Raw genomic sequence first — 115,343 nt, forward strand, 5'->3', positions numbered from 1 at the left:
CGTCAGGTGAATCTCGAAAAGCCGCGAAACACCCTCGTCAACCGCAAGTCGTTCCGGCAGAAGCTGGTCTTCCCCTAGCGGAGACTTGACCTTGAGCACACGGCTCGCCTGGAGAAAGTCCGAAGATGCAGGCTGGTCGGTCATGGCGAACCTCGATGGAAGATCGGAAAATTATCAATCAACTGCCAAAATCTCGACAGAATGCAATCAAACATTGTGGCGAAACCATGGACTCACCATGAATTATGCAACCTGCAAATGCCAAAATTCCATCGATGAAATCTGATAGATGGAAGATGGGGTAACAGTGAGAATGACGCCGGGACAGATGAAGCACGATGCCGACCACTATGGCCTGCGACGGGAAGAGGCCTCCGGGGCTCACCACGGCGCCGGCTGGTGGGTGAGCCTCAGGCGGCGCGGCCACAGGATCGTCAGGCTGTTCAAGGACAGTGTCTACGGCTCGGGCGATGCCGCCTATCGGCAGGCGCGTGCCTATCGCGACGCCATCCTGCTTGCCATTGCGCCCGCCACCAACCACGAGCAGGCCGTGCTTCTGCGCAAAAACAACCGAAGCGGTATTTCCGGTGTGAGGCGCGTCGAGACGGCGGATGGCGATGTCTGGCAAGCAACTTTGATGACCAATGAGGGGCAAAAAAGAGAAAATTTCTCCGTCGCCAAGCTAGGCGAGGAGGCGGCAAAATCGATGGCGATCACACAGCGTCGCCGGTGGCTGAAGGCGCTGCCCGTCACCCATCTCGCCTATGCCCATCACGCTGCCGAGGTTGCGCGCGCGCAATTTGGCGACGAGCTTGCGCCGGCGGACGATGTTCTGCCCAAGGCGCGCCTCGGCGATGCCGACATCAAGGCGCGCATCAAAGCCATTAACGACCAATTTGATGCGTCTCGCCCGAAGCGACTGCGGGTCCGGGTCAAAAGCTAACCGCAGCATTGGTCGCGCCCCTAAACACTCCAAGGTTTTCGGGTGTCGTGTCTAATGCTTTTGCCCTGACCGAGAAAATCCTCTCGATACCGTCCACTGTAGGCTTCAGTTTTGCAGTCGTGTCATAGTGGGAGGACGACACGAGTGAAAGTTGGATATAGCCACCTGGTGCGATGGTGAAGCTCGCCGTCCCTGCATTTCGCACCGAAGCGTAGTTCCGGTCGATGCAGCGCTTGCGGTGCAGATGTAGACGGTGCCCTAGTTGTCGGCCGGTACGCCTTCGAGCCTCTAGAGGGTTGCGGTCGTTGCGTCCGTGATCCAGGTGACCTGGGCTATGTCGGACCGGACGCGAACACTGCATTCGCGTTCTATTGCCGTAGCGAATGCGACAAGGTTAACCGGAACAGTGTTGGTTGGACGTGTCCGTACCGTCCAGAGCAAGTCTTGGTCGTTGATGGTGAGGCGAAGGGTTGCGAGATATCGAACGAGGATGCCGACGTTGCTACCAGCTCGACATAGTCGCCGTTTGAGATGCTCCGCGGCGTAGTCGTTGTGACCGCTACCTTGTAGTTGGAGTGGCAATTGGCCGATGCCCCGGGCAGGCACACATAGGCGTATCGCAAAGAAATCCCAATAGCAGACATTGCGAGAGACGTGCATTATCAGAGAAGACAATCGTCGTAGCGACAAGCCTACGGAGCGCATCACCTGCTCGGAACAGCCAAAACCTTCCGGACCGACATGGCCTGTCCGAAAGGTCGATTTCCAGCGCAGCCCGCTACGCGTCTACACCGCCACCGGCGTGATCCAGCGCGGATCGGTGCTTTCGGCGCTGTCCACCACCGCTTCCACAAAGGCCACGCCTTTCAGCCCGTCATAGGCAAGCGGGATGTTGCGGCCGATGGCATCAGACTCTCGGCCCGCCTTGCGCGCACGGATGGCTTCCGCGAAACCGGCATAGAGGTTGGCGAAGGCCTCCAGATATCCCTCCGGGTGGCCGGGCGGAGTGCGGGTTCGAACCTTCGCATCTTCGGAAAGGTCATCTGCGCCCCGCTTGATGGTCTGCACACGCCCGTTAAGCGGCGTATAGACGAGTTCGTTCGGCTGTTCCTGAAACCATTGCAGCGAACCGGTCGCGCCGAAAACCCGCAGACGCACGCCGTTGGAATTACCGAGCGCCACCTGCGACGACCACAGGAGCCCCCGCGCGCCGCCCTCATAACGCATCATCACATGGGCATTGTCATCCAGCGCCCGCCCCGCCACGAAAGTGGCAAGATCGGCGGTGAGGGATTGCAACTTCAGCCCGGTCACGAAACCGGCCAGATGATAGGCATGGGTGCCGATATCGCCGATGGAGCCGCCGCGACCGTTCTTCTTCGGGTCGGTCCGCCATGCCGCCTGGGCATTGCCCTGCTGTTCGATGGCGGTCGCCATCCATTCCAGCGGATATTCCACCTGCACGGTGCGAACCTCGCCGATCTCACCGGCCGCGACGCGTGCACGCGCTTCATGCACCATCGGATAGCCGGAATAGGTGTAGGTCACCCCAACGAAGCGGCCGCTTTCCCGCGACAGTTTTTCCAGCGCGATGGCATCTTCCAGCGTCGCGGTCAGCGGTTTTTCGCAGATCACGTCGAAACCTGCCTCGATCAGCGCCTTCGCGATCGGATAGTGGGTGAAATTCGGTGTGCAGATCGCAACCGCATCAACACGATCCTCGCGGGCAGCCTCGCCGGTAATCAGCTCCTGATAGCTGCCATAACTGCGGGCCGGGTCAAGCCCTTCATTGATCGCAAAGGCGCGGCCCCTTTCGGGATCGACATCAAAGGCCCCGGCCACAAGCACCCATTTGCCGTCAAGGCGTGCGGCAAGACGGTGGATATTGCCGATATAGGCTCCCTGACCGCCACCGATCATGCCCAGACGAAGTGGTCTTTCGATAGTCATTGTTCCTCCAGCCCCAGCATGGTGCGGTTGGCATTGCGGTTCGCGCCGGATTTGACGAAATCGTCAAAGGCGCGGTCCGAAACACGGATGATGTGATCGGCGATGAAACGTGCGCCTTCAGACGCCCCGTCCTCGGGGTTCTTGACGAAACATTCCCACTCCAGCACCGCCCAGCCATCAAAGCCGTAGGTCGTCAGCTTGGTGAAGATCGCCCCGAAATCAACCTGCCCGTCGCCGGGGCTGCGGAAGCGGCCGGCCCTTTTGGACCATGGCTGATAACCGCCATAGGCGCCCGATTTTCCGTCTGGACGAAACTCGGCATCCTTGACGTGGAAGGTTTTTATCCGCTCGTGGTAATGGTCGATGAAGGCGAGATAATCCATTCCCTGCAGAACGAGATGCGAGGGATCATACATCAGGTTCGCCCGGGGATGCTCCTTGACCTTGTCGAGAAACATCTCCCAGCTGTGGCCGTCATGCAGGTCTTCGCTGGGATGGATTTCATAACACACATCCACGCCATGGGTGTCGAAGTCGTCGAGGATCGGCGTCCAGCGGCGCGCAAGCTCGTCAAAGCCCTCCTCCACCAGCCCTTCCGGCCATTGCGGATAGGGATAAAGATACGGCCATAAAAGCGCCCCGGGAAAGGTCACATGGCGGTCGATGCCGAGGCGCTTTGAGGCGCGGGCGGCAAAGCGCAGCTGTTCCTCGGCCCATGCCCGACGCTTTGCGGGATTGCCGCGCACATGTTCCGGCGCAAAACTGTCCATGATCGCGTCATGGGCAGGGTGCACCGCCACAAGCTGCCCGGTGATGTGAGAGGCGAGTTCGGTGATCTCCAGCCCGTGCTCGCCGAGCATGCCCTTCAGATCATCACAATAGGCATCGCTTTCCGCCGCCTGTTTCATGTCGATCAGGCGCGTATCCCAGGTGGGAATCTGCACGCCCTTGAAGCCTTTGGCCGAGGCCCACGCCGCCAGCGAGGCAAGCGAATTATAGGGCGCCTCATCGGCCGCGAACTGCGCCAGGAAGACGCCCGGCCCCTTGATGGTCCGCATCATCTTATTCCTCCAGCTTTTTCGCCGGCACCGGCGCGTCGTCGTAACCGCCATAGACCGACTGATCGAAGGGGATCACAGCGCCCGTCATCATGCCGCTGTCGTCGGAGGACATCCACAGGATGGCGCGGGCCACTTCGAGCGGATCGAGGATGCGCCCGAACGGCTTGGCCGCCGCCGCGCGGTCGATGAAATCGGGATCGCCAGTCTCGGAAAGGACAAGCTTGCGCTCGTGATCGGAATTCATCCAGCCGATATCGAGCTGGTTCACATGGATACGGTGGCGCATCAGCGAAAAGCCGGCATGGCGGGTGACGGTGGCAAGCGCGCCCTTGGACGCCGCATAGGGCGCAAGGAAAGGCTGGCCTGTCAGACCCGACATTGATCCGACATTAACGACACGACCCTCGATCCCCTCGCGGATCATCACCTTTGCCGCATCCTGAATGAGAAAGAATGGCGCACGCGTATTGACCGCAAACATCCGGTCGAAAAGCTCGGGCGTCGTGTTGAGTATATTGCCACGATCCGTCAGGCCCGCCGCGTTAACGAGGATATCGACCCGACCGAAGCGTCTGTCCGTCGCCGGAATGATGCTGCGGACATCATCGATATCGCCGAGATCGGCCGCCACCATCTCAACCGGCACGCCTGATTTCTGCGTGATGGCATCCGCGACAGCCTGTCCCTTTTCGATGCCGCGTCCGACAATGACGATTCCCGCCGCGCCCGCCTGCGCAAACACCTGCGCAACCGCTGCACCCAGACCCTGGGTTCCGCCGGTAATAACGGCGATCTTTCCTTCAATACGGTTCATTTCACGACCTCATATCCAGCGGCGTCCATCACGCGCAGCAATTCCCTGTGCCCCTTGCGGGCCATGTCCAGCGGCGGGTTCCTGACCGGGTCCTGCTCAGCCTCGACCACGAACCAGCCCTCGTAACCTTTCGATGCCAGCGCCTTGACGATCGCCTCGAAATCCAGGCTGCCATCGCCCGGCACGGTAAAGGCGCCCTTGATGACGGCATCGAGGAAACTCTCCCGGCTCCTGTCCAGCCCATCGACAACTTCACGCCGGATATCCTTGGTGTGGACATGGGTAATGCGCGCATGGTGGCTTTCGATGACACGCATGACATCGCCGCCCGCAAAGGCCATGTGCCCGGCATCAAACAGCAGGGGCACGGAGGAGTGCTTCATGAAGAGATCGAGTTCCGGCTCGGTCTCCACCACGGCCGCCATATGGTGATGGTAAGAAATCGGCATGCCCTTCGCCGCGCACCAGTCGGCAAAGTCGGACATCTTGCGGCCATAAGCCACCATGCCGGCCTCGTCGAGCCTTGGCTTCGTGGCAAGTGGTGCGGAGCGCACGCCCTGAATGGAGCGTGCCGTTTCACCATAAACGATGCAGGGCGCGCCGGCGGCGATGAAGAATTCCATCTGCTGCGCGATGCGGTCTTTCTCCACCTCGATGTCACCATCCAGCAGCAGGCCGGAAAACCAGCCGCCGCATACCGATATGCCGTAACGGTCGAGGATCGGCCCAAGCTCCGCCATATCCATCGGAAACCGGCGCCCGGTCTCCATTCCGGTAAAGCCGGCTTCGCTTGCCTGCCGCAGGCATTCCTGAAGGCTCACATCATCGGAAAGCTCGGCAAGATCGTCGTTCCACCAGGCAATCGGCGCGATACCAAGTCTTGCTTTCATCTCAGACCCCCACTCGCTGCGCCTTGCGGATGTTTTCCTGCGCGGCGCGGGCGGCACGCACGGTCTCGAAACTGGAGACGGAGGGAACACCGACATCCCAGTCGGCGTCGCCCGGCACCCATTTCCAGGCATCGGAAACGATGGAGATGACGGTCACGCCGTCATTGCCCTGCGCCCAGATCATCGCGTCTTCAAGATCGGCAAGGCTTTCGGCCCTGCGCGCATGGGCGCCCATGGCTTCCGCATGTTTGACGAAATCGACATGCAGCGGATTTTCCCTGTCCCTGACGCGGCAATCTGCCAGCAGATTGTTGAAACCCGGAACGCCCTTGGCCTGCTGCAAACGGTTGATGACGGCATAGCCGCCATTATCGCAGACCACCACGATCATCCGGTGCCCGGTGAGCGCGGCCGAATAGATATCGGAATTCATCATCATATAGGTGCCGTCCCCCAGCATGACGATTGGAACGCCGCCGGCACCGCCCGGTCCTTCCTGCGCCATGGAGCAGCCCCAGCCGGCAGCGATTTCATAACCCATGCAGGAAAAGCCGAATTCGCAATCGAATGTATTCGGGTTCTTGACCCGCCAGCCCTTGGTCACCTCACCCGGCGTTCCGCCCGCCGCCGCAATCAGCGTATCTTCGGGCCGCGCAACCCGGTTCAGCACGCCAACCACCTGCGCATAGGAAGGAACCGGCGCATTGGTGATGCGCTGGTGTTCGTCGAGCAGATTGTCCCATTCGGCAAACAGCGTTTTGGCCCGCTGCATATGGGCGGCATCGGCCTTATAGGCGCCGAGCGCGTGGTCCAGATCGTCGATTGTCTCAAGCGCATCGCCGACCACGGAAAACGCCCGGTGTTTCACCGCATCGAAGCGGGCGGCGTTGACGGAAATGAACTGCGCATCACGGGAGAAAGCCGTCCAGGAACCCGTGGTGAAATCCTGAAGCCGGGTACCGATCGCCAGCACGACATCCGCCTCTTTCGCCAGCGCATTCGCCGAGGTCGATCCGACGATGCCGATAGGCCCGGCATGGACCGGATGGTGATGGGTAAGCGCGCCCTTGCCGGCGATGGTTTCGACCACGGGAATGCCGCGCTTTGCAGCGAAATCGGCAAGGCGCTCTTCCGCCAGCGAATAACGCACGCCGCCGCCGGAAATGATGAGCGGACGTTTCGCCTGCGCCAGCAGCCGGGCGGCAGTCGCCACGGCGTCACGGTCAGGACGCGGCCGAGGAATTTTCCAGACCTTCGGTTCAAAAAAGACTGCCGGATAATCGAAAGCGATTTCCTGCGTATCCTGCGCAAGACCGATGAAGGCCGGGCCGCAATCGGCCGGATCGAGCATGGTGGCGACCGCCTGCGGCAGCGATTGCAGCAATTGTTCCGGCAGCACGATCCTGTCCCAGTAACGCACCACGGATTTGAACGCGTCATTAACGGTCAGTGTCGGATCGCCGAAATGCTCGACCTGCTGCAGAACCGGGTCCGGCAGGCGGCTTGCGAAGGTATCGCCCGCAAGGAGGAGAACGGGCAGCCGGTTGGCCATGGCGACGCCGGCAGCCGTCACCATGTTCAGCGCCCCCGGCCCGATCGAAGTCGCAGCGACCATGATCTGCCTGCGCCGCTTTGCCTTGGCAAAGCCGATTGCGGCAAGCGCCATGGATTGTTCGTTCTGCCCGCGCCAGGTCGGCAACTGGTCCTGCACCGTCTCCAGAGCTTCGGAAAGGCATGTGACATTGCCGTGCCCGAAAATTGCGAACACGCCCGCGAACAGGGGAACGCGCTCTCCGTCGATCTCGGTAAACTGGTTGCACAGGTAACGTACTAGCGCCTGGGCCATGGTCAGGCGTAAGGTCTTCGCGGTCATCTCGCCTCCTCCTGCGGATGGTTGTTGATATGTTTTTGGAATACATATTGACAAATTCGGCACTTTGCAATGATTATTGCCAAATACCTCGGGAGGAAAATTTCAATGCTGAGAATTGCAGTGCTTGGCGTGGGCCGTATCGGCCGCATGCATGCGGAAAACATCGTCGCTCATCCACGCGCGACATTGGCTGGCGTCTTTGATGTATACGAGCCCTCGGCGAAAGAAATTGCCGAAAAGCTTGATGTAACACGATTTGAATCGGCCGAGGCGGTTTTTGCCTCGCCTGAGGTCGATGCCGTGTTGATCGCCACCTCAACGCCCACCCATGCGGATCTGCTGGAAAAGGCGGTTGCCGCCGGAAAACCGGTGCTCTGCGAAAAGCCCATCGATCTCTCCCTCGACCGCGTCAACGCCTGTGCAACAAAAATTGCCGGCAGCGGCGTACCGATCATGCTCGGCTTCGTCCGGCGTTTTGACAGCGGACACCGCGCCGTGCGTGAAGCCGTCGAAAACGGAACGATAGGCGATCTGCATCAGGTCGTCATCACCTCGCGCGACCCCGGCATGGCGCCCGCCGCCTATATCGAAATGTCGGGCGGCATTTTCCGCGACATGACGATCCATGATTTCGACATGGCCCGCTTCATTCTGGGTGAAGAGATCAGCCAAGTCTCGGCCACCGGTTCGCGGCTGGTCGACCCGGCGCTGATGGAAAAATGCGACGACTACGACACCGTGACCGTGGTGCTGAAAACCGCTTCGGGCAAACAATGCACGATCAGCAATTCGCGGCGCGCGGTTTATGGCTACGATCAGCGGGTGGAAGCCTTCGGAAGTGCCGGCATGGCGATTTCCGAAAACCGGACGCTCAATCACCTGCGCCTCCACACCGAAACCGGCACCGACCGGGCAGCACCGCTGATGAACTTCTTCATCGACCGTTATGCCGATGCCTTCGCAGCGGAAATCAGCGCCTTCGTCGATGCGGTGGAACAGGGCAAGGCACCGGAGGTCGGCTTCGAAGACGGCCGGCTGGCATTGCTTCTCGCCGAAGCGGCGATCCGCTCTATCGCCGAGGGGCGCACCGTCAACACAAGCGAGATCGGGTAAGACATGTACGCGAATTTTGGACTTTTCATCAATGGCCGCTGGCTTGCCGGTGCCGTGAAGGGCGAGGTCATCTCTCCGGTCACCGGCACAGCGCTCGGCGAGGTGATGCTTGCCAGCGCCGATCAAACCCGCGATGCGATCGACGCGGCCGCTGCGGCCCTTCCGAAACTGCGCGCCATGGGCGGCTTCGCACGTGCCGAGGCGCTGCACCGGGCAGCCGACGAAATGTTGCGCCGTGCCGATGAGAGCGCGAAGATGATCTCGCTGGAGACCGGCAAACCGATTGCCCAGGCTGGCCGCGAATGGACGCTTTCCTGCGACCAGTTCCGCTGGTTCGCCGAAGAAGCGCGCCGCATCTATGGCCGCATCATCGACAGCCGGGTGCCCGGCGGACGGTTTGAGGTGACCCGCGAAGCCGTCGGCATCGTCGGCGCTTTCACCGCCTGGAATTTCCCAGCCGCCCTTCCGGCCCGCAAGCTCGCCCCGGCGCTCGCCGCCGGATGCCCCGTCGTGCTGCGCCCCTCATCCCAGACGCCGGGTGTCGCCATGGTGATGGTCGACTGCCTGAGGGCCGCCGGCTTTCCCGATGGCGCCGTCAATCTGGTTGTCGGCTCGACCGCCGATACCTATGGCCCGATCATGGCGGACAAGCGCGTGCGCAAGGTGTCGCTGACCGGCTCCACCCGGGTCGGCCAGCAAATGATCCGTGACGCCGCTGAGACCGTGAAGAAGGTCTCTATGGAACTGGGCGGCAATGCGCCCCTCATCATTTATGACGATGCGGATCTCGACAACGCGCTCGACCTTGCCGTGCCCACCAAATTCGCCAATTGCGGCCAGGTCTGCGTCACGCCGGATCGAATCTTCGTCCACGAGAGCCTGCACGACGCCTTTGTCGACGGTTTCGTGGCCCGCGCGGCGAAGATCAGGCTTGGTGACGGGCTTGATGCCGATACCGGAATGGGTCCGCTCATCAATGCCGGTCGCCTTGAGGACATCGAGGCGGTAGTCGCCGACGCCGTGCGCGCCGGTGCAAAAATCGCCCATGGCGGCAAACGCCCCTCACACCTGAACCACGGTTTCTTTTTCGAACCCACCGTGCTGACCGGCGTGACGGACACGATGAAGGTTTTTGCCGAAGAAAATTTCGGTCCGATTGCGGCAATCACCCGCTTCAGCACCGAGGACGAGGTTCTGGAGCGGGCCAACGCCTCCGACATGGGCCTCTCCGCCTATGCATTCACCCGCTCTCCGGACAGGGCGCGGCGCACGGTAGCGACACTGAAATCCGGCATGGTCGGCATCAACAGCTTCGCGCTCGCCGCATCCGAAGCGCCTTTCGGTGGCACCAACCATTCCGGCATGGGGCGTGAGGGTGGTATCGAGGGGATAAGCGATTATCTCGAAACCAAACTCGCCCAGATCGTCTTTTGAAGACGAATATTCTTGCAGGAGAAAATCATGCGGAAAAACAAATTGAAGGAAATCTGGGCCGAGGGGCGTCCGGTGCTGCATGGCTGGCTGTCCATTGCCAGCCCGTTCAGCGCCGAAATCATGGCGGCGCAGGATTACGACGCCATCTCCATCGACATCCAGCACGGCGCGGTCGACTACAAGGACGTGCTCGGCATGTTCCAGGCCATGCGCGCTTCCGACAAGGTGCTGATGGCGCGGGTGCCCTGGCTCGATCCAGCGTGGATATCCAAGGTTCTGGATGCCGGTGCCTATGGCATCATCTGCCCGATGATCAACAACCGGGCGCAGGCCGAGCAATTCGTTCGTTACATGCGCTACCCGCCGCTCGGGGAGCGCAGTTTCGGCCCCACCCGCGCCGTTTACGCCGCCGGCGGCAATTATGCCGCAGAAGCCAATGACGAAATCCTCGCCTTTGCGATGATCGAAACGGCAGAGGCGATGGACAATCTCGAAGAAATCGCCTCCACCCCCGGCCTCGACGGGATTTATGTCGGTCCCGCCGATCTCAGTTTCTCGCTTTCTAAAGGGCAACTGGCACCTGCCTTTGACCGCGAGGAGCCCGAGGTCATCGACGCCATCAAGCGCATCCTCGATGCCTGCCACCGCAACGGCATCAAGGCGGCCCTCCATTGCGGCACGGCGGATTACGCGGCACGCGCGGTGGAATGGGGTTTCGACATGACCACCGTATCAGGCGATTCCCGCCTGCTGGCCGCTGCAGCGACGGAATCGACCGCGACCTGGCGCAGGCTGGTGGAAAAGACCGCCAAAAAAACCGATGGCAAAGGGGGGTATTGAATGCCGAACCTTCTCGTGGCCGGAAAACTTCATCCTTCCGGCGAGGCGATGCTGCGTGACCTGCCGGCCCTCGGCTTCTCCGTCCGCTATATCGAAGACGTTTCCGAAGCCTCCTACGCTCCCTTTATCGAGGAAGCGGATGCCATTGTCATTCGCACACAGCCGCTTTCGGCAGCCACCATTGCCAGGGCCGGACGGCTGAAAGTGGTGTCCCGCCATGGGGTGGGTTACGATAGCGTCGATCTTGCCGAACTCAACCGTCGCAACATCGCACTCACCATCGTCGGTGATGTCAATTCCGTCTCCGTCGCCGAACATGCGATGATGCTGCTGCTGGCGGCGGCAAAGCGGGCCATACTCGCCGACCGCGCTGTCCGGGAGACCGGACAGTGGAGTTGGCGCAACAGGCTGGAGCAGCAGGAAATATCCGGCAAGAACCTGCTCATCCTCGGTTATGGCCGGATCGGGCGGCATCTTGCCAGAATGGCTTCGGGTTTCGGCATGCATATCCGCGCCTACGACCCCTACCTGCTGCAATCGGGATGGCCCGAGGGGGCGACAAGACCCGTATCGCTGGAAGAGGGCCTGCCCTGGGCCGACTATATTTCCGTGCATATTCCCAAGGGAGCAAGCCCGGCAATCGGGGCCGCCGAAATCGCGCTGATGAAACCCGGCGTCGTCCTGTCAAACACGGCCCGTGGCGGTGTCGTTTGTGAAAAGGCGCTCAGCAAAGCGCTTGCCTCAGGTCATGTCGGCGCGGCCGGGCTGGATGTCTTCGACGACGAGCCGCCGGAAAGCTCCTCCCCGCTGCTGTCGCAGTTCAATACCGTCCTGTCGCCGCATATTGCCGGGCTTACGAAGGAATGCGGGGAGAGGATGGCCATCGCCTCCATCCAGAACGCCGTCAATTATCTGAAAGGGACGATCGATCCCGGCCTCATCGTCAATCCGGAATTTGCCCATGTCTGAAAAACCCGTTCTACGCGTCGGCCTCATCGGCACCGGCTTCATGGGCAAAGCCCATGTCTTCGGTTTCGCCTCTGCCCAGAAGGTCTTCGACCTGCCCTACCGGATCGAACTGCACACCGTTGCCGACATCACCGAAGATGCGGCTGCACGGGCAGCTGCGGATTTCGGCTTTGCCCATTCCACGGCGGACTGGCGCAGCATCATCGCCGATCCGGATATCGACCTCGTCGACATCACCGCGCCGAACGCCCTGCACAAGGAAATGGCGCTTGCCGCCATTGCCGCCGGCAAACATGTCTATTGCGAAAAGCCGCTGGCACCGCTTGCCGCGGATGCCGGCGAGATGGCCGCAGCCGCGGCGGCCCGTGGCGTCAAAACGCAGGTGGGCTTCAACTATCTCTGCAATCCCATGCTGCGGCTGGCGCGGGAAATGGTGGCGGCGGGCGAACTCGGCAAGATACGCGGCTATCGCGGTCTGCATGCCGAAGATTATATGGCCGACGCCGCAGGCGCCTTCACCTTCCGCCACGATCCGGCCGGCGGCGGTGCGCTTGCCGATATCGGCTCGCACGCACTTGCCACAGCCGAATTCCTGCTTGGTCCGATAACCGAAGTGATGGGGGATTGCGTGACGCTGATTGCCGAGCGGCCGGATGGCAAGGGCGGCACACGCAAGGTGGAGGTGGACGATGTGGGGCGCGCCTTCCTGCGTTTCGCCAATGGCGCGCAGGGTTCGGTCGAAGGCAACTGGATCGCCACCGGCCGCAAGATGCAGCATGATTTCGAGATCTACGGCGACAAGGGTGCGCTTTATTTCACACAGGAGCGGTTCAACGAGCTGCATTTCTATTCCGCCGCCGATCCGGCCGGCCGCCGTGGCTTCCGCAAAATAGAGGCCTCTCCTGACCACGCACCCTATGGCCGCTTCTGCGTCGCGCCCGGCCACCAGCTCGGCTTCAACGACCTGAAAGCCATCGAAATCGAGGGTTATCTCCGGGCGATCGCGGGACAGGCACCAGAGCCTTTCGGCTTCGCTGCCGGCCTGCGCATCCAGCGGCTGGTCGAGACGATCCAGCGCTCGTCATCCACACGGCAATGGCTGGATGTCGATGCCTGAAATCCCGGATTAAGCGGCGGGCTGCGGACCTTCGTGCCTCTTGGAAAACCGCAATAAATATTGCAAGATCATGCCATGAAGCAACAACCGCAGCCCGTCGATCCTCCGAAAGATTACGAAGAACTGATCCGCCTCATCCATGATCGTCATGATCAGATGAGCAAGACCTATCAGCGGATTTCCGTCTATCTGACGCAGAACCCCAATGAAGTCGCCGTGCATTCGGTCAATACCATTGCAGAGCGGCACAACATCCACGCCTCCAGCTTCGTGCGGTTTGCGCAGTCGCTCGGCTACAAGGGTTTCAAGGAACTCCAGGCGCTGTTCCAGAAACGGCTGGCGACGGCGGCTCCAGGTTTCGAGGCACGCGTGCGCGCGCTCGACGATGAATTGCAAAGCCGCGAGGACCGTTCGGAATATGGTTTCCTTCACGATCTTGTCGTCAGGGATATCGCCTCGCTACAGGATCTGCTCGAACGCATCAGCGCCGAGCAGCTCGGCACCGCCGCCGATCTGATCGAGGCCGCCGGTACAGTCTATCTCGTCGGCCAGCTGCGCTCCGCACCGGTGGCGGAACTGCTGCGTTACATCCTCACCATGCTCGGCAAGCAATGTATCCTTCTCGATCCCGGCGGCGGCCTCGCCACCCATATGGCGCGGACGATGAAGACCGGTGACGTGCTGATCGCGGTGTCGTTCCGATTTTACGCGACGGAAGTGGTGAATATCGTCGAGGAGGCGGAAAAGATCGGTGTGCCGACCGTAGCGATTTCCGACAGCACCCTGTCGCCGCTGGCAAAATCGGCAAAGGTCCTGTTTTCGGTCCCCGAGCATGATTACAGCTTTTCCCGGTCTCTGGCAGCGCCGATGTGTCTTGCGCAGGCTCTGGCCGTCGCCGTTGCCGCGCGGGTTCAGAAGAACGAGACCGCGCCGCGCATTCCGACGGTGACCGGCCTCTAGGCACCCACACTCAAAGCCCTGTCACGCCGTCCCAGATAAGCTTCACCGCCACCAGCGCCACGGACACATAGGTCAGCGGATAAAAGATCGAGGCGCGCATGTGGCGCACCGTCCAGGCCCCAAGCCATGTGGAGACGATAGCCAGCGGCACCATCAGGGCGGCGCGGCCGAGATTTTGCGCGCCGAAACCACCGAGAGCCGCATAGGGCACGAGTTTCAGCACATTGGTGATGGCGAAGAACATAACATTGGTGCCGGTGAAAACCTTGGGGTCCATGCGAAGCGGCAGCAGATAGACCTGCAGCGGCGGCGAACCCGCATGGGCGACGAAACTGGTGTAACCCGCAAGCAGGCTCCAGAACCGCCCCGCCATCGGCCGCTCCTTCGCAACCGTCACCAGAACGCCCCTTGAAAGCACGACGCGCAGCACGAACACGGCCGAGACAAGGCCGACAATCAGGCGCACCACGGCATCCGAGGTGATCTCGGCGGTCATCCATCCAAGCCCGATGCCGAGAACGGCTGCCGGCAGAAGCTGGCGCATGATCCGCCAGTCAACCCATTTGCGCCAGGCCGCCACGCCGACCATGTCCATGACCACCAGAATGGGCAGCAGGATGGCGGCGGCCGTGACCGGCGACATCACCAGCGCCATCAGTGGCACGCCAAGCAGGCTCATGCCGCCGAGCCCGCCCTTGGAAAGCCCGACCAGCACGACGGCGAGCACGGTGACGCCCAGTTCCAGAGGAGAGTTGAAAAGGTTCAAGTGCATCTCCTCGGCATTGCCGCCGGCACCCCTGCCGGGGCACCGCGCGCATGAATATCAGCCCTTCCTGAGCCGGGCTTTTTGACGGTAGACATCAGCAACGACCGCGCTGACGATGATCAGTCCCTTGACGATCTCCTGATAGTAAGCATCCACACGCAGGAATGTGAAGCCCGACATCATCAACCCCAGAATCACCGTGCCGATAACGGTGCCGAAAATGCGCCCCCGCCCACCAGAGAGGGATGTGCCGCCGATGACCGCCGCGGCGATGGCGTCGAGTTCATACATCATGCCCATGCCGGCCTGCGCCGTTTCCGCACGGGCGGCGGTGACGATGCCGGCGAGGCCCGCGAGCAGGCCGGCAATGGCATAGACCTTGACCAGATGCATCTGGACATTGATGCCGGACACCCGGGCCGCCTGCATGTTCGCGCCGATCGCATAGGTGAACTTGCCATAACGCGTATAACGCAGGGCAATGTGGAAGGTGACGGCGACGAGCAGGAAGATGACGACAGGCCATGCGCCCGAGCCGATCGATGCGAAGCTCTCCGTCGGGAAGGAGATCGGCTGCCCCTTCGTATACCACTTGGCGATGCCGCGTGCGGTCACCATCATGCCGAGTGTGGCGATGAAGGGCGGTATTCCCGTCACCGCGATGAGCATGCCGTTAACGATGCCGGCAATCAGGCCGAGACCGAGGCCGACGGCCAGCGGCACCACCACGGGCATATCGGTGAGCGCCGGATAGATCGCCCGGGCGAAATCGCTGCTTTGCGCAAAACTCATGGCGATCATGGCCGTCATCGCCACTACCGAGCCCGAACTGAGGTCAATGCCGCCGGTGATGATGACCTGGGTGACCCCGACGGCGATGATGCCGACGACGGAGACCTGCAGGATCATGATCGTCAGGCGCTGCGGACTGCCGAGAAAGCTCTGCCCCTGCACGAACCAGCCGAGCAACTCAAATACAAGTGCGACGCCGATCAGCACGGTCAGAATATTCAGTTCCTGCGGCAGCTTGCGCCTTTTCCGTTCGACCGGTTCGGTCTGTACGCTATCCATGATTTTTCCTCCCCGGCATTGCCGCCGTCGCAGCCTCAGCGGGCCGCCAGTTCCATGATTTTGACTTGGTCCGCTTCGGCGCGATCGAGAATCCCGGTCATATGCCCCTCATGCATCACGACAATCCGGTCGGACATGCCGAGAACCTCCGGCAGTTCCGACGAGATCATGATGACGGCGACACCTTCCTTCGCCAGACTGGAAATCAGGCGATGGATTTCCGCCTTGGCGCCGACATCGATGCCGCGCGTCGGCTCGTCGAGAATGAGGATTGCCGGTTTCGTCAGAAGCCAGCGGGCGATCAGCACCTTCTGCTGGTTGCCGCCGGACAGGTTTTCGATCCGCTCGTCGAGATCGGGCGTCTTGATGCGCAGCGCCTTCTTCATGTCGTTGCACAGCACCGTCAAACCGCGCTCATCGACATAACCCATCGCCGCATGACCATTCTGGAGGGCCGCGATCTGCATGTTTTCGAGGATCGAAAGCGGCAGAAAACAGCCGGTTGCCTTGCGGTCTTCCGTCAGCAGCGCCATGCCCCTGCGCATCGCATCCGCCGGCGAGTGGATCGTGACCGGGGCGCCGTTGATGCGGATGGTCCCTTCGCTCGCCGGCACCACTCCGAAAATCGCTTCGGCGACGTTGGAACGGCCGGATCCCACCAGCCCCGCCACGCCGAGGATTTCACCACGATGCAGATCGAAGGAAATACCGCGGAAAACGCCGGACAAGCCGAGATCGCGGACCTCGAGAACCACGTCGCCGATCGATGCCTCCTGCTTGGGAAACATGTTGGTGATCTCGCGTCCGACCATCATTTTTATGATGTCGTCGCGCGTGACATCGGTGCTCGCATGGGTTCCGACATATCGCCCGTCGCGGAACACCGAAAACTCGTCGGCGATCTCGAACAGCTCGTTCATCTTGTGGGTGATGTAGACGATGCCGATATTACGTGACCGCAGATCGCGGATGATATCGAAAAGATGCGCGACCTCGGACTCCGTGAGCGCCGATGTCGGCTCATCCATGATGAGCACGCTGGACTGGTAACTGACGGCCTTGGCGATTTCGACCATCTGCCGCTGCGCCACCGTCAGCGTGCTGACCTCCGCCCCCGGATCGATATTGATCTTCAGCTGGTTAAACAGCGCCTGCGTCTCCGCCAGCATTTTCGCATGGTCTATGAGGCCGAGACGGTTTTTCGGCTCGCGGCGGATCCAGATGTTCTCCGCCACGCTCATCCAGTCCATCAGCGCCAGCTCCTGATGGATCATGGCGATGCCGCGCTCCAGCGCATCCCGCGGACTTTTGAGGCGGACATCCTCTCCCCGCAGCCTGACGGTGCCGGCATCCGGGCTGTAAATACCGGCGATGATCTTCATGAGCGTCGACTTGCCAGCGCCATTTTCGCCCATCAGCGCGTGCACGGAACCGGGGCGCAGCCGAAACTGCACATCATCCAGCGCAACGACACCCGGAAATTCCTTGCGCACCCCCTCGATTTCGAGAAGGTAGGGGCCGGCGGCCTGCTTGAAGCGTTCGATCGCCTCTAAGGTGGTTGTGGAAATCATATCTCACCCGTCCTTTATCCGGCCAGTGGCCGGGCCGTGATTTGCTATGCCGGCGACCAAGGCAATGCCCGGTCGCCGGCCACAAATCAGTTGTTGGACTTGTATTGAGCGACATTGGCGGGGGTGACGAGTTCAAAGGGCACATCGACCTTGTGCTCGAATTTTTCGCCACGCGCGATTTTAAGGACGGTGTCGAGCGATCCTTCGCCCTGACCCTTGGCGGACTGGTAGACGGTGACGTCAAGGTCGCCCGCTTCCATCGCCGCCAGCGCATCCTGCGTTGCGTCAACACCGGCGACGATGACATCTTTCATGCCGACGCCGGAGGATTTCAGCGCCTGGATCGCGCCGAGCGCCATCTCGTCATTGTTTCCAAGCACGATGGTCGGCTTCATGCCGGATGTGATCCAGTTCGTCATCAGGTCCATGGCTGGGGTGCGCATCCAGTTCGCGGTCTGCGCGTCCAGTAACTTGATGTCCTTGCAGGCATCGCTTTTGAGGACACGTTCGGCCGCCGCGGTGCGGCCGCGCTGGCCGGTGGTGCCGAGTTGCCCCATAAGAATGACCGCATCGCCCTTGCCGCTGGCAAGCTTGCAAACCTCGGTCGCCTGCAATTCGCCGGCCTGCTCCTCATTGGAACCGACCCATGCCTGCTTTTCCGGGAATTTTTCCATATTGGCCGGCAGCATGTTCACGAAGACCAGTGGAATACCCGCCTGATCGGCGATCTTCGACATCGCCCTGCCGGAATCCGCATCCACCAGCATGGTGATGATGCCATCAACGCCAGCCGCCACGAAGTTTTCGATCTGCGACTGCTGGCGGGCGATATCGCCCTGCGCATCTTCCATCTGGACTTCGACGCCGAGGTCCTTGGCATGGCGCTGAATGTTGTGACGCAATACGGTGAGATAATTGTCGTCGAAAAGCGACATTGCCACGCCGATCTTCTCGGCATGGGCAGCGCTGGCCATCAGGGCGCAGAATGCGGTTGTGATTACGATTTTTTTGATCACGAGATTTTCTCCTCCTCTTTTTCCCGCACGTGACGAATGTGTGCGATCACCCAAACCGACGCCTCCCGGCCGTCTCCAGGCATGGCTTCGCCGGTGACGGATGCAGCAGCAAAATCCGCCTCAAGCGAAGTCATATCCTGTCGATCAGTCGAAACGGCAGCACTGTTTGCGCGCAGCTTTAGTGCTGCGCCCGTCTCTCCCATGCGACCGGGTATTTTCCGGGCGCAGTTTCAACATAGCGGGATGGAACAGGATTCGCAACAAAAATTGCAGAATTTCTATACGGCAATAAAATTTCCAAAATCTCACTCGTGGGCCACGGGGGCATCATCCACCGGAAGATGATTGGGGAGAGCGCCTGGCCCGGATGCCGCGGCTTCGCCGACCGCACCGCGTGACTGGAGCGTTGTCGCATTTCCGGAGGGAAACCCGGGAGCCACTTTTCCTGGATATGCTCAATATCGTTTTTGGGGAACGGCAGTTGAAAGCGGCACCGTCGGGCCGCGAAATCTCACTCGATGAAAATCCGCACGCTCGAGGCGCGGCCGTCGGCATCGATCACCGTGAGGGTGGAAAACCCTTGCCCCTCGGGTCGCCACTCGCTGTTGCGGCGATGGGAAGCGTCGGGCAGAGGCATGCCATTCGCGAGCCAGCGGAAGGGAGCACGCCCGCCTTGCAGCTTCAGCACCAGCGGTGAAATGCCCGACTGGCCGGAAAGCTCAACCCTTGCTCCTTCCGGCGGATAAACGATACGCGGGGCGCTTTCGCGTCTCGAGGCCGAAAGCAGGCCGCTTGCGGTCATGGTGAAACGCCGCTGGTTGGCGGGAAGGTCGGTGACGGCAACGCGCGCCACACCGGAGGGTGCGCCGGGCATCGGCGTGATTGCCACACCGGATTTTGCGAAGGCCTCGAACAGGATCGGGGCCGCTGTCGCGTAACCGGCAATGCCCGGCACCGCGCCATTATCAGCCCGGCCGACCCAGACGCCGATCACGTGCCGCCCGTCATAACCCACCGACCAGGCATCGCGGTAGCCGTAACTCGTGCCTGTCTTGTAGGCGATGCCACGCTGTTTCATACCGAGCGGCGGCAGCACGCCGGAGAGTATGTCGGAGACATTCCAGATCGCGGCATCGGAAAACAGCCGGTCACCGGCAAGGCGCTCAGGGACTGAGCGGACGCCGTCGCCCAACCGCACGGGATCACCGCTGCCGGTTAGCCCGGCATAAAGCTGCACCAGATCAACAAGCGAAATACCCGCGCCGCCAAGCGCAATGGCAAGTCCGGGCGCCTCGCTTGACGGCAGCACCAGCCGGACGCCCGCCCGCCGGAACCGCACCATCAGCGCCGATGGGCTGACGGCATCCAGCAGCTTGACGGCGGGTACGTTGAGCGACAGTTGCAGGGCCTGCCGGATGCTCACATCGCCCTGATAATGCATATCGAAATTGCGCGGCCGATAACCGGAAAAATCCGCCGGGCGATCCTCGATGATGGTTTCCTGCCCGACAAGACCGTCTTCAAAGGCAAGGCCATAGATGAACGGCTTCAGGGTGGAGCCCGGCGAGCGCACCGCCCGGCTCATCTCGACGAAACCACGCCTTGCCGTGTCGAGATAATCCGCCGAGCCGACCTCCGCCAGAATATCACCGGTCTGCGCGTCGGCCATGAGGATCGCGACGGAAACCTTGTCGCCTAGCTTTTCCGCCGCATGGCGGGCAACCCCCTCGAGCTCCCGCTGGATCGGCAGTTTCAGCGTCGAGCGCGCCTCTGTGGTATTCGGAAATTTCGCCCGCGCGGCGACGGCCATATGCGGCGCATAGGCCGGCAGGTCGCGCCGGCTGGCGGGCACGGCGGAAAGAGACGCCCGCTCCGCTTCCCCTTCCCCCACCACGCGTTCGACGGCAAGCCGTTGCAGCACCCGCTCGCGCGCCTGCCTTGCCGCTTCCGGAAAACGGTCCGGACGACGTTTCTCCGGCAGCTGCGGCAGCGCCACCATCAGGGCCGCCTCCGCCGTATCGAGCCGGCCCGGTTCCTTGCCGAACCAGGCGAGGCTTGCGGCCCTGACGCCTTCGAGATTGCCGCCATAGGGCGCGATATTCAGATAGAGATCGAGGATATCAGCTTTGTCGAGCCGTCTTTCGATCTGGAGCGCCCGCATGGCCTGCAGCAATTTTGCCGAGAATGAGCGGTCGGCACGCGGCTCGATCAACCGCGCCACCTGCATGGAAAGAGTCGAAGCGCCGGAGACGATCCGGCCGTTGCTGGCCAGTTGCCAGGCGGAGCGCATAAGCGCCCATGGGTCGACCCCGTGATGATCGTAGAACCGCTGGTCCTCATAAGCGACCAGCATGCGCAGGAACTGCGGATCGACCTCGGCTGCAGTCGTTTTCAGCCGCCAGCGGCCATCCGCTGTCGCAAAGGCGCGCAACAGCTTGCCGTCGCGATCCAGCACCTCGAAGGATCGTTGCTGCGCAGCCTCCAGCGGCGGCGGATAGGCCTTGTCCAGTGCATCAAGACCGAAGGCCGCGCCGCCGAGAAGCAGCGCGGCTGACACGATGCCGACGATGATCGCCTTGCGTCGCCTCATGGGGTTGCCGAGCGCACCTCCATGCGGCCGGTTGCCGTGCGGGCGGCAAATTGCGGCCGGTACATATCTTCAACCGAGGCTGCCGGATGGTCATAGGTGCCCGGAGTAACGGCGCGGACGACATAGGCAAGCGTGATCTCCGAACTGTCGCCGGCCGAGCGGTCGAAGGCCGCCACGAAGCGGTCGTAGCGGAATTCGGTATGGGCCGCTTCCGTTTCCGGCAACCAGTCGAAATTCGAAAGCGCTGCCGAATTGACGAGGCTCGGATTGTCGATTTCGAAACCGGAGGGCAAGAGATCCGTCACGAGAATGCGCGACTGCCAGTTATTTTGCGGCACCACGTTCAGCACCGCGACATAACGCTCGTTTTGCGTGACCTCGCTCGGGTTCACCTCCTCGCCATCCATGGAGTAATAGGTGCGAGTGATGGTGAAGCCTTCGCCGCCCGCCGCAAGCGGTTGCGCCGGCGGCGCGACCGTGGTGACAACAGCCGTGACCGGATCGGCCGAGGCATTGGCGATCTTCAAGGGAGCTGCCAGCAATTCATCGCCGCTCATCCGCTTGCCGAAACCGCCGGTCTGCAGGTCGCCGTTCACGTCGAGGCGAATATCCTTGTCCTCGCCTTTGACGGCACGGGCGGCCAGCAGCATCCAGGCCTGTTCCTGCGTGCTGGTGTATGGCTTCTTTTCCCATTCCTTGGCCACCGCACCGGCAAGCTGCGGCACGACGGCCGGAACCGGGCGGCTTTCGGCCGCAAGCGCCAGCGTCGCCGCGCCATCGCGCAGCGCAGAGCCGTAGTCCGCGCGCGAGAAGCTGACATTGGTGGCACGGCTTGCCATATCGAGCGAAGCGCCGAACACGGCCTTCGAACGGGCCTGATCGCCATAAAGCGAAAGGGCGGCGGCAACCTGCGCCTTGGCGAGCGGCGTCGGGAAATCGGCAAGCGCCGTATCGGCGTAATAACGCAGATCGTTGATCGCCGCCTTGCGGTTGCGCGCCAGCACATAAAGCGAATAGGCGATCTCGTTGCCACGATCCTTGACGTTGCTGTCATAGGAAAGACCGTTCTGCAGGTTGTTCAGCGCCTGCACCATGGCCGCTTCGGGAACATCGTAATTCTGCTCGCGTGCCCGTGTCAGGAAGTCGCTGATATAGGCATCGAGCCACAGATCGCCGTAACCCGGCGACCAGAGGCCGAAACTGCCGGAACTGGACTGGAAGGACAGCACCCGGTAAATCGCCTCCTGCACCCGCTTGCGGGTATCGGGGTCTTCGGCCATGCCACTATCCTTCGTCAGCTCCGAAAGGTAGAGCAACGGCAAAGCGCGGCTCGTCGTCTGCTCGGCGCAGCCGTAAGGATATTTGTCCAGCATCATCACCAACGCCGGAATATCAAAGGCGGGCGAGCGCGTGACATTAACCGCGACGGAGGAGCCGAGCAGCATGCTGTCGGCCAGAAGATCGCCATTGATCGTCAGGCTGCTATTGGGCGCAATCTTGATTTCGCGCCGCGTTGTGACGGGCAGAACGGCCGGGCGCACCGGAACATTCAGAACCTGCTCCAGCGAGACACCGGCAGTATTGGAAACCTTGATGGTGATTGCGCCATTGCCGGGCTGTTCGCCCGTCAGCGGAACGGTCAGCGACGACTTTCCGCCCTTTTGCAGCGCCAATGTCTGCGACATCTCGCCCTGATCGACCGTCAGGGCCGTGTTGCTTGTCACGTCCAGCCGGTAATCGCCGGCCTCGCCATCGGTATTGGCGATATCGAGCCGCAATTGCGAGACATCGCCGGGCGCGAGGAATTTCGGCGCGCTGGCCGTGACCACGACGGGATCGCGGATGACGGCATCGGAAACCGCGTGGCCAACACCCGTTTTCGTCCAGGCCACCGCCATGATGCGGGCAGTACCGTTGAACTGCGGAATATCGAAGCTCACCGTCGCCTTGCCGTTAGCGTCGAGTTCGACCGGACCGGCAAAGAAGGCCACCAGCTTTTCGGTGGGCGGGCTGCCCTGAAGGGCCGCCCCGCCGCCGTCACCGCCCGTGCGCAGGCGGCCGGTGGCGCCAAGCGAACCGTCAATCAGGCGGCCATAGAGATCGCGGATTTCCAGCCCCAGCCGGCGCTGGCCGAAATACCATTCATCCGGCTTCGGCGGCTCATAGCGGGTGAGGTTCAGGATGCCGACATCCACGGCCGCAACGATGGCATAGGCCTTTTCGCCGACACCAGCGCCCGCAACCGTGATCGGAATTTCAAGCGGCTGCCGCGGCAGCGTCTTCTGCGGCGCGCCGAGGGTGACGGCAAGCTTGCGCTCGGCCGGATCGACGGCAAGCCATTTGATGCCGATGGCGCGCATCGGCATGCGGCTTTCCTGCGCATCGCCGGGCCGGAACAGCGTGGCCGTGACGTAAGCGCCCGCACCCCATTCTTCGGTGACCGGAATGTCGATCTCGCCGCCATCCGCGCCGATCTCGACATTCTGAACGGAAATCAGCTTCTCGGAACCGGACGTGATCATCAGCTCGCCGGCAAAACGGGAGGAAACCTTGAGTTTTGCCGTATCACCGATCTTGTAGCTCTGTTTGTCCAGCGCGATTTCCAGCGCATCCGGCGTTTCGGTCGAGCTTGCCTCGACATAAAAACCGGCATCGAATTCAACGCTGGAAACCGGTGCGCCATTGCCGGCACCCTCCACTTCCAGCCGGTAGCGGCCCCAGGTGACGGGCACGGAAATCTCGCCGCCATTGGCATCGACGGACAAGCTGCCGGCTTCCTGCTGCTTGGTATATTCCACCGGCTCATAACGCCAGGAATTGCCCTGACGATACCATTGATAGTTGCGCTCGACCTTGATGAGCTTCCAGTTGAGGCCGCTCATCGCCTGTTTCACGCCATCGGCATCAACGCCGATGATGTGGAAACGGCCGACGGAATTCTGGGCGAGGTCGCCCGAAAATTGCGGCTTGATGCCGATGACAGAGGCTTCCGCCTTGATAGGCAGCGTCAGCGAGCGCTCCACGGCACGCCCACCCGCCTCCTGCATGCGCACGGTGATGTTGGCGGAAAGAAGCTGCGTGGTGGAGGGCAGGTCGGTCAGATCGACATTGAAGCTCGCCTTGCCCTCTTCGTCCAGAACCGGCAGATCGGCAAGCGTGGTGCGGTTTTCCTCTTCGCTTTCCTCATCGGCCAGACCAAAGAAATAACCTTCGAAATTGGCGCTGGTGCGCGTCGGCTTGATGGCGACCTCGCCTTCCAGCGTCAGGCCGGCAGCGGGCGCGCCATAGAGATAACGGCCATCGACGTCGATTGCCGTTTCCGCAGCCGGGTCGATCTGTTTTGCCTTGCTGGAAAGATCGAACTCGGTGCGATCAGGCACGAAATCATCGACGAGGAAGCTCTTTTCGCTGATGGCAGCCGTCTTCGGGTCGGTATGGATGCGCAGCGTCCAGGTGCCGCGCATGGCATTTGCCTGCAACGGCAGATCAACCGCATGGCCGCCCAGCGCCTTGCCGTCGCTGACGAAACGCCGGTCCTCGACACCGTCAGGGCGCGAGAAGATGAAGGTGAGCGGCAGATCCTCAATTGCCTTGCCATCGACATCGCGGGCAAGCGCTGCGGCATGCACGGTCTCGCCGGCGCGGTAGATACCGCGCTCGGTCCAGCTGAACACATCGATCGCACCGGGTGCTGCACGTCCCGTCACGCCACGATCCGAGAGGTCGAAGCCGGCGCGGGTCATGTCGAGGAACACATAGTCCTTGTCGCCGTTGCGCGCCGTCAGGATTGCCGGTGCCTGCGCGGCGGTGCCGCGCATCAGGCCGGCGGAAAATACCGCGCGGCCGTCCACATCGGTCTTTGCGGTGCCAAGCACCTCGTTATTCTTGGCGAGCAGTTGCAAATCCACGTCCGCGAGCGGCTTCGCGCTGCCGAGTGCACGGACAAAGACGTTGAGCCCGTCGGTTCCGGCATAGGTGGTGATGCCGGTATCGGAGACCAGGAACCATTGCGTGGCGCGCGAGTCCCAGGTTTCCGGCGCGGTGCCGGGCGGCACGGCGGTCAGCACATAGATGCCGGGCTTGCGCTCCGGCAAGGCCTCATCCACCGGGAAGCTCGTCACCACATCCTTGTTGAGGTCGGGCTGGATATCGATCGAGCCTTGCCAGACGAGTTCGCCGATCTCGTTTTCGATGCGGTCGGCATTGTAGCCGTCCATCTGCGTCAGAAACTGCGAATTCGCGAGCAGCGAGGTGATGTTGCGGTCACCGACGCGATAGAGCTTCAGATCGGCCTTGTCGGCATTAACAGAGACAATGGGGATGCCGCGGCGCGCCGTGCCCGGCAGGACGAAATTCTCACCCGTGAAGCGCACGGTGGCGGCACGGTCGCGCACGTAAATGTCGAGGTCGACCTGCTTTTCCAGCGGCTCGTCCACCGAAGACGGCAGGCCGGCGCGAAACGCGATCTTGTAACGCTGGCCATGAGTCAGGCCTTCCACACAAATTTCGCTGCCCTTCGCCTCGATGGCCTTTGGCGCTGCCCCATCCAGCGTGATGAAGGAGGAATAATCGACGCCGTTCTTCACCAGCGGTTCGGAAAACTGCACGCAGGCGCGCGGGCTGACGCTATCCGTATCCACCGTATTGTTGATGATGCGGAACCCCTGACGCGCGCGCAGGTCGACATAAGCCGCCCTGGTCTGCGCATTGTCGGTGAGCGCAAGGCTCTCCTTATAGGCACTGAGCGCTGCGCGATAATTCTGGGTTCTTTCGAAAGCCTTCGCCAGCCGGTTCAGGGCCTCGGTACGGGCGCTGACCGTGCGGCTCAGCTGATAGGCGTTGATGGCGGCGGACGCCGCCTGCCCGGCAATCGAATAATTATCAGTGACCTGCGCCGCCTTTTCCGACAGTTCGGCCCAGAGAGCGCCGTCATCAGGTGTGATCGCAAGGGCCTGCTTGTAGGTCGAGACCGCATTGGGAACATTGCCCGCGGCTGCCTGCTGCCGCGCCGTCTGCACGAGGGCTTCCACGCCCTGTCCGCCCTCACCGTCATTTGCCGCGAGGCCGGATTTCAGCCGGCGGGCTTCCTGCTGCAGGCTGTCCGTGACGAAGGACAGGCGCTGCGGTGCGCCGATATCGGCTTCCGTGGCCACCTCGACGATCTTGCCGGCAACTGCGCCGGGGAAGGCATTCAGCTGATTGAAATCCGATTTGAGGAAGCACCATTTCACCTTGGGATTGTAGGTGAAGGCCTTGCAGGCGGTATCGCCCACGCAAATCTCGCCGCATTGTTCCAGCGAGACATTCTGCTCCGTTCGAAGATCGAAGCCGAAATAATCGCCGTTTTGGGTGGTAACGACCTTGCGGGATGGCTCCGCCGCCATGGCCGGCGGAAAAATGAGGGCGGTTGTGACCGCAACCAGCGAAATCCGGACGAGCGCGCGCAACGACATCAGTATTCTCCCCGCAACAGACATGTCGGGCGGGACTCTGGTCAAATCCACGCATGGTTGTCAACGCATCTTCGTCAATTCACAACATGACAATCGATACGGGCGGGCGGACGGGAAGATTAGTCTTCTATTTTGCGCGCTTCGGAAATCAGCATGATCGGCACGCCGTCACGGATCGGATAGGCAAGCCTTGCGCTCTCGGAGACGAGTTCATTGCGGGCGCGGTCATAGGAAAGGCGCCCCTTCGTCAGGGGACAGACCAGCAGCTCCAGCAGCTTCGGATCGACATTGCTCATCCTGTCGTCCATGGCGGCGATCCTATTGCAGCACGTTGCCGCCCTCACCCGATCCTTGGGCAAGGACGATCTCGGTGATGGCGATCAATGTTTCGGCCCGCGTCTTCAGATCAGGCGCTTCCAGGAGCGCCTGTTTTTCCGCCGGCCCGAAGGGAGACATCATGGAAAGCGAATTGACGAGAACACGGTTGCCCGCCCTTTCCACACTTTCCCAATCGGCCTCCAGCTGGTTGGCATCCAGAAACGCCCGGAAAACCCGCAGCAGGTTTTCCCGGTCCACCGCTTCTTCATCATATTCACCGGAGAGATCGGCGATGAAAGGCGCATGACGGAAGTTGCGATAGGGCTTGCCGGCCTCCACCTCTTCCAGCAGGCGGAAACGACATACCCCGGTGAGCGAGATGATGTAGCGGCCATCGCCGGTTTCGGAAAAGGAGGTAATGCGGCCGAGACATCCGACCGCGCTCAGAGGTCCGCCCTCAAGCCCTGCCTCTATGACGTGAAGGGCCGGCTGCACCATGCCGATGAGCCGGTGGCCCGCCAGCGCCGTGTCGATCATGGCAAGATATCGCGGCTCGAAAATATTGAGCGGAAGATGGCCCTCCGGCAGGAGCAGCGCGCCCGGCAGGGGAAAGACCGGCACGGTTTCCGGCAGGTCGTCGTTCTTCATATATCTCGCATTTCCGACGTGCATGGGATCAAGCCCCCTGTTCACTGCTGCCCGGCCGGCGGATCGACCGCCATGGCCGGGATATGCCCGCATTACGAAAACAGTATCGCCGAAAGCTTCCGGCGGCCAGCGACGGTTGCCGGATCCTTGAAGCCCCAGGCCTCGAAAAATTCCAGAAGCTGGCGGCGCGCGCCGTCATCGTCGAAGGTCCGGTCCTTGCGCATGACGTAGAGCAGATGGTCCGCCGCCTCATCACGCCGCCCCTGTGCATTCAGCACCTTGGCAAGCTTCACCCGCGCCTCGTGATGATCGGGATTGAGCGCCAGATCGCTTTCCAGCGCCACCGGGTCGCCGATCTTCCGGGCTTCCTCATATTGAGCGATCTTTTTCGAAACGAGCTGAATACCCGCATCTTCACCCAGTTCCGCAGGCAGGGAAGAGAGCAGTTCGCTGGCCCGCTCATATTGACCGGCAGCGATCATGCATTCGGCAATACCGGCAATTGCCCCCGGATTTTCCGGATCGGTCTGCATGACGGCGCCGAACAGCTGTGCTGCGCCGTTAAAATCGCCATCCGCCAGAAGCTGCTTCGCCTCGGTCAGAATGGCCTCGATCTCGGCTTTCGGATCGCCCGCGTCAGGCCCGGCAATCTTGTCGATGAACTGCTTGATCTGGCTTTCCGGCACAGCGCCCATGAAACCGTCCACCGGCCGGCCATCGGCAAAGGCGACGATGGCGGGAATGGACTGGATGCCGAGCTGGCCCGGAATGGACGGGTGATCGTCGATGTTCAGCTTCACGAGCTTCACACGGCCATTCGCCTCATTGACAACCTTTTCCAGCACCGGCGTCAGCTGCTTGCACGGACCGCACCAGGGCGCCCAGAAATCCACCAGAACCGGCTGGCGGCGCGATTCCTCGAGAACATCCCTGGAGAAGGCAGCCGTCGTGGTGTCCTTGATGTGACCGGAGGCCGCACCGTTCAGATCCCCGCTATATTGCGCGCTCGCAGACATCTGTCCGCCATAGGAACTGCCGTAAGGATTGTTCGTGCCGCTCATGCCGGTCTCCCGTAATCTCTGTCGTATTGTCTTGGTTGAAGCAAAGATCGTATCTCACTCGCTGACTTTCAAGACAAGCGGCGCATGTCCGGTCGCCTCGAGAAAGCGAATAAGATCCTTCGACGCGATCGTCGTGGTCTGGTCGTTGGAAAGCGGATGGCCATTGACCAGTTCGTTTTCCAGAAGGCCACTATCAAGCACGAAGGTGACCTGCCGGCCGGTGTCGTTGATAGCACCGAATACCGTCACCGATCCCGGCACCACGCCCAGATATTCGAGCATTTTTTCCGGCCTGCCGAAAGAAACGCGGCTTGCGGCACCTATCGTCTTGTGAACGCTCTTGAGATCAACGACCGCGTTTTCCTCGACAGTCAGAACGAAATATTGATCCTTTTTGTCCTTCACGAAAAGATTCTTCGTGTGACCTCCGGGAATGAGATCGCGCAGCGACTGGGATTCAGCGACGGTAAATACCGGCTCATGCTGTTTGGTGGTGTGGGAAATGCCGAGCCCGTCCAGAAACCCGAACAGATCCGTTGCCGTCTTGGGAGAATTCTCCGCCATATTCTGCCGCCCGCCTTTGCCGATTTCGATATCACTACATTCCTGATTAAGGGCGCAACCGGCGCTTGGCAACGCACGAAAAAACAGGAGGATGAAAAACTCTCAATCATTTCCGCCGCTTGTCGCATTTTTCAAAGAAATTTTCGCGTTTTTGTCATTTCCCTGTTGCATTCCAAAATCGATTGAGCGATATAGCGCCCGTCGCCGCAACACGGCGGACCACGGTTCAGCGAACTACCCCGGACCGGTGGATTTGAGCGGGTGTAGCTCAGGGGTAGAGCACAACCTTGCCAAGGTTGGGGTCGAGGGTTCAAATCCCTTCGCCCGCTCCAAATTTTCCAGAAACAGATTTCCAGTAAGACACGCGCCTTTTATGGCGGATCGTGTCGCGTTTGCAAACTTCATCGCTCACTACCGCTCCTGCAGCAGAGCAGACGTGAAATTATCGCGCGTGCGGAACTTATATCATGAATGGCCGTTTCAGACGCGAGGCTCCCAACCTCGGTTCCCTCTGAATTGCCCGCCCTGAGCGGGCATTTTTTTGCAACGAACGCCGTGTAGAATAACACAGTCTCCTGTACATCATCCCACGACCAAAACCGACGTCTCAATCGAATGCGGCTGAAAACACCTGTTCGAATCAGCCCGAAATGCGCTGTTCTGGGAACATCGCCTCCTGCCAGCGCGGCATCCGAAACGCAGGAAAGCCCGTCAGGCCCGGCTATTCGCCGTTAAATTGGCGAAGGCAGCCGTCCACGGCAACAATATGCTCGCCATGATCTTGCCATAATTCAATCAATGTGCTTTTGTTCACCCGCCCTTGTGGGAGGGGGTAGAGGTTGAGACCCGCTGGCTGCATTTTGGCAGTAAGCGGGTTTCCCTTTTTTTGGCGACCGCCAATCGCAGGGATGCCACGAGAGGCTTTTGCGTACCTTCGCAGACACACAAAGACACGGGCAGGCACTCGCCGTTTTTCTCGATATGTTGGATGAAAATGGTAGCGGGAGAGGGACTTGAACCCCCGACACGCGGATTATGATTCCGCTGCTCTAACCACCTGAGCTACCCCGCCACAGGGGAAACGTGACAGTCATGTGACTGGCCGCTCCATCAGGATGTGCGGCTTATAAGGTGCCGCTCCCCAAAGTGTCAAGCGCAAGATGCGCAAAAAATTCGCTTTCCACGAGAGCGGGGATAACAAGGCGTGCGAGCGGTTTTCGTGTGAAATCCCGCCCGCATTCTTTCATTGAGATCGCATTTGAGATTTCAGGCCGAACGGACCTGAAATCTCCATGATCCGGCGGCGAAACCTGCGTGGTTCAGGCCGCGACCGGCTTTTCCAGAAGCGCCTTGAGAGAAGCTTCCGCTTCCGCCGAACGTTCCGAACGTTCAATGAAGCCACCGCCCCAGACGCGGGCGTCAGCACCAGGTGCGGAATAGAGCACGCAGGCCTGGCCGGGGGCAACACCGGCCTCGCCGGTCATCAGATCGACATAGATGCCGTTTTCGTCGGCATGCAGCATCGCTTCCGTCGGTGGGCGTGTGGAGCGCACCTTGGCAAAGCAGGCAAAGCCCTTGCCGGCGTCAGTCGCCAGTTCGGCATCGCCCAGCCAGTTCATGTCACGAAGATAGACCCGGCGGGTTTCCAGCGCCTCGCGCGGGCCGACAATGACCCGGCGCCCCCGTGCATCGAGGTGCACCACGTAAAGCGGCTCGCCCGTCGCAACGCCAATACCGCGGCGCTGGCCGATTGTATAATGCACGATGCCATCGTGGCGGCCGAGCACGCGCCCGTCGAGATGCACGATATCGCCCGCCAGAGCCGCATTCGGCTTCAGCTTGTTGATGATATCGGTATATTTGCCCTGCGGCACGAAACAGATGTCCTGACTGTCGGCCTTTTTGGCCACGACAAGCCCCATATCTTCCGCCAGCGCCCGCGTTTCGGCCTTGGAGAGGCCGCCAAGCGGAAAGCGCAGATAGTCGATCTGCTCCTGCGTGGTTGCAAACAGGAACCAGCTCTGGTCACGGTCGCTGTCAATCGGCCGATAAAGCGCACGCCGCCCCGGCTGGCCGGAAACGGGATTGGGGCGCGAGCGGATGTAATGGCCGGTCGCCAGCGCATCGGCGCCCAGTTCCTGCGCGGTGGCAAGCAGATCGGCGAATTTTACCGTCTGGTTGCAGGCCACGCAGGGGATCGGCGTTTCGCCCATCGCATAGGCTTCGGCAAAGGGATTGATGACGGTTTCACGAAACCGCGCTTCATAATCCAGCACGTAGTGGGGAATACCGAGCGTTTCGCAGACCCTGCGCGCATCGTCGATATCCTGCCCCGCGCAACAGGAGCCGGCGCGGTGCACGGCAGCGCCGTGGTCATAAAGCTGGAGCGTAATGCCGAGGACATCATAGCCCTCGCGCTTGAGGATACCGGCCACCACGGAAGAATCGACGCCACCGGACATGGCGACAACGATCCGGGTATCTTCCGGCCTCTTGTCAAAATCGAGCGTATTCACGTTTTTTCCCATCGTCAGTCATAACGGGGGTAAAGGCCCCGCCGCCTGTCGGTCATCCGCAACGCGGGCATCAGCCGAAAATCGGACTGTTCTGGCTCACTATCCTGCGGATTTAAGGGCTGCATATAGAAAGGAATGGCCGCGCACGCAAGTACGGGGCGGAAAACCGCCCCGCAAAGCCACCAGATTCGGGCTGGGACCGGCCGTCAGGCGCCGGCCGTCTTCTGGCCGCTGCTGCCGAACCACCTGTCGCGCTCCCGCCACAGGGCTGGCAGGGCCAGCAATCCGATAGCGGTGAAGGCAATCAGCGTCTTATTGAGCTGCGACAGCTCCGCCGTGCGGCCATCCAGATAATAGACGCCATAAACGATCGCCACGTGCCAGACATAGACCTGCAGCGAATGGCGGCCGAGCAATTGCAGGAACTTCAGCGACAGCACCCAGATGACGCCTTCGGCAATGGAGCGCACGAGCGGGCGGTGGTGCTTCGGCCCTGCTATCACCAGCCATGTCAGGCCAACGCCGACGGCGAGGAAGTTGATGAGATAGACCGGGCCGAAATCGGCGCGGATTTCCATGGTGGAAAATTTGCCCATCATGAATTCCGGCATCAGGCCCCAGGCGGTGGCGATGCGCAGCGGCATGAAGAACAGGCAGATGACGAGCGCCGCCTTCGGCAGCCAGGTATGCTCAGGCGAGAAGATCGCCTTCCACGGAATGCGGTTCTGCGCCGTCATCGCGCCCATCACCAGCGCGGAATAGAACACCAGCTGCCAGCCGAGCAGGTTGAAGCTGACGCGGATACCCTGCTCGTCCGCACCCTTGACGAGTTCGTTGAGCGGGACCGTCACGATCTGCTGCAGGCCAAGCTGGCCCGCCATCCAGACCAGCAGGGAGCCGGCCATGACATAGGCCCACTTGCCATCCAGGCAGAGCTTCACCAGCACCGGCGCAAAGATCATGTAGACGATATATTGCGGCAGAATATCCATGAAAGTCGGCTGGAACAGGAAGGCCGCAATGGCGGCAAGACGCAGGGGATCGTCAAACGAGGTCATGCCCAGCCAGTTGTACCAGATATAGGGTGCATGCGGGATGACCATGCGGAAGAACAGCACGGCGATGACAAGACCCATCGCATAGCGATAAAGCTCCATTGCCCGGTTCCAGATCATCTGCTTGCCGGCATCATAGCCGTATTTCATCATCTTGCGCGCATAGACCATGCCGATCAGCAGGCCGGACAGGAACACGAAGCCCTGCGCGTCCTCGACAAAGGCAAACTGCCGGTGATTGATCTCCACCAGCCAGAAGCCGCCGGCAAACACCAGATGGTTGATCAGCATGAAAACGAGGAAGTAACCACGCATCCCGTCGATCAGGTCAAAGCGTTTCATCTCGATAGCTCTCCGTTCTCGCAGGGCCTGCATTGCCCGGCCACCCAGCCCGGCTTGGGAGGGGCCGGGGATTGGATTGTCAACGCTGTTTTGCGCCTGAGGTTCCCTTTCCAAAGCGGTTTAGAACCGGCGCGAAAAGTCACATTGACGTGTATACCCCGTGGTTAGGACGTCGGGACTGAATGTCGGATGAATGAAAAAAGGCAATTCGGTGGAGTATCCGAGCCATGCGCCGACGGGATACCTCCCGCAAAAGAGCGCAAACCCCTGCATGGCAGGGCAAAGCACGGATCATCATCTTTCGAGGCGAGAGATATCACCCGTTAGATTTATCAGTCGTTTTTTTCACCGCTGATCCGCTTTCATTTACCCATGACCGAACCGCGCTGACAAACGAAAGCCCGGAGGTCATCAAACCTCCGGGCTATTTCGTCAATAAAGGTCAGTCCGGTTGTCTCAGGCCGCGGCCTGAATGGCGGCCACCTGCCAGTTGTCATTGCCGGGGCGGCGCACGAAGGTCCACATTTCCACCGCTTCGGACGGATGCTGTTCGTCACCCTCGATCACCTTGCCGGAGGTACGGTCACGCATCACGTCGATGGCGGAGTAGCGCATTGCCACCGTTGCGTAATCCTGCCCCTCTTCGTGCCAGGCTTCCGCGACATCGCCCTGCAGCAGCGTCACGTCGCGCACGTCGTTCTTCACACCGCTCGTGGCGTTGTCGCTCAGTTCCTCGGCCAGATAGGACATGGCTTCCGGCGTCGTCAGCTTGCGCAACGTGCCATAATCCTCGGCGGCATAAGCAGCCTGCACGTCCTCCAGCATTTTCTGGAAGATTTCGAGGTCACCCTGGGTGATACCGATTTCATCACCTTCCGACATGGCATTGGCATGAGGAGCCGGCTTCGCCGCAGCGGCTGTGGCCGCCGCCGCACCACCGGCAGCACCCGCCAGTGCGCCGATCTTCGGAATCTTGAACGAAGACGCGGAAGCGCCTGCCTGCGAGCCGCCATTAAAGGACGAACCGGAGTGATCCGTGCGCTGCGATCCGCCAGCCGCACCATAAGCGGGCTGGCCCTGACGGCGCGATGCGAAGAAACGCATGGCGAGCATGACCAGAAGGCCGATCAGCGCCACCTGCAGCAGCATGCCGAAGAAACCGGCCATACCACCAAAACCGCCACCCATGAGCATGCCGAACAGACCGCCCATCAACAGGCCGCCCATCAAGCCACCCATCATACCGCCGAACAGGCCGCGGTTCTGCTGCGGCGCCTGTGCGCCCGGACGGGCCGGCTGGGCTGCGCCAGGCGCGGCCTGATTGGTGTTCGGCGTCATGCTGCGGTTGATCGGCGCGGTCTGGCCGGGTGCGGTGCTGGTCGAAGGCGGAGCGGAATAGGTCCGCGTGCCGCGGCTGCCGAAGCCACCGCTCGCACGGCGTGCCTCTGCCATATCAACCGCCACGAAAGACACCGCGATACCAAGTGCGGCGACTGCGAACAAACCCTTGAAGCGCCGAAAGGCAGCAAACATCGTTATCTCCTGTTGGCCGCCCTCCCATGAGCGGCATGTCAGCAGGCGATATAGCAACTCATGATCATCATTTTTAGAGCACCTGCCTTAAATTTTTTGTGATATGCAACCAAAACGCGAGACTGGCGGGCATTGCGGTAAAACCGGTGGCTGGAAAAACCAAAAAACCCGGCGCAGGGTCTCCCCTGCACCGGGCCTTATTGTCCCCTTGGGAGGAACGATAAGATCAGTCGACGTTGAAGGTCAGCGGCTTGACCTGGCGGATTGCCGGGTTGGCGCGCAGCTTGTCCAGCACGTTTTCGGAAACCGGACCATCCACATAAAGAAGCGCGATGGCGTCGCCGCCTTCCTTTTCACGGCCAAGCTGGAAGTTGGCGATGTTGACGCCCGCTTCCCCGAGCGTGGTGCCCATGAAGCCGATCATGCCGGGAACGTCGGTATTGGTGATGTAGATCATGTGCGATCCGACATCGGCATCCATGTTGATATTCTTGATCTGGATAAAGCGCGGCTTGCCATCCGAGAACACCGTGCCGGCGACCGAGCGGATCTGGTTTTCCGTCTTGACCGTCAGCTTGATGTAGCCGTCGTAAACGCCGGTCTTGTCGCGCTTGACCTCGGAGAGGATGATGCCCTTTTCCTTGATCATGACCGGGGCGGAAACCATGTTCACATCCGCAACCTGGCTGCGGATAAGGCCGGCCAGCAGGGCGCTGGTCAACGCCTTCGTGTTCATGCTGGCGGTTGCGCCATCATAAAGGATTTCGATTTCCTTGGTGGCGCTTTCCTGCACCTGACCGACGAAGGAGCCGAGAACATCCGCCAGACGGATGAACGGCTTCAGGCGCGGTGCTTCCTCAGCCGTGATCGACGGCATGTTGATGGCGTTGGAAACCGCACCCTTGACGAGGTAGTCCGACATCTGCTCGGCAACCTGAAGGGCGACGTTTTCCTGTGCTTCCGTGGTCGAAGCACCGAGATGCGGTGTGCAGACGACGTTCGGCAGGCCGAAAAGCGGGCTTTCGGTGGCAGGCTCGACCTCGAACACGTCAAAACCGGCACCGGCGACATGGCCGGACTTGATGGCTTCGGCAAGAGCCGCTTCATCCACCAGACCGCCGCGGGCGCAGTTGACGATACGCACGCCCTTCTTGGTCTTGGCCAGGTTTTCGGCATTGAGGATGCCGCGCGTCTTGTCAGTCATCGGCACGTGCAGGGTGATGAAATCCGCCTGCGCCAGCAACTCGTCCAGTTCAACCTTGGTCACGCCCATTTCCTGCGCACGCTCGGGCGACAGGAAGGGATCATAGGCCAGAACATGCATCTTGAGGCCGAGTGCACGCGAGCAGACGATGGAGCCGATATTGCCGGCGCCGATAACGCCAAGCGTCTTGCCGGTGATCTCGACACCCATGAATTTCGACTTTTCCCACTTGCCGGCCTGCGTGGAGCTGTCGGCGGCCGGAAGCTGGCGCGCAACGGCGAACATCAGCGCAATCGCATGTTCGGCTGTCGTGATGGAGTTGCCGAAGGGCGTGTTCATGACGATGATACCGCGGCGCGAGGCGGCCGGAATATCGACATTGTCGACGCCGATGCCAGCGCGGCCGATGACCTTGAGGTTGGTCGCAGCCTCGATCAGCTTTTCGGTCGCCTTGGTGGCGGAACGGATGGCAAGACCATCGTAATTGCCGATGATTTCGGCAAGCTTGTCCTTGTCCTTGCCGAGCTTCGGCTGGAAATCGACTTCGACGCCACGATCGCGGAAGATCTGGACGGCGGTTTCCGACAGTTCGTCGGATACGAGTACGCGAGGTGCCATGGTTCACGGGCTCCTTGAAAGCGGTGCAGTTTTGAAAGCGGGGAATATACGGCCCTGCATCAGCGCAGGGCCGGTATCAAAATCAGGCGGCAGCCTTGGAAAGTGCTGCCTTCTGCGTCTGGTAGGCCCAGGCAAGCCAGGGCATGACGGCTTCCATGTCCGCCGTCTCGATGGTGGCGCCGGCCCAGATACGCAGACCGGACGGTGCGTCACGGTAAGCGCCGATATCGAGGGCGACATTTTCCTTTTCGAGCAGGGCGACGACGCCCTTGGCGAAATCGGCCTGTGCGGCGGCATCCAGCGCCTGCACTTCGGGATCGACGATCTTCAGGCAGACGGAGGTGTTGGAGCGGGTTTCCGGCTTGACGGCTAGGTTGGCGATCCAGTCGTTCTTCTCGATGAAGTCGTAGATAACCTTGGCATTGGCATCGGCACGGCCGATCAGCGCCTTAAGGCCACCGAGGTTCTTCGCCCACAGCAGCGCGTCGATATAATCTTCAACGCAGAGCATGGACGGCGTGTTGATGGTTTCGCCGGTGAAAATGCCTTCGATCAGCTTGCCGCCGGAGACCATGCGGAAGATTTTCGGCAGCGGCCATGCCGGCGCGTAGCTCAAGAGACGCTCGACAGCGCGCGGCGACAGAATGATGACGCCATGGCCGCCCTCGCCGCCCAGAACCTTCTGCCAGGAGAAGGTGACGACGTCGAGTTTCGTAAAGTCCATATCCTGTGCGAAGGCCGACGAGGTGGCGTCGCAGATGGTCAGGCCCTTGCGGTCGGCAGGGATGAAATCGGCATTGGGAACGCGAACGCCAGAGGTCGTACCGTTCCAGGTGAAGACCACGTCACGGTCGAAATCGACTTCGGCAAGGTTCGGCAGCAGGCCGTAATCAGCCTCGAACTTGCGGACGTCCTTCAGCTTCAACTGCTTGACGACGTCGGTGACCCAGCCAGCGCCGAAGCTTTCCCAGGCGAGCATGTCGACGCCGCGTTCACCGAGCAGCGACCAGAGCGCCATTTCAACGGCGCCGGTGTCGGATGCGGGAACGATGCCGATACGATAATCAGCAGGAACAGCAAGAATTTCACGGGTGAGATCGATGGCCTGCTTCAGCTTGGCTTTGCCAACCTTGGCGCGATGCGAGCGACCGAGCGGCGCATCGGAGAGAGCTTCCAGCGACCAACCGGGACGCTTCGAGCAGGGACCAGAGGAAAAATGCGTATTGCCCGGACGGACGTCCGGCTTCACGATATCTGTCATTTGACTACCCTTCCAGATAGGCGCTCCACGTTAGGGTGGAGTGTCCTGACGCCGTTGCTATTCCTGTCGCCGATCCCAGTCAAGCGGAATATGTCGCTACGCAGAAGAATCTTGGTCCATATGCGTCATGCCCCGTGTCCGATACCGGCAAAACAAAACCGCCCGCACCCAAAGGATGCGGACGGCCTGAAGCTAACAGCGGGGCGTGACGTTTATTTATAAACGGCAGGCTGCAGCGGAATATCGGCAGGCGGCATGTATTGTGCCGTATCGCAGCCGTTGAAGACATAACGGCCGCCGACACGCACTTCATGCGAATAAAGGCCCTTGTCGCGACCCGGACCGCCGCCGTTCTCATAGGCGAACATGTCGCCCTTGTTGATGTGGCGGAAACGATAGCCGATATCGGCCTTCAGGTTACAGGTAACGTCGATCGACGCACCGGCCATCAGGGCGTAAGCGAAGCGCCATTTGCCCTTGCCGCCATGCTCCGTGGTCGGGTCGCAGCCGAGACCGTTGGTGCTGCACGAGGTATTGCGCAGCTTGTCCCACTTGACGTAGGAACCGCCGATACCGCCACCGACATAAGGCGTAACGCGGCCATAGGTGCCGAGATCGACATAGGCGTTCGCCATCAGCGTATAAGCTTGCAGCGAGCTAAGGTCCGTCGAGACACAGGGACCGGTGACCGAGCCGCAGCCGCCCACCGTGGAGCCGCGGAAATCCGACTTGCCCATGTAGTCGAAGGTCACGTCACTGCGGAAATAGTTGTTGAACTGATAACCGACACCGGCGCCGATGATGTAGCTGTCCTTGATCTTTGCAGTTTCGAAATCCTGCAGATATCCACCCGGCCCACCCTGATAATAATGGGCGCCGCGCAGCTTGTTGAAGGAATAACCGACGTCGCCGCGAAGATACCAGCCGCTTGCCTGGGTGATCTGCACTTCAGGTGCCTCAACATAGGCAGGCGCCGGTTCGGCCTGATAAAGATCGGCGCCGACGGCGCTTGTGCCGGTCAGCAGAACGGCCAGAAATCCGGCCAGGGCGTTTTTCATGACTTCCACTCCAGAAGAGGCACATGCGTTGCAGCAGCTGCCAGTGAACTGTTCAGTCACGGAGAGTGGCGTAAAATGGTTAAGTCCCGATTAACCACGATCATTCACTATATTTATTAGGAAATACTCAAAGAAAAAGCCGGCTGGGAAGCCGGCTTTTGACCATTCTATTTGGCGCTGCTCACGCGGCCGAGCGGGCATTGGAGATAACGCCGACGAGATCGTTGACGATCTTCTCCACCTTGGCGCTGTCGTCCCCCTCCGCCATGACGCGGATCAGCGGCTCCGTGCCGGAAGGACGGATGACGAGGCGGCCATTATTGGCCAATGCGCTTTCCGCATCCGCGATCGCCTGCTGCACGACCGGATTTTCCAGCGGCTTGCCGCCGGAGATGCGGACGTTCTTCAAAAGCTGCGGCACCGGCTCGAACTTGCGGCACACTTCGCTGACCGTGAGGCCGGAGCGCTTGACCTTGGCGAGAACCTGCAGGGCCGCGACGAGACCGTCACCTGTGGTACCGTAATCCGACAGAACGATATGGCCGGACTGCTCACCGCCGACATTGAAATTATGGTTGCGCATATGCTCGACGACATAACGGTCACCGACCTTGGTGCGGGCAAGGGTAAGGCCCTTGTCACCGAGGAAGCGCTCCAGCCCGAGATTGGACATGACGGTCGCGACAATGCCGCCGCCGCGCAGCGTGTTGTCGGCCGCCCAGCTATCTGCAATGACAGCCATCAGTTGATCGCCATCGACGATCTCGCCACGTTCGTCGACAATGATGACGCGATCCGCATCACCATCCAGCGCTATGCCGATATCGGCGCGCACTTCATGCACTTTCTTCTGCAGGGCTTCAGGGTGGGTGGAGCCACATTCGAGATTGATATTGATGCCGTTCGGTTCATTCCCGATGGTGACAACTTCCGCACCCAGTTCCCAGAGCGCAGCGGGCGCCACCTTGTAAGCGGCACCATTGGCGCAGTCGATGGCGATCCTCAGCCCGCTCAGCGTCACATCACGCGGCAGGGTGCGTTTTACGAATTCAATATAACGATAGATGTCGCCATCCACGCGCTTGGCGCGGCCGATTTCGCTCGGCTTGGCAAGCTGCGCATAGATATCCTTGTCGAGAAGATCCTCGATTTCCAGTTCCAGCTCGTCGGAAAGCTTGTATCCGTCCGGTCCGAAAAGCTTGATGCCGTTATCGGAAAAGGGGTTGTGCGAGGCCGAGATCATCACGCCGATATCGGCGCGCAGCGACCGGGTCAGCATGGCGACGGCCGGCGTCGGAATGGGGCCGAGCAGGAAGACATCGAGGCCGGCTGCGGTGAAGCCGGCGACCAGCGCGTTTTCGAGCATATAGCCGGAAAGCCGCGTATCCTTGCCGATTACGACGCGGTGGCGATGGTGACCACGGCGAAAAATCGTCCCGACCGCAATGCCCACACGCATTGCGAGGTCTGGTGTCATCGGGAAGACGTTCGATTGTCCACGGATACCATCGGTACCGAAATAACGGCGTGCCATTTGAACTCCAAATCTCTTGGGCATTCCGGCAAAGCTGAAAACAGCCGGAAGCGTTTTTTGGCTAGATGCCACAAACCACGATAAACAGCACGTAAATTACCGCAAAAATGGCTTATATCTTGTTACCAAACTGAAAAGGCCATCCGGAGAACCGGATGGCCTTTTACAATCACTCGCCCGGCGCTGACGGTCAGTGCGGCTGCGGCTCCATGCCACCTTCGGCCTCGCCGTCGCCCTTGGCTTCGCCATCACCCTTCGCTTCGCTCGGGCCATCCTTCTTGGTGCCGGCCTTCGGCACTGCCGAACCGCGACTGCCGGGAGAATCGTCGCCCAGGTCACGGGCGGGCTTCTCGCCCTTCAGCAGAGCCTTGATCTCGTCGCCCGTCAGGGTTTCGTATTCAAGGAGGCCCTCGGCAATCGCAACGAAACCGTCGTGGTTTTCCGTCAGGATGCGGCGCGCCTCGGCATAAGCCTCATCGATCAGGCGGCGAACTTCGGTATCGATCGTCTGGGCCGTCGCCTCGGAGACATTCTTCGACTGCGAGACGGAATGGCCAAGGAAGACTTCCTGCTGGTTTTCACCATAGGACACCTGGCCGAGCGCATCGGAGAAGCCCCATTGCGTGACCATGGCACGGGCAAGCTTGGTGGCCTGCTCGATATCCGAAGACGCGCCCGAGGTGATGTTCTCCTTGCCGAAGGTCAGTTCCTCGGCAACGCGTCCACCCATCATGATCACGAGACGCGACACCATCCACTTGTAGCTCATGGAGTAGCGGTCGCCTTCCGGCAGCTGCATGACCATGCCAAGCGCACGGCCACGCGGAATGATCGTCGCCTTGTGCAACGGATCAGCCACAGCAACCTTCAGCGCGGTGATGGCATGGCCGGCTTCGTGATAGGCGGTCAGTTTCTTTTCGGCTTCGGTCATGGCGGAGGAGCGGCGCTCCGCACCCATCATGATCTTGTCCTTGGCGTCCTCGAACTCCTGCATGGTGACCACGCGCTTGTTGCGGCGGGCGGCCATGAGGGCGGCTTCGTTGACGAGGTTCATCAGATCGGCGCCCGAAAAACCGGGAGTGCCGCGGGCCAGAACCTTGAGGTCGACGTTGGGCGCCAGCGGCACGTTGCGGATATGCACCTTGAGGATACGCTCGCGGCCAACGATGTCAGGGTTCGGCACGACGACCTGACGGTCGAAGCGGCCGGGACGCAGAAGTGCGGGGTCAAGAACATCAGGACGGTTGGTGGCGGCAATGAGGATGATGCCCTCATTCGCCTCGAAGCCGTCCATTTCGACCAGCAGCTGGTTCAGCGTCTGTTCACGTTCGTCGTTACCGCCGCCGAGACCGGCGCCACGATGGCGGCCGACGGCATCGATTTCGTCGATGAAGATGATGCAGGGCGCATTCTTCTTGGCCTGCTCGAACATGTCACGCACACGGCTTGCGCCGACGCCGACGAACATTTCCACGAAATCCGAACCGGAAATGGTGAAGAAGGGCACGTTGGCTTCGCCAGCGACGGAACGCGCCAGCAGCGTCTTACCCGTGCCCGGAGGGCCAACGAGCAGCACACCACGCGGAATTTTACCGCCGAGGCGCTGGAATTTCTGCGGATCGCGCAGGAATTCAACGATTTCCTCAAGGTCCTGCTTGGCTTCGTCCACGCCGGCGACATCGTCAAACGTCACGCGGCCATGGGCTTCCGTCAGGAGCTTGGCCTTGGACTTGCCAAAGCCCATCGCACCACGCGAGCCGCCCTGCATCTGCCGCATGAAGAACAGCCAGACGCCAAGGATGAGGAACATCGGCAGAAGCGTGCCGAGATAGCTCAGGAAACCGGAGGAGCCGTCGCTTTCGGGACGCGCCACGATGGTCACGTTCTTGCTCTGCAAGCGCTCCATCAGGCTATCGTCAATGACGGGGGAATAGGTCTGAAAGGCCGTGCCGTTTTCGGTATAGGTTCCGAGAACCCGGTTGCCGGTGACGGTCACGTCGCGAACTCGCCCGGAATCCACATCGCGAAGAAACTGGGAGTACGGAATTTCCCGTGAACCCGTTTGCGTCGGCGACGTCTGGAACATGCTGAACAACGCGATCAGCAAGAGGGCGATCACGGCCCACAAGGCGAAATTTCTGAAATTTGGGTTCATCGAACTCCCCGAACTCACACGGGCATGTCTGCTGCCCGCTATTACGTGCCCCTAACATAAGGACGACATCTGCCGTTGCCAAGGCGAAGGGCGTTATCTGATGCGTTTTGGTGTAAAAACTATTCCATGGCAATTCACGAAAAAGAGGCCGGATTTAAACCGGGGGCTGTGGATATGTGGCGCGCCCGCACAAAACAGCGATTGCATTTGCCAACTCAAGGTCGAAGCGCGGCAAAAAAAGATCGAATGGTGCGAGCCTCGGCCTGATATTCACGCCCTCTGTCAGGTATGTTGCGTAAGGGGCCGCTGCGGCGATTTGCGGCAGGCCAGCCATGGCCGGTTTCGCCACCCCGGCGGGTGCGGACGGAAAAAGCACCTCCGCTCCCGGGGCATCGTCTACCCTGCCCGCCGTGACAAGGATTGGAAACGCCGATCCGTTTCTCACAAGAAAGCGATCATCCCAAAGCCCCTGCCCATGCGCCTCAATCTGAAGCTCCGGCAGGTTTCGCTGCTCACGGAAAATATAAAGCCCGTCGCATCGGCGGTCGAGCAGAACACGGCCAACCGTCATCCGCCCGTTTTCACGGGTTTTGAGAAAACGCAGAACCCGTTCCATGCTGCTTGCAGCCGGAAAATAGGCCCGTCCGCCCAGCGTGGCGATGAGCGCCGCCAATCCATGCCTGAATTCGGAACGATCAGGCGCCACGCTATTCGCGGGTATCCCGGCAAGCACGGCATGGAAGACCTGCACATGCCCGCGCAGGAAATCGGCCGTCTTTTCAGAGAGCTTCCGCCGTTTGACGGCAGCTTCCGCATCAAGACAAGCAGCAGAACCGGGAAGCGCCTGCCTTACCCGTACGCGCTCGTACCCGGTATTTTCATTGCTGGGATCGTCCACCCAGCTTTGCGAGCGTGACAGTATGTAATCGCGGATCGCCTGTCTTTCACAGGCAAGAAACGGCCGCATGATCCAGTGGCGGCCATCGTATAGAACCGCATCCGCCATGCCGGAAAGGCCGAGATTATCACCTCCGGCGTTCCGGGCGGCACGCATCGCCACGGTTTCGCGCTGGTCACCGATCGTGTGCCCCGTCACCACAAGGTCGGCGCCGATCTCATCGGCAACTTCGGCGATCAGACGATAGCGGGCAAGGCGGGAGGCTTCGGAAAGACCTGAAGCGGGTTTGGCGCCCTCCCACCGGCGCGTAACATGGGAAACGCCGAGTTCAAGGCAAAGCGCGGCGACCTGGCGGGCCTCCGCGGCTGATTCCACTCTCAGCGCGTGGTCGATGGTGACGGCGGAAAGTCGCAGTCGGTCACAGCCCGCCTCCGCAATTGCCTGATGCAGTGCCAACAACAAGCCCGTGGAATCGCTGCCGCCTGAAATTGCAACGAGAATATGGGAAGGTTTGCGGAGAGTTGCGACAAAGGACCTTGCCGCCGGAAGCGGCGCAACTGTCATTTCGTCTGGAATGCGGGCATCAACCGGCATGGAAACACCGCCGCGATGGCAGGAAAGGGATCAGCAGCTCAGCCGCTTCTGTTCACTCGCAACCTTGTTCAAAACGGTCTTGGAAGCATTGGGATAACGCTTCGGCACCTCGCGCAGCGTGGCGCAGGCGGTTTCGGTATTATCGAGAGCGGCAAGCGACATGCCGAGCTTCATCAGCATTTCGGGAGCCTTGGGGGATTTGCCATAGGCCAGATGGCCGTTCAGAAAGGTTTTTGCGGCTTCGTTGAACTTGCCCTGCGAATATTGCGCCTCGCCCAGCCAGAAGCTCGCATCCGCTGCCTTGGTGCCCTTGGGGTAGCCCTGCAGATATTGCTGGAAACCCTGTTCCGCCAGCTTGTAGTCGCCGGAAAGGACGTGGCCATAAGCGGCCTGGTAAATATCACTTTCGCTGGTCAGCGCCGCCGTGTTGACCGGATCGGTCTTGCGGGTGCCGTTACCGGTGGTCACACCGGGAAGGCTGCCGGACGAATTGTTGGCGTTCTGGTTGAGAGTGCCGCCAACGGGCATTCCCCGGGAATCGAGTTCGATGGAACCGAGCGTCGTTTCTCCCGGAGCACTTGTCGGCGCATTGGACGGAACAGACGGCGAAACGGAAGCGCCACCCTCGGGTGGCGTTTCGATGATGGTTGCAACGTCGTCGGTCGGCGGCGTGGCCGGACTTGCCGGACTGGCCTCCGCCTTCTTTTTCGGCGTCGTCGGGCTTGCGCCCTTGCCGCCGGCATTGCCGCTTTCCAGTTCCTGGAAGCGGAATTCATTGTCTTCCTGCGCCTTGCGGATCGTTTCCTGCATCTGCAGAAGCTGGAAGCTCATTTCCTCGATACGGCCATTGAGCTGCCGGATCTGTTCTTCAAGTTGCTGAACCCGATAGGCTTCATTGGCCTGAACCCGGACGACCGGGGCCTGTTGAGAGTTGATCGTGCCGAAGCTACCCCCCGCACCGAACAGCGGACCCGAAACGGCGATGCCGCTCAAGCCGGTGCAGGCTGCAAGCCCCAGCATTCCCGCCACGACAAGTTTCTTCATCTCATTCGTCCTGCCTTAACTGATTTGCGCCGGAATGACGCAAGCCGGATTCTTTCCATATCAACTGAAAAAGCAACTTAACTTCGGCCAAACTATGAAAAAAACAAAAGGCGGCCCGAAGACCGCCTTTCATTCACGTTCACAAATGCGTCAGGCGATTACATGCCCGCGCCACCGAGAACCGTCACGGCGCGGCGGTTCTGCGACCAGCAGGAAATGTCGTCGCAAACGGCGACCGGACGTTCCTTGCCGTAGGAGATCGTCTTCATGCGGTTTGCCGGAACGCCCTGGGACGCCAGGAAGTCGCGGGTTGCAGCGGCACGACGGGCGCCGAGCGCCAGGTTGTATTCACGCGTGCCGCGCTCGTCGGCATGGCCTTCAACGGTGATGGCGTAGTTCGGGTAACGGGCGAGCCATTGCGCCTGGCGCTGCAGGGTCTGCTGGGCGTCGGCGCGGATCGAGGTCGAGTCCGTATCAAAGAAGATGCGGTCGCCGACGTTTACCGTGAAGTCCTGCTGGGAGCCCGGCGTTGCGGAGCCCGCGCCACCAAGGCCGAGTTCACCGGCGTTGTTCGGCATGTTCTTCTTCGCGCAGCCTGCAAGGGCAAGCGCGAGCGTCATGGCGATGACAGCCGGGTTACGGGCCAGTTTCTGCATGGGGCTGAGTGCCGAAATATGTGTACGGCTCATCGCCGGTCTCTCCTTGGAATTTCAATAACGTTGCCAGACACTAACGGATCGCAGTTAATAGCCGGCAAACGCTTATGGTTAACAGAAAGGAAATGTCCCACTTTTTTGCTCCCTCACAACACTTTGCGGCAAGAAAGAGGCGCTTTCCCGTATGGCATGCGTAAAACATGACGGCGCCGGTTCGTACCGGCGCCGTCATGGCAGTCATATCAGTCCAGAAGCGGCGACCATGCCGGATCCGAAGCGAAGGTCGGCGTCTTGATGAGCTGTTCGTTATAGCCCGTCAGGTCGATCGAATAGAGCTGCGGACCGCCGGCACCGGCGTTCTGGCGGAAGAACATCAGCACCCGGCCATTCGGCGCCCAGGTCGGGCCTTCATTGTGGAAGCCACTGGTCAGGATGCGTTCGCCCGAACCGTCGGTCTTCATCACGCCGATCGAGAACTTGCCGCCCGATTGCTTGGTGAAGGCGATCAGATCGCCGCGCGGCGACCAGACCGGCGTGGAATAGGAACCATCGCCGAAGGAAACACGCTGCTGGCCGGAGCCATCGGCATTCATGACGTAAATCTGCTGGCGGCCGCCGCGGTCGCTTTCAAAGGCGACACGCTGCCCGTCCGGCGAATAAGACGGCGCCGTATCGATGGCCGACGTGTTCGTCAGCCGCGTCGTGGTGCGAGAGCGCAGGTCCATCGTGTAGATATTGGCGTTGCCATCCTGCTGCAAGCTCATGATGACCTTCTGGCCATCCGGAGAGAAGCGCGGCGAGAAGGTCATGCCGGGGAAATTGCCGACCACTTCGCGCTGTCCGGTTTCCAGCTGCAGCAGGTAAACGCGCGGCTGCTGGCCTTCGAAGGACATGTAGGTCACTTCCTGGCGGTTCGGCGAGAAACGCGGCGTCAGAACGATGTCGTTCGAATTGGTGAGGTTGCGGACGTTGAAACCGTCCTGGTCCATGATCGACAGCTGGCGCTTGCGGGCCGTCTTCGGGCCGCTTTCGGAGACGAAAACGACACGGGTGTCGAAGTAGCCCTTTTCACCGGTGATACGCTCATAGATGGCATCGGCGATGATATGGGCGACACGGCGCCAGTTTTCCGGCTGGGTAAAGAACTGCTGGCCGGTCATCTGCTGGTTGGCGAACGTATCCCACAGGCGGAATTCGGCGCGCAGGCGGCCATCGCTTTCGCGCGTCACACGACCGGTCACGAGCGCCTGGGCGTTGATGACCTTCCAGTCCTCGAAACGCGGCTGCTGATCCGGATTGCTGATCTTTTCGATAAAGGCGCTTTTATTGACCGGCGCGAAGAGACCGGAACGCTGCAGGTCGGCGGCGATGACCGCGGAAACCTGCGCGCCGATGCCGTCGCTCGACATGAAGTCGGTGATGGCGATGGGCAGCGGCTCGACATTGCCCTTGTTGATGTTGATTTCCACCCGCGCAAAAGCCGGTGCGGAGAAAACCGACATGAGGGCCGCGACAGCGAGCACCAGCCGGATCGGCGAAAATATCTTCATGTTGCCAGGCCTTTCAGCATTCATAGCAATTCACTGGGATCGAAGTTCACGACGACTTCGTTCCATGCATCATATTTGTCGGCAGGAAGGTTCGTGAACGGAGCAGAACGCATGATGGCGCGATAGGCTCCGCCGGAAAGAGCACGGCGCGTTCCTTCGGAACCGCCCGTGGCCTCGATCTCGGGCCGACCGATGATGGAACCATCACGGTCGAGCTTCATGGTCACCCGGACGCGAACGTCCGAGGCATCCGCCATGCCGGGAATGATCTGCCAGTTCTTCTGGATCGCGCCACGCAGCGCATCCATCTCCGTCTGGCTGAGCGTAGAGCCGCCCGTTGTTTTCTTGCCGCCAAGCGACGCCGTCTGCGTCGACCGCTTCGCCCCGCCACCGGAGGGCGCCTGCTTGTTCAAAAGCGCGGCGATATCGTCGGCGTTGAAGTCGCTTTCCTTGGACGAAGCGGATTTCGCCGTCTCCTGCTTCTTCTCACCCGGCTTCTTGTCAGAAGGTTTGTCGGTGGACTTTGCCTGATCGGGCTTGGTCTCGGCCGGCTTTTCAGCGGGCTTCTGCTCTGCAGGCTTGGTTTCTGCCTGCTTCGGCTCTTCCGGCTTCGGCGGCTCGGGGCGGGAGTTCGGGCGCGGCACGTTCTGCGGCACGGGGATTTCGGCCGGCTCTTGCGTGGCCGGCGGCGGTTCTTCCGCCTTGGTTTCCTGCGGCGGCGGTTCCGTCTTCGGCTGCGGCGCGATTTCCGGCTTGGTCTGCGGCAAGGCGGCCATTTCCTGCGGCTTGGGAGCCGAGGTTTCTTCCTTGACGATTTCCTTTACTTCATTCGCCTTGGTATCGACGACCGGCTGCGGCTTTTCCTGCTTTGGCGGGGCAGCGGCGCTGATATTGTCATTGGGCTTTGTCGTCGGCGTCGGCGGCGCTTCTATATCGGCCGTGTTATTACCGATATTCTGGGCGTTTTCGATGATATCGGGACGTGTGGTCGGAACAGGAGCCGATTTTTCGGCCTTCGGAGCGTTCTTGTCGCCCTGCTGGATCTGGGTCAATTCCTCGATCGGCACCAGTTCCACAGGCAGGGCTTCGGCCTGCGACACGTCGAGCGGTTCCGGCGAGCCCAGGGAAACAAGGGCAAAGGCCAGAAGCGACGCGTGCACGATCGCGGATGTGGTAAGGCTGCCCTTCATCGTTTTACGTCAATTGTCCTGTTTCTGCTGGGTCACAAGGCCGATATTCTTGAAGCCCGCCGCCTGGATGCGCGCCATCACATCGGCAACGACGCCGTAGGCGGCAACGGAATCCGCACGCACGAAAATGCGCTCGTTATAACCAGTCGTGGCAATCGCCTGCAGCTTGTCGGCCACTTCAGCCGCCTGGATTTCGGTTTCCTGCAAATGGATCTGGCCATTGGCATTGACGGAAATCGTGATCGGCTGCGTGTCCGAATTCAGCGCATTGGCGGAGGTCTGCGGCAGATCGATCGGCACGCCGACCGTCATCATCGGCGCGGCCACCATGAAGATGATGAGCAGCACAAGCATGACGTCGACCAGCGGCGTCACGTTGATCTCGCTGATCGCGCCGCCCCTGCGCCGTCCGCCGCGCCCACCCCGGCGTCCACCGGAACCGCCGCCGCTGCCACCTGCTGACATACCCATATCATTTACTCCATTTTGCCTTGCGGCAAATTACTGCACAGCATGCATACCGGGCCGTTTACTGGGCGGCCTGCCGTGTCTGAAGTTTTTCATCGATCTGGCGCGATAGGATCGCGGAGAACTCGTCGGCGAAACCTTCCATACGGGCGGAAAGCTTGTGCGCGTCGGCCGTGAACTTGTTGTAGGCGATAACCGCCGGAATAGCCGCGACGAGGCCGATGGCCGTTGCCAGAAGCGCTTCGGCGATACCCGGCGCCACGACCGCGAGGTTGGTCGACTTCGAACCGGCAATCGCCTGGAACGAGGTCATGATACCGACAACCGTGCCGAAAAGGCCGATGAAGGGACCGGCCGAACCGATGGTGGCGAGCGAACCGAGGCGGGCCTCGTATTGTTCGCCTTCACGCGCAATCGTCACGTCCATTGCCCGGTCGATGCGCATCTGCAGACCGATGGGCGAACGCGCGCCGCGCTCGAATGATTTTTTCCATTCCCGCATGGCGGAAACGAAAATAGCCGCAAGACCGCCATTCTGGCGTTCCGCCAGCGTGCGATAAAGCTCCTCGAGCGACTGGCCCGACCAGAACACCTGTTCGAACTGGTCGAACTGCCGCTTTGCCTTGCCGAAGCTCACATATTTGTCAAAGACGATCGCCCACGTCCAGACCGAGGCGGCGATAAGTCCGATCATCACGAGCTTCACGATGAGGCCCGCCTGCATAAACAGTGCCCAGAGACTTACATCGTGCGTCGCCGCTGCCAAACCTGCCTGTTCCATAAATATCCAATCCCCGAATCCAAACGCCCGGTACGGGACCGGGCGATTCAAACGCGTGTTAACGCTCGAAGTCATGCGGCCGCAGCCGTTAACCCCTTTGCCATACCCCGATACTTGCCAGTAAGCCTTACTTGCCAATAAATTTGGTGAAAGGAAGGCGTGCGCCGCACAAATGCCAGTTGCTAAAGTAAGACACCATTATGGTTAAAGGAGTGTTACAGCCGGGGCACGCCGGGTGGATTTACTGAACCCGGCCGCCATTTACTTCAGGAATTTTTCCGCCACCGTCTCCGGAAGACGCCTTGGCCGGCCATTGGCATTGATGACGGCGATGATGACCTTGGCGGCGACAAGCAGTGTTTCGCCACGCCGGATTTCCTGGTTGAGCACCATTTTCGCGCCGCCGGCCTTTTCGGTCACAGTGGTGATTGTCAGCACATCATCCATCCGCGCCGGGGTCTTGAAATCGATCTCCATGCGATGAACGACGAAGACAAGGCCCTCCTCGTCAGCGGTCAAAAGCGCGCTCTGCTCGCAGCCGAGGCAACGCAGGTAATCGGTACGGCCGCGCTCAAGGAAATGCAGGTAGCGCGCATGATACACGAGACCGGAAAAATCCGTGTCCTCGTAATAGACGCGCTGTGTCAGGCGGTGCCCATGTTCGATGAGTTCGCCGGAAAGCGGAACCACAAGCTCGCTCATAATGTCTCCTTGGTAAGTGCGTCCGCATCGATGCCACCTTCGCGGACGATGAGATGCTCATGGCGCGGCGGCAGCACCTCAATGCGGTCTGCAATAAAACGAGGCCTGAGATCGTGCTCCAGCAGAGTGGAGGATTGCGCGCGCAACCAGCGGAACTCCACCTCGACACCGTCCAGCACCCGGTGAACGATGTCGCTTTCATGAAAGGGAAACGGCTGATGAAGCGACACCAGATAATAAAACGCCAGCTCATGCGCGGCATAATCGCCGTAAGCAAAAAAATTCTCGGCGGACCATAAAAGGCGTTCGACCGAACAATCTCGCTCAAGCTCCTCGCCGATTTCGCGGATGATGGTTTCCTCCGAGCTTTCGCCGATTTCCGCCCTTCCGCCCGGCAGGGCCCAGTAACTGTCCTTTGTGCCGCGCTGAACGAGAACATGGCCATTCTGGAAGATCAACGCCGCCACGCGCATGCTGAAAAGCTGCGGCTTGCGGTCCAGCCGGATCATGTGGCGTTCGGGGGCAAAAGTCATTTATCGTCCAGATCGCCGTCATGCCAGACGAGGTGTCTTGTGGTCTGCGGCAGGTGTTCTATTTCGTCGGCGATGAAATAGGGCGGAATATCCAGTTCCGTCAACGCCTCACGCGTTGCCGCAACCCAGCGGAATTCCAGTTTGTTGTCGCCATCCTGAACGCGGTGAATGATGTCGGTCGGATGAAAGGCCAGCGTCTCCGGCAGGTCCATCAGGTAATAAAAGCCGAGTTCGTGCCAGTCCTTGCCTTCATAATGGAAGAAATTTTCGACCGCCCAGAGCAGCCGCCCGACCTTGGCCTCGACGCCAAGCTCCTCCACCATCTCACGCGCCAGCGTTTCCTCGGAGCGTTCGCCCATTTCGGCGCGACCGCCCGGAAAGGTCCAGAATTTTTCATGCGACGCCCGGTGCACCAGCACATGGCCATCACGAAACGCCAGACCCGCAACGCGCATCTGGAAGATGCGCTTCGGCTTGAATTTCATGCGGATGCGGGTGTCCTGGCTTTTGTTATCATGCGTCATCATGCTGGCCTGTGGGCTGGAAACATCAAATCATCTTCCGTCCACCCTAACGCATCCATCTCTTCTTTTCTCGCCTTTGCATCATCTCCCACGATGAATTCATCCAGTTGTGGCGGCTTTATCGCCGTGCCGGACAGCATGGCATGCGCCTGCCCGCGATGATGCGTCTGATGCTGGAAGAGATGGGAGAGGATATCGTCGCAGCGATCCTGCTGGATGCGCGTGCCGCGATGGATATTGACGATGGCCGCGAGGCCGTCTTCATCCAAGCCGTCGACAAACGCGATCAACGTTTCGTCAAGCTCCGTCTGGGCGCCTTGCAGCGCCTGCATGGCGGGAAAGGGTTCCTCTTCGACGAAAGCAGCAAGACCGAGCGTTCCACCCCAAAGGGCATCGATATAAAAACGGTCTACGATATAGATGTGGTTCAGCGTTGCCCTGAGGGTAGGAAAAAAGCTGGCACGACGGGCAACGAACGCTTCCTGTGACAGCTGAAGACAGGCCTGATGCAGTCGAAAATTGGCCAGCCGGTTGTTACGTGCGAGTTTGCGGAAAACCCGCAGTGGATCGTAAGGCATCGGCATCCCTCCTTGAGTACCGGATGACAGCGTTGTTCAATCAGCGCGCTCAAGCTCCGGTCTGCTTTTCAGAACCTTTGTGCCATCTTCCTGTTCGATCAGAAAAGCGGGCTCGTCCTTGCTCGCTTTCCGCTTGATCGTGGAGCCGGCGATTGTGCGCTCAATCATCCTCCAGCGTCAGCCGGAACTGCGCGGCCTCGAGATCCTTCGGCGGCTGCATGCCGAGATGTTTCCAGGCGGTTGCGGTCAAAATACGCCCGCGCGGCGTGCGCTGGATGAAACCCTGCTGGATCATATAGGGCTCGATGATGTCTTCGATGGCATCGCGTGGCTCAGACAGGCCCGCGGCGATGGTTTCGATGCCGACCGGGCCGCCGCCAAAATTGACGGCGATCATGGTGAGATAACGCATATCCAGCTGGTCGAGACCCATATTGTCGACCAAAAGCCGCGTCAAAGCCTCGTCGGCAATCTCACGCGTGACGGCTTCCGCCCGCGCCACTTCGGCGAAATCGCGCACGCGGCGCAATAACCGTCCGGCAATGCGTGGCGTGCCACGAGCGCGCCTTGCCACCTCACGCGCCCCCTCATCGGTCATGTTCAGTCCCATCAGCCGCGCCCCGCGCCGGACGATCAGTTCCAGCTCGTCGACGGTATAGAAAGCCAACCGGACGGGAATGCCGAAACGGTCGCGCAGCGGTGTCGTCAGCAGGCCGAGGCGGGTCGTGGCGGCAACAAGGGTGAATTTGGAAAGGTCGATCTTCACCGAGCGCGCCGCCGGCCCCTCGCCGATGATGAGGTCGAGCTGGAAATCCTCCATGGCGGGGTAGAGAATTTCTTCCACTGCTGGGTTGAGGCGGTGGATTTCGTCGATGAAGAGGACATCGCGTTCTTCCAGATTCGTCAGAAGCGCTGCGAGATCACCCGCCTTGGCAATGACCGGCCCCGAGGTGGACTTGAAGTTGACGCCAAGCTCCTTGGCCATGATCTGCGCCAGCGTCGTCTTGCCGAGACCGGGCGGTCCGACGAACAGCACGTGATCCAGCGCCTCGCCACGGTTCTTGGCGGCCTCGATGAACACCTTGAGATTGGCGCGGGCCTCCGCCTGGCCGGTAAAATCATCCAGCGACTGCGGGCGCAGCGTGGTGTCGATATCCTCACCGCGCTTTTCCGGGGTAATCAGTCTTTCCGCATCGCTCATTCAGGGCATTCCATTGTTATAGCCGAATTCATCAGGTAACCGCCGCCGCTATATCATGACTATCGCAACAAGGCGCTTCACGAAATTCAGGATATGCATGGGCTCCACGTCCGCCTGACAAGCCGTTCTTACCGCGAAAGCTCCTTTAGCCCCAGCCGGATCAGCTTGGCGCTATCGCCGCCCTCCCCGCCATTCTTCAGCGCGGCGGCAACCGCATTGGCCGCCTGATCGCGCGAATAGCCGAGATTAGTGAGCGCTGAGACGGCATCTGCCACCGGTGCGGAAGCAACGCCTTCGCCAAGCTCCTGCTTGAGCCCGATGGACGCCGAAGCCTCTCCCGCAAAGGCGGGTGCCTTGTTGCGAAGTTCGGTCACAAGACGCACGGCCACCTTCGGCCCGACCCCGGGTGCGCGTGAGATCATCGTTTTGTCCTGTAGCGCAATGGCATTGGCGAGTTCGGATGGCGAGAGCGTGGAAAGGACGGCCAAGGCCACTTTCGAGCCCACCCCCTGCACGCTCTGCAGCAGATTGAACCATTCCCGCTCCAGTGCCGAGAGAAAGCCGAACAGTTTCAGCTGATCCTCACGCACATAGGTTTCGATGAACAGCACCACCGCCTCCCCGACGGAGCCGATTTTCGACAGTGTACGCGCCGAACAATAGGCGACGTAACAAACGCCGTGCACATCCACCAGCACGTAATCCGCGCCGATTTCCTCGATGCTGCCCTTCAGTTTTCCGATCATGATGCCGCCCGCTCAGTAAGACTTATATTCAACCGGCCGCCAGCAGCCGCCGCATCCTGTCACCACCGCGATTATGGGCGTGGCAGATGGCGATGGCGAGCGCGTCCGCCGCATCGTTACCCTTGAATTCGGCCTTCGGCATCAGGATTTTCAGCATCATGTGAATTTGCTGCTTTTCGCCGTGCCCGACGCCTATGACGGCCTTCTTGACCGCATTCGGCGCATATTCGAAGACCGGCAGGCCAGCGCGTGCCGGCACCAGCATGGCGATGCCGCGCGCCTGACCGAGTTTCAGCGTCGCCACAGCATCCTTGTTCACGAAGGTCTGCTCCACCGCCGCCTCATCGGGCTGATGGCTGTGCACGATGTCCGCCAGCCCGTCATGCAGCTGGCATAGCCGGGAGGCGAGATCCATATCGCCATCCGACGTCACCGTGCCGGAAGCGACAAACCGCAGGCTGTTGCCGAGGGTGTCGATGACACCCCAGCCGGTGCGCCGCAGCCCGGGATCGATGCCGATGATTCGAATCGTCTTTTGCATGAGTTACCTTATCTTTCCGGCTGCGACCCTGCCAGCGATAAGTGAACAAAACGACAACATTGATCAAATTTGCAGTGCAGCATTTACCTCTGCTTAAACCGCGTACCGCATTGTTCTCCACAAAATCAAAAAAGGGGAGCTGCGGACATGATGATCCGCAGCACAATATGTTCGCCATATCAGCCGTCCGATGGCGCCATCCGTGATGGCGCGGGAACTGATCCGGCATTGGGGGCTGCATCGGCCATGCTGAACCGTTTTCATTCCATATCCACCAAGGTGCTGGTGATTTTCCTGGCACTTATGGCGATCTCCACCGGCGCTCTGACGCTTCTCGGCTATCAAAGCAGCAGCGGCGTTCTCGAGGAACAGGCGTCGAAATCCATGGAGAGCATTCTCGTCTTTCGCGGCGACATGCTCCAGGAGCGTCTTGAGCAGCTGAAAACGCAGGCGGATTCCATCGCCAAGATCGAATCCCTGCAGATGGCTGTTGTCTCCATGCGCAGCGGCTGGGCGACCGTGCAGAAGAATTCCGGTGATGCGAAGGCGGAACTGCAGCGCGTCTTCGTCAAGGAAAACCCATTCGGCGACAGGGAAAAACTGATCAAACCGGAAAGCCCGAGCGGCTTTTATTATTCCACCCATGAAAAAACCCAGACGGATATAGCCGGTTATCTTCAGGGAACACCGTTCAGCGACGTTCTCTTCATCGATCCCGCTGGCACGGTCTATTATTCCTATCTGAAGGGACAGGCTTTCGGGGAGACCGTCAAGGGTGGCACCTTCGCGGAAAGCGGCCTCGGTACGGCCTTCGCGCAAGGCGCGGCGAACGCCGAAAAGGCAGTCAACGATGTTGCGCAGACCAGTTTCTCCGGCCTGCGGATCGATGCGGCGACGAAAGAAGCCGGTATTTATTTCGGCGTTCCGGTCGTCAAATTCGGTGCGTTCAAGGGCATCGTCCTCTTCCAGGTCAAGGAAGGCGTTTTCAGCCAGATTCTGACGAAAGGCGTCGTAGCCGGAAGTTCGGAACAATCCGCGATCATATCCGCCGATGGCAAGGTTCTTGGCGTTGAAGGCGACAGGCTGGTCAGCCTCGACCCGGCCATCTACGATTTCCACGGCGACGCTCTCAACGCGGCGGGCATGACCATCGCCAAGATCGACCGCGCGGATGGCGAAGCCAATGCCTATGCCCGCCCCTTCTCTTTCGCCGGTGAAAAATATCTCGCGGTGGAAAGCATGTTGCGCAGCGAGTTGAACGCCGGCTCCATCTCGATTGCCGGCACGCTTGCCGTGATCGGCCTTTGCGTTCTCGCCGCCATGTGCGCGACGACGGCCTTTTTCGCACGCCGTCTTTTCGCCCCGCTGGAAAAGCTTGCCGGACTGACCGGCGAGGTAGCCGCCGGCCGTCTCGATGCCGAAATCGGCAATCAGGATCGGAAGGACGAAATTGGCCGCATGGCGCGTGCGCTCGGCAGTTTCCGTGAAAAACTCATCCTGCAGCGGGAGATGGAAGAAACCGCATCGCGCGCCCGGGAAGAAGCCGAAACCGCCCGGCGTGCGCATCTTGCGGAACGGGAGGCGGAGGCCGGCACCCTGCAGATGGTCGTGCAGTCGCTGGATGAGGGGCTCGATCGGCTGGCGAATGGCAATCTCGCCTATCGCATAGATACCGTTTTCCCCGATGATCTCGAAAGCCTGCGCCACAACTTCAACACCGCGCTTGCCCGGCTTAGTGAGACCATGGAGGCCATTGGCGGCAATTCGGCCGCCGTTCGTGGCGGCTCCGAGGAGATGCGGGTGGGGGCAGACCAGCTGGCGGAACGCACCGAGCGGCAGGCAGCCTCCATCACCGAAACGGCAAGCGCCATCAAGGCAATCACGGAAGCCGTCCGCGACCAGATCGAACGCGCCGAACAGGCAACGCGGATCGCCCGCGACGCCAGCACGGAGGCAACGGCTTCGAGCCGCGTGATGGAGCAGACCATCGCCGCCATGGAGGCGATCCAGACCTCATCGCGCCAGATCAACCAGATCATCGGCGTTATCGATGAAATCGCCTTCCAGACCAACCTTCTCGCACTCAACGCCGGTGTGGAGGCCGCGCGTGCCGGCGACGCAGGCAAGGGTTTTGCCGTCGTGGCGCAGGAAGTGCGCGAACTGGCGCAGCGTTCGGCCGCCGCCGCAAAGGAAATCACCAGCCTTCTGAAGCGCTCCACAGACGAGGTTTCCGCCGGCGTGGCGCTGGTGGAAAAGGCAGGCGCTTCGCTGACCGGCATCGGCACACACGTGCAGACCATCAGCACGCGTATCGAAGAGATCATGGAGTCTACCCGCGAGGAAGCGCACACGCTTTCGGAAATCAACAGCACCGTCACCAGCCTCGACACCATGACCCAGCAGAACGCCGCCATGGTGGAGGAAACGACGGCCGCCATTCACAATCTCGCCTCCGAGGCGGGTGAAATGGACGGCAGGCTCGGGCAGTTCATATTGGCTTCGGAGAACGAAGCCGCAGGATATCGCGAAAACAGGCAATTCAGGCGGGCAGGTTAAGACCGGTCCAGCCCGCAAAATACCGGGGCCTCTTCGGAGGCCCCAATTTTTTTGAACCATCCTTCAATTCTGCGCGACTTCTCTGGTAAATCGGGACACGCGCCTTACATCCGCAGCAAAGATTTAAATTTCGCAGGAGCGTCGGATGATCCCCTTTTCCATTCTCGACCTTTCGCCGATCGGCGAAGGCGAGAGCGTCAGCGAGGCGCTTGAAAATTCCCGCCGAATGGCGATCAAGGCAGAGGAACACGGCTATAACCGCATCTGGCTGGCGGAACACCATGGCATGCCGGGCATTGCCAGTGCCGCAACATCACTCGTCATCGCCCATGTGGGCGCGGCCACGAAACATATCCGCGTCGGTTCCGGTGGCATCATGCTGCCCAACCACTCCCCCCTTGTCATTGCCGAACAGTTCGGCACGCTTGCCGCGCTCCTTCCCGGCCGTGTCGATCTCGGGCTTGGCCGTGCGCCCGGAACCGACATGCGCACAGCGCGGGCGCTGCGCCGCAATCTGGATGCCGGTGCGGAAAACTTCCCGCAGGACATCATCGAACTGCAGCGTTACCTCGGCCCGCCACAGCAGGATCAGGCGATCCTCGCCGTGCCGGGCATGAATTCCAACGTGCCACTGTGGCTGCTCGGCTCCAGCACCTATAGCGCGCATCTCGCCGCAGCCCTTGGCCTGCCCTACTCCTTCGCCTCACATTTTGCCCCGGATATGCTGATGGAGGCGATCCATATCTATCGCGAGCGCTTCCAGCCCTCCGAGGTGCTGGACAAGCCCTATGTGATGGTGGGCGTGATGGGTGTCGGTGCCGATACGGACGAGGAGGCGCAACATCTCTTCACCTCGTCGCAGCAGCAATTCGTGAACCTGCGCCGCAATGTGCGCACGCAGTTCCCCAAGCCGGTGCACAGCATGGACGGCTACTGGAACGAAATGGAGCGGTTCTCGGTGGAACATACCCTGCGTTTCGCCGCCGTCGGTTCACCCGAAACGATCGAACGCCATCTCGGCGGTTTCCTGGCGGAAACACAGGCGGACGAGCTGATCGTCTCGATGCCGATCCACGACATCGAAAAGCGGCTGCGATCGGTGGAAATTTTTGCCGACGTGCGGACCTCCATCAAAAAGGCCGCTTAGCGTTTTCAGACATTCCGGACGGGAAACCGGGTGCCAGATATCCATTGATAGTGCTCTCGACAAAAAAAGCCCCGGAGCGGATCGCTGCCGGGGCTTTTTCTGAAACATGAAACGTCAGGCGGAAAGCTTGGCGAGAATTTCTTCGGACACTTCGAAGTTGGAATAGACGTTCTGCACGTCGTCATCGTCTTCGAGATTGTCGATGAGCTTCATCAGCGACTGCGCCTTTTCCTCATCCACCGGCACCGTGTTCTGCGGCTTCCAGATGGCCTTGACGCTTTCGGCTTCGCCCAGCACGCCTTCCAGCGCCTTGGAAACCTCGTTCATCGCTTCGAAACCGCAAATGATGGTGTGACCATCTTCGGAAGATTCGACATCGTCGGCACCGGCCTCGATGGCGGCTTCCATGACCTTGTCGGCATCGCCGACTTCAGCCTTGTAGGAGATTTCGCCGACGCGGTCGAAGGAGAAGGAAACGGAGCCGGTTTCGCCAAGCGCACCACCGGCCTTGGTGAAGATGGAGCGCACGTTGGAGGCGGTGCGGTTGCGGTTGTCGGTCAGGGCCTCGACGATGACGGCGACGCCACCCGGGCCGTAACCCTCGTAGCGGACTTCATCATAGTTCTCGCCATCCGCACCGGCAGCCTTCTTGATCGCACGCTCGATATTGTCCTTCGGCATGGACTGGGCCTTGGCGTTCTGGATCGCCAGACGCAGGCGCGGGTTCATGTTCGGGTCGGGCATGCCCGTTTTAGCCGCAACGGTGATTTCACGCGCAAGCTTGGAAAACATTTTGGACCGTACTGAGTCCTGCTTGCCCTTGCGGTGCATGATGTTCTTGAACTGTGAATGACCAGCCATGGAAAACCTGATTGTCGTAATTTGGAGATTGCGGGCCTTATAAGTGCGATAGGCCCATCGTTCAAGCCCGCAGGCGCTTTCTCTTCCGCGAACAATGAAAGGAACTGATTTATCCGCTTCTCGTTCTGATCATGAACGCGGTGGAAGAAGGCATGATTTCTCTCCCCCGCGACGTGAAACCGGAAGGAGAGAACATATGGTCAGCCTGACTGAAGCAAGAGAAGCCCCGGCCCGCCAGCTCTGGGACGAGATCAACTCGGTCCATGCCGGAATGCTCGGTCTCGAAGGCCTGCACACTCATATGCAGCCGATGGCGCCTCACGCTGACCCCAGGACCAACACCATCTGGTTTTTCTCCAGGAAAGACACCGATCTCGTGAAATCGCTGAAATCCGGCTCACGCGCGCATTTCTGCCTCGTCGGCAAGGATCATGACTATCACGCCTGCCTCTCCGGTATTCTGGAGGCGCGCGACGACAGGACGAAGATTGACGAATACTGGAATTCCGTCACCGCCGCCTGGTACGAGCACGGCAAGACCGATCCGCAATTGACGATGCTGGCCCTTCATGTCGACGATGCCGACATATGGGCGTCAACCGACAGCACGCTGAAATTCGGCTGGGAAATCGCCAGGGCCAATATGTCCGACGAGAAGACGCCTGACGTCGGCGTTCGCCAGCACCTCACCTTCGCCTGATCGACAGAGTTTCACCGGGCTCCCCCGGCCTTCCTCGCCCGCCGCCTGCTACATGCCTTTCGGCACCAGTATCTGCGGCTGGCGGGGAAGGTTTCTCATCGAAACCCGGATAACCGGGTCGGCGGCATAGGCAATCTGGAAACTCTCGCCGAACATCGTCAGGAACTGCGCAAGCGGCGCCCCGGTACGATGCATCGGCAGGATCAGCGCGGAACGCAGGCGCTTGACCACGCGGCTCATGCTGTCGGCACCCATGGTCAGGCCACCATCCACCGGCACCATCAGTACATCCAGCCGGCCTATTTCTGCATAATGCGTATCCGTCAGCTCGTGATGCAGATGGCCGAGGTGACCGATACACAGGCCTGCAATTTCAAATATGAAAATGGAATTGCCATTTTCCTGAAAGGATTCGTAGTCGCCCCAGCGGTTGCGGATATCGGTCGCAACATTGCGGATATAGACATCGTTCACCAGAACCTTGTGATCGGCCTTTTCTCCCGGCACGTCGCTCCAGCCATGCAGAACATATTGAATGGCCGGATCCGGGCTGAGGGTGAAATGCGTCGAATGCGCCCGGTTCATCGTCACAACAGTCGGTGTGACGGGTGGACGATAGACACCGTTGTAGTCGGTCGCGATCGTCACACCGCCGGGGCTTTCGATGAGATAGGTGGAATGGCCGATGAAGCTGATCTTCACCTCTTCCCGAGAGGTGGCCTGGGCAAGCTGAACGCCGGGTGGATTGAAACTGGCGAACATGACGCCGGGAATGTTGCGGGCAATCGCCTGGCACTGGCTGACGGGCGGGCGGCTTTCCGTCTGGGCGAAGGTCGCTCCCGCGCAGGTGAGCAATCCCGTTATTGCAAGCATTAGCACGCGCAGCATCATGCCACTCTCCTGAACTTGCGAAGGCTCGGAGGATGGGACAGGTTTTGCCGGGCGTCCAGTTGCAAGAGCGGCGGAAGCGCTCACAATCTCGTCATTGTGAGCACCCGCGCGACGGCAAGCTCAAGCCCAGAAGGACGGAAGCGTTTCCGCAAGCCGCGGGCCGATACGCAGCGGCGCGATCTTTTCCGCAAGTCCGGTGCGATCGGAAATCTCGACGCCGACGCCGCAGATCGTCGCAGGCCCGCTGGCCGCCTCGAAGCGCCCCTTCGGCATTTTGGAAATGAAGCGGTTGATCGGCTCTTCCTTCTCCATGCCGAGCGAGCTGTCATAATCGCCGCACATGCCGGCATCCGACATATAGGCTGTTCCGCCGTTCAATATCTGGGCGTCGGCCGTCGGGACATGCGTGTGGGTGCCGACGACAAAGCTCGCACGACCGTCGACAAAATGGCCGAAACACTGTTTTTCGCTGGTCGCCTCGGCATGGAAGTCGAAAATGATCGCGTCGGCCTGCTCCTTCAGCGGGCAGGCGGCAAGAATGCTCTCCGCCGACTTGAAGGGATCGTCGAGTTCCGGATGCATGAACACGCGGCCCATGATGTTGGCCACAAGCACGCGGGCGCCGTTGCGGGCATAAAAAATGCCCGAACCCTTGCCCGGCGTGCCGTCAGGATAATTGGCCGGCCGCAGGAACTGGTCGTGGCGCTCGCAGAAGGAAACCGCTTCCTTCTGATCCCAGACATGGTTGCCGGTGGTCACCACATCCGCACCGGCATTGATGGTCTCGAGATAGATATCCTCGGTAATGCCAAAACCGCCAGCGGCGTTTTCACCGTTGACGATAACGAAGTCCAGCTTCAGATCGGAAATCAGCCCCGGCAATTGCTCCCAGACAGCCGTGCGTCCGGTCTTGCCAACCATATCTCCGAGAAAAAGAAGCCTCATTCACCGCCCCGATCTTGCGCATGTTTCTAGATTGCGTTCCCTCTAATGGGTAATCCGTCTTTTAAAAAGTGCTAAAGCGCCTTTTACCCCGGATCGACTGTCGATAGCGGGGAGGAAAACCAGCGCAGGCCGCTTTCCGTCAGAATGGCGTGAAGCGGCACATCATGCGGCTCCGCCGGTATGGATGGCACTTCCTGACAATCGAAGGCAACACCTATGAGAACAGGTTCCCGGCCCTTGGCGTGCAATCTGGCAATGGCCCGGTCATAGTGGCCCGCACCATAACCGATGCGCTGGCCCCGCCCATCGAAAGCAGAAAGCGGCACGAGCAGAATATCCGGATCGAGAACAGCGGCATCCTCACCCGGCCCGGTCGTGCCGAAACCGGTCTTCACCAAGGGCGTATCCGCCTCAAAGCTGCGGAAGACAATGGTTTCACGGTCCAGCACAACAGGAAGGGCGAGACGCCCGCCCCGTTCACGCAACATTTCCATCAGCGGACGGATATCAGCCTCGGAACGGATCGGCATGAAGCCGGAAATGACCGCGCCCGGCGCAAAGGAAATGCCGGAAGCACCACGGACCGCCATCGACCGGCTCTTCTGCTGCCGTTCAGCCGGTATCAACGCATCGCGCGCGGCGAGCCTTTCGCCGCGCAACCGCGCTTTTTCGGCAACGTCGCCCGCCATCAGGCGGCCCGGCTCACAAGCACCTTGTCGATGCGGTGGCCGTCGAGATCGATGACTTCGAAACGCCAGCCGTTGCGGGTCACATGCTCGCCCAGCTCCGGCAGGCGGCGGAACTCGTCCAGAACCAGACCGGCCACGGTCTCGAACTCGGCATCCTCGTCGATCTGGAAGCCCATACGGTCGGCGAATTCATCGGCGGGCATCCAGCCCGCAACAAGAAACGAACCGTCCTCACGCTCGACCATGGCCGGTTCTTCGTCATCCTCTTCCTGGAACGCACCCGTTATGGCTTCGAGAACGTCGCCGGAGCTGATGATGCCTTCAAAATGGCCATACTCGTCATAGACAAGAACCATGTGCACCGTCGAGCGGCGCAGCGACTGGATGACATCCACGGCGCTCGTCAGGTCGGATACGACCGGAACCTCACGCAGAAGCTCGCGGATGTTGAGCTCCTTGCCGGAGGCCAGCGCGTCGAAGGCGTCCTTGGCGAAAAGCACGCCGAGAATTTCATCGGAAGCGCCGTTGCGCACCGGCAGGCGGGAGCGCTGGGTGCCGCGAAGCTGCTCGCGGATTTCTTCCGCGCTGTCTTCGATATCGACCACTTCCACGTCACGGCGCGGCGTCATCAGGCCGCGCGCATTGCGGTCTGCAAGGCGCATGACGCCGGTGATCATCGCCGATTCCTCGGTCTCGATCACGCCGGCGCTGTGGGCCTCGGCCAGAACCGTGCGGATTTCATCGTCGGTCACCGACGCGTTGGACTCACCGCTATGGCCAAGAAGGGCGAGAACGACCTTGCCCGACCTGTCGAGCAGCCAGACCAGCGGCGCGCCGACCCGCGACAGCATCACCATGGTTGGCGCGACCCGGGCGGCGACCTTTTCAGGATCGCGCAGAGCGATCTGCTTGGGCACCAGCTCGCCGACGATCAGCGACAGATAGGTGATGGCGACAACCACCGAACCGACACCGATCGCATCGGCGGCACGATCGGGAACGCCCTGCTCCAGAAGCCATGCGGTGAACCGGGCGCCGAGCGTGGCACCGGAAAACGCACCGGACAGGACACCGACCAGCGTGATGCCGATCTGCACCGTGGAAAGGAAACGTCCGGGATTTTCAGAAAGGCCAAGCGCCATGGTGGCGCCTTTGCTGCCTTGCGCGGCAAGCACCTTCAGCCTCGCCGGTCTGGAGGAGACAACGGCAAGCTCGGACATGGCAAGCACACCGTTCAATACGGTGAGCAGGACCACGATCATAATTTCAGTAAACAAGTTTAGCTCTTTGGGCTGTTGAACGGCACGTCGCGGTTTTGGCCGCAGCGCCCTTTATTTGAAAGGGCATAACAGACATACCAATCCGAATAATAGGCAATTGTTCCGCCATTGCAATGACAGCGATATAAAAAAGCCATGCCCGGCAGCAGTGAAAAGTAACTGTCGACGATAAAACATTCAGGTGAAGAACCGGGGACTGACCCGAAACTTCAAGCGCGATCCACGGCGACCGATGGAGATTTACGATCCTGGGTGCCTACAAAAGTAGGTGGGCACCGTGTGTCCAGCCCCACGGGACTGGCCAGGGACAGCTCCCTTTGGATCGAGTATGGCCCCAGGGATTGTGGTTCCTGTCGGGAAGCGCAGAACGCATCCAAGATATAGGACGGATCAGGGAAAACCGCCAGAGGGTGCGGCGCGAAATTTTGCCGCCTCAGAACTCTTCGGCCGCTCAATGCGCCGCGGGCTTCGGCCGTGCCAGCAGTTTCTCGGTGATCCCGTTCAGACGATCGGCGAGATCACCGATGGCAAGCGCCACCATCTCGTCCGATTTTGCCTTGTGCTCCGCCATGCCGTCGCGGTTGCGGGACAGGGATGAAACCTCCCCCTCCAGCTTCTCGAGCTTGCGGTTGATCTCTGAAAGCTCGTCCATCACCATGATGCCGGCCATGACGGTGAGCCTGAGATCGCCGATTTCACCGAACTGGCTCTTGAGATGGCCGACATAACGATCAAAACGTGTGGCGAGATCGGTCAGGTGGTCTTCCTGCCCCGCCTCGCAGGCCATGCGATAGGCCTTGCCATCGATCATAACAGTGACTTGCGCCATGAAACCGCTCCTATCGATCCAGCACCGCGCGGATCGTCTCCATCGCCGTCACCAGCCGGCGGGAAACCTCGCGATTGACTTCTTCAAGCCGGTTGGCGCGAAACTCGGCCTGGTCAAGCTCCTGCGCCAGCCTGGCGCGGTCAACATGGACCCGCTTGACCTCGTTATCGATCTCGCCTGTCTCCCTTTGCCGTTCGATACGCATATCGATGGCATTTTCGAGATTTGTGATGGCAGCATTCAGCTCCGTCAGCGCAGATTGTACGGTCTTCTCAGCCGACATCGTTTTTTCCAACTCGCACGCCACCGGCCGAATCGTCCGGTTTCAGGCTTTTCCAACATTCACGAGGTTATTACCCGATTTACCATCCCGTCAATCAAACCAGTGCATTGAAGCGCTTTGCTCTGTGGATGAACGAAGAAGCGCCGACATATATTGCACGTATTTTGCCGTGGCACCTGATTTTCTAAACGATTTTTTCTCCCGGAGAGAACCGCAATTGCCTGTGGATTTATTGACTTGCCTGCCTCACCTGCTATGGATCAACCCGCTTTTTGGATAGTTGCGTAAAACTATCTCCTTTCACCCGGAAACAGACGGAAAAGCCATGATTTCTCGCGACAAACACAACCGGATGGCCAATGCGATCCGCTTTCTTGCCATGGATGCAGTGGAGAAGGCCAATTCAGGCCATCCCGGCCTGCCGATGGGCGCCGCTGATGTCGCCACCGTTCTCTTCACCCGTTACCTGAAATTCGATCCCAAAGCGCCGCTCTGGGCGGATCGCGACCGCTTCGTGCTGTCGGCAGGTCATGGCTCGATGCTTCTTTACTCGCTGCTCTATCTGACGGGCTACGAGGACATGACGATCGACGAGATCAAGCGTTTCCGCCAGTTCGGTTCCAAGACCGCCGGCCACCCCGAATACGGCCATGCGACCGGCATCGAAACGACGACCGGCCCGCTCGGCCAGGGCATCGCCAATGCCGTCGGCATGGCGATCGCCGAACGCAAGCTGGAAGAGGAATTCGGCTCCGACCTGCAGAGCCATTTCACCTATGTGCTGTGCGGCGACGGCTGCCTCATGGAAGGTATCAGCCACGAAGCCATCGCGCTTGCCGGCCACCTGAAGCTCAACAAGCTCGTCCTGTTCTGGGATGACAACAACATCACCATCGACGGTGAAGTCGGCCTTTCCGACAGCACCGACCAGATCGCCCGCTTCCAGGCCGTTCACTGGAACACCATCCGCGTCGATGGCCATGATCCGGACGCGATTGCCGCCGCCATCGAAGCCGCGCAGAAATCCGACCGCCCGACCTTCATCGCCTGCAAGACCGTGATCGGTTTCGGCGCGCCCAACAAGCAGGGCACCCACAAGGTTCACGGCAACCCGCTCGGCGCCGAAGAAATCGCCGCCGCGCGCAAGCACCTCAACTGGGAAGCCGAAGCTTTCGTCGTTCCGGAAGACGTACTGGATGCATGGCGTCTCGCCGGCCTGCGCTCCACCAAGACGCGCCAGGACTGGGAAGCCCGCCTCGAAGCCGCTGAAGCCGGCAAGAAGGCCGAGTTCAAGCGCCGCTTCGCCGGCGACCTGCCCGGCAACTTCGACAGCTCCATCGATGCCTTCAAGAAGAAGATCATCGAAAACAACCCGACTGTGGCCACCCGCAAGGCCTCGGAAGATTCGCTCGAAGTCATCAACGGCGTCCTGCCGGAAATGATCGGCGGCTCGGCCGACCTGACGCCGTCCAACAACACCAAGACCAGCCAGATGAAGTCCATCACCCCGACGGATTTCTCCGGCCGTTACCTGCATTACGGCATCCGCGAGCACGGCATGGCTGCCGCGATGAACGGCATCGCGCTCCACGGCGGTCTCATCCCCTATGCCGGCGGCTTCCTGATCTTCTCGGACTATTGCCGTCCGTCGATCCGCCTTGCAGCGCTCATGGGCATCCGTGTCGTCCACGTTCTGACGCATGATTCCATCGGCGTTGGCGAAGACGGCCCGACCCACCAGCCGGTGGAGCAGATCGCAGCCCTGCGCGCCATTCCGAACCTGCTCGTCTTCCGCCCGGCGGATGAAACCGAAACGGCGGAATGCTGGCAGCTGGCGCTGGAACAGAAGCACCGTCCCTCGGCGCTGGCGCTGACCCGCCAGAATCTTGCCCCCTCGCGCAAGGAATATGAAGAGAAGAACCTGTCCGCATACGGCGCTTACGAACTCGTTTCCGCCAGCGACGCCAAGGTTTCGATCTTCGCTTCCGGTTCCGAAGTCGAAGTGGCGCTGAAGGCCGCCGCAACGTTGAAGGACAACGGCGTTTCCGTCCGTGTCGTTTCCGTTCCCTGCTTCGAGCTTTTCAAGGAACAGCCGGAAACCTATCGCAACGCCATTATCGGCAAGGCTCCGGTCAAGATCGCGATCGAAGCCGCCATCCGCCAGGGCTGGGATTATTTCATCGGCTCCGACGGTGCTTTCGTCGGCATGCACTCCTTTGGAGCGTCTGCGCCGGCGAAGGATCTCTTCAAGCACTTCGGCATCACGGCGGAAGCCGTCGTCGCCGCAGTCGAGGCAAAACTTGCGTGAGGGTTCCCAAGCCCTCACATTTCTGCAAAGACCAAGCCCATATCTTGATCGGGAGACTGTAAATGACTGTAAAAGTTGCCATTAATGGCTTCGGCCGCATCGGCCGCAATGTTCTGCGCGCCATCGTCGAATCCGGCCGCACCGATATCGAAGTCGTTGCCATCAACGACCTTGGCCCGGTTGAAACCAATGCCCACCTGCTGCGCTACGATTCGATCCACGGCAAGTTCCCGGCCGATGTTAAGGTCGAAGGCGACACGATCACCGTCGGTGGCGGCAAGCCGATCAAGGTGACCGCGGTTCGTGATCCGGCAACGCTGCCGCACAAGGAACTCGGCGTCGACATCGCGCTCGAATGCACCGGCATCTTCACCGCCCGCGACAAGGCAGCGGCCCACCTGACGGCAGGCGCAAAGCGCGTTATCGTGTCCGCCCCGGCTGACGGCGCAGACCTGACCGTCGTCTTCGGCGTCAACCACGACCAGCTGACGAAGGACCATCTGGTCATTTCCAACGCGTCCTGCACCACCAACTGCCTCGTGCCCGTCGTGAAGGTTCTCGATGACGCCGTTGGCATCGATCATGGCTTCATGACCACGATCCACTCCTACACGGGCGACCAGCCGACGCTGGACACCATGCACAAGGATCTGTACCGCGCCCGCGCCGCAGCCCTTTCCATGATCCCGACCTCGACCGGCGCCGCCAAGGCCGTTGGCCTCGTTCTGCCGCACCTCAAGGGCAAGCTGGACGGCACGTCCATCCGCGTTCCGACCCCGAACGTTTCGGTCGTCGACTTCAAGTTCATCGCCAAGCGCGACACGACGGTTGAGGAAATCAACGAGGCGATCAAGTCTGCCGCCAACGGCAAGCTGAAGGGCATTCTCGGCTATACCGAAGAGCCGCTGGTTTCCCGCGACTTCAACCATGACAGCCACTCCTCGATCTTCGCGATCGACCAGACCAAGGTCATGGAAGGCAAGTTCGTTCGCATCCTGTCCTGGTACGACAATGAGTGGGGCTTCTCCAACCGCATGTCGGATACGGCCGTCGCCTTCGCGAAGACCATCTAAGCAGGTATCAGACCATAAAGAGACCGGCAGGCGCGATCCTGCCGGTTTTTCTTTGTCTAAAAAAGCCGGCGGGAGCGAGGGATCCCGCCGGCATCGATCCTGAAGCAAGGCGGGGCGCTCCAGATCGAAAACCATCTCCGGCAGAGAGACGACGCAAGCCGTCGCTCAACCGGCGGAATGAGACCACGCATCCATCATTTTCTATTGTTGATAATGACGGGGCCGGAATTTCCGGCATTGCTCCAGATCGTATCGAACGTCTGTTGCCGGAGCTCGCTTTGCTGCATGGAGAGCTTCATCATGCAGTCGGCGAAATCGCGCGAGCCTTCATAATAACCGAACACGCGGCAGCGTTCGCGTTGCGCGGCCATGTTTTCAGCGGTCTGCTCCGTGCTCGAACAACCCGCAACAATCGCGCCCGCTGACAATAATATAAAAATGGAAACCCGTTTCATCCGATCGCTCCGGTAATGATGAAAAGCAATTCGGAAGCGACAATTAACGCAGCTGCATTGTCGCTATGTTACGTGCAAGACCTTGGGATCAATCTCTCCAGGCAAAACATCCTGGCCACTCCCTGCTGGCGGACTGAGAGCCCCTTCCCTGCCGTCGCCATTTTCTGCAACACGCCGAGAAAATTCCCATTTCCTGCCTTCGTCTGGTCCATTTTGAAACGGACAAGGAGGACAGGGATAACGGTCGTGCGCAATGCACTTCGGCCCTGCCGTATCATTCGATACACCCCGCCTTGCGTCGCCTTTCAACGCCAACCAATTGCAGCGCTGACAGACCGCAACCCGTGGCGCATTGGCTGCAGACGCGCAGAGCATTCATTGCATCGGCCAACACGGTTTGAATGAGGCGGTGGACGTGGAATCATTTTATCTTCTGTTGCTTGTGGCAACTGTTCTGGTTCTCGTCGCTGCTTTTTCCAGTCTCATCGCCTTCCGGTTCGGGGCACCGCTGCTGTTGCTTTTCCTGATGATCGGGCTTGCGGCGGGCGTGGATGGCCTGGGCATCGAATTCACCAATAACCCGCTCGCCTATATGCTCGGCTCGCTCGTGCTTGCCGTCATCCTTTTCGATTCCGGCTTCGGCACCTCCATACAATCCTTCCGGCTTTCCGCAGCCCCCGCCATGGCGCTCGCCACGGTCGGCGTCATCCTCACATCCGTGTTCTTCGCCGGCGCGGCCGCACTGCTGCTCGGGCTTTCCTGGCTGGAGGGCCTGCTGCTCGGCGCCATTGTCGCCTCCACCGATGCGGCAGCCGTGTTCTTCCTGCTGCGCATCGGCGGCATCCATATCCGCGATCAGGTGCGTTCGACGCTTGAAGTCGAATCCGGCACAAACGATCCGATGGCGATCTTCCTCACCATTGCCCTGGTCGAAATCATCGCCAAGGGTCAGGGGCTGGCCGGCATCGACAGCGGCTTTCTGCTGCTTTTCATTGAACAGATGGGCCTTGGGGTGATTTTCGGCCTGCTCGGCGGCGTCATGATCGCCACCGTCGTCAACCGTTTCGCCGCCGACCGCGGGCTTGCGCCGATCTTCGTGCTGGCGCTGGCGCTGCTTGTCTTCTCCTTCACCGGTACAATTGGCGGCAGCGGTTTCCTGGCGGTCTATGTGGCGGGCATCGTTGCCGGCAACCGCAGGATCTTCGCCAAGGAAACCATTCGCCGTTTCCATGAGGGCCTGACATGGCTTGCCCAGATCATCATGTTCCTGATGCTCGGCCTTCTTGCCACACCGTCGCAATTCCCGGCGATCGCCATTCCGGCCGTGCTGCTTGCGCTTTTCCTGATCTTCGTTGCCCGCCCGCTCGCGGTCTGGCTCAGCCTCATGCCCTTCAACTATACCCAGCAGGAAACATCCTTCGTCGCCTGGGTGGGCCTGCGCGGCGCGGTCTCGATCCTGCTTGCCATCATGCCCATTCTCGGCGGGCTCAACGACGCGCAGATCTATTTCAACGCCGCCTTCATCATCGTGCTCGTGTCGCTTCTGGTGCAGGGCTGGACCATCAAGCCGGTGGCGACACGGCTCGGCCTCATCGTGCCACCACGCATGGGCGAGGTGGACAAGCTGGAAGTCGACCTTCCCGGCACCGCCAATCATGAGCTGATCTCCTACCGGGTCGCCAAGGGCAGCGCCATCATGCAGGGGGAGCGTATTCCGCGCTGGGCCATGCCCTCGCTGGTGGTGCGCGACGGCAAATCGATCCGCTACCAATATGCGGGACGGCTGCGGGAGAACGATCTCGTCTACCTCTTCATCGCACCCGGTTATTCCCGCCTGATCGACCGGCTGTTCGCCAGCGCCCTGCCGGTTGCCGATGACGACGCCGATTTCTTCGGCACCTTCGCGATCTCGCCCGGCCGTCCGGCGAAGGAACTGGACGCAGCCTATGGTCCCGGCCTGCTTTCATCCGCCGAACAGGCGATGAGCGTTGCCGAACTCATCGAGGCGCGCCTTGCCGGAAAGGCCGATTATGCCGACCGCGTGCGCCTCGGCTCCATCGTGCTGATCGTCCGCACGCTGGACGAACACGAGGCAATCACCGGTGTCGGCATTTCACTCGAACCGGTGGAACCGGCCACCCACCTGCCTATCTTCATCAGCTTTGCGGAAATCCTCAACCGCATGCGCGCCTATCTGGCGCAGAGACGCCAGCCGCGCACCGCCGAGATGGAAGAAAGTGCCCCTGCCCCGGCAACTGCGGCAACAGAAAATGAGGGCTGACCGGCTTGCGTCGGCAATCAGGCATAGTATGGTCCGTGCCGAACTCGCAACAAATCAGGATCGACCTATGCCCGCCTTCAAGACCATCGACGACCTTAACGACATTGCCGGAAAGCGCGTTCTCGTCCGCGTTGATCTCAACGTGCCGGTTGCGGATGGCAAAGTAACGGACACGACCCGTATCGAACGGGTTGCACCGACCATTCTGGAACTGTCCGGCAAGGGTGCGAAAGTCATTCTGCTTGCCCATTTCGGCCGGCCGAAGGGCGAGCCGGTGGCCGACATGTCGCTTTCCCAGATCGTACCCACCGTCGAGGAAGTGCTGGATCACGCCGTTTCCTTCGCGACCGATTGCATTGGCGCGCCTGCAGCCGATGCGGTGGCGAAAATGAACGATGGCGACATCCTGCTCCTCGAAAATACCCGCTTCCACAAGGGTGAAGAAAAGAACGATCCCGCTTTTGTCGAGGCGCTGGCCGCCAATGGCGACATCTATGTAAACGACGCCTTCTCCGCCGCTCACCGCGCCCACGCCTCCACCGAAGGCCTTGCACGCCATCTGCCCGCCTATGCCGGCCGCACCATGCAGGCCGAGCTTGAAGCGCTGGAAAAGGGCCTTGGTCAGCCAGCCCGTCCGGTTGTCGCCATCGTCGGCGGCGCCAAGGTTTCGAGCAAGATCGATCTCCTGATGAACCTCGTCAAGAAGGTCGATGCCCTCGTCATCGGCGGCGGCATGGCCAACACCTTCCTGGCCGCCCGCGGCGCGCAGGTCGGAAAATCGCTCTGCGAGCATGATCTCGCCGAGACCGCAAAGCAGATCATGATCGAGGCCGCGACATCCGGTTGCGCCATCGTTCTGCCGGAAGACGGCGTCGTCGCCCGCGAATTCAAGGCCGGCGCGGCCAATGAAATCGTCGACATCAACGACATTCCCACCGATGCCATGGTTCTCGATGTCGGCCCGAAATCGGTTGAAAGCATCAAGGCCTGGATTTCCCGCGCGGAAACGCTGGTCTGGAACGGTCCGCTCGGCGCCTTCGAAATCGAGCCCTTCGATGCGGCAACCGTCGCCGCGGCAAAACATGCCGCCGAATGCACCAAGGCGGGCAAGCTCGTCTCTGTCGCCGGCGGCGGTGACACCGTTGCAGCGCTCAACCATGCCGGCGTTTCTGAGGATTTCTCCTATGTCTCGACGGCAGGCGGCGCCTTCCTCGAGTGGATGGAAGGCAAGGAGCTGCCGGGCGTTGCCATCCTTGCCGCCGCCAAGTAAACTTGGCCCACTTGCCTGACGCGAAGGCCGGACAAGCCATGCTTGTCCGGCCTTGCTTTTTGGTAAGCGGCACCTTGAGGAAAAGTTTCAAACGATTGAAATCATTTCAATCGTTTCAATGAGTTAGCGTGCCATTTCCCTGCCCTGGAACTTCTGTTATCGGAAATTTATTGTGCCTTGGGAGAATAGCAAATGACCGAACGTCTCGAAGACATTGCAATCAAGATGGTCGCCGACGGCAAGGGCCTGCTCGCCGCCGACGAATCCACAGGAACGATCAAGAAGCGTTTCGACAACATCAATCTGGAATCCACCGAGACCGCCCGTCGCGACTATCGCGAGATGCTGTTCCGCTCCGATGACGCCATGAAGAAATACATCTCCGGCGTCATTCTCTATGAAGAAACCCTGTTCCAGAAGGCCGCCGACGGCACGCCTTTTGTGGATATCATCAAGGCAGCCGGCAGCCTGCCGGGCATCAAGGTGGATATTGGCGCCAAGCCGATGGCTTTCCACCCGCATGAATTCATCACCGAAGGCCTCGACGGTCTTTACGAGCGTCTGCGCAAGTACCATGAGGCCGGTGCCCGTTTCGCCAAGTGGCGTGGCGTCATCACCATCGGTGAGCAGCGTCCGAGCTGGGGTTCGATCAAGGCTAACTCCCAGTCGCTCGCCCGTTACGCCGCTCTCTGCCAGCAGGCGGATATCGTGCCGATCGTGGAGCCTGAAGTGCTGATGGACGGCGAGCCGGGCACGCATGACATCGACCGCTGCGCGGAAGTCACGCAATGGGTCCTCCAGACCGTCTTCGCGGATCTGTTCGACGCGCGCGTCAACCTTGAAGGCATGATCCTCAAGCCGAACATGATCATCGACGGCAAGAAGGCCCGCAAGGCTTCGGTCGAGGAAGTGGCGGAAAAGACCGTCAAGGTTCTGAAGGCCACCGTGCCCTCCGCCGTTCCGGGCATCGCCTTCCTTTCCGGCGGCCAGTCCTCCGAAGAGGCGACCGCGCATCTCTCCGCCATGAATGCCGGTTACGACCTGCCCTGGTCTCTGACCTATTCCTACGGCCGCGCCCTTCAGGATACCGCGCTCAGGGCATGGGGCGGCAAGCAGGAAAATGTCGCTGCCGGCCAGCGCGCCTTCACGCACCGCGCCGCCATGAACAGCCTTGCCGCCAAGGGTAACTGGAAGCAGGAACTCGAAAAGGCCGCCTGAGGTTTCCACAACGGATATCCACCAAAACAGAAGCCGCCCCACGGGGCGGCTTTTTCTTTGCGGTGGGAATACGCGGTTTTCACCTCAGGTCCCCACCCGTCCCGCTCTAGGGTCGCAAGAGCAGCGTCGCCGACCAGATGACAAAGGCGGCGACCGCGATCTTCCAGCAATCGCCTCTTTTCTTGAGGCCCGGCAGGCCCAGGGGCCGGATGATCTGGACCATCATCGCCAGCAGTAAAAAAAGGCCAATCGCCTTTGTCATTTATTGAGCCTTTTCTTTATTTCTGCATCGTCACAGGCTGGACATTTTTACCGTTCACCAGAAGAGTGCAACTCATTCGGGTAATCCCGTTCTATGGCCTGTCCGACTGTCCGTCCGAACGCATGAGAGTGTCTTCATGAGCAGAAATCTTCTACCCGTATTCGCTCTTTTATCCAGCACTCTGTTTCTTTTCCTTGGCAACGGCCTTCAGGGCCTCATCCTGCCCGTGCGCGGTTCGGCGGAAGGTTATTCCAATGAAATCCTGGGTTTCCTTGGCACCTCCTGGGCAGCTGGCTTCGTCATAGGCTGTTTTGTCGCGCCCGCCATCGTGCGCCGTGCGGGGCATGTGCGGGCTTTCGGCTCGTTTGTCGCTCTGGTGTGCCTGACAGTGCTGATGACCGGCCTGATTGTCGATGATGTCTGGTGGATCGCCCTGCGCGCACTCACCGGCTTCTGCACGGCAGGCACCTCGATGATCATCGAAAGCTGGCTGAACGAGCGTGCCACCAATGAAAGCCGTGGCATGATCTTTTCGCTCTATATCGCCATCACGCTGCTCGGCGTCGTGGCGGGGCAGATGATCGTGCCGATGGGCGATGTCAGCAATACCTCGCTGTTCATGATCTGCGGCATCATCTATTGCATCGCCATTCTGCCAGCCACGCTTTCCAAGGCGGCCAGTCCACAGCCACTACAGAAGGTCAAACTGGACCTGCCCGCCCTTTATCGCAATTCGCCGGTCTCCTTCATCGGCATCCTGATGATCGGCATCGCCAATGGCGCTTATGGTACGCTTGGCGCCGTCTTTGGCGCCCGGGCCGGTCTCGATCCGACCATGATCGCCATCATGGTTTCCGTCACGATTTTCGTTGGCGCGCTGGCACAGTTTCCGGCAGGTCGGCTATCCGACCGGATAGACCGCCGTTACGTGCTGGCGGGGCTGGCCGGGCTTGGCGCGGTGGCAGGCCTCGCCGTCGCGGCCGTGCAACCCCATGACGTCTATGTGCTCATCCCGATGATTGCCGTCTACGGCGCCGCCGCCAACGCGCTTTATCCCATCGCTGTCGCACACGCCAACGACTTTGCCGCGTCCGAAGACTTCGTCAAGGTTTCCGGCGGCCTGCTGCTGCTCTACGGCATTGGCACCATCATCGGCCCGACGCTCGGCGGCGCGGTCATGACCTATTCCGGCCCCTATGCCCTGTTCCTGGTAACTGCGGTGGCCCATCTCCTGATCACCGCCTATGCCATCATCCGAAGCCGCCAGCGCGCCGCCCTGTCGACCGACGAGAAGGACAATTTCTCGACCATGATGCCGACAACGCCTTCGCCGCTCGTCACGCCGGAAAGTATTGCGCTTGACCCGCGCGCGCCGCAATATTCCGAAGACGATGGCGACTATGTGGAAAAAGGAGCAGGCATATGAGCCTCTTTGACGATGACCGTCCGCAAAAGCCGGTGGCGCACGAAATCGGCAGCGACCTCAGCCTCCTTTCGGTGGATGAGCTGAGCAACCGTATCGATCTTCTGCAAGCGGAAATCACCCGGCTTGAAGAAGAGAGGCAACGCAAATCCGCCGGCCGGCTGGCGGCGGAGAATCTCTTCCGGTCCTGATACCCGCCTCAGAATAGACGGAGGTCGCGCATCCTGTGCCGCAGGATGGTGGCCCGGATGGCATTGAAATAAAGATTCTGGCGCAGTCTTTCATTTACCATTAACCAAAAATTAAGCTTTCTGAGAGATTACTATACATGTCCAGTTCTTCTGGACCTCAGGCATCTTCTCCATACGGCGAATTGGTCTGATTTTTCTCCCTGTTTTACCTTGAGAGCCGCTTTCGCGGCTCTTTTTTTGCCGCTCCCCGGATTCTGTAAAACTGTGGGTATTAACCCTTCTTTAATAATTGCCTTGCGCATTTCAGGTAAAGATACCATCCTGAAAACACTAAAGGCCGGAACAAAATATCCGGGTCGTCGTTGCCTGACAGTGTGGTGCGTGAGCAGGGATTTAAAGAAATGTCGGAACAGGTTTTAAATACCATAAGCTTTGCGGGGCGCGCAGCTGCTTCCAACCAGTTCAAGACCCTCTATACCGAAGGCATGACCCTGGTTGAGGAAACGGCGAGCTATCTCGACGGCGCGGGGCGTGCTGCCTCGAAGGTTCTGCCGCGCATGGCCTCCGTCCTCTACGCGGCGGAATCGATGCGCCTCACCACCCGCCTGATGCAGATGGCCTCCTGGCTGCTGCTGCAGCGCGCCGTCAACAATGGCGAGATGACGCGCGATCAGGTTCTGAGTGAAAAGAACAAGGTGCGCCTCGACAGCTTCAATGTCGATCGCAACGCGCCCGGCTGGAACGACCTGCCCGAATCCTTCCGCGACCTGATCGAGCGCTCTCTGCGCCTCCAGAATCGCATCGCCCTGCTCGACCGCGAAATCTATCGCCCGTCCGAAGCCGCAAAGGTGCCGGACAACGAAAACAGCGTGCAGGCGCAGCTCAACCTGCTTCGCACGGCTTTCTCGATCAACTGAGAAAAGACGACCTTATCCGGACAATTTGAAAAGCAGGCTTCTCGGCCTGCTTTTTTGTTTATGCGCTATACGCACTGGATATCGCCGCTGAAACGGCGCAACAAAAAAGCCCGGCAAAACCGGGCTTTTTTAAACGATCCGTCCGCAAGTGGATCAGAGGCCGAGGCCGCCGAAACGCTTGTTGAACTTGGAAACGCGACCACCGCGGTCCATAAGCTGCTGGTTGCCGCCCGTCCATGCCGGATGGGACTTGGGGTCGATTTCAAGGTTCATGACGGCGCCTTCCGAACCCCAGGTGGAGCGGGTTTCGTATTCGGTGCCATCGGTCATGACCACCTTGATCGTGTGATAATCGGGATGGATATCAGCCTTCATGACAATCTTCCTGGTTAAGTGACGTGCGGTCCATTTGCCGCAATTGCGTCAACTGAGCCAATTCAATAAATGAAGCCATAGTCCAGATGGGCTATGGCTTCCCAATTCGATGCGGAGCCTATACATGAAGGTCGCCGAGATAACAAGAGCCTGCCATCCCCTTGTGAGAGGGAGATGGATACAGCGGCGGGAATTTCACCGCAAGCCGGAAATTCCCGCATAAAAGGCCGAAAACGGCGCGTAATGAGGAGCACAGAGGACGTGGCAGACATTCAGGAGCAAAAAGCGGCGAAGCAGAGAAGCCTGAAACCGCTTCTCGGTCTGTTTCCCTATCTCAGGCGTTATCGCGGCCTGATGGCGGCAGCCCTTTTCGCGCTTGTCCTGTCTTCCGCCACGACGCTGGCGCTGCCGCTTGCCGTTCGTCGCATCATCGACCACGGTTTTCAGACGCCTGATGGCGGCATGATCAACAGCTATTTCGCGATGCTTCTGGCGATTGCCGTCGTCCTCGCACTCGCCAGCGCCATGCGTTATTATTACGTCATGACGATCGGTGAAAGGGTCGTGGCCGATCTGCGCCGTGATGTCTTTGCCCATCTCACCACGCTGTCCCAGCAGTTTTTCGATTCCAGCCGCTCCGGTGAACTGGCATCACGGCTGACGGCCGATACGGTGCAGATTCGTTCTGCCTTCGGGTCTTCCGCCTCCGTGGCGCTGCGCAACATCATCATGTGTTGTGGCGCGGTGGCGATGATGATCTATACCAGCCCCGGCCTCTCCGGCCTCGCCCTGCTTGCCATCCCTTTCATCGTATTTCCTCTGATCGCTTTCGGACGTTCCGTTCGCGCCCGTTCCCGCACCACGCAGGATACACTGGCGCATTCCGCCGCCTATGCTTCGGAAACGATCGCGGCAAGCCGCACCGTGCAATCCTTCAATGCCGAGGCGCTGGCGAATGCCCGTTACGGCGCTTCCGTTGAAGCCGCCTATCAGGGTGCGCGCGCGGCGATCGGCGCCCGCTCCATCCTCACCGCCGTCGCCATTGCCCTGGTCTTCGGCAGCGTCGTTGGCATTCTGTGGTATGGCGCGCAAAACGTCCTCTCCGGCAGTATGACGGCGGGCACGCTCGGTCAGTTCGTGCTTTATTCGGTCATCGCCGCAAGCGGTCTCGGCCAGCTCTCGGAAGTCTGGGGTGAACTGGCGCAGGCGGGCGGTGCCGCCGAGCGGCTTTCCGAACTGCTGAATGAGCGCTCACCCGTGGCGGAACCCGCGGCACCCGCAGCCATGCCGCAACCGCCGCGCGGCGAGGCCGAATTCGAGAATGTCGATTTTGTCTATCCGCTCGCCAGGGAACGGCCGATTGTTTCCGACCTATCGTTCAGGGTCGCGGCCGGCGAGACCGTCGCCATTGTCGGCCCATCCGGCGCCGGCAAGAGCACGGTGTTTTCGCTGCTGATGCGGTTCTACGATCCGCAGCAGGGCCGCATCACCATCGACGGCATGGATATCCGCGACGTTGGCCTCACCGATCTGCGCGCGCGCCTGTCGATCGTTCCGCAGGATGTGGCCATATTCGCCGCCTCCATCCATGACAATATCGCCTTTGGCCGACCGGAAGCGACACGCGAGGAGGTGCGCGCCGCCGCCATCGCCGCGCAGGCAGACAGTTTCATCGCACGTCTCACCGATGGTTACGATACGCAGGTGGGTGAGCGCGGCGTGACCCTTTCCGGAGGCCAGCGCCAGCGCATCGCCATTGCCCGCGCGATCCTTCGCAATGCGCCTATCCTGCTTCTCGACGAAGCGACTTCGGCGCTTGACGCGGAAAGCGAAACGCTGGTGCAGAAAGCCCTCGACGAGCTGATGGATACCCGCACCACCATCGTCATTGCCCATCGCCTTGCCACCGTGCTGAAGGCCGACCGTATTCTGGTGATGGATGAAGGCCGCATCATCGAGGAAGGCACGCATCAAAGTCTCATTCGCCAGAATGGCCTTTATGCGAGGCTCGCCCGGCTGCAATTCCAGACCGGTACTGACGAGTTGCGCGCCCAGGCCTGACTTACGTCAGCACGCTGCGTCCGGCGACACGGCCCGAAAACAGGCAACCGCCAAGGAACGTGCCCTCAAGCGCGTTGTAACCATGCATGCCGCCACCGCCGAAACCCGCCACCTCACCGGCGGCGTAAAGGCCCGGCACCGGTTGACCCGCGGTGTCCAGCACCCGCGCCTCAAGGTCGGTATGCAGGCCTCCCAGCGTCTTGCGCGTCAGCACATGCAGCCGCACGGCAATCAGGGGTCCCATTGCCGGATCAAGCAGGCGGTGCGGTTTTGCCGTCCGCATCAGCCTGTCACCGAGATAACGGCGCGCGCCATGAATTGCCGTTACCTGCGCATCCTTGCTGAAACCATTCCCGATTTCCCGGTCACGCGCTTCGATCTGTTGGCGGATATGACCGATATCCAGCCGGTCGTCGCCGCTGATGGCATTCATCGCTGCCACAAGTTCGTCCAGCGTATCGCGAACGGCGAAATCCTCACCGCGCTCCATGAAAGCCCGCACCGGTCCCGGCGGTTCCTTGCCCAGCCGTTTGAGCAGCAGCCGTACATCCTTGCCCGTCAGATCCGGATTTTGCTCGGAGCCGGAAAGCGCAAATTCCTTTTTGATGATCGCCTTGGTCAGAATGAACCAGCTGTGACCGCTGCCGCGCTCACCCAGCATCTTCAGCGTACCGAGCGTATCGAAGCCGGGCATGGCGGGGGCAGCCAGACGGTTTCCGTCGGCGTCGCACCAGAAGGATGAAGGACCGGGCAGAATACGGATACCGTGGTCGGGCCAGATCGGGTCGTGGTTCTTCACACCCTCGGTATAGTGCCACATGCGGTCACGGTTGATGACGCCGCCGCCCGCTGCCTCGGTGATACCGATCATGCGGCCATCCACATGCGCGGGCACACCACAAACCATATCTTCCGGCGGCCGGCCCAGCCGTTCCACCGGCCAGTTGCACCGCACCAGTTCCTGATTGCCACCGATGCCGCCGGAACTGACAATGACCGCAGAGGCGGAAAGGCTGAAATCACCCTCCACATCCTGGCTGCTTTTTTGTCCGCGCGGCACCGGATCGGTTGTGAGGACAACGCCGGATATCCCCGTCACCCGGCCATCCGCCATTTCCAGCCGGTCGACGCGATGGCGGAAGCGAAAGGTGAGTCGACCGCCTGCCGCCATGCCCTGCGCTTTCCTGACGAAAGGTGCCAACACGCCGGGGCCTGTGCCCCATGTGACATGAAACCGTGGAACGGAATTGCCGTGACCATGGGCGAGGCCGCCGCCGCGTTCGGCCCAGCCAACCACGGGAAACCAGCGCATGCCCATGCGGTGCAGCCATTCGCGTTTCTCGCCGGCGGCGAAGTTCAGATAGGCTTCCGCCCACCGGCGAGGCCAATGATCTTCAGGACGGTCGAAACCGGCTGACCCGAACCAGTCCTGCCTTGCAAGATCGAGACTATCGCGCACCCGCATCCGGCGCTGCTCTGGACTGTCGACGAAAAACAGCCCTCCCAGCGACCAGAAGGCCTGCCCGCCAAGATTCTGTTCTCCCTCCTGATCAATGACACAGACGCTGAGACCTCGCTCGGCGACTTCAGTCGCCGCCACCAGCCCGGCAAGCCCCGCGCCAACGACAATCACATCATAGCGCTCCATCAGCCCCTCCCAGATATGACGGAATTACCTTTACGCGAACGTAAATTTACTTCCGTCAGAAGGCAACCGCCATGATGTGGCTGGCAATATCAGCGCTCGGTGAGCTTGAGTTCGATACGGCGATTCTGCTGCCGTGCTTCCGGCGTATCGCCTTCGGCAATCGGCTGATACTCGCCGAAACCGGCGGCAACCAGCCGGTTTGCCGGTACGCCCCTGGAGACCAGGAATTTCACGACGGATGTGGCACGGGCAGAGGAAAGTTCCCAATTGTCGCGGTAGCGGCCGGAACCGGAAAGCTGGACATTATCCGTATGGCCATCCACGCGCAGGACCCAGTTGATCTCCGCCGGGATTTCCTTGGCGAGATCGATGAGGGCGGCCGCCAGCTTTGCCATTTCCGCCTGGCCTTCCGGATTGAGATCGCTGCCACCGGAAGGAAACAGCACCTCCGACTGGAAGACGAAACGGTCGCCGACGATGCGGATGTTTTCACGATCCGAGAGGATTTCGCGCAGGCGACCGAAGAAATCCGAACGATAACGGTTCAGTTCCTGCACCCTCTGCGCCAGCGCGACATTGAGCCGGCGGCCAAGATCGGCAATCTTGACCTGGGACGAGGCGTCCTTGGCTTCCGAAGCCTGCAGGGCGGCCTCCACCGATGCGATCTGCGCCCTCAGTGCCGCGATCTGCTGGTTGAGCAATTCGATCTGCGCAGAAGCGCGGGAATTGGCCTGCCGCTGCTCGTCCAGCTCGCCGCTCAGACTGCCGATCCGCGCATTGGCGCTCGCATTGCTGCCCGATCCCGCATCGAGCAGCGCCTGCAGGCGGGAACGCTCGTTCTCGGATGCGGCAAGCGTCGATTGCAGGCTTGCCAGCGCGTCCTCTATATCCTGCTTGTTGCCCTTTTCCATGGCCAGAAGCTCGGTCAATTCGGCAATCTGGCTGTTGAGGCGCGTCAGCACCTCGTCCTTGCCGGTGATTTCCCGCGACAGAACGAACTGTGCCAGCACGAAGACCGTCAGCAAAAACATGATGGCCATCAGCAGCGTCGACAGCGCATCGACAAAACCCGGCCAATAATCCACGCCCCTGTCGCGGCGGCGGTTGCGCGCCAGCGCCATGGCTATTCGCTCCCGTTATCGTGCCGGGTGCGCCCGGAAGATTTCGTGTCGCTGTCAATCCGCGCCGACAGCCGGTCAAGCGTGCGGCGGAGCGATTTCGATTCCTCCTGCTGCGCCTCGATCCAGTCTCGCAACATCTGCTGTTCGCTGCGCATGTTCTTGACGAGGCCCTGAATGCCTTCGGCAAGGCTGGTCATGGCCGCAAGCGAGCGTTCGGTGCTGACCACAGCGCCGGGTTCCGCCTTGAATTCCCGCGGCCCGTCCGTTGTCGTATCCGTTACCGACGACAACCAGTTTTCGAGCTGGGTATAAAAGCGGTTCTGCGCGCGACCGGCCTGAAGATCGAGAAAGCCGAGAATCAGTGACCCCGACAGACCAAGAAGCGACGAGGAAAAGGCCGTTCCCATGCCGGCGAGCGGCGCGGTGAGGCCGGCCTTGAGCGAGCCTAGAATATCGTTGCTGTCGCCGGCGCTCGGATCAAGCGACTGGATGACGTTGCTGATGGCGCCGATGGTGCCGATCAGACCCCAGAAGGTGCCAAGCAGACCGAGAAAGACCAGAAGGCCGACGAGGTAACGCGACGTATCGCGTGATTCATCGAGGCGGGTCGCGATGGAATCGAGGATGGTTCTTTGAGTGACAGTGGAAAGCCTAACCTCCCCCCGCTTGCCGATCAGCGTGCTCATCGGGGCGAGCAGCTTTGGCGCCCGACCGACCTTTTCAACGCTGCCGGCGGCACGGAAGGCATTGAACCAGCGAACCTCGGAGCGCAGGCTCATGGTCTGGGTAAAGACCAGAATGATGCCAATGGCGAGCACGCCGAGAATGAAACCATTCAGGCCCGGATTGGTCATGAAGGCGGTATGCGCCTGCCGATAGAGAATCGCCGCCAGAAAGCCGACGAGGATCAGAAACAGAACCATCGTCCAGAGAAACGGTGTGGGGCTGGACAGCTTGTGGCTGTATTGCCGCGTGGTCACCGGTTTCTCGACGCCAAGATCGAGCAGCTCCGAATCCGCCATAACGTTCGCATTCCCTCTGGTCACGTATCAAGCGGAAGCTATTTGAAAATTGCGACGATTTGAAGCGAAAAGCCGGGCTTTCGTCACAGGCATTTCACGAAAACGGACAGGTACCCGGCGACGAAAAACAAAAACGCCCGGCGAACATTCGCCGGGCGACTAAAACTTGCTGAAAACGGCAGGTTTTCTGCCGAAAACCCGTCAGCGGCCCGGCACCGGACGGTTGGCGACCTCGACAAGCGCCTTGTGGATATATTCATTGCCGGCGGCAACGGTGCCGCTGCCGAAAATATCCGAGCCGCCCTTGATGTCCGAGGCAAAGCCGCCGGCTTCACGAATCAGCACCAGACCGGCCGCCATATCCCAGGGCGAAAGATCGGCTTCCCAGAAACCGTCGAGACGGCCTGCGGCGACATAAGCCAGATCGAGAGAAGCTGCACCCATACGGCGGATGCCTGCGGCTTCGCCCATGACGTGGCGAAGCTCGACCAGGAATTTGCCGTGATTGCCTCGGCCGAGATGCGGCACGCCGCAGCCGATGACGCAATCGGTCAGAACCTTGCGCGCCGCAACGCGGATGCGGCGATCGTTGAGGAAAGCGCCGCCGCCGCGCTCGGCGGTGTAGAGTTCGTCGGTGGCCGGATTGAAGATCACGCCGGCGACAACCTCACCGTTCCGCTCCAGCGCGATGGAAACCGCGAAATGCGGAATGCCGTGCAGGAAGTTGGTGGTGCCATCAAGCGGATCGACGATCCAGCGATGCGCGCCATCGCTGCCCTTTTCCTCGCCGCCTTCCTCACCCAAGAAATCGTAGGTCGGGCGGGCCTTCATCAGCTCATCGCGCACGATTTTTTCGGCTTTCAGGTCCGCCTGCGAGACGAAATCGCTCGGTCCCTTGACCGAAACCTGAAGGTTCTGCACTTCACCGAAGTCACGCGACAAAGACTTACCCGCCTTGATGGCGGCCTGAACCATGACATTGAGAAGGGCTGAACGGGCCATCGATGTTGTTTCCTGGAAAGCTTGCGAACCGCCCGAAAGCGCATCGGGCAGGCACGTCATTATTTTCTTGAATTGAAAGTTTGCGGTTCAAGACCACAAAACGCGCGGAAATTCAAGGCAAAAAGCCCGAATGGGGATGTGGGCGGCAAAGGAAAGGCGGCAACCTCACATCGGGCGGAAACGATTTGCAGCATCGATCGCCTTTTTCTGCTGCTCATCGGTGATCCCCAGATAAAAGTCCTCAAGCCCCGGATCCTTCAACCCGGCACGGCGGGACAGCACGTACCATTTGGCTGCCTCCACCGGATCGGGCCGGGTGCCGAGCGCCTGAATGTAGAGATGCGCCACCTTGTTCTGCGCCACGACGTTGCCGCGCTGGGCGGCCCCATAAAGCCAGCGGAAACCCTCATCCAGATTGCGCTCGCCGCCGAAACCGTTGACCAGCCAGATGCCGAGATCGACCTGCGCGGTATCGTAACCGGCCTTGGCGGCCCGCGTCAGCCAGTCGCGCGCCTTGGCCTTCTTTTCGGCGGGAACGTCCTTCACCGACCAGTAGATCTGCGATACCGCATATTGCGCATCGGCAATGCCCTGCTCGGCGGATTTCTCGTAAAACGGCAAAGCCATCAGGAGTCCCTTGGCACCGGGATTTTCCGACACCAGAATCTGCCCCCAGTTGAACTGGGCGGAAGCATTTCCGGCTTCCGCCGCGCGCCGCATGAAATCGTCGGCCTTGACCTTGTCACGCGTGACGAATTTGCCTTCCATCAGGATCAGCGCGAATTTGAACATGGCGACGGGATCGCCGCCCTGCGCCGCCTGCTGGTACCAGAAGGCCGCGGTCTTTTCATCGCGGGCGATGCCGAGGCCACGCGACATCATTTCCGCCACCAGTGTCTGGGCAGACGCATCACCGTTCTGCGCGCGGTTCAGAGCCTTGTCGAGCGCCTGCACATATTCGCCACGCTGAAAATGCCCATAGGCTTCGTCCACCCTACCCTTGAATTCCTTTTCAGGCGGCAGAGCCGGCAGATCCGCCCCCATGCGCTGATAGACATTCACACCCGCGGAGGGCTGCAAATCCTTCTGCTCTTCGGATTGCACCCTGCCCTGACGGGTTGGCTGAGCCTCATTTTCCAGCTGCCGGGAAAGCGCATTGCTTTCGCTCTGCGGCCCGGATTGGGCAAAAGCGACACCCGCCTGCGCGCCGAAAGCAAGCGCCAGCAGTGAAACGGAAAGGCGGAGGTGAACCGAGCGCATGATCATCGCCTGTATCAACCGTCAAACCGTGGCGCTTTTTCGTCAAGCAGGGCGTTGATTTCGGAAACAGCCTGGGCAGCGCCACCGGCATTGTCAAAAACGCCGCTGCGCATCGCCACGAACTCCACACCGGTTTCCGCCACGGCAACCACCGAGGAAACATCCGTGCCACCCATGACGATGGCCGGAATTTCGATCATCGACGCCCACCATTCGCCGAGCGCCAGGTTCTTGGGGTGCGCCTCCGGCTTGATGTCACCTTCGAGCTTTCCGAAAAAGACGTAATCCGGATTGCTCTCACCCTGCTCCAGAGCCTTGTGCCGATCATCCGCATTGCCGCCGCCGACGATCATTTTGGGCGTGAATTTTTCAACGGCCTCGGCAAGCGCCTCGGCATTGCCGGCCACATGCAAGCCGTCCGCCTTCACGCGACCCGCGACGCGGCTGTCGCCGGCGATAAGGGCGGCCGCACCCGCTTTCTGCACGATCGGCACGATCAGTTCGGCGCGTTTCTGGAAAGCGGCGTCATCCAGCCCATATTGCGGAATGATGACCGAAGCCACATCGCCGCCCCGCAGCGCGCCTTCCAAATCTGCCGCCTGCTTTTGCGCATCGTCCGATTGCGGAACAATCAGGACAAGGCGGCAACGGTCTTCAACTGTGGTCATCGGTTCGTCCATTTCAGGCAGAAGACACTTCCGGCGCGATCTGCACTCGTTTTGATATGATAAATCCGATAAACCGGACCGGCGAAAGGATCAACCATCCATCCATGCTGACCGATTTTCATTTTTTCCTCGTCGCCATTCCCGCAGTCGTGCTCGTCGGCCTCTCAAAGGGCGGGCTGGGCGGTGCGCTGGCATTGATGGGCGTGCCGCTGATGGCGCTCGCAGTCTCGCCGGTTCAGGCCGCCGCGATCTTCCTGCCGATCCTGATCGTCATGGATCTTGTGGCACTCTGGGCGTGGCGGCACCACAATCATCGGCAAACGCTGCTCATCATGCTGCCGGGCGCAATTGCCGGCATTGCGCTGGGCTGGGCAACTTCCAGCCTCATCTCCGCGGACGCCATGCGTCTGGTCGTCGCCTCGGTAACGATCCTGTTCGTGCTGCGCTATTTCCACGAGAGCTTCAAAAGCCGGAAAGGGCAGGAAATCCCGGCCAGACCGCAGCGACCGGTGGCCGCAACACTCTGGTCCAGCCTGTCGGGTTACGCGAGCTTCGTGGCCCATGCGGGCGGCCCGCCCTTCCAGATCTACGTCCTGCCGCTGAAACTCGATCCCAAAACCTATACCGGCATGAGCGTGCGCTTCTTCGCCATCATGAACGCAATCAAGCTCATCCCTTATTTTGCGCTGGGCGCGCTCGACGCCACCAACCTCAAGACATCGGCCAGCCTGTTGCCCGTGGCGATGCTGGCGACGCTTGCGGGCGCAAGGGTGGTGAAATATCTGAAGCCGGCCGTGTTTTATCCGCTCATGTATGCCATGGCGTTTGTCGCCGCGCTGAAACTGCTGTGGGACGGGCTGCCATTCTAGCCTTTCGCGGCCATTAAAAAGCCCCGGCTGCACTGCGGGTGCTGCCAGGGCCGAAAGAAATCCAGCCATCAGTCCTTCATCTCATCGAAGGCCGCGGCCTGGCATTGTTCAATGCCTCGTGGAGGCCCTAAGCCTCTGCAACTCATCCTTCAGGCGCAGTTTACGACGTTTAAGGTCGGCAATCGCCGTATCGTCCGAAGACGGGGAAGCAAGAATACTTTCGAGCTCCTCCTCCAGAGCGCCGTGTTTCTTTTCGAGCGATGCAATATGAGCCTGAATGGTCATGCGGCACGTCCTTCCTTTTTTAAACCTACCTCCAGCTCTCCATCGCTGGAGTTTCAGGTTTGCGACGACAATGTGACATGGATTGGTGATATTGTCGAAGGCGAAATGAAGGCGATAAGTGGGCAATTTGGTCGCAAGGGATAACTTCCCGTTACCGCGATTTGATGATAGAGGCTCGTGAAAGATGACATACGCGCCGGAGGCCATCCGGCTGGCATAAAATGGGGATGACAAGATGCCCGATCAGGACCAGGCGGACATCAGGCTCACGCTGGCGCGGCTGCGTCAGGAGCATGAGGACTACGACGCTGCGATCAATGCGATGATCCAGACCAGCTGCGATGCCTTGAGAATACAGCGCATGAAAAAGAAGAAGCTGGCCGTCAAGGACAAGATGACCCAGCTCGAAGACCAGGTCATTCCCGATATCATCGCCTGAGCCGGAGAAGCCAAGTGACAGCAGAAACACCCCCCGTCGCCATCATCATGGGCAGCCAGTCCGATTGGGAAACCATGAAGAACGCCGCCGATACGCTGGATGCGCTTGATGTGGAATACGAAGCCCGTATCATCTCCGCCCACCGCACGCCCGACAGGCTTTATGATTTCGCCAATGGCGCGAAGGACGAAGGTTTCAAGGTCATCATCGCCGGTGCCGGCGGCGCCGCCCATCTGCCGGGCATGACTGCCGCCATGACGCCGCTGCCGGTCTTCGGTGTTCCGGTACAGTCCAAGACGATGTCCGGCCAGGACAGCCTTTATTCCATCGTGCAGATGCCCGCCGGCATTCCCGTCGGCACGCTCGCCATCGGCAAGGCCGGCGCGATCAATGCCGCCCTGCTGGCGGCCGCGGTTCTGGCGCTTGGCGATGACGATCTGGCCGACCGGCTGGATGCATGGCGCGCGCGCCAGTCGGCAGCCGTCGCCGAATATCCGATGGACAGCGCCCAGTGATGACGAAGATGAATGACCTGACCATCGGCATCATCGGCGGTGGTCAGCTTGGCCGTATGCTGGCGATGGCCGCAGCCCGCCTCAACCACCGCACCATCGTGCTGGAACCGCAGGCCGATTGTCCTGCCGCGCAGGTTTGCAACAACCAGATCGTCGCGGATTATGACGATGAACGCGCTCTTGCGGAGCTTGCCCGCCTTTGTGACGTCGTCACCTACGAGTTCGAGAACGTACCTGTCGCAGCAGCCGAGGCGCTCGCCGCTTCCGTTCCCGTCTATCCGCCGCCACAGGCGCTCAGTGCCTCGCAGGACCGACTGACCGAAAAGCGCTTCCTTAATGGCTGTGGCATTCCCACCGCCGATTTTCGCGCCGTGGACAGCCAGGAAGAGCTGGAATCGGCCCTGGCCGCCTTTGGCGGCAAGGGTGTGCTGAAAACACGCCGCATGGGCTATGACGGCAAGGGCCAGCGCCTGTTCCGGGGCGGCGAAGACCTCGCCGGCGCCTTCGGCGCCCTGGGTGGCGTGCCGCTCATTCTCGAAAGCTTCGTCGCCTTCGAGCGGGAAATTTCGATCATCGCCGCCCGCTTCCGGGACGGCGCCGTCACCTGCTACGATCCGGCGGAAAATGTCCATCGGAACGGCATTCTGCACACATCGACCGTTCCGGCCGCTCTTTCCGACGCGGCAAAGGCGGTTGCCGTTCAGTCAGCGGAAAAGCTTCTGGCAGCGCTCAATTATGTCGGCGTCATCGGCATCGAATTCTTCGTCCTGCCTGACGGCTCGCTGGTGGCCAATGAAATGGCGCCGCGTGTCCACAATACCGGCCACTGGACAGAGGCCGCCTGCGTTATCTCGCAATTCGAGCAGCATATTCGCGCCGTATCCGGCCTTGCTCCCGGCGGCACGGAGCGCCACTCCGATTGCATCATGACCAACCTCATCGGCGATGACATCAACGATGTGCCGGCGTGGCTTTCGAAAAAAGACTGTCTCGTGCATCTCTACGGCAAGACCGAAGCGCGGCCGGGCCGCAAGATGGGCCATGTGACAGAGCTTCTTCACACAGGAAAAGCCTCAGTCTTTTAAGGCAAAGACACCGGCAAGTGTTGACAGGCAGGGCTCAAACGGGTATCTGCCTGCCAACCGAAAAGAGCGCGCCCCGTTGCGCGCTTTTGATTGTTTGAATAAGCACGGCAGAAACCGTGCAAAACTGCGGACCAGTAAAATGAAGATCAAGAATTCGCTTAAAGCGCTTAAGGCCCGTCATCGCGATAACCGCCTGGTTCGCCGCAAGGGCCGCGTCTACATCATCAACAAGCAGAACCCGCGCTTCAAGGCTCGTCAGGGCTGATTGACTGCGACTGCGGTTCGCGATCCAGGTCGCGGATCACTTTGTTGACAGAGCAAAACTTTGCATTTGATATTGGGCGCAGGAGGGTTAATCTTTAACCCATGCGCCCAAATCGTTTTTGCACGGCTATCATCGTCGCTCAGGCTTTCCTGTTTTCAGGCCTCCCGCTTCCGGGAATGACCGCTATTGGTCATGCTGCGGACGGGCAGCCTCCTGCTGCGACCGAATCGACGTCTTCCCCGGCAAAAACCGTCGACACCCTCTTCACATCGCTGAAGAAAGAACGGAACGCGGTCAAGGCGCGCAGCATCGCCAACCAGATCGCCTCCGAATGGAACGATTCCGGCAGCGCAACGATCAATCTCCTGATGCAATGGGCCGGCGAAGCCGCAGACGAGAAACGCAATGCCGCGGCTTATGATTTTCTCGATCAGGTCATTCTGCTCGATCCGGACTATGTGCAGGCACCTTATCGCCGCGCCATGGTGCATTTTTCCGATGGCGACACCCGCAAGGCAATGGCGGACATCAATCTGACGCTGGAGAAGGAGCCGCGCTATTTCCCGGCGCTCGCCAGCCTTGCCAATATCCTCGAGGCTTCCGGTCGCGACGAGCTGGCGCTGAAGGCATGGGAGCGTTATCTGGCGCTCTACCCGGCCGACAAGGACGCCCGCAAACAGGCCATCGACCTTTCCGAGAAGCTGGCAGGCACGCGCGGCTGATTTTTGCAGGGATCAAACAAAAATCGCCGCAAAAGCGGCGATTTGTCATTAGGGGATCGTCAGCCGATCATTCCATGCCGAGTGCGGCCATATAGGTCTGAAGGATGGTTTCTTCCTCGATGCGCTCATTGGCATCCTTCTTGCGCAAACGGATGATGGTGCGGATCGCCTTGGTATCGTAACCACGGCCCTTCGCCTCACCCATGACATCCTTGATATCGCCCTGGATGGCGGCCTTTTCTTCCTCGAGACGCTCGACGCGCTCGATGAACTGACGCAGCTCGGCGGCGGCAACGGTTTCTGTGGTGCTGGTTTCGTCCATCATATCATCCTTCATTGGCGGCTCATCTGAGCCTTGTTCACTCCATCCGGCTGGAAGCTCCCGCCGGTCGCCGCCAGCCGGGCGGCACAAATTCAGGCCTGTGAACTGCCCATTGCCGGGCCTCACGTCAAGTCGTTTCCGTCGATCAGGGGTTATTCACTTGGCCGGTTCTGCTCAAAGGCGGCTTTCTGGGCGTCGCTCGCTTCCGCCTGATACTTTTCCTTCCAGTCGTCATAGGGCATGCCATAGACGATTTCCCGGGATTCATCCTTGCTGAGCGGAACGCCGGCCTCCTCGGCCGCTTCCCGGTACCAGTTGGAAAGGCAGTTGCGGCAAAAGCCGGCGAGATTCATCAGGTCGATGTTCTGCACGTCGTGGCGTTCACGAAGGTGCTTCACGAGACGGCGAAATGTCGCCGCCTCGAATTCGACCTGCCGATTATCGTTCTCATTCGTCATGGCAAAACTCCAGGCTCAATAGGGGCCGGTGCGGGAGGCGAACAGCTGATATTCATGCAAGACGGGATCGTCGTTCATTGCGGCGAAAATGGGAGCGAGCCGGTCCGACCATTCAGCGATCCCCTCTTCATTCGCGATCAGATCCTGCCGAACTTCAAGAAGCGCATGCGGTATGCCCTTCATCATGCAGTGACGGTACATGGTGTCGCCCTTGAGCGCCCCGTCATAGGGTTCGTTGTCGCCAACGAGAATGTCGCCCGTGGCGCGCAGATGCGCCAGAAGCGGATCGACAGCACGATTATCCGTGTCCCAGAGAACCGCCGCATGCCAGGGCCGCGGCGTTTCTTTCCAGAACGGCGTGTAGGAATGCAGCGACAGAACCAGCGGCGCTTCTTCCGAAGCTTCAGCAACACCGGTCAGCACGCGGTCCACGGCATCGTGGTAGGGCCGGTGAAAAATCTCGATGCGCCTTTGCCATTCCTCGTCCGAAATCGGGTGATTGCCGGGGATGATCGCCCCGTCCGAAATCTTCATGATGAGGGTCGGATCGTCCTCGCCGCGATTCGGATCGATCAACAGCCGCGAAAACCGTCCAAGCACCGCCGGCACGCCGAGACGGGCGGCAAGCGACCGCGTCAGCCCTTCTATGCCGATATCAAATGCGATATGGCGATGAAAAGCGGTTTGCGGAAGGCCAAGTTTGCCGTAGTGTGCCGGCAGAAGGTTCATCGCATGGTCGGCCAGAAGAACCATGCCTTTGTCATATTCGCCTTCTATGATTTCATAGGGTATGAAGTCGTTCATCGATGATTTTCTGGGGCAGGATTGAGGAGAAAAGCTTGATGGCATGGCTTGAGGCCGGGCGCAAGTTTCGGCGAAAGAACAGCCATCTACCTTACCGCACTCATGATCCCACGAACAATATAATCGATTAAAATCGCGTTGACTTTCTTGGGCGGCCACGCCAAGAAGTGTGTTCATTATAACCATGGAATCCGGATGGAAGCCGTGACTCAGTCATCTCTCGCTCTTCCTCGCCATTTTCGGCATCTTGCCCGTCTTTTTTCCGCAGCGGCATTGTTTTTGACCCCGTTCATGATCGCGGAGCCCGCGCGTGCGGATTTTCGCGTCTGCAACAGCACGCAGAATCTCGTGGGGGTCGCAATCGGCTACCGGGCACAGGAGGGCTGGGTCAGCGAAGGCTGGTGGCAGGTCCCCTCCTCGACATGCGCTACGCTGATCGAGGGTGAGCTGCAGTCGCGTTATTATTATCTTTATGCCGAGGACGCCGCCCATGGCGGCCGCTGGACCGGTGACGTCAACATGTGTGTGGCGGAAAACGAGTTCAAGATCGCCGGCGTGGATGATTGTTATGCCCGCAGCTTCCAGAGAATGGGTTTCAAGGAATATGACACGGGCAGACAGGGCAGCTGGATGGTCCAGCTTTCCGATACGCCAGGCACACAGGGAAATCAAAACTGATGAAGCGTAACCGCAAAGTCAAAATTCTTGCAACTCTCGGCCCCGCCTCTTCCGAAGAGGCGATGATCGAGAAGCTGCATCTCGCCGGCGCGGATCTTTTCCGGATCAATATGAGCCATGCGAGCCACGACGTGATGCGGACGCTCATTCAGCGCATCCGCTCGGTCGAGAGCCGCAACGGCCGCCCCATCGGCATTCTGGCCGACCTGCAGGGTCCCAAGCTGCGCGTCGGAAAATTCGCCGAAGGCAAGGTCGAGCTCGTTCCGGGCCAGACCTTCACGCTTGATAACAACGACACGCCCGGCGACAACACCCGCGTTTTCCTGCCGCATCCTGAAATCCTCGAGGCGGTAAAACCCGGCCACCGCCTGCTGATCGACGATGGCAAGCTGCACCTGCGCGCCGAAAAGAGCGACGGCAAGAGCATCGTCACCACCGTCATTTCCGGCACCCGCATTTCCGACCGCAAGGGCATCAGCCTGCCCGATACGCTGCTTGGCGTCGGCGTTTTGACCGACAAGGACCGCGTCGACCTCGACGCCGTTCTCGCCACCAACGAGGTGGACTGGGTCGCGCTTTCCTTCGTCCAGCGTCCTGAAGACCTTGCCGAAGTACGCAAGATCGCGCGCGGCCGCGTCGGCCTGATGTCCAAGATCGAAAAGCCACAGGCTGTCGAGCGCATCGAGGAAATCATCGAACTTTCCGACGCGCTGATGGTCGCCCGCGGCGATCTCGGCGTCGAAATGCCGCTTGAAGCCGTTCCGGGCATCCAGAAGCAGCTGACGCGCGCCTGCCGCCGCGCTGGCAAGCCGGTCGTGGTCGCCACGCAGATGCTGGAATCGATGATCACCGCTCCCGTGCCGACCCGCGCCGAAGTCTCCGACGTCGCCACCGCCGTCTTCGAAGGCGCTGACGCCATCATGCTCTCTGCTGAATCCGCCTCCGGCGACTACCCGGTGGAAGCGGTTTCCACCATGGCATCCATTGCCAGCACGGTGGAGCAGGACCCCTATTATTCCAATATCATCTATGCGCAGCGCGCCCAGCCTGAACCGACAGGTGCCGACGCCATTTCGCTTGCCGCCCGCCAGATCGCCGAAACGCTGAAGCTTGCGGCAATCGTCACCTATACGTCCTCGGGCACGACCGGTCTGCGCGCCGCGCGCGAACGGCCGCAGGTTCCGATCATCGCGCTGTCGCCGATCATCCAGACTGCGCGCCGCCTGTCGGTTGTCTGGGGCCTGCACTGCGTTGTCACGGGTGATGCCAGCGACCTCGACGACATGGTGAACCGCGCTTGTCGCATCGTCGTTTCCGAAGGTTTCGGCAAGCCGGGCGACCGCATCATCATCTCGGCCGGTGTACCACTCGGCACGCCCGGCGCGACCAATATGGTGCGTATCGCCTATATCGGCTCGGACGGCCAGAGCGGCGTCTGATAAGCGCCCACCTCCACGCATAAAAAACCCGCCGGCAACGGCGGGTTTTTTATTGGCCATTCGGCCTCATAGCAAAGGCAGGGATCAGTGCATCTTCACAGGTGTACTGAAGCGGCTGGACTCGATTGCCGCCGCACCGGGCTTGAAGCTTGCGGAGGTCGCCGAAGCCGACATGTCGTGGCTGAGCATACGGTTGGCGACAACACGCGGCGCCTTTACCGAGCGGCCGGTCGTACCCTTGTTCTGGTTGAGCGCCCAATCCGAGATCAGGTCCTGCGTCAGACGGCCACCGCCGACCATCGCCTGATGGGAAACTGCCGCATCCTGCTTGCTCGGTCGTCCACCCTTGGTCGGCAGACCGGCAGTGAGACCACCATTGATGGCAGGCTTCAGATCGAAGGCATCACCGAAACCTTCCTGCGGCTCCGCCTTGGCGGTTTGAGCAGGCGCAACCGTGACCTTGTGGTTGACGGCAGCCGGGAACGGCGCGGCCGTCGGCATCGCTGCGGACTGGACCTGCGAACGCGCAGCCTGACCACTCTGTTCAAGAGCCGCAACCACCGTCGGAGAAAGCGTATCCTGCTGGGCCTCGGCGAGATCGTCTTCGCCTTCCGGATCGGCATTGGCAGCCGCGAGCAGGGCTTCCGCCACGGCCGGCCGATTGGCGGGAACCGGAACGGAGGCAAGTTCACCTGTCGCCGCCGGTGTCGCACCATCGGCGGAAGCCGTCAGTATCGATCCTTCCGCATCCCCTCTCATGCCACGCGGCCCGAGAAGCGTCGGCACCGGCACGGAGACCTCGGCCAGATCAGCAAATTGCTGGCGCTCGGCCGGAGCGGAAGCCGGTGTCGGCGTCGTCGCTGCCTGCAACGCGTCCTGCGCTGCATTGCGGGCAGGAGAATAAAGTGCGGTCGCAAGGCCGGTATTGGCCGGCGGCTGGTTGCCGAAAGCGGGACGAGCCGTCGGCAGCGGCGCATCGTTCACGCCGGGAAGAGATTGCGCTGAAGCAACAGCAATTGTTGGTTCCGGCTCGGGAGCGGCCGGACGGGCGACGGCCGGGCGTTCTGCCGGCGCCGGCGCTGCGATGCTATCGGGATCTTCATCCTCGTCGCCTCCGCCGCCAAACAGCGCCTGCAGCAATGTCTTGCGCTTGCCGCCACCACCGGAGGAGGCAGGACCGGCACCGGCGCTGGAAGCAACCTGAATGGAAGAGGAGCTGACGCGCTTCTTGTAATCGGCCAGAGCCTGCTCGTAACCCGGAAGCGGCTTGCCGTCGGAAGGAAGATGCAGCGTGTTGCCGTTCGGGAAGATACGCACCAGTTCCTGACGGCTCATGCGCGGCCAGGCACGAACGCCGCCAACATCCATGTGCACGAAGGGAGAACCGGAGCTGGGATAAAAGCCGACACCACCGATCTGCATCTGCATGCCGATTTCGCGCAGGCGGGAAAGCTTCACGCCGGGTATGTAAAAATCCATCGCCTTGCCAAGCATATGCTGGCTTTTTTCCGCGACGCCCTTGGTGCGCGAACGCAGCAGACCATTGGTCTCCGGCGAACGGAAGGCGGAAACGACGTTGATATAATCAGTCGCACCGCTGCGACGATAAACTTCCCAGACGAGATCGAAAAGGCGCGGGTCCATGCGTGTCGGCTGATTGCGGCGCCAGTCGCGCAGGAACCGGTTCAGTTCCTGCAGACCTTTCTGGTCATATTTTCCATTGCGCTTGAAGGTGATGACCGCCTTCTCGCGTGTATGGATATAATACAGTTTGAGGCTGCGTGTTTCGGCGGCGGCTTCCGTCGCCGAAATGCCTGCGAAAGGCATTGCGGCGAGCATCAGGCAGGCAAAGGTGACAGCGCGTGCCGACAGCTTCGTGCATATATCCTTGATCAAGCCGCGCGCAATCTTTGCCGAAAGCGCGTTATTCCGATGCAGATATGGCAATTCGATCCCCGCCTGGAAGACAATTTCTGTCACATTGCCTCAAATGAACGTCAAATACGGTGACACGATGGCAAAATTGCCACACACATGCAACCTTCCTCTACATAGTGAATCAGCCACTAACAAGAGGTTTATAGACGGTAAGCGGATATCCTTGCTCAGAAGTTAACGAATCTCACGATCTGCCGGGGAATACGCCATTTGCGACGTCACGCGGCATCTCGAAGGGGATCGTCGGGATCGATGCCGTAATCCTTCAGTTTTCGATAAAGCGTCGAACGGCCGATGCCGAGCTTCCTCGCAACCTGACTCATCTGCCCGCGATAAAAACGCAGTGCGAAGCGGATAAGCTCCTCCTCGATCTCGGCCAGCTTTCGAATATTGCCCGCTTCGTCCATGCTCGAGATCAGGTTTCCGCCCCGATAGATGGTGGTGGAAACATCCGTTGGCTCTTCCACGGCGGCGTGGCTTTCGGCAGGCGGTGGCGGCGGTGAATAGGCGGCCAGCTTCAGCGACGACCCGGACGGAGAGCGGATGGAATCACCCGCATCGTCCATCGCCGCAAATTCCGGCAGCTGCAACGCGATCTGCGGAAAATCGGTATCCGCCAGTTCCTCGCCCTGCGACAGCACAACGGCACGGAAGACCGCGTTTTCAAGCTGACGAATATTGCCCGGCCAGTCATAGGCCGTCAGAAGCGCCAGCGCGCTGGCATCAAGACCGACCGGATTGGGCAGTTTCTGCTCGGCGGAAAAACGCTCGGCAAAAACCCTTGCGAGATGCGGAATATCTTCCTTGCGGCGACGCAGCGCCGGAATGGTGATCGGGAAAACGTTGAGGCGGTAATAAAGGTCTTCGCGGAAGCGCCCTTCCTTCACCTCTTCGATCAGGTTCTTGTTGGTGGCGGAGATCAGCCGGACATTGACCTTCTGCACCCGTGCCGAGCCGACGGTTTCGATTTCACCCTGCTGAACCGCGCGCAGCAGCTTGACCTGCACATCCAGCGGCAGATCGCCGATTTCATCGAGGAACAGCGTACCGCCATCCGCTTCCATGAACTTGCCGATGTGTTTTTCCGTAGCTCCCGTAAACGCGCCCTTTTCATGGCCGAAGAGGATGCTCTCCACCAGATTATGCGGGATGGCGCCGCAATTGACGGTGATGAACGGTTTGTTCGCCCTGTCGCCAGCGGACTGGATAGCCCGGGCGACCATTTCCTTGCCAACACCGGACTCGCCTTCCAGCACCACGGGAATGCTGGACTGGGCGGCGCGCTGCGCCAGTTCTATGACCCTCAGCATTGCGGGGCTTGCGGACACGATATCGGTAAAATTCACTGCATTGCTCCGTCCACGTCTGCCCGTGCGGGCCTTTGCCTCTCTCCTGTCGAGTTTGAGGGCATTGGAAATGGCGGCGCCTATCCTTTCCGGCGAGACCGGCTTGACGACAAAATCGAAAGCGCCGGCGCGCATGGCCTGCACGACGGTATCGATGCCGCCCTGCCCGGTCTGGACGATGACGGGAACATCGGTGCCAAGTTCGCCGACGGCCTTCAAGAAGGTAAGGCCATCCATCTCCGGCATCATGAGGTCGAGGACGATGACATTGATCTCGCCGCTATATTGCTTGAGCAATTCCAGCCCCGCCTTGCCGTTTTCGGCAAGCAAGGCCAGATGCCCATAACGTTCCACCGCATTTTTGAGCAGGCGGCGCTGGACGGGATCGTCGTCTATCACGAGAACATGCGCGGTCATTTTTGGCTCCGGTTTCCGGTTTATGGACCTGCGTCATGCGGTCCCTTGTACCGCACTCTGGCACGGGAGACTTGAACATCCAGTTTTGAGATTTGCTTGCATTTTATCCATTGCTACGGGAAACAAAGGCCCCATATGCTTCGCAAGCATAATCAGAAGGACACGTTCGATGACCCTCAATCGCCTCACCCCGCAGCCCCTGTTCTCCCTTGCCGAAACCTCCGGCCCCGCGCTCGGCGATCTGCCGGGCTGGAAGCTCTCGGATCTCTATCCATCGGGCGATTCACCGGAATACAAGGGTGATCTTGAGAAGGCGGCGGCCATGGCTGCGGCTTTCGAAAACAAGTGGAAGGGCAAGCTTGAGGCCGCGGCAAAAGCCACGGGCGAAAAAGGCATTGGCGCGGCGCTGAAGGAATATGAGGCACTGGACGATCTTATCGGTCGTATCGGTTCCTTTGCCGGACTGACCTATTTTTCCGATACATCGAACCCGGCGAACGGCAAGCTCTACGGAGATGCACAGGCAAAGCTGACGGATATCTCCGCGCATCTCCTGTTCTTCACGCTTGAACTCAACCGCATCGATGATGCGACGATGGACGCCTGCATGGAAAACGACGCCGCTGCAGGACACTACCGGCCATGGCTCGTGGATCTGCGCAAGGACAAGCCGCATCAGCTGGACGACCAGCTGGAGCAGCTGTTCCTCGAAAAATCGATGACCAGTGCTGCCGCTTTCAACCGCCTGTTCGACGAAACGATGGCCGATCTGCGTTTCAACATCGACGGCGCGAGCCTTCCGCTGGAAGTGACGCTCAACATGCTGCAGGAGCCGGAGCCAGAGACCCGAAAGAAAGCGGCGGAAGCGCTGAGCGCCACCTTCAAGGATAATCTACGGGTCTTCACCCTCATCACCAACACGCTTGCCAAGGACAAGGATATTTCCGACCGCTGGCGCAAGTTCGAGGATATTGCCGACAGCCGCCATCTGGCCAACCGCGTCGAGCGCGAGGTGGTCGATGCATTGGCCGCCGCCGTAAAGAAGGCCTATCCGCGTCTTTCCCACCGTTATTACGCCATGAAGGCCAGATGGCTCGGCATGGAGCAGATGAATTACTGGGACCGCAACGCGCCGCTTCCCGACACGACGAACACGATCATCCCATGGGATGAGGCCAGGGATACGGTGCTTTCCGCCTATGGCAATTTCGCCCCCGAAATGGCCGATATCGCCCGCCGTTTCTTCGATGAGGAATGGATCGACGCCCCCGCCCGTCCCGGCAAGGCGCCGGGCGCATTCGCCCATCCCACCGTGCCTTCGGCCCATCCTTACGTGCTCGTCAACTATCTCGGCAAACCGCGCGACGTCATGACGCTTGCCCATGAGCTTGGCCATGGCGTGCATCAGGTGCTGGCCGGCCAGCAGGGCGCATTGATGTGCGCCACGCCGCTGACACTTGCCGAAACCGCCTCGGTCTTCGGTGAAATGCTGACCTTCCGCAAGCTGCTCGACGACACCAAGGACGTCAGGGAGCGCAAGGCCATGCTCGCCCGCAAGGTCGAGGACATGATCAATACCGTCGTGCGCCAGATCGCCTTTTACGAATTCGAGCGCAAGCTGCACACCGCCCGCAAGCAGGGGGAACTGACCTCCGAGCAGATCGGCGAATTGTGGCTTTCCGTGCAGGCCGAAAGCCTCGGCCCGGCGATCCGCATTTCCGAAGGCTACGAGACATGGTGGACATACATCCCCCATTTCATCCATTCGCCCTTCTACGTTTATGCCTATGCCTTCGGCGATTGCCTGGTGAACTCGCTTTACGCCGTTTACCAGAAGGCCGAGACGGGCTTTCAGGAGAAATATTTCGAACTTCTGAAGGCCGGCGGCACCAAGCATCATTCCGAGCTTCTGAAGCCCTTCGGCCTTGATGCCACCGACCCCTCCTTCTGGGACAAGGGGCTTTCGATGATCGAAGGACTGATCGACGAGCTTGAAGCGCTGGATAATAAACAGGCTTAACCTCGCCAGCCGGCAAGGCTATCCTATTTCGGACAAGCTTTGCCGGTTGATGATGCCGGCGCAGAAACCGACCATGATGACAGGCGACGAGCACAGGCAATGAAACGCAAACCCGCCGATCTGACCTTGAGGGAAACCCTGCGCTGGGAGCCGCAAACGGGCTTTCAGCGCATCGACCAGCACATTCGCCGATTGCTGCGGTCGGCCGACGCGCTCGGTTTCCGTGCCCCGGCCAATGCGGTTCAGGCGCTGGAAAAGAAGGTGGGCGGCGAAAAACCGCTCTGCGTGAAGCTGGTGATGAACTACAAGGGCGAACTCGATATCGAAACGGCCGAGTTCCGGCCCCTGCAGGAAGACACCGTCTGGCGCGTCCGCATTGCGAAACAAACCACGCTCGATTCCGCCGACACTTTCTATCGCCACAAATCCTCCCGCCGGGAGCCCTATGAGGCCGCCCGCGCCGAGTTTTCAGCCGAAGACGCGGATGAGGTTCTCCTGCTCAACGAACGCGGCGAATTGTGCGAGGGATCATCGACCAGCATTTTTGTCGAAATGCCGGACGGGCAGTTGCTGACGCCACCGCTCGACAGCGGCATTCTGCCAGGAGTGCTGCGCGCCGACCTGATCCGTGAACGCAAGGCCCGCGGACAGGCACTGAAACCTGGGGACATCGCCGGGCGGCGGCTGTTCGTCGGCAATTCGCTGCATGGGCTGATTGCGGCGGAGCTGATTTAAACCGTTACGGCCAGAAGCCGGTCACGGCCTTTTTCCTTGGCCGCATAAAGGGCCTGATCGGCCCGCATGAAAACATCGTCGGCGCTTTCCGCCAGCCGATAGGCCGTCATGCCAGCCGAGCAGCTGTAGGAGAAATCCGGAAATTCGGCGAGGGGGCGGGAAAGGCGGACTTTCTGCAGCAACCGCTCGACGATTTCCCGGCCTTCGGCCACCGTGCTGCGCGGCAGGACGAGCATGAATTCCTCACCGCCGATCCTGCCGAAACAATCCACCCGCCGAATGACGGAATGGGCAATGCCGACGAAATCGCGCAGCACCGCGTCGCCGCATTTGTGACCGAAACGATCGTTGATCTGCTTGAAAAAATCGATATCGAGCGTGCAGAGGCAAAAAGGTGCTTCAAGCCCCTTTCCGACCCGTTCCACCTGCAGCGCCAGCTTGGCGAAGACGAAGCGGCGGTTTGCCGTTCCCGTCAATTCGTCGGTCTGCGAGGCGCGCACCGCCAGATCCCTGTCCTGCCGCAGGGTGCGGTAGCCCTGACGCAACTCGGTTACGTCACTTGCGACGCACAGCATCCAGCCATCCTGCTGCACCGTCTCCGTCATCCAGAACCAGCGGCCGTCATACATGTCCATCTCGAAGGCGCGATAGGGCAGCTTGCCGCGCCGGGACTGGGCCGACAGGAGCCAGCCCTCGAAATCCCTGTTCCTGACGACAACACCCGTTTGCAGGCGATGATTCAACCGCATGATATCCGCCCAGGTCGGAAACTCCTGCGGGGCAAGCTGGAAGCTCTCCCGAAACGATGGGTTGGCATGCCGCAACCGGTCTTCGGAATCATAAAGGGCGATCAAAACGGGGGTAGCACTCTGAAGCGCTGCGACACGCTCGATAAGACTGTTCACAACAGGCAACTCTCCTGTAATGGCGAAAAATACCCTGTCGTTATCCGGCCAAGCCCCCCAGCCTTGGACACATACACGAAAAGAAGAGTTCAATTATAAACGCACTATCTAAAATGCGAAGAGCCGGAAGGGGCGAAAACGATGCTTGCTTCGGTCCGGCGGCCGCCACCGTCATATGTCCGTCATCCAGCTGCCCTTTATTGTCGCTCGCTTTTATGATCTAGCTTACTTATTGGCTGAAAAAGGAAAATTGACGAATGACGGACGCAAACCACCCGATTTACGGCGATATTGACGGCCCCATCATCATGATCGGCTTCGGCTCCATCGGGCGCGGCACTCTTCCGTTGATCGAACGTCATTTCAACTTCGACAGGACCCGCCTCGTCGTCATCGATCCGCGCGAGGACATCGCGGCGTTTCTGGCCGAAAGGAACATTCGCCATATCCGCACGCATCTGACCAAAGAAAATTACAAGGAAGTCCTCAAGCCGCTTCTCAAGGGTGTTCAGGGGCAGGGCTTCTGCGTCAATCTCTCGGTTGATGCCGCGTCCGTCGATCTCATGCGGATCTGCCGCAAGCATGGCATGCTTTATATCGACACCGTGGTCGAGCCATGGCCCGGTTTCTATTTCGATGCAAAGGCCGACAATGCATCCAGAACCAATTATTCACTGCGCGAGACCATGCTGAAGGAAAAGGCGCGCAGGCCGGGCGGCACGACAGCGGTTTCCACCTGCGGCGCCAATCCGGGCATGGTATCCTGGTTCGTGAAACAGGCGCTGGTCAATCTCGCCGGTGATCTCGGCGTTGAGATCGAGGAGCCGCAACCCCACGACCGGGAAGCTTGGGCGAAGCTCATGAAACAGCTTGGCGTCAAGGGCGTGCATGTGGCCGAGCGCGACACACAGAGGGCGAAGGAACCGAAGCCTTTTGGCGCGTTCTGGAACACCTGGTCTGTCGAGGGATTCATTGCCGAAGGTTTTCAACCCGCCGAACTGGGCTGGGGCACACATGAAAACTGGATGCCGAAAAACGCGAAAAAGCAGAAGAAGGGAAACAAGGCGGCGATCTATCTCGATCAGCCCGGCGCCAACACCCGCGTGCGGACCTGGTGTCCGGGACAGGGGCCGCAATATGGATTCCTCGTCACCCATAACGAGGCGATTTCGATTTCCGATTATTTCACCGTCCGCAACGACGGTGGCGATGTGACCTACCGCCCCACCTGTCATTATGCCTATCACCCCTGCAACGACGCCATTCTTTCTCTGCATGAACTTTTCGGCAATGGCGGCACCCCGCAGCCTGTCCAGCATGTGCTTGGCGAAGAAGAGCTTGTTGACGGCGCCGACGAGCTGGGCGTTCTGCTTTATGGCCACGACAGAAACGCCTATTGGTATGGCTCGCGGCTGAGCCTGCAGGAAGCGCGTTCGCTGGCCCCCAATCAGAATGCGACCGGATTGCAGGTCAGTTCGGCCGTGTTGGCCGGAATGGTCTGGGCGATCGAAAATCCACAGGCCGGCATCGTTGAAGCCGACGAGATGGATTACCGCCGCTGCCTCGAAGTCCAGCGCCCCTATCTCGGCCCGGTCGAGGGGCATTACACCGACTGGACGCCACTCGACGGCCGCCCCGGCCTGTTTCCCGACAATATCGATACGTCCGATCCCTGGCAGTTCCGCAACATATTGGTGCGCTGAGGGATCGGAGTCTCATATTTGTCACGCCGACGCTTTCCTGCACGGCGTCAGGAACCGGGGAGAGCGAACAACGTTGCCTTGAAATAAGGAACGCTTCACGGCATGGTCGAAACACAGAAGATTTCATCGAATCGCAGGAGAACAGGCTCATGAACTTCAAGACAAGCGCTGCTTTGCTTTGTGCCGCCGTGGCGGTGTCTTCATGCGTCGCACCGGGTCCCTCGCAGCAGACCTCGATGGCGCCTTCGCTTTCCCGCGGCCCGGCCGTTGATGGCCGCTGGATCGACCGCAACGGCATCGTGTCGACCTTCCAGAACGGCTCCTTCTCCACCCGTTCGACGGACACCAACACGCTCCTGGCCTCCGGCACCTATGTCACGATTTCGCCGACGCTCTACGAAATCAACATGACATCGCTCGTGCGCAATACGCAGTCGCGCGTCAACTGCGCCCTCGTGTCCCCGTCACAATTGAACTGCACGACGGACACGAACAGCCAGTTCTCGCTGACACGCCAGGGCTGATAACCCCGTCTTTTCAATGGAATGACCTTATGAAACGCACGCCTCAGGCGTGCGTTTTTCTTTGTTGCGGACCTGTCATAATTTCGCTTGCGGCGATAGCCGCTAAATGGAAACATCGCGCTTTGAAAGACTGACATACTTTCGGACTAGAGATTGAGTGGGAACTGCGGGCTGACGATGATCAACAGGCCCGGATTGTGATCTGGACAGGAGAGAGGGACGATGAAAAGAATTTTGGGACTGGGCATGCTGAGCGTTTCCGCAATAACGCTTTCAGCCGGGGTCGCTCTGGCCGACTACAAACTTAACATTCTTCACATCAACGACCTGCACTCACGCATCGAGGCGATCAACAAGTTCGATTCGACCTGCTCCGCCACCGAAACGGAAAAGAACGAATGCTTCGGCGGCATCGCCCGCGTGAAGAGCGCGATCGACGCGCGCCGCGGCGAACTGGGCAGCGATGCCAACCTCCTCGTTCTCGATGCCGGCGACCAGTTCCAGGGCTCCCTGTTCTACACGCAGTACAAGAGCGGGCCGGTTGCGGAGTTCATGAACGGTATCGGCTTCGATGCCATGGCGATCGGCAACCATGAATTCGATGACGGCCCGGAAGAACTGCTGAAATTCATCGACGCGCTGAAGTTCCCGATCATTTCCGGAAACACCAAGGCGGCAGCCGATTCCATTCTGGCGGATAAGTACAAGGGTTATGTCATCAAGGATCTGGGTGGCCAGAAGGTCGCCGTGGTTTCCGTGCTTGCGACCGACACCAACGAAACCTCGTCGCCGGGCGACAAGATCAGCTTCGAAGACGAGGTCACCTATCTGAAAGGTGCCGTGAAAGAAATTCAGGACCAGGGCGTCAACAAGATCGTGCTGCTTTCGCATGTCGGTTATGTCAGGGATCAGGAAATAGCGCAGGCGGTGGACGGTATCGACGTCATCGTGGGTGGCCATAGCCACACCCTGCTTTCCAGCACCGACCCCAAGGCCGCCGGCCCCTATCCCACACTCGTCAAGAACCCGTCGGGGATCGATGTCCCGATCGTGACGGCCTATGCCTATTCGAAATATCTCGGCGACACCACCGTAACCTTCGATGACAATGGCGTCGTCAAATCCGCCGAAGGCGCGCCGAAGCTTCTCGATGCCTCCGTCACGCCGGACGAGGGCTTCACCAAGCGTGTGACGGAACTTGCCGGCCCGCTCGAGGAAATGAAGAAGAAGGAAATCGGCTCTTCGGAAACCGTCATCGACGGATCGCGGGAAGTATGCCGCGCCAAGGAATGCACGATGGGCAACCTCGTTTCCGACGCGCTGCTGGACCGCGTCAAGGATCAGGGCATCACCATCGCCATCCAGAATGGCGGCGGTCTGCGCGCCTCCATCGATGCCGGCACGGTGACGATGGGCGAAGTCCTGACGGTTCTGCCGTTCCAGAACTCCATCGCCACGTTCCAGCTGAAAGGTTCGGATGTGGTGGCCGCCCTTGAAAACGGCGCGGGCCAGATCGAGGAAGGGGCAGGACGTTTTGCCCAGGTCGCCGGTCTCAAATATTCGTTCGACCGTTCCAAACCGGCCGGCAGCCGTGTCGTTTCCGTCGAAGTCAAGGAAGGTGACGGCTTCGTGCCGCTCGATCCCGACAAGACCTACGGCGTCGTCTCCAACAACTACATGCGCTCGGGCGGTGATGGCTACAAGGTCTTCGCAACCAAGGCGGTCAATCCCTATGATTTCGGCCCAAGCCTCGAAGATGCGGTTGCAGCCTATATCAGCGCCAACAGCCCCTATAAGCCCAATATCGATGGACGCATTACCGACGTAACCCCTGCGGATTACGTCGCGCCAGCAAAACAGCCCGCACCGGCAGCACCCGCCCCGGCTGCGACAGCGCCAGCCCCGGCCACCACTGCGGCTCCGGCACCGGCTGCGACCGCACCGGCAACAACTGCGCCTGCTGCGGCAGCCGCAGCCGCCAGCAAATATATCGTCGAGAAGGGCGACTCGCTGTGGAAGATCGCGGCGGAAAAATATGGTGACGGCGCTCTCTGGACCCGGATCGCCAAGGCCAACACGCTGAAGCACCCGAACCATATCGAGATCGGCAAGGAGCTGGAGCTTCCGGCCCAATAAGCTTTAACGAGACAGGGCAATTTGCCGCAGACCGGGAGCCGGCCTTCGAACAGGGGGCCGGCTTCTTATTTTTCCTGTTAAAACAGGCCATTACAGATTGTGTTTTGTCAAAGCACGACATCCCGGCCGGCGAACCGGGGAAATCACCTTCCCTGGTGGTTCAATCCTGAGAAATTTCGTCTAGAACACGTGAACAAATCGACGATACGGGCGTATAGCTCGTGCATCTCTGGCAAAAGCCTTTCGGTTTACGCCCGACATGCGGAAAACAAAGAAGATGGAGCCTTTCCGCCCCTTATCTCAAACGGGAAAGCTCCTGCGCAACCAGTCCGAGTTTCAGGGTGTCATTCATGGCGACAGAACTATCCGCACTCCCCGCAAACCATCCCCGCATAACATTTGGCAAGGTTGGCGTCCTGCTCGTCAACCTTGGCACGCCGGATGGGACGGACTACTGGCCGATGCGCCGTTATCTGGCGGAGTTTCTGAGCGACAAGCGCGTGATCGAGTGGTCGCGTCTCTACTGGTATCCAATCCTGTACGGCATTGTCCTCAACAAGCGCCCGCAAAAGGTCGGCAAGGCCTATGAGGAAATCTGGAACCACGAGCACAATGAAAGCTATCTGCGCACCTATACGCGCAGCCAGGGCGAACTGATGGCGGAAGCGTTGAAGGATCTGCCCAATGTCGTCGTCGACTGGGCGATGCGCTACGGCCAACCCTCCATCGCCTCGAAAATCGACGCGCTGAAGGAGCAGGGCTGCGAAAAAATCCTGCTTTTCCCACTTTATCCGCAATATGCCGCATCGACCACGGCAACCGTGAACGACAAGGCTTTCGAACATCTGATGAAGCTGCGCTGGCAGCCTGCGTTGCGCACCGTACCGCCCTACCACGACGACCCGGCCTATATCGACGCGCTTGCCGCTTCCGTCAAAAACCATCTGGCGACGCTGGACTGGGAACCGGAGATGCTGATCACCTCTTTCCACGGCATTCCTCAGTCATACTTCCAAAAGGGCGATCCCTATTATTGTCATTGTCAGAAAACCGCCCGTCTGCTGCGACAGGCGCTGGGGCTGAACGAGAAGAATTTCATGATCACCTTCCAGTCGCGTTTCGGACCGGAAGAATGGCTGCAGCCCTATACCGACAAGACCGTGGAAAAGCTGGCCTCGGAGGGCATCAAGCGCATCGCCGTGATGAATCCCGGCTTCGTATCGGATTGTCTTGAGACACTGGAGGAAATTGCCGGTGAAGCCGGGGAAATCTTCCTACACAATGGCGGCGAGAAATTCACCCATATTCCGTGTCTGAACGACAGCGCCGAGGGAATGACCGTTCTCGAAAAGGTTGTAAGACGGGAGTTGCAAGGCTGGGTGTAATCTTGCCATAAGGTTGTTAGGGTAAATCCCCGACAGTTTCGATCCTTGGAGGGAAAGTGATGATTGCATTGGGCGGTTTCGACATCGTCGTCATAGCGGCGGTTGTTCTGGTTATTCTGGTGCTGTTTGCCGGCATCAAGACCGTGCCGCAGGGGCATCGTTACACGGTTGAACGGTTCGGGCGTTACACCCGCACGCTCGAGCCCGGCCTCAACCTCATCGTGCCGTTTTTCGAAAGCATCGGCTCGAAAATGAATGTGATGGAGCAGGTGCTCCATATACCGACACAGGAAGTCATCACCCGTGACAACGCCAGTGTCTCCGCCGATGCCGTCACCTTCTACCAGGTGCTCAACGCCGCACAGGCCGCTTACCAGATCGCCAATCTGGAAATGGCAATCGAAAACCTTACCATGACCAACATCCGTTCAGTGATGGGCTCCATGGATCTCGACGAGTTGCTGTCGAACCGCGATGCCATCAATGATCGCCTTCTGCGCGTGGTGGATGAGGCCGTGGGGCCGTGGGGCATCAAGGTCACCCGTATCGAGATCAAGGATATCGCGCCGCCGAAGGACCTCGTCGATTCCATGGCGCGGCAGATGAAGGCCGAGCGAGAAAAACGCGCGCAGGTGCTTGAGGCAGAAGGTGCCCGCAACGCCCAGATTCTGCGCGCGGAAGGCGCAAAGCAATCCGCCATTCTCGAAGCGGAAGGCCAGCGCGAGGCGGCATTCCGGGATGCCGAGGCGCGCGAGCGCCTCGCCGAAGCCGAAGCCAACGCGACCCGGATGGTGTCCGAGGCCATTGCCGCCGGCAACGTCCACGCCATCAACTATTTCGTCGCGCAGAAATATACTGAGGCGCTGGCAGAAATCGGTACCGCCAAGAATTCCAAGATCGTGCTGATGCCGATGGAGGCCTCGGCGCTGATAGGCTCGCTCGGCGGCATCGGCACGATTGCGAAAGAAGTGTTCGGCGACAGGGGCGATGCGCCGTCCGCTCCCGCACCGTCCCGCTCTGTGCCGCCCACGCGACCTTCCGGTCAGACGGTCAACGTCACCATTCCCGGCAATCCCTTCGGCTCTTCATCGGAGAAATAACGATGCTGCAACGGCTTGCCACTGATCTGGGACCATGGAGCTGGTGGATTGTCGGCTTCGTGCTTCTGGCTGCCGAACTCGTCGCTCCGGGCGTCTTCCTGATCTGGATCGGCCTTGCCGCGCTGGTCATCGGGGCATTTTCGCTGTTTTTATGGGATGCGGCCTATTGGGTCTGGCAATTGCAGCTGGTTCTGTTTGCCGCGCTCTCGGTCGCATTTGCCCTGCTCGGCCGTAAATATTTCGGCAGGAACAGGGACGCCTCCGATGAACCGTTCCTCAACCAGCGGGAGGCAAGTCTGGTCGGCCGCACCGCGACCCTGCAAGAGCCGATTGTCGAGGGGCGTGGCCGCATAAGACTGGACGATACGTGGTGGCCGGTGAATGGCGAGGACCTTCCCGCCGGAACCCGCGTCAGGATTTCTTCGGCACGCGGCCGCACGCTGACGATCGAACCGATAGACCGATAACAGGACGAACCGGCCTCAGGCCACGCCAATTCTCAACAGATCGTGGAAATGCACCAGCCCGATCGGTCGGTTATCATCATCGACCACGATCAGCGCGCCAATGTGGAACTTTTCAAGAGTAGCCAGCGCACTGGTCGCCAGAACCGATTTTTTGACCGTCTTCGGCGTGGAGGTCATGATGTCATCCACCGTCAATTCGGCGAGGTTGCGCGATAGGTTGCGCGCCATGTCGCCCTCGGTGACGATGCCGCATAGACGCCCATCCTCATCCAGAATGCCGACGCAGCCGAAATGTTTGCGAGCGAGAACGCCGACCGCTTCCGGCATGGCCGTTCCCCTGGCGACCAGAGGTACGCGGTCGCCGATATGCATGATATCGCCGACCAGCGTAAGGCTGGCACCCAGCTTGCCGCCGGGATGAAACACCCTGAAATCGCCGGCGGTGAAATTCCGTGCCTCCAGGAGCGCGACTGCCAGGGCATCGCCAAGCGCCAGCTGCATCAATGTGGAGGTCGTGGGTGCAAGGCCGAGCGGGCAGGCTTCCTGTTCATTGGGAATCAGAAGCACGATATCGGAGGCCTTCGCCAGCGATGAGGTCTCCGAACAGGTCAGTGCGATCAGTGGAATGGAAAAACGGCGCGAATAATTGATAATACTGCGCAGTTCCGCGCTTTCGCCGCCTTTTGAAATGGCCAGCACCACATCATCGCCGCCAATCATGCCCAGATCGCCGTGATTTGCCTCGGCCGCATGCACAAAAAAGGCAGGCGTTCCCGTGGAGGCGAAGGTGGCAGCAAGCTTGGCACCGATATGGCCGCTTTTTCCAACGCCAGTGATGATGAGTCGGCCATTCGACTGGCCGATGGTTTCGATCGCCTTGCAAAACGGCTCGGAAAGTCCGTTCCTCAAAGCATCCTCAAGGGCGGCAAGGCCAGCCCGCTCCACCGAAATCGTCCGCACAGCGGATTCGATGGCATTGTCTTCAACCAGTTTGACGGCGCGCGTAATCATGGCCGACTGTTACTCTTTCATCCGGAAGAAGTCCACTCTGCAGCCAGACAGCGCAGCTTTTTAGTGCCGCAGGTCCGGCGGAGAAATTTCCTCCATCGTTCCCAGCCGCTTGAAGGGGATATTCTCTTCATCGACCAGATACCGTCCGACCGTCCTTATCCACGACACCGAACCATCGTCGCGGCGAACGGCATATTCCTGATGGTAGAAGCTGGCAGCCTTCAGGGTGATCAACGCGGTTTCAATCACATTGTTTCGATGGTCGAGGTCCACCTTTTCGAGCATCTTGAAAATGCTGATGCCCTGCATCGCCTGCTTTAGCGGAATACCAAAAAGCTCAGCGCAGACCTCATCCAGATAGAATCGGTCGTTGGTAATATCCCAGCAATAAAAACCGACCTGCTTGATATTCAAAACGGGATTCATGAAACGACGCTGTCACACAAAATAAAAATCAACAGGATTTGCCAAGCAATAGAAAAACCAATTCCTTTAAATCATAGGGCGATTCCGTGCCAAATTGAAACGTTTAAATCTTATCATATTAGAAATATTTTGCATTGCGGCATGTTCTCCCCGGTCATCCGGCTGAAAGACATGCGAACCCGGCAAGTGACTGCAAGATACGCCGATTTTCCCGCGCCTGCCGAAGTGCTGAAACTCCGGTGATCTTTATCAACTGTTAACCATAAAAAACCTATTGTTAAAGCGATGTTAAAACGTGCGTCGTCTGTCTGGTCCCAGATTCTCCTACGTCATTTCATCGGCCTCCCATTCTTGAGGCCGGAGAGAAATGATCCGGCGAGCTTCGATCCGGCATCGGCCAAATTCGCCGGGTGAAGAGGAATGAATGTGAAGGGCGCCGCCACACGTCTGCCGACGTCGCGGAAAGCAGCAACCCTGTTGCTTGCCTGCACGCTTCTTTGCCCTGCCACGGGAAGCGCTTTTGCGCAGACGGCGACCACCGCTGCACCGTTATTGCCTGGCGCCACGACTGCCGGAGACGGAACCGTTGCGGCCCCCGCGGCGACGGGCACCGGCGCAGACGCGAGCACAGGCACAGCGCAGGCGACACCTGCGCCCGCGCCGCAACTCTGGCGTCCTTCGAACAATCCCGGCGACCCGATTTACGAGCAGCAGGACGAAGCGGGTCAAGCCTATGCCGACGCGGAGAACCCCTATGAACCGACGGTGGATGGCGGCGAAAATCCCCGAATAGCCACCGAACCCGGCCAGACCCCCGGCATCCGGCTCGGCACCTTCCTGCTGCGGCCTTCGATCAGCCAGACGATCAATACGGAAAAACAGACGAATACCGGCGGTCCCTCAAGACGCAACTATCTGACGACGGGCATACGCGGCACGCTCACAAGCGACTGGTCCCGTCACGCGCTGACGGTGACCGGCGATGGTGCCTGGGAAAGAAATTTCGGCGGCGACAAGGATGGCGAAGAGCCACGGGCGCGGATAGAGGCAGATCTGCGTCTTGATCTCGGTGAAGAGACAAGGGCCAACCTCAGGGCCGGCTACGAATTCAGCCGTGAAGACACAACGGACCCGAATGCCCTGACTGGCGCTGCCGTGCAGGGCGGTGAACATCGCTTCACCACCGGTGCGTCGATAGAGCGGGATTTCGGCAGGCTTCGCGGGCTGGCGGCGCTCGATCTGTCGCGCACAGTCTATACGGATGCGAAAGGTCTCGATGGAAGGCCGATCAGCCTTAGCGACCGCGACCAGAACAGCGCGAACCTGCGCGGACGCATCGGCTACGAACTGTCGCCGGCACTCATTCCCTTCCTGGAGCTGAATGCTGGCACAACCAAATATGACAGGCGTCTCGACAATTCGGGTTACGCCCGTTCTTCCAACTCCTATGGCGCCAAGATCGGGACGGAAGTCGACCTGGGCGAGAAGACTCGCGGCGAGGCCGCCATCGGTTATCTGCGCAAACAATATGATGACGACCGTCTCGCCGCCATCGACGCCCTGACGCTGGATGGCGAACTCAACTGGTCGCCCCAGCGCGGCACGAATGTCAATCTCGGCCTGCGCACGACGATTGAGGATTTTGCCGGCGGCCCGCAGGGCGGCTGGATCTCCTATCGGCTGGATGCCGGCCTGACCCACGAATTGCGCAGCAATCTGGTGGCGCGACTGACAGGGCAGATCGTGCATCGCACATTCCCCTCCTCCGACATGGAAAACGCCGTGGAATATACGGCCGGCGCCGGACTGACCTGGGGACTGAACCGCTATCTCGACCTGACTGCGGACGTCAGCTACCAGTGGACACCGGTCTATGACAGCAGCGAATTCCGCGTCGGCGCAGGACTTGTCCTCAAACGATAATCGCCAAACAAAAATCCCGGCGCGAAGGCCGGGATTTCTTTGGCTGTTGGTATCGATTACTTCAACCCGTCGATCAGGGTCTTGATCGGCTCTTCGATCGCCGGACGGATATCGGCGCGTTCAAGGGCGAAGGCGACGTTTGCGAGGATGAAGCCATCCTTGGCACCGCAATCGAAGGTCTGGCCACGGAAATGATAGCCGGAGAATTCCTGCGACTTGGCAAGCGTCAGCATGCCATCCGTCAGCTGGATTTCGTTGCCGGCACCGCGTTCCTGATTTTCAAGAATATCGAAAATCTCGGGCTGAAGGATGTAACGGCCGTTGATATAGAAATTCGACGGCGCCGTCCCCTTGGCCGGCTTTTCGACCATTTCGGTGATCTTGAAACCTTCGCCGACCGCATCGCCAACACCGACGATACCGTATTTATGTGTCTGGTCGGGAGCGCACTCCTGCACCGCGATGACATTGCCGGCGGTCTGGTCGTAGAGTTCGACCATGCCCTTCAGGCAGCTTTTCTGCGAATGCATGATCATGTCGGGCAAAAGCACGGCGAAAGGTTCATCGCCGACGATATCGCGCGCGCACCAGACCGCATGGCCAAGACCGAGCGGCACCTGCTGGCGCGTGAAGCTTGCCGTACCCGCCTTGGGCAGAAGGCCGGCCAGCAATGTCAGCTCGGCATTCTTGTTGCGCTCACGCAGCATCTGTTCGAGTTCAAATTGAATATCAAAATAATCTTCGATCACCGCCTTGCCGCGGCCAGTGACAAATACAAAATGCTCAATGCCTGCTTCCGCCGCCTCATCGACGACGTACTGAATGACCGGCTTGTCGACGACGGTGAGCATTTCTTTCGGAACCGCCTTGGTTGCGGGCAGGAAACGGGTGCCGAGGCCCGCGACCGGAAATACGGCCTTCCGAATTTTCTTCTGTTCTACCACATATCCCTCCTGAGAGATAAAACTTGATCACAATCCCCGCACGCTGTTGTTATTTCAAAAATAACAACGTTTTGTAAAGGGTGACGCTACCATCTATTAATGGTAAAGAATTTGTTGACGTTCTTTTGTTATCCATGATGACGCCCGATGCGTTTTCGCAATCGAAATGACATTCGAGAGAACGAAAGACTGACGATGACAAAGATGATCCTTTCAGATGTCCGCAAATTCGGCTGCATGATGGTTGCAGGTCTGGTGATCTCGCTGACACCCGTTTCGGCCCATGCCGATGCCGGATTCAGACAGTGGATCAACCAGTTCTACGCAACAGCCGCGAAAGAAGGCATTAGCAAGGCGACCTACCAGAAGGCCTTCGCCGGCGTCAGCGAACCGGACCCGGACGCGCTGCGCAAGGCGACCTTCCAGCCGGAATTCACCACGCAGATCTGGGATTATCTCGATTCCCGCGTCAACCCTTACACGGTACGGATCGGCCGTGAGATGAAGATGAAGCATGCGACAACCCTCAACTGGATCGAGCGCAACTTCAATGTCGACAAACACATCATTCTCGCGATCTGGTCGATGGAATCCAATTACGGCGCGGTTCTCGAAAAGCCGGAGCGGCTGCACAATATTCCGCAGGCTCTGGCCACGCTCGCCTATTCCGATCCCAAGCGCGCCAAATTCGCACGCACGCAGCTGATCGCCGCGCTCAAGATTCTCCAGGCGGGCGATGTGACGCCGAAGCAGCTGACGGGCTCCTGGGCCGGGGCGATGGGTCACACCCAATTCATTCCGACAAGCTACCTGCTTTACGCGGTGGATGCGGATGGCAACGGCAAGCGCGACATCTGGCACTCGGTTCCCGACGCGCTGGCGACCGCTGCCAATCTTCTTTCCAAGAACGGCTGGGAACCCGGCCGGACCTGGGGTTATGAAACCGCCGTGCCGCGTGGCGGCGCCCGCTATGAAGGCCAGACGAAGACCATTTCGGAATGGGCAAAGCTCGGCTTCACCCGTCCGAACGGTAAGAACTTCACCCGCGGTTCCGACCGCGCCATGCTGAAAATGCAGGGCGGGGCAAACGGTCCCGGCTTCCTGATGATGAAGAACTTCTTCACCATCAAGAAATACAACGCATCCGACAGCTATGCCTTGGCCGTCGGCCTGCTTGCGGATGAGATCGCCGGTTATGGTGGCATGCAGCAGAAATGGCCGCGCCCGGACGGCACGCTGGACATTCGTGAAAAATTCGAACTCCAGACCCGCATGAAGGAACTCGGTTATTACGACGGCGAGATCGACGGCAATTTCGGCTCCGGTTCGAAAGCCGCCATCAGCGCCATCCAGTCCCGCATGGGCATGGAAAATGACGGCCAGCCGTCGCAGCGATTGCTCAGAGCCCTGCGCAATTGATAATATGCCGGCAAATTCGGCGGCTTCCACCAATGCCGCCGAGCCACCCGGAAAGGTCGATGTCATGAGTACGAAGCCTCAGGTGAAGCGTGTTAAAGCAGGCTGGCGCGTCAGCGCCGTCATTCTTTCCGCTGCCCTCTGCGTGCCTCTCATTCCATCCGAGACCTTTGCCCAGGAACAGCGTCGCACGCTGTTTGAGATGCTGTTTGGCAAGCCGGTGGGCCGCGATGGCGCCTCCGGCCGCGAATACCAGCCCCGCAACCGGCGGGATTTTCCGGCCGCGCCGCGCGAAAGATCCGTCACACGCCCGCAACCCGCCCGAAAAGCCCCGTCGGTCGTACAGATGCGAACCGCAAAACCGGAACCCGCCGCCAAGCTTGAAAATGCAAGACGCGTTCTCGTTATCGGTGATTTCCTCGCCGGCGGCATGGGGGAGGAGCTGGTCAATGCCTTCGCCAGTTCGCCGGCAATCGCCGTTGATGTACGTGCGAACGGTTCTTCCGGCCTCGTCCGCACGGATTATTACGACTGGTTCGCCAATCTGCCGCAATTCATAACCGAGACCAATCCGGCCACCATCGTCATCATGATGGGATCGAACGACCGCCAGCAGATGCAGATCGGCGATGTCAGGGAAAAATTCGGCACTGACGTCTGGTTCAAGGAATATGAACGGCGGATCGACGAACTTCTGACCCTTGCGGGCCGTCCGAAAGTGCCGCTGCTCTGGGTTGGTCTGCCCGCCTTCCAGTCCCCCTCTCTCACGGCCGATCTCGTCGGCTTCAACCGGCTTTATCGCAGCCATGTCGAAAAATATGGCGGTGAATTCGTGGATGTGTGGGACGGTTTCGTCGATGAAGGCGGGAAATTCGTCATCACCGGTTATGACATGAACGGCCAGCAGGCCCGCCTGCGTGAGGCGGACGGCATCGGCATGACGCAGGCCGGCAAACGCAAGCTCGCTTTTTACGTCGAGAAATTCGTGCGCAGACATCTGGATAGCGCAGGCCCGGATCTCGTGAAACTGGACGGCAGCAACCTGCCGGCGCTCACCTCGCTGCCGGCACTCGGCATCGACGCCGGGCAGGTTCGCACGCAGCCAATCAGCCTGACCGATCCCAATCTCGATGGCGGCGACAAGCTGCTGGGTGACGCCCCTTTGACTGCCGGGCCTACACGCGTCTCGGTGGTTGAATCGCCGCGCGAGCGACTGACGAAGCGCGGCGAAATGGCCGATGCGCCGGCGGGCCGTATCGACGACTATCGCATCGTCCCAGATACCGCGCAGGCTCAGCAATAGTCGCTTCTTGCCTGCGTTGCAGACGGGAGAGGCGTAATGTTTAGGCAATCCGAAAATGGCAGGATGAGTGAAGCTCTGCAGGAATGCGGTCTTTAACCGCGTTTCCGTATGGCGATATTTCTTCGTCACTTCAACGAAGCCGTCATTTCATTTCACGCGCTCCCGCTCCGGGGAGGTGCGCCAGGACCCTGCCGAGACCAATTCATGCGCCTGCTGCTTGTTGAAGATGAACGCGAAATGGCAGCAGCCCTGTCCGCCGCGCTCCACCGGTTCGATATCATTGTGGATAATGTCGGCACGCTCGACCTTGCCCGCCATGCCATCATGGATGGCGTTCACGACCTAGTGGTGCTGGACCGGCAATTGCCCGATGGCGACGGTATCCAGCTTATTGAGGATCTGCGTCTCCTGCCCGTCACCCCGCCCGTCATCGTTTTGACGGCGCAGGGTGCGCTTGCCGACCGGGTAAAGGGACTGAACCTCGGCGCTGACGACTATCTGGCCAAGCCCTTCGCCGTGGAGGAACTACTCGCTCGTATCCGCGCCCTGATGCGACGACCGGCCAGTGCCGTGACGATGACGGCGAAACTGGGCAAGCTGGAATTTTGCTTCGAAACCCGTGAGGTCCGCATCGCCGGCGAATTTCTTGCCCTGACGAGACGCGAACTGCTTATCCTCGAGGCGCTCCTGCGGCGGCAGGGCAGAACGGTGCTGCGCTCGCTG

104 protein-coding genes, 2 tRNA genes and 1 other RNA gene (1 of these 107 running past the window's edge) are annotated in these 115,343 nt (G+C 60.1%); 40 read left to right on the forward strand and 67 right to left on the reverse strand.

From position 1 onward, the window contains the following. Positions 1–313 precede the first annotated feature (313 nt). Positions 314–943 carry a hypothetical protein gene (locus tag JZX88_RS15035; protein ID WP_246753488.1) on the forward strand — a complete coding sequence of 210 codons (630 nt, stop codon included), beginning with the start codon at positions 314–316 and terminating at the stop codon, positions 941–943. Between the two features lie 786 nt (positions 944–1,729). Here JZX88_RS15035 and JZX88_RS15040 read toward each other — a convergent pair. Genes JZX88_RS15040 through iolD form a run of 5 tightly spaced genes read right to left on the reverse strand, consistent with a single transcriptional unit; the run spans position 1,730 to position 7,531 of the window. Next, positions 1,730–2,893 carry a Gfo/Idh/MocA family protein gene (locus tag JZX88_RS15040; protein WP_246753489.1) on the reverse strand — a complete coding sequence of 388 codons (1,164 nt, stop codon included), beginning with the start codon at positions 2,891–2,893 and terminating at the stop codon, positions 1,730–1,732. Next, the gene (locus JZX88_RS15045) at positions 2,890–3,951 is read right to left on the reverse strand and encodes a sugar phosphate isomerase/epimerase (protein ID WP_206914243.1); all 1,062 of its coding nucleotides are present in this window, start codon (positions 3,949–3,951) and stop codon (positions 2,890–2,892) included. The genes JZX88_RS15040 and JZX88_RS15045 overlap by 4 nt, the downstream gene beginning before the upstream one ends. A 4-nt stretch (positions 3,952–3,955) precedes the next feature. Beyond that, positions 3,956–4,768 (reverse strand): SDR family oxidoreductase, encoded by an 813-nt coding sequence (locus JZX88_RS15050; protein WP_206914054.1) that lies wholly within the window; start codon positions 4,766–4,768, stop codon positions 3,956–3,958. Further along, complete coding sequence (iolE, locus tag JZX88_RS15055; protein WP_206914055.1) at positions 4,765–5,658, reverse strand: myo-inosose-2 dehydratase; 894 nt, start codon at positions 5,656–5,658, stop codon at positions 4,765–4,767. Before iolE ends, JZX88_RS15050 begins: the two co-directional genes overlap by 4 nt. A 1-nt stretch (position 5,659) precedes the next feature. Beyond that, the gene (iolD, locus tag JZX88_RS15060; RefSeq protein ID WP_206914056.1) at positions 5,660–7,531 is read right to left on the reverse strand and encodes a 3D-(3,5/4)-trihydroxycyclohexane-1,2-dione acylhydrolase (decyclizing); all 1,872 of its coding nucleotides are present in this window, start codon (positions 7,529–7,531) and stop codon (positions 5,660–5,662) included. Positions 7,532–7,636: 105 nt separating this feature from the next. Here iolD and iolG point away from each other — a divergent pair, with 105 nt between their 5' ends. From iolG to JZX88_RS15090, 6 genes are all read left to right on the forward strand, one after another. Next, positions 7,637–8,644: an inositol 2-dehydrogenase gene (gene iolG, locus JZX88_RS15065; RefSeq protein WP_206914057.1), complete on the forward strand. Its 1,008-nt coding sequence runs from the start codon at positions 7,637–7,639 to the stop codon at positions 8,642–8,644. A 3-nt stretch (positions 8,645–8,647) separates the two neighbouring features. After that, complete coding sequence (locus tag JZX88_RS15070) at positions 8,648–10,078, forward strand: NAD-dependent succinate-semialdehyde dehydrogenase (RefSeq protein ID WP_206914058.1); 1,431 nt, start codon at positions 8,648–8,650, stop codon at positions 10,076–10,078. A gap of 27 nt (positions 10,079–10,105) precedes the next feature. Then, positions 10,106–10,918, forward strand: coding sequence for an HpcH/HpaI aldolase/citrate lyase family protein (locus JZX88_RS15075; protein ID WP_174024276.1), 813 nt, complete (start codon positions 10,106–10,108; stop codon positions 10,916–10,918). Further along, the gene (locus JZX88_RS15080) at positions 10,919–11,887 is read left to right on the forward strand and encodes a hydroxyacid dehydrogenase (protein WP_206914059.1); all 969 of its coding nucleotides are present in this window, start codon (positions 10,919–10,921) and stop codon (positions 11,885–11,887) included. Next, the gene (locus JZX88_RS15085; protein WP_206914060.1) at positions 11,880–13,004 is read left to right on the forward strand and encodes a Gfo/Idh/MocA family protein; all 1,125 of its coding nucleotides are present in this window, start codon (positions 11,880–11,882) and stop codon (positions 13,002–13,004) included. The genes JZX88_RS15080 and JZX88_RS15085 overlap by 8 nt, the downstream gene beginning before the upstream one ends. A 75-nt stretch (positions 13,005–13,079) precedes the next feature. Further along, complete coding sequence (locus tag JZX88_RS15090; RefSeq protein ID WP_080819437.1) at positions 13,080–13,964, forward strand: MurR/RpiR family transcriptional regulator; 885 nt, start codon at positions 13,080–13,082, stop codon at positions 13,962–13,964. Positions 13,965–13,974: 10 nt separating this feature from the next. Here the strand turns inward: JZX88_RS15090 and JZX88_RS15095 are convergent, their stop codons facing one another. The 11 genes from JZX88_RS15095 to JZX88_RS15145 all read right to left on the reverse strand — a co-directional run bounded on the left by JZX88_RS15095 (position 13,975) and on the right by JZX88_RS15145 (position 29,022). Next, complete coding sequence (locus JZX88_RS15095; RefSeq protein WP_236774974.1) at positions 13,975–14,730, reverse strand: sulfite exporter TauE/SafE family protein; 756 nt, start codon at positions 14,728–14,730, stop codon at positions 13,975–13,977. 57 nt (positions 14,731–14,787) lie between these two features. After that, positions 14,788–15,801 carry an ABC transporter permease gene (locus JZX88_RS15100; RefSeq protein WP_174031813.1) on the reverse strand — a complete coding sequence of 338 codons (1,014 nt, stop codon included), beginning with the start codon at positions 15,799–15,801 and terminating at the stop codon, positions 14,788–14,790. A gap of 35 nt (positions 15,802–15,836) precedes the next feature. Next, positions 15,837–17,372 carry a sugar ABC transporter ATP-binding protein gene (locus JZX88_RS15105; RefSeq protein WP_206914061.1) on the reverse strand — a complete coding sequence of 512 codons (1,536 nt, stop codon included), beginning with the start codon at positions 17,370–17,372 and terminating at the stop codon, positions 15,837–15,839. Between the two features lie 86 nt (positions 17,373–17,458). Beyond that, entirely contained in the window at positions 17,459–18,385 is a 927-nt protein-coding gene (locus JZX88_RS15110) for a substrate-binding domain-containing protein (protein WP_206914245.1), read from the reverse strand. Further along, positions 18,385–18,591 carry a hypothetical protein gene (locus JZX88_RS15115; protein WP_206914062.1) on the reverse strand — a complete coding sequence of 69 codons (207 nt, stop codon included), beginning with the start codon at positions 18,589–18,591 and terminating at the stop codon, positions 18,385–18,387. The genes JZX88_RS15110 and JZX88_RS15115 overlap by 1 nt, the downstream gene beginning before the upstream one ends. Positions 18,592–18,899: 308 nt before the next feature. After that, positions 18,900–20,978: a penicillin-binding protein 1C gene (gene pbpC, locus JZX88_RS15120; protein WP_206914063.1), complete on the reverse strand. Its 2,079-nt coding sequence runs from the start codon at positions 20,976–20,978 to the stop codon at positions 18,900–18,902. Next, entirely contained in the window at positions 20,975–26,431 is a 5,457-nt protein-coding gene (locus tag JZX88_RS15125) for an alpha-2-macroglobulin family protein (RefSeq protein ID WP_206914064.1), read from the reverse strand. Before JZX88_RS15125 ends, pbpC begins: the two co-directional genes overlap by 4 nt. A 119-nt stretch (positions 26,432–26,550) precedes the next feature. After that, positions 26,551–26,739, reverse strand: coding sequence for a Trm112 family protein (locus JZX88_RS15130; RefSeq protein ID WP_065117419.1), 189 nt, complete (start codon positions 26,737–26,739; stop codon positions 26,551–26,553). Between the two features lie 10 nt (positions 26,740–26,749). Further along, the gene (locus tag JZX88_RS15135) at positions 26,750–27,421 is read right to left on the reverse strand and encodes an LON peptidase substrate-binding domain-containing protein (protein WP_174034657.1); all 672 of its coding nucleotides are present in this window, start codon (positions 27,419–27,421) and stop codon (positions 26,750–26,752) included. A 68-nt stretch (positions 27,422–27,489) separates the two neighbouring features. After that, a complete protein-coding gene (trxA, locus tag JZX88_RS15140) occupies positions 27,490–28,458 on the reverse strand; it encodes a thioredoxin (RefSeq protein ID WP_206914065.1) in 969 nt (322 codons plus the stop codon). Between the two features lie 54 nt (positions 28,459–28,512). Further along, positions 28,513–29,022 (reverse strand): prolyl-tRNA synthetase associated domain-containing protein, encoded by a 510-nt coding sequence (locus tag JZX88_RS15145; RefSeq protein ID WP_065117416.1) that lies wholly within the window; start codon positions 29,020–29,022, stop codon positions 28,513–28,515. A gap of 257 nt (positions 29,023–29,279) precedes the next feature. Between JZX88_RS15145 and JZX88_RS15150 the strand changes: the two genes are divergently transcribed. Then, a tRNA-Gly gene (locus tag JZX88_RS15150) sits at positions 29,280–29,354 on the forward strand. 663 nt (positions 29,355–30,017) lie between these two features. Here the strand turns inward: JZX88_RS15150 and JZX88_RS15155 are convergent. From JZX88_RS15155 to ruvC, 24 genes are all read right to left on the reverse strand, one after another. After that, a tRNA-Met gene (locus JZX88_RS15155) sits at positions 30,018–30,094 on the reverse strand. Between the two features lie 247 nt (positions 30,095–30,341). Next, positions 30,342–31,538 carry a tRNA 2-thiouridine(34) synthase MnmA gene (mnmA, locus tag JZX88_RS15160; protein ID WP_142856269.1) on the reverse strand — a complete coding sequence of 399 codons (1,197 nt, stop codon included), beginning with the start codon at positions 31,536–31,538 and terminating at the stop codon, positions 30,342–30,344. Between the two features lie 206 nt (positions 31,539–31,744). Further along, positions 31,745–32,935 (reverse strand): OpgC family protein, encoded by a 1,191-nt coding sequence (locus JZX88_RS15165; protein WP_065117414.1) that lies wholly within the window; start codon positions 32,933–32,935, stop codon positions 31,745–31,747. A gap of 456 nt (positions 32,936–33,391) precedes the next feature. Beyond that, entirely contained in the window at positions 33,392–34,468 is a 1,077-nt protein-coding gene (locus JZX88_RS15170) for a Tim44 domain-containing protein (protein WP_065117413.1), read from the reverse strand. A gap of 226 nt (positions 34,469–34,694) precedes the next feature. Next, entirely contained in the window at positions 34,695–36,290 is a 1,596-nt protein-coding gene (serA, locus tag JZX88_RS15175; RefSeq protein WP_065117412.1) for a phosphoglycerate dehydrogenase, read from the reverse strand. A gap of 82 nt (positions 36,291–36,372) precedes the next feature. Further along, on the reverse strand, positions 36,373–37,551 hold the full coding sequence (locus JZX88_RS15180; protein WP_065117411.1) for a phosphoserine transaminase: 1,179 nt from the start codon (positions 37,549–37,551) through the stop codon (positions 36,373–36,375). A gap of 212 nt (positions 37,552–37,763) precedes the next feature. Next, positions 37,764–38,609, reverse strand: a complete 846-nt coding sequence (locus tag JZX88_RS15185) for an outer membrane protein (protein WP_110758055.1) — start codon at positions 38,607–38,609, stop codon at positions 37,764–37,766. Positions 38,610–38,790: 181 nt separating this feature from the next. After that, on the reverse strand, positions 38,791–40,143 hold the full coding sequence (glmM, locus tag JZX88_RS15190; protein WP_065117409.1) for a phosphoglucosamine mutase: 1,353 nt from the start codon (positions 40,141–40,143) through the stop codon (positions 38,791–38,793). Positions 40,144–40,333: 190 nt separating this feature from the next. Further along, positions 40,334–42,298, reverse strand: a complete 1,965-nt coding sequence (ftsH, locus tag JZX88_RS15195; protein ID WP_110758059.1) for an ATP-dependent zinc metalloprotease FtsH — start codon at positions 42,296–42,298, stop codon at positions 40,334–40,336. 154 nt (positions 42,299–42,452) lie between these two features. Then, positions 42,453–43,790, reverse strand: coding sequence for a tRNA lysidine(34) synthetase TilS (tilS, locus tag JZX88_RS15200; RefSeq protein ID WP_206914066.1), 1,338 nt, complete (start codon positions 43,788–43,790; stop codon positions 42,453–42,455). A 30-nt stretch (positions 43,791–43,820) separates the two neighbouring features. After that, the gene (ybgF, locus tag JZX88_RS15205; RefSeq protein ID WP_206914067.1) at positions 43,821–44,834 is read right to left on the reverse strand and encodes a tol-pal system protein YbgF; all 1,014 of its coding nucleotides are present in this window, start codon (positions 44,832–44,834) and stop codon (positions 43,821–43,823) included. 158 nt (positions 44,835–44,992) lie between these two features. Beyond that, positions 44,993–45,523: a peptidoglycan-associated lipoprotein Pal gene (gene pal, locus JZX88_RS15210; protein ID WP_065117406.1), complete on the reverse strand. Its 531-nt coding sequence runs from the start codon at positions 45,521–45,523 to the stop codon at positions 44,993–44,995. Positions 45,524–45,732: 209 nt separating this feature from the next. Next, positions 45,733–47,040 (reverse strand): Tol-Pal system beta propeller repeat protein TolB, encoded by a 1,308-nt coding sequence (gene tolB, locus JZX88_RS15215; protein WP_065117462.1) that lies wholly within the window; start codon positions 47,038–47,040, stop codon positions 45,733–45,735. Positions 47,041–47,060: 20 nt separating this feature from the next. Beyond that, positions 47,061–48,230: a hypothetical protein gene (locus JZX88_RS15220; protein ID WP_065117405.1), complete on the reverse strand. Its 1,170-nt coding sequence runs from the start codon at positions 48,228–48,230 to the stop codon at positions 47,061–47,063. 9 nt (positions 48,231–48,239) lie between these two features. Then, the gene (tolR, locus tag JZX88_RS15225; protein WP_004445732.1) at positions 48,240–48,701 is read right to left on the reverse strand and encodes a protein TolR; all 462 of its coding nucleotides are present in this window, start codon (positions 48,699–48,701) and stop codon (positions 48,240–48,242) included. 58 nt (positions 48,702–48,759) lie between these two features. Beyond that, positions 48,760–49,479, reverse strand: coding sequence for a protein TolQ (gene tolQ / locus JZX88_RS15230; protein ID WP_003497570.1), 720 nt, complete (start codon positions 49,477–49,479; stop codon positions 48,760–48,762). Between the two features lie 261 nt (positions 49,480–49,740). Next, entirely contained in the window at positions 49,741–50,181 is a 441-nt protein-coding gene (gene ybgC, locus JZX88_RS15235) for a tol-pal system-associated acyl-CoA thioesterase (RefSeq protein WP_080829202.1), read from the reverse strand. Beyond that, positions 50,178–50,714 (reverse strand): NUDIX hydrolase, encoded by a 537-nt coding sequence (locus JZX88_RS15240; protein ID WP_174031843.1) that lies wholly within the window; start codon positions 50,712–50,714, stop codon positions 50,178–50,180. The genes ybgC and JZX88_RS15240 overlap by 4 nt, the downstream gene beginning before the upstream one ends. Then, positions 50,711–51,238: an NUDIX hydrolase gene (locus JZX88_RS15245; protein ID WP_174034675.1), complete on the reverse strand. Its 528-nt coding sequence runs from the start codon at positions 51,236–51,238 to the stop codon at positions 50,711–50,713. Before JZX88_RS15245 ends, JZX88_RS15240 begins: the two co-directional genes overlap by 4 nt. Continuing rightward, positions 51,238–51,816: a DinB family protein gene (locus JZX88_RS15250; RefSeq protein WP_206914246.1), complete on the reverse strand. Its 579-nt coding sequence runs from the start codon at positions 51,814–51,816 to the stop codon at positions 51,238–51,240. Before JZX88_RS15250 ends, JZX88_RS15245 begins: the two co-directional genes overlap by 1 nt. A 36-nt stretch (positions 51,817–51,852) precedes the next feature. Further along, complete coding sequence (locus JZX88_RS15255) at positions 51,853–51,984, reverse strand: HVA1 family protein (protein WP_206914068.1); 132 nt, start codon at positions 51,982–51,984, stop codon at positions 51,853–51,855. Further along, positions 51,977–53,017 carry a Holliday junction branch migration DNA helicase RuvB gene (gene ruvB / locus JZX88_RS15260; protein WP_077985282.1) on the reverse strand — a complete coding sequence of 347 codons (1,041 nt, stop codon included), beginning with the start codon at positions 53,015–53,017 and terminating at the stop codon, positions 51,977–51,979. Before ruvB ends, JZX88_RS15255 begins: the two co-directional genes overlap by 8 nt. A gap of 128 nt (positions 53,018–53,145) precedes the next feature. Continuing rightward, on the reverse strand, positions 53,146–53,763 hold the full coding sequence (gene ruvA, locus JZX88_RS15265) for a Holliday junction branch migration protein RuvA (protein WP_003523218.1): 618 nt from the start codon (positions 53,761–53,763) through the stop codon (positions 53,146–53,148). 28 nt (positions 53,764–53,791) lie between these two features. Further along, positions 53,792–54,304: a crossover junction endodeoxyribonuclease RuvC gene (ruvC, locus tag JZX88_RS15270; protein WP_003523217.1), complete on the reverse strand. Its 513-nt coding sequence runs from the start codon at positions 54,302–54,304 to the stop codon at positions 53,792–53,794. 246 nt (positions 54,305–54,550) lie between these two features. Between ruvC and JZX88_RS15275 the strand changes: the two genes are divergently transcribed. Next, positions 54,551–56,860 (forward strand): methyl-accepting chemotaxis protein, encoded by a 2,310-nt coding sequence (locus tag JZX88_RS15275; RefSeq protein WP_206914247.1) that lies wholly within the window; start codon positions 54,551–54,553, stop codon positions 56,858–56,860. Positions 56,861–57,005: 145 nt separating this feature from the next. Further along, the gene (locus JZX88_RS15280) at positions 57,006–58,007 is read left to right on the forward strand and encodes an LLM class flavin-dependent oxidoreductase (protein ID WP_206914069.1); all 1,002 of its coding nucleotides are present in this window, start codon (positions 57,006–57,008) and stop codon (positions 58,005–58,007) included. Between the two features lie 114 nt (positions 58,008–58,121). On the opposite strand, the gene JZX88_RS15285 is transcribed toward JZX88_RS15280, so the two are convergent. Then, positions 58,122–58,868, reverse strand: a complete 747-nt coding sequence (locus tag JZX88_RS15285) for a YebC/PmpR family DNA-binding transcriptional regulator (protein ID WP_174034648.1) — start codon at positions 58,866–58,868, stop codon at positions 58,122–58,124. A gap of 196 nt (positions 58,869–59,064) precedes the next feature. Between JZX88_RS15285 and JZX88_RS15290 the strand changes: the two genes are divergently transcribed. Next, positions 59,065–59,568 (forward strand): pyridoxamine 5'-phosphate oxidase family protein, encoded by a 504-nt coding sequence (locus JZX88_RS15290; protein ID WP_110758069.1) that lies wholly within the window; start codon positions 59,065–59,067, stop codon positions 59,566–59,568. A 48-nt stretch (positions 59,569–59,616) separates the two neighbouring features. Here JZX88_RS15290 and JZX88_RS15295 read toward each other — a convergent pair whose 3' ends face one another. The 7 genes from JZX88_RS15295 to JZX88_RS15325 all read right to left on the reverse strand — a co-directional run bounded on the left by JZX88_RS15295 (position 59,617) and on the right by JZX88_RS15325 (position 64,485). Continuing rightward, complete coding sequence (locus JZX88_RS15295; RefSeq protein ID WP_206914070.1) at positions 59,617–60,459, reverse strand: MBL fold metallo-hydrolase; 843 nt, start codon at positions 60,457–60,459, stop codon at positions 59,617–59,619. A gap of 120 nt (positions 60,460–60,579) precedes the next feature. Continuing rightward, on the reverse strand, positions 60,580–61,404 hold the full coding sequence (locus JZX88_RS15300) for a TIGR00282 family metallophosphoesterase (protein WP_065117395.1): 825 nt from the start codon (positions 61,402–61,404) through the stop codon (positions 60,580–60,582). An 83-nt stretch (positions 61,405–61,487) separates the two neighbouring features. Continuing rightward, a complete protein-coding gene (locus JZX88_RS15305) occupies positions 61,488–62,093 on the reverse strand; it encodes a 5-formyltetrahydrofolate cyclo-ligase (protein ID WP_206914071.1) in 606 nt (201 codons plus the stop codon). After that, a complete protein-coding gene (locus JZX88_RS15310; protein WP_065117393.1) occupies positions 62,093–63,355 on the reverse strand; it encodes a hemolysin family protein in 1,263 nt (420 codons plus the stop codon). Before JZX88_RS15310 ends, JZX88_RS15305 begins: the two co-directional genes overlap by 1 nt. Before the next feature lie 231 nt (positions 63,356–63,586). After that, positions 63,587–63,745: non-coding RNA, 6S RNA (ssrS, locus tag JZX88_RS15315), on the reverse strand. 79 nt (positions 63,746–63,824) lie between these two features. Continuing rightward, on the reverse strand, positions 63,825–64,202 hold the full coding sequence (locus JZX88_RS15320) for a cell division protein ZapA (protein ID WP_065117392.1): 378 nt from the start codon (positions 64,200–64,202) through the stop codon (positions 63,825–63,827). 10 nt (positions 64,203–64,212) lie between these two features. Continuing rightward, positions 64,213–64,485, reverse strand: a complete 273-nt coding sequence (locus tag JZX88_RS15325) for a DUF4164 domain-containing protein (RefSeq protein ID WP_046799912.1) — start codon at positions 64,483–64,485, stop codon at positions 64,213–64,215. A 325-nt stretch (positions 64,486–64,810) separates the two neighbouring features. On the opposite strand from JZX88_RS15325, the gene tkt reads away from it, so the two are divergent. Then, positions 64,811–66,793 carry a transketolase gene (gene tkt, locus JZX88_RS15330; protein WP_206914072.1) on the forward strand — a complete coding sequence of 661 codons (1,983 nt, stop codon included), beginning with the start codon at positions 64,811–64,813 and terminating at the stop codon, positions 66,791–66,793. Between the two features lie 62 nt (positions 66,794–66,855). Beyond that, the gene (gap, locus tag JZX88_RS15335) at positions 66,856–67,866 is read left to right on the forward strand and encodes a type I glyceraldehyde-3-phosphate dehydrogenase (protein ID WP_065117390.1); all 1,011 of its coding nucleotides are present in this window, start codon (positions 66,856–66,858) and stop codon (positions 67,864–67,866) included. Between the two features lie 194 nt (positions 67,867–68,060). Here gap and JZX88_RS15340 read toward each other — a convergent pair whose 3' ends face one another. Further along, complete coding sequence (locus tag JZX88_RS15340) at positions 68,061–68,237, reverse strand: hypothetical protein (RefSeq protein ID WP_246753490.1); 177 nt, start codon at positions 68,235–68,237, stop codon at positions 68,061–68,063. 499 nt (positions 68,238–68,736) lie between these two features. On the opposite strand from JZX88_RS15340, the gene JZX88_RS15345 reads away from it, so the two are divergent. The 3 genes from JZX88_RS15345 to JZX88_RS15355 all read left to right on the forward strand — a co-directional run bounded on the left by JZX88_RS15345 (position 68,737) and on the right by JZX88_RS15355 (position 73,090). Next, entirely contained in the window at positions 68,737–70,602 is a 1,866-nt protein-coding gene (locus JZX88_RS15345) for a potassium/proton antiporter (RefSeq protein WP_206914073.1), read from the forward strand. 67 nt (positions 70,603–70,669) lie between these two features. Further along, positions 70,670–71,872 carry a phosphoglycerate kinase gene (gene pgk, locus JZX88_RS15350; protein WP_206914074.1) on the forward strand — a complete coding sequence of 401 codons (1,203 nt, stop codon included), beginning with the start codon at positions 70,670–70,672 and terminating at the stop codon, positions 71,870–71,872. 192 nt (positions 71,873–72,064) lie between these two features. After that, positions 72,065–73,090 carry a class I fructose-bisphosphate aldolase gene (locus tag JZX88_RS15355; RefSeq protein WP_206914075.1) on the forward strand — a complete coding sequence of 342 codons (1,026 nt, stop codon included), beginning with the start codon at positions 72,065–72,067 and terminating at the stop codon, positions 73,088–73,090. Positions 73,091–73,196: 106 nt separating this feature from the next. Here JZX88_RS15355 and JZX88_RS15360 read toward each other — a convergent pair whose 3' ends face one another. Next, entirely contained in the window at positions 73,197–73,352 is a 156-nt protein-coding gene (locus JZX88_RS15360) for a hypothetical protein (RefSeq protein WP_162854470.1), read from the reverse strand. A 136-nt stretch (positions 73,353–73,488) separates the two neighbouring features. Here JZX88_RS15360 and JZX88_RS15365 point away from each other — a divergent pair, with 136 nt between their 5' ends. The 3 genes from JZX88_RS15365 to JZX88_RS15375 all read left to right on the forward strand — a co-directional run bounded on the left by JZX88_RS15365 (position 73,489) and on the right by JZX88_RS15375 (position 75,883). Further along, positions 73,489–74,778 carry an MFS transporter gene (locus JZX88_RS15365; protein ID WP_065117385.1) on the forward strand — a complete coding sequence of 430 codons (1,290 nt, stop codon included), beginning with the start codon at positions 73,489–73,491 and terminating at the stop codon, positions 74,776–74,778. Further along, positions 74,775–74,966, forward strand: coding sequence for a DUF1192 domain-containing protein (locus JZX88_RS15370; protein ID WP_065117384.1), 192 nt, complete (start codon positions 74,775–74,777; stop codon positions 74,964–74,966). Before JZX88_RS15365 ends, JZX88_RS15370 begins: the two co-directional genes overlap by 4 nt. Positions 74,967–75,367: 401 nt before the next feature. Continuing rightward, positions 75,368–75,883 carry a DUF1465 family protein gene (locus JZX88_RS15375; RefSeq protein WP_003506184.1) on the forward strand — a complete coding sequence of 172 codons (516 nt, stop codon included), beginning with the start codon at positions 75,368–75,370 and terminating at the stop codon, positions 75,881–75,883. A gap of 153 nt (positions 75,884–76,036) precedes the next feature. On the opposite strand, the gene rpmE is transcribed toward JZX88_RS15375, so the two are convergent. Continuing rightward, on the reverse strand, positions 76,037–76,258 hold the full coding sequence (gene rpmE, locus JZX88_RS15380; protein ID WP_003497640.1) for a 50S ribosomal protein L31: 222 nt from the start codon (positions 76,256–76,258) through the stop codon (positions 76,037–76,039). A gap of 261 nt (positions 76,259–76,519) precedes the next feature. On the opposite strand from rpmE, the gene JZX88_RS15385 reads away from it, so the two are divergent. Beyond that, complete coding sequence (locus tag JZX88_RS15385) at positions 76,520–78,319, forward strand: ABC transporter transmembrane domain-containing protein (protein WP_206914076.1); 1,800 nt, start codon at positions 76,520–76,522, stop codon at positions 78,317–78,319. A 1-nt stretch (position 78,320) separates the two neighbouring features. Here JZX88_RS15385 and JZX88_RS15390 read toward each other — a convergent pair whose 3' ends face one another. The 6 genes from JZX88_RS15390 to JZX88_RS15415 all read right to left on the reverse strand — a co-directional run bounded on the left by JZX88_RS15390 (position 78,321) and on the right by JZX88_RS15415 (position 85,040). After that, complete coding sequence (locus tag JZX88_RS15390; protein ID WP_206914077.1) at positions 78,321–79,967, reverse strand: FAD-binding dehydrogenase; 1,647 nt, start codon at positions 79,965–79,967, stop codon at positions 78,321–78,323. An 89-nt stretch (positions 79,968–80,056) separates the two neighbouring features. Continuing rightward, positions 80,057–81,088 (reverse strand): peptidoglycan -binding protein, encoded by a 1,032-nt coding sequence (locus JZX88_RS15395; RefSeq protein WP_065117381.1) that lies wholly within the window; start codon positions 81,086–81,088, stop codon positions 80,057–80,059. A gap of 2 nt (positions 81,089–81,090) precedes the next feature. Continuing rightward, positions 81,091–82,110, reverse strand: coding sequence for a flagellar motor protein MotA (locus JZX88_RS15400; protein ID WP_142856298.1), 1,020 nt, complete (start codon positions 82,108–82,110; stop codon positions 81,091–81,093). 201 nt (positions 82,111–82,311) lie between these two features. Then, positions 82,312–83,112 carry an inositol monophosphatase family protein gene (locus tag JZX88_RS15405; protein ID WP_065117458.1) on the reverse strand — a complete coding sequence of 267 codons (801 nt, stop codon included), beginning with the start codon at positions 83,110–83,112 and terminating at the stop codon, positions 82,312–82,314. A 165-nt stretch (positions 83,113–83,277) separates the two neighbouring features. After that, the gene (locus JZX88_RS15410; protein WP_065117379.1) at positions 83,278–84,378 is read right to left on the reverse strand and encodes a tetratricopeptide repeat protein; all 1,101 of its coding nucleotides are present in this window, start codon (positions 84,376–84,378) and stop codon (positions 83,278–83,280) included. 8 nt (positions 84,379–84,386) lie between these two features. Further along, positions 84,387–85,040, reverse strand: coding sequence for a thiamine phosphate synthase (locus JZX88_RS15415; RefSeq protein ID WP_065117457.1), 654 nt, complete (start codon positions 85,038–85,040; stop codon positions 84,387–84,389). Between the two features lie 104 nt (positions 85,041–85,144). Between JZX88_RS15415 and JZX88_RS15420 the strand changes: the two genes are divergently transcribed. Further along, the gene (locus tag JZX88_RS15420; protein ID WP_110758096.1) at positions 85,145–85,909 is read left to right on the forward strand and encodes a sulfite exporter TauE/SafE family protein; all 765 of its coding nucleotides are present in this window, start codon (positions 85,145–85,147) and stop codon (positions 85,907–85,909) included. A 108-nt stretch (positions 85,910–86,017) separates the two neighbouring features. Here JZX88_RS15420 and JZX88_RS15425 read toward each other — a convergent pair whose 3' ends face one another. After that, positions 86,018–86,194, reverse strand: coding sequence for a YdcH family protein (locus JZX88_RS15425; RefSeq protein ID WP_065117378.1), 177 nt, complete (start codon positions 86,192–86,194; stop codon positions 86,018–86,020). Positions 86,195–86,429: 235 nt separating this feature from the next. Between JZX88_RS15425 and JZX88_RS15430 the strand changes: the two genes are divergently transcribed. From JZX88_RS15430 to JZX88_RS15450, 5 genes are all read left to right on the forward strand, one after another. Next, positions 86,430–86,633, forward strand: a complete 204-nt coding sequence (locus JZX88_RS15430) for a YdcH family protein (RefSeq protein ID WP_003497661.1) — start codon at positions 86,430–86,432, stop codon at positions 86,631–86,633. Positions 86,634–86,680: 47 nt separating this feature from the next. Next, positions 86,681–87,148 carry a 5-(carboxyamino)imidazole ribonucleotide mutase gene (gene purE, locus JZX88_RS15435; RefSeq protein ID WP_046800035.1) on the forward strand — a complete coding sequence of 156 codons (468 nt, stop codon included), beginning with the start codon at positions 86,681–86,683 and terminating at the stop codon, positions 87,146–87,148. Beyond that, a complete protein-coding gene (locus JZX88_RS15440) occupies positions 87,148–88,233 on the forward strand; it encodes a 5-(carboxyamino)imidazole ribonucleotide synthase (RefSeq protein WP_206914078.1) in 1,086 nt (361 codons plus the stop codon). Before purE ends, JZX88_RS15440 begins: the two co-directional genes overlap by 1 nt. A gap of 139 nt (positions 88,234–88,372) precedes the next feature. Continuing rightward, positions 88,373–88,498 carry a type B 50S ribosomal protein L36 gene (ykgO, locus tag JZX88_RS15445; RefSeq protein ID WP_003497670.1) on the forward strand — a complete coding sequence of 42 codons (126 nt, stop codon included), beginning with the start codon at positions 88,373–88,375 and terminating at the stop codon, positions 88,496–88,498. Between the two features lie 101 nt (positions 88,499–88,599). Further along, on the forward strand, positions 88,600–89,220 hold the full coding sequence (locus JZX88_RS15450; protein WP_206914079.1) for a tetratricopeptide repeat protein: 621 nt from the start codon (positions 88,600–88,602) through the stop codon (positions 89,218–89,220). 67 nt (positions 89,221–89,287) lie between these two features. Here JZX88_RS15450 and JZX88_RS15455 read toward each other — a convergent pair whose 3' ends face one another. From JZX88_RS15455 to JZX88_RS15465, 3 genes are all read right to left on the reverse strand, one after another. Beyond that, positions 89,288–89,545: a DUF2312 domain-containing protein gene (locus tag JZX88_RS15455; RefSeq protein WP_006314683.1), complete on the reverse strand. Its 258-nt coding sequence runs from the start codon at positions 89,543–89,545 to the stop codon at positions 89,288–89,290. A gap of 149 nt (positions 89,546–89,694) precedes the next feature. Further along, positions 89,695–90,000: a DUF1244 domain-containing protein gene (locus tag JZX88_RS15460; RefSeq protein ID WP_206914080.1), complete on the reverse strand. Its 306-nt coding sequence runs from the start codon at positions 89,998–90,000 to the stop codon at positions 89,695–89,697. Between the two features lie 15 nt (positions 90,001–90,015). Then, the gene (locus tag JZX88_RS15465) at positions 90,016–90,804 is read right to left on the reverse strand and encodes an N-formylglutamate amidohydrolase (protein WP_142856306.1); all 789 of its coding nucleotides are present in this window, start codon (positions 90,802–90,804) and stop codon (positions 90,016–90,018) included. A gap of 291 nt (positions 90,805–91,095) precedes the next feature. Between JZX88_RS15465 and JZX88_RS15470 the strand changes: the two genes are divergently transcribed. Beyond that, a complete protein-coding gene (locus JZX88_RS15470) occupies positions 91,096–91,482 on the forward strand; it encodes a DUF1036 domain-containing protein (RefSeq protein ID WP_371741149.1) in 387 nt (128 codons plus the stop codon). Next, positions 91,482–92,921, forward strand: a complete 1,440-nt coding sequence (pyk, locus tag JZX88_RS15475) for a pyruvate kinase (protein WP_065117372.1) — start codon at positions 91,482–91,484, stop codon at positions 92,919–92,921. The genes JZX88_RS15470 and pyk overlap by 1 nt, the downstream gene beginning before the upstream one ends. Before the next feature lie 84 nt (positions 92,922–93,005). On the opposite strand, the gene JZX88_RS15480 is transcribed toward pyk, so the two are convergent. After that, complete coding sequence (locus tag JZX88_RS15480; protein WP_206914081.1) at positions 93,006–94,901, reverse strand: DUF882 domain-containing protein; 1,896 nt, start codon at positions 94,899–94,901, stop codon at positions 93,006–93,008. 176 nt (positions 94,902–95,077) lie between these two features. Then, complete coding sequence (locus tag JZX88_RS15485) at positions 95,078–96,622, reverse strand: sigma-54 dependent transcriptional regulator (RefSeq protein WP_065117370.1); 1,545 nt, start codon at positions 96,620–96,622, stop codon at positions 95,078–95,080. A gap of 169 nt (positions 96,623–96,791) precedes the next feature. Here JZX88_RS15485 and JZX88_RS15490 point away from each other — a divergent pair, with 169 nt between their 5' ends. Beyond that, positions 96,792–98,642, forward strand: a complete 1,851-nt coding sequence (locus JZX88_RS15490; RefSeq protein ID WP_206914082.1) for a M3 family oligoendopeptidase — start codon at positions 96,792–96,794, stop codon at positions 98,640–98,642. Positions 98,643–98,741: 99 nt separating this feature from the next. Further along, positions 98,742–99,377, forward strand: a complete 636-nt coding sequence (locus JZX88_RS15495; protein WP_065117368.1) for an aminotransferase class IV family protein — start codon at positions 98,742–98,744, stop codon at positions 99,375–99,377. On the opposite strand, the gene JZX88_RS15500 is transcribed toward JZX88_RS15495, so the two are convergent. Beyond that, entirely contained in the window at positions 99,374–100,282 is a 909-nt protein-coding gene (locus JZX88_RS15500) for a GGDEF domain-containing protein (protein WP_110758106.1), read from the reverse strand. The two genes, JZX88_RS15495 and JZX88_RS15500, sit on opposite strands and share 4 nt — an antisense overlap. 257 nt (positions 100,283–100,539) lie before the next feature. Here JZX88_RS15500 and JZX88_RS15505 point away from each other — a divergent pair, with 257 nt between their 5' ends. The 6 genes from JZX88_RS15505 to JZX88_RS15530 all read left to right on the forward strand — a co-directional run bounded on the left by JZX88_RS15505 (position 100,540) and on the right by JZX88_RS15530 (position 107,597). After that, positions 100,540–101,985, forward strand: a complete 1,446-nt coding sequence (locus tag JZX88_RS15505; RefSeq protein ID WP_206914083.1) for a homospermidine synthase — start codon at positions 100,540–100,542, stop codon at positions 101,983–101,985. A gap of 149 nt (positions 101,986–102,134) precedes the next feature. Next, a complete protein-coding gene (gene omp10, locus JZX88_RS15510) occupies positions 102,135–102,509 on the forward strand; it encodes an outer membrane lipoprotein Omp10 (RefSeq protein WP_065117365.1) in 375 nt (124 codons plus the stop codon). 222 nt (positions 102,510–102,731) lie between these two features. Continuing rightward, complete coding sequence (locus JZX88_RS15515) at positions 102,732–104,645, forward strand: 5'-nucleotidase C-terminal domain-containing protein (protein WP_206914084.1); 1,914 nt, start codon at positions 102,732–102,734, stop codon at positions 104,643–104,645. A 350-nt stretch (positions 104,646–104,995) separates the two neighbouring features. Then, entirely contained in the window at positions 104,996–106,030 is a 1,035-nt protein-coding gene (hemH, locus tag JZX88_RS15520) for a ferrochelatase (protein WP_110758112.1), read from the forward strand. Positions 106,031–106,089: 59 nt separating this feature from the next. Continuing rightward, entirely contained in the window at positions 106,090–107,130 is a 1,041-nt protein-coding gene (locus JZX88_RS15525) for an SPFH domain-containing protein (RefSeq protein WP_065117363.1), read from the forward strand. 2 nt (positions 107,131–107,132) lie between these two features. After that, positions 107,133–107,597, forward strand: a complete 465-nt coding sequence (locus JZX88_RS15530; RefSeq protein WP_206914085.1) for an NfeD family protein — start codon at positions 107,133–107,135, stop codon at positions 107,595–107,597. Between the two features lie 15 nt (positions 107,598–107,612). Here JZX88_RS15530 and JZX88_RS15535 read toward each other — a convergent pair whose 3' ends face one another. Further along, on the reverse strand, positions 107,613–108,608 hold the full coding sequence (locus JZX88_RS15535) for an SIS domain-containing protein (protein ID WP_110758114.1): 996 nt from the start codon (positions 108,606–108,608) through the stop codon (positions 107,613–107,615). A 60-nt stretch (positions 108,609–108,668) separates the two neighbouring features. Then, positions 108,669–109,034, reverse strand: coding sequence for a PAS domain-containing protein (locus JZX88_RS15540; protein WP_065117360.1), 366 nt, complete (start codon positions 109,032–109,034; stop codon positions 108,669–108,671). Positions 109,035–109,454: 420 nt separating this feature from the next. Here JZX88_RS15540 and uppP point away from each other — a divergent pair, with 420 nt between their 5' ends. Beyond that, positions 109,455–110,957 (forward strand): polysaccharide biosynthesis protein UppP, encoded by a 1,503-nt coding sequence (uppP, locus tag JZX88_RS15545; protein ID WP_206914086.1) that lies wholly within the window; start codon positions 109,455–109,457, stop codon positions 110,955–110,957. A 56-nt stretch (positions 110,958–111,013) separates the two neighbouring features. Here uppP and galU read toward each other — a convergent pair whose 3' ends face one another. Continuing rightward, positions 111,014–111,901, reverse strand: a complete 888-nt coding sequence (gene galU / locus JZX88_RS15550) for a UTP--glucose-1-phosphate uridylyltransferase GalU (protein WP_065117358.1) — start codon at positions 111,899–111,901, stop codon at positions 111,014–111,016. A gap of 195 nt (positions 111,902–112,096) precedes the next feature. On the opposite strand from galU, the gene JZX88_RS15555 reads away from it, so the two are divergent. From JZX88_RS15555 to JZX88_RS15565, 3 genes are all read left to right on the forward strand, one after another. Then, a complete protein-coding gene (locus tag JZX88_RS15555; protein ID WP_110758351.1) occupies positions 112,097–113,320 on the forward strand; it encodes a lytic murein transglycosylase in 1,224 nt (407 codons plus the stop codon). Between the two features lie 64 nt (positions 113,321–113,384). Beyond that, on the forward strand, positions 113,385–114,620 hold the full coding sequence (locus tag JZX88_RS15560) for an SGNH family hydrolase (protein ID WP_206914087.1): 1,236 nt from the start codon (positions 113,385–113,387) through the stop codon (positions 114,618–114,620). 204 nt (positions 114,621–114,824) lie between these two features. Continuing rightward, positions 114,825–115,343 carry the 5' portion of a response regulator transcription factor gene (locus tag JZX88_RS15565; protein ID WP_065117356.1) on the forward strand. The gene runs 156 nt beyond the window's last position, so the window shows 519 of its 675 coding nt (coding positions 1–519); the start codon lies at positions 114,825–114,827; the stop codon falls past the right edge of the window.

Origin of the sequence: Agrobacterium sp. OT33, assembly GCF_017313365.1 — a bacterium.
GTDB classification, from domain to species: Bacteria; Pseudomonadota; Alphaproteobacteria; order Rhizobiales; family Rhizobiaceae; genus Agrobacterium; species Agrobacterium rhizogenes_A.

Coding starts and splice junctions, on each gene's coding strand:
- JZX88_RS15305 (WP_206914071.1), bottom strand. CDS start 62,093: ATGGCGGGCGACGTTGCCGAAAAAGCGCGGTTGCGCGGCGAAAGGCTC.
- JZX88_RS15145 (WP_065117416.1), bottom strand. CDS start 29,022: ATGGCGGAGAATTCTCCCAAGACGGCAACGGATCTGTTCGGGTTTCTG.
- JZX88_RS15070 (WP_206914058.1), top strand. CDS start 8,648: ATGTACGCGAATTTTGGACTTTTCATCAATGGCCGCTGGCTTGCCGGT.
- JZX88_RS15495 (WP_065117368.1), top strand. CDS start 98,742: ATGAAACGCAAACCCGCCGATCTGACCTTGAGGGAAACCCTGCGCTGG.
- tolQ (WP_003497570.1), bottom strand. CDS start 49,479: ATGGAACAGGCAGGTTTGGCAGCGGCGACGCACGATGTAAGTCTCTGG.
- JZX88_RS15525 (WP_065117363.1), top strand. CDS start 106,090: ATGATTGCATTGGGCGGTTTCGACATCGTCGTCATAGCGGCGGTTGTT.
- JZX88_RS15035 (WP_246753488.1), top strand. CDS start 314: ATGACGCCGGGACAGATGAAGCACGATGCCGACCACTATGGCCTGCGA.
- JZX88_RS15360 (WP_162854470.1), bottom strand. CDS start 73,352: ATGACAAAGGCGATTGGCCTTTTTTTACTGCTGGCGATGATGGTCCAG.
- JZX88_RS15185 (WP_110758055.1), bottom strand. CDS start 38,609: ATGAAAAACGCCCTGGCCGGATTTCTGGCCGTTCTGCTGACCGGCACA.
- JZX88_RS15555 (WP_110758351.1), top strand. CDS start 112,097: ATGACAAAGATGATCCTTTCAGATGTCCGCAAATTCGGCTGCATGATG.
- JZX88_RS15170 (WP_065117413.1), bottom strand. CDS start 34,468: ATGTTTGCTGCCTTTCGGCGCTTCAAGGGTTTGTTCGCAGTCGCCGCA.
- JZX88_RS15410 (WP_065117379.1), bottom strand. CDS start 84,378: ATGATCATGCGCTCGGTTCACCTCCGCCTTTCCGTTTCACTGCTGGCG.
- gap (WP_065117390.1), top strand. CDS start 66,856: ATGACTGTAAAAGTTGCCATTAATGGCTTCGGCCGCATCGGCCGCAAT.
- pbpC (WP_206914063.1), bottom strand. CDS start 20,978: ATGAGGCGACGCAAGGCGATCATCGTCGGCATCGTGTCAGCCGCGCTG.
- hemH (WP_110758112.1), top strand. CDS start 104,996: ATGGCGACAGAACTATCCGCACTCCCCGCAAACCATCCCCGCATAACA.
- JZX88_RS15440 (WP_206914078.1), top strand. CDS start 87,148: ATGACGAAGATGAATGACCTGACCATCGGCATCATCGGCGGTGGTCAG.
- JZX88_RS15390 (WP_206914077.1), bottom strand. CDS start 79,967: ATGGAGCGCTATGATGTGATTGTCGTTGGCGCGGGGCTTGCCGGGCTG.
- JZX88_RS15490 (WP_206914082.1), top strand. CDS start 96,792: ATGACCCTCAATCGCCTCACCCCGCAGCCCCTGTTCTCCCTTGCCGAA.
- pal (WP_065117406.1), bottom strand. CDS start 45,523: ATGAGCCGTACACATATTTCGGCACTCAGCCCCATGCAGAAACTGGCC.
- ybgF (WP_206914067.1), bottom strand. CDS start 44,834: ATGAAGAAACTTGTCGTGGCGGGAATGCTGGGGCTTGCAGCCTGCACC.
- serA (WP_065117412.1), bottom strand. CDS start 36,290: ATGGCACCTCGCGTACTCGTATCCGACGAACTGTCGGAAACCGCCGTC.
- JZX88_RS15250 (WP_206914246.1), bottom strand. CDS start 51,816: ATGCCTTACGATCCACTGCGGGTTTTCCGCAAACTCGCACGTAACAAC.
- JZX88_RS15090 (WP_080819437.1), top strand. CDS start 13,080: ATGAAGCAACAACCGCAGCCCGTCGATCCTCCGAAAGATTACGAAGAA.
- JZX88_RS15530 (WP_206914085.1), top strand. CDS start 107,133: ATGCTGCAACGGCTTGCCACTGATCTGGGACCATGGAGCTGGTGGATT.
- JZX88_RS15325 (WP_046799912.1), bottom strand. CDS start 64,485: ATGTCGGCTGAGAAGACCGTACAATCTGCGCTGACGGAGCTGAATGCT.
- JZX88_RS15105 (WP_206914061.1), bottom strand. CDS start 17,372: ATGATTTCCACAACCACCTTAGAGGCGATCGAACGCTTCAAGCAGGCC.
- JZX88_RS15045 (WP_206914243.1), bottom strand. CDS start 3,951: ATGCGGACCATCAAGGGGCCGGGCGTCTTCCTGGCGCAGTTCGCGGCC.
- JZX88_RS15115 (WP_206914062.1), bottom strand. CDS start 18,591: ATGGGAGAGACGGGCGCAGCACTAAAGCTGCGCGCAAACAGTGCTGCC.
- iolD (WP_206914056.1), bottom strand. CDS start 7,531: ATGACCGCGAAGACCTTACGCCTGACCATGGCCCAGGCGCTAGTACGT.
- JZX88_RS15460 (WP_206914080.1), bottom strand. CDS start 90,000: ATGACGAATGAGAACGATAATCGGCAGGTCGAATTCGAGGCGGCGACA.
- rpmE (WP_003497640.1), bottom strand. CDS start 76,258: ATGAAGGCTGATATCCATCCCGATTATCACACGATCAAGGTGGTCATG.
- ybgC (WP_080829202.1), bottom strand. CDS start 50,181: ATGAGCGAGCTTGTGGTTCCGCTTTCCGGCGAACTCATCGAACATGGG.
- trxA (WP_206914065.1), bottom strand. CDS start 28,458: ATGAGCGGCACGAACAATCCTTACGGCAGTTCCTATGGCGGACAGATG.
- JZX88_RS15080 (WP_206914059.1), top strand. CDS start 10,919: ATGCCGAACCTTCTCGTGGCCGGAAAACTTCATCCTTCCGGCGAGGCG.
- JZX88_RS15050 (WP_206914054.1), bottom strand. CDS start 4,768: ATGAACCGTATTGAAGGAAAGATCGCCGTTATTACCGGCGGAACCCAG.
- JZX88_RS15165 (WP_065117414.1), bottom strand. CDS start 32,935: ATGAAACGCTTTGACCTGATCGACGGGATGCGTGGTTACTTCCTCGTT.
- JZX88_RS15560 (WP_206914087.1), top strand. CDS start 113,385: ATGAGTACGAAGCCTCAGGTGAAGCGTGTTAAAGCAGGCTGGCGCGTC.
- JZX88_RS15340 (WP_246753490.1), bottom strand. CDS start 68,237: ATGGCCGCGCAACGCGAACGCTGCCGCGTGTTCGGTTATTATGAAGGC.
- JZX88_RS15425 (WP_065117378.1), bottom strand. CDS start 86,194: ATGACCATTCAGGCTCATATTGCATCGCTCGAAAAGAAACACGGCGCT.
- pgk (WP_206914074.1), top strand. CDS start 70,670: ATGCCCGCCTTCAAGACCATCGACGACCTTAACGACATTGCCGGAAAG.
- JZX88_RS15100 (WP_174031813.1), bottom strand. CDS start 15,801: ATGGATAGCGTACAGACCGAACCGGTCGAACGGAAAAGGCGCAAGCTG.
- tilS (WP_206914066.1), bottom strand. CDS start 43,790: ATGCCGGTTGATGCCCGCATTCCAGACGAAATGACAGTTGCGCCGCTT.
- JZX88_RS15455 (WP_006314683.1), bottom strand. CDS start 89,545: ATGATGGACGAAACCAGCACCACAGAAACCGTTGCCGCCGCCGAGCTG.
- uppP (WP_206914086.1), top strand. CDS start 109,455: ATGAATGTGAAGGGCGCCGCCACACGTCTGCCGACGTCGCGGAAAGCA.
- JZX88_RS15355 (WP_206914075.1), top strand. CDS start 72,065: ATGACCGAACGTCTCGAAGACATTGCAATCAAGATGGTCGCCGACGGC.
- JZX88_RS15540 (WP_065117360.1), bottom strand. CDS start 109,034: ATGAATCCCGTTTTGAATATCAAGCAGGTCGGTTTTTATTGCTGGGAT.
- JZX88_RS15420 (WP_110758096.1), top strand. CDS start 85,145: ATGCTGACCGATTTTCATTTTTTCCTCGTCGCCATTCCCGCAGTCGTG.
- JZX88_RS15280 (WP_206914069.1), top strand. CDS start 57,006: ATGATCCCCTTTTCCATTCTCGACCTTTCGCCGATCGGCGAAGGCGAG.
- JZX88_RS15400 (WP_142856298.1), bottom strand. CDS start 82,110: ATGGCGGATTCGGAGCTGCTCGATCTTGGCGTCGAGAAACCGGTGACC.
- JZX88_RS15275 (WP_206914247.1), top strand. CDS start 54,551: ATGCTGAACCGTTTTCATTCCATATCCACCAAGGTGCTGGTGATTTTC.
- JZX88_RS15125 (WP_206914064.1), bottom strand. CDS start 26,431: ATGTCGTTGCGCGCGCTCGTCCGGATTTCGCTGGTTGCGGTCACAACC.
- JZX88_RS15285 (WP_174034648.1), bottom strand. CDS start 58,868: ATGGCTGGTCATTCACAGTTCAAGAACATCATGCACCGCAAGGGCAAG.
- JZX88_RS15040 (WP_246753489.1), bottom strand. CDS start 2,893: ATGACTATCGAAAGACCACTTCGTCTGGGCATGATCGGTGGCGGTCAG.
- JZX88_RS15465 (WP_142856306.1), bottom strand. CDS start 90,804: ATGAACGACTTCATACCCTATGAAATCATAGAAGGCGAATATGACAAA.
- tolR (WP_004445732.1), bottom strand. CDS start 48,701: ATGGGTATGTCAGCAGGTGGCAGCGGCGGCGGTTCCGGTGGACGCCGG.
- JZX88_RS15135 (WP_174034657.1), bottom strand. CDS start 27,421: ATGCACGTCGGAAATGCGAGATATATGAAGAACGACGACCTGCCGGAA.
- omp10 (WP_065117365.1), top strand. CDS start 102,135: ATGAACTTCAAGACAAGCGCTGCTTTGCTTTGTGCCGCCGTGGCGGTG.
- JZX88_RS15085 (WP_206914060.1), top strand. CDS start 11,880: ATGTCTGAAAAACCCGTTCTACGCGTCGGCCTCATCGGCACCGGCTTC.
- pyk (WP_065117372.1), top strand. CDS start 91,482: ATGAAGCGTAACCGCAAAGTCAAAATTCTTGCAACTCTCGGCCCCGCC.
- ykgO (WP_003497670.1), top strand. CDS start 88,373: ATGAAGATCAAGAATTCGCTTAAAGCGCTTAAGGCCCGTCATCGCGAT.
- JZX88_RS15430 (WP_003497661.1), top strand. CDS start 86,430: ATGCCCGATCAGGACCAGGCGGACATCAGGCTCACGCTGGCGCGGCTG.
- JZX88_RS15310 (WP_065117393.1), bottom strand. CDS start 63,355: ATGATCGTGGTCCTGCTCACCGTATTGAACGGTGTGCTTGCCATGTCC.
- JZX88_RS15075 (WP_174024276.1), top strand. CDS start 10,106: ATGCGGAAAAACAAATTGAAGGAAATCTGGGCCGAGGGGCGTCCGGTG.
- JZX88_RS15290 (WP_110758069.1), top strand. CDS start 59,065: ATGGTCAGCCTGACTGAAGCAAGAGAAGCCCCGGCCCGCCAGCTCTGG.
- iolE (WP_206914055.1), bottom strand. CDS start 5,658: ATGAAAGCAAGACTTGGTATCGCGCCGATTGCCTGGTGGAACGACGAT.
- JZX88_RS15405 (WP_065117458.1), bottom strand. CDS start 83,112: ATGGCCCGTTCAGCCCTTCTCAATGTCATGGTTCAGGCCGCCATCAAG.
- JZX88_RS15450 (WP_206914079.1), top strand. CDS start 88,600: ATGCGCCCAAATCGTTTTTGCACGGCTATCATCGTCGCTCAGGCTTTC.
- ftsH (WP_110758059.1), bottom strand. CDS start 42,298: ATGAACCCAAATTTCAGAAATTTCGCCTTGTGGGCCGTGATCGCCCTC.
- purE (WP_046800035.1), top strand. CDS start 86,681: ATGGGCAGCCAGTCCGATTGGGAAACCATGAAGAACGCCGCCGATACG.
- ruvB (WP_077985282.1), bottom strand. CDS start 53,017: ATGAGCGATGCGGAAAGACTGATTACCCCGGAAAAGCGCGGTGAGGAT.
- JZX88_RS15320 (WP_065117392.1), bottom strand. CDS start 64,202: ATGGCGCAAGTCACTGTTATGATCGATGGCAAGGCCTATCGCATGGCC.
- tkt (WP_206914072.1), top strand. CDS start 64,811: ATGATTTCTCGCGACAAACACAACCGGATGGCCAATGCGATCCGCTTT.
- JZX88_RS15300 (WP_065117395.1), bottom strand. CDS start 61,404: ATGAGGCTTCTTTTTCTCGGAGATATGGTTGGCAAGACCGGACGCACG.
- JZX88_RS15365 (WP_065117385.1), top strand. CDS start 73,489: ATGAGCAGAAATCTTCTACCCGTATTCGCTCTTTTATCCAGCACTCTG.
- glmM (WP_065117409.1), bottom strand. CDS start 40,143: ATGGCACGCCGTTATTTCGGTACCGATGGTATCCGTGGACAATCGAAC.
- JZX88_RS15485 (WP_065117370.1), bottom strand. CDS start 96,622: ATGACCGCGCATGTTCTCGTGATAGACGACGATCCCGTCCAGCGCCGC.
- JZX88_RS15130 (WP_065117419.1), bottom strand. CDS start 26,739: ATGGACGACAGGATGAGCAATGTCGATCCGAAGCTGCTGGAGCTGCTG.
- JZX88_RS15370 (WP_065117384.1), top strand. CDS start 74,775: ATGAGCCTCTTTGACGATGACCGTCCGCAAAAGCCGGTGGCGCACGAA.
- JZX88_RS15255 (WP_206914068.1), bottom strand. CDS start 51,984: ATGATTGAGCGCACAATCGCCGGCTCCACGATCAAGCGGAAAGCGAGC.
- JZX88_RS15180 (WP_065117411.1), bottom strand. CDS start 37,551: ATGACAGATATCGTGAAGCCGGACGTCCGTCCGGGCAATACGCATTTT.
- JZX88_RS15220 (WP_065117405.1), bottom strand. CDS start 48,230: ATGAAGGGCAGCCTTACCACATCCGCGATCGTGCACGCGTCGCTTCTG.
- ruvA (WP_003523218.1), bottom strand. CDS start 53,763: ATGATCGGAAAACTGAAGGGCAGCATCGAGGAAATCGGCGCGGATTAC.
- JZX88_RS15470 (WP_371741149.1), top strand. CDS start 91,096: ATGATCGCGGAGCCCGCGCGTGCGGATTTTCGCGTCTGCAACAGCACG.
- JZX88_RS15240 (WP_174031843.1), bottom strand. CDS start 50,714: ATGACTTTTGCCCCCGAACGCCACATGATCCGGCTGGACCGCAAGCCG.
- iolG (WP_206914057.1), top strand. CDS start 7,637: ATGCTGAGAATTGCAGTGCTTGGCGTGGGCCGTATCGGCCGCATGCAT.
- JZX88_RS15415 (WP_065117457.1), bottom strand. CDS start 85,040: ATGACCACAGTTGAAGACCGTTGCCGCCTTGTCCTGATTGTTCCGCAA.
- JZX88_RS15515 (WP_206914084.1), top strand. CDS start 102,732: ATGAAAAGAATTTTGGGACTGGGCATGCTGAGCGTTTCCGCAATAACG.
- JZX88_RS15295 (WP_206914070.1), bottom strand. CDS start 60,459: ATGATGCTGCGCGTGCTAATGCTTGCAATAACGGGATTGCTCACCTGC.
- tolB (WP_065117462.1), bottom strand. CDS start 47,040: ATGAAGATATTTTCGCCGATCCGGCTGGTGCTCGCTGTCGCGGCCCTC.
- ruvC (WP_003523217.1), bottom strand. CDS start 54,304: ATGCAAAAGACGATTCGAATCATCGGCATCGATCCCGGGCTGCGGCGC.
- JZX88_RS15375 (WP_003506184.1), top strand. CDS start 75,368: ATGTCGGAACAGGTTTTAAATACCATAAGCTTTGCGGGGCGCGCAGCT.
- JZX88_RS15535 (WP_110758114.1), bottom strand. CDS start 108,608: ATGATTACGCGCGCCGTCAAACTGGTTGAAGACAATGCCATCGAATCC.
- JZX88_RS15395 (WP_065117381.1), bottom strand. CDS start 81,088: ATGGCGCTGGCGCGCAACCGCCGCCGCGACAGGGGCGTGGATTATTGG.
- JZX88_RS15505 (WP_206914083.1), top strand. CDS start 100,540: ATGACGGACGCAAACCACCCGATTTACGGCGATATTGACGGCCCCATC.
- JZX88_RS15245 (WP_174034675.1), bottom strand. CDS start 51,238: ATGACGCATGATAACAAAAGCCAGGACACCCGCATCCGCATGAAATTC.